This is a genomic window from Pseudomonas sp. 8209 (assembly GCF_028682105.1).
Taxonomy (GTDB): domain Bacteria; phylum Pseudomonadota; class Gammaproteobacteria; order Pseudomonadales; family Pseudomonadaceae; genus Aquipseudomonas; species Aquipseudomonas palmensis.
This window is the reverse complement of the sequence record NZ_JANIAH010000010.1, coordinates 1-114483: the sequence shown is the minus strand read 5'-3', so window position 1 is coordinate 114483 and position 114483 is coordinate 1. Positions and strand designations below refer to the sequence as shown.

The 114483-nt window shown below is 65.8% G+C and carries 94 protein-coding genes, 1 tRNA gene and 2 pseudogenes (1 of these 97 only partly in view); 60 read left to right on the top strand and 37 right to left on the bottom strand.

Annotated elements, in window-relative coordinates; all coding sequences use genetic code 11:
• The 3 genes in view from NP552_RS21395 to NP552_RS21385 are tightly spaced (at most 33 nt apart) and all read right to left on the bottom strand, a layout consistent with a single transcriptional unit that may run on beyond the window.
• A protein-coding gene (locus NP552_RS21395) for an acyltransferase (RefSeq protein WP_054916274.1) crosses the window boundary here: on the bottom strand, positions 1 to 467 show its 5' portion. Its footprint begins 427 nt before the window's first position; 467 of the gene's 894 nt are visible here — the first part of the coding sequence; the start codon lies at positions 465 to 467; its stop codon lies off the left edge, out of view.
• A gap of 2 nt (positions 468 to 469) precedes the next feature.
• Positions 470 to 2566 carry a phosphate acetyltransferase gene (gene pta / locus NP552_RS21390; protein ID WP_043864370.1) on the bottom strand — a complete coding sequence of 699 codons (2097 nt, stop codon included), beginning with the start codon at positions 2564 to 2566 and terminating at the stop codon, positions 470 to 472.
• A gap of 33 nt (positions 2567 to 2599) precedes the next feature.
• Positions 2600 to 2908 carry a DUF3565 domain-containing protein gene (locus tag NP552_RS21385; protein ID WP_043864371.1) on the bottom strand — a complete coding sequence of 103 codons (309 nt, stop codon included), beginning with the start codon at positions 2906 to 2908 and terminating at the stop codon, positions 2600 to 2602.
• On the opposite strand from NP552_RS21385, the gene NP552_RS21380 reads away from it, so the two are divergent.
• From NP552_RS21380 to NP552_RS21370, 3 genes are all read left to right on the top strand, one after another.
• Complete coding sequence (locus tag NP552_RS21380; protein ID WP_043864372.1) at positions 2907 to 3392, top strand: FKBP-type peptidyl-prolyl cis-trans isomerase; 486 nt, start codon at positions 2907 to 2909, stop codon at positions 3390 to 3392. The genes NP552_RS21385 and NP552_RS21380 overlap by 2 nt on opposite strands.
• A 164-nt stretch (positions 3393 to 3556) precedes the next feature.
• Positions 3557 to 4039, top strand: coding sequence for a glutathione peroxidase (locus NP552_RS21375; RefSeq protein ID WP_043864373.1), 483 nt, complete (start codon positions 3557 to 3559; stop codon positions 4037 to 4039).
• Positions 4040 to 4205: 166 nt separating this feature from the next.
• The gene (locus NP552_RS21370; protein WP_088515278.1) at positions 4206 to 5309 is read left to right on the top strand and encodes an NADH:flavin oxidoreductase; all 1104 of its coding nucleotides are present in this window, start codon (positions 4206 to 4208) and stop codon (positions 5307 to 5309) included.
• On the opposite strand, the gene NP552_RS21365 is transcribed toward NP552_RS21370, so the two are convergent.
• The gene (locus tag NP552_RS21365) at positions 5278 to 6498 is read right to left on the bottom strand and encodes a glycosyltransferase family 4 protein (RefSeq protein WP_123752897.1); all 1221 of its coding nucleotides are present in this window, start codon (positions 6496 to 6498) and stop codon (positions 5278 to 5280) included. The two genes, NP552_RS21370 and NP552_RS21365, sit on opposite strands and share 32 nt — an antisense overlap.
• Positions 6499 to 6553: 55 nt before the next feature.
• Here NP552_RS21365 and NP552_RS26150 point away from each other — a divergent pair.
• Both NP552_RS26150 and NP552_RS26145 read left to right on the top strand, forming a co-directional pair.
• Positions 6554 to 7447 (top strand): annotated as a pseudogene (locus tag NP552_RS26150) (PAS domain-containing protein); the annotation flags it as partial.
• A gap of 111 nt (positions 7448 to 7558) precedes the next feature.
• Complete coding sequence (locus NP552_RS26145) at positions 7559 to 7990, top strand: methyl-accepting chemotaxis protein (protein WP_373870459.1); 432 nt, start codon at positions 7559 to 7561, stop codon at positions 7988 to 7990.
• A 51-nt stretch (positions 7991 to 8041) separates the two neighbouring features.
• On the opposite strand, the gene cysZ is transcribed toward NP552_RS26145, so the two are convergent.
• Positions 8042 to 8770, bottom strand: coding sequence for a sulfate transporter CysZ (gene cysZ / locus NP552_RS21355; protein ID WP_054916276.1), 729 nt, complete (start codon positions 8768 to 8770; stop codon positions 8042 to 8044).
• A 336-nt stretch (positions 8771 to 9106) separates the two neighbouring features.
• Between cysZ and trxB the strand changes: the two genes are divergently transcribed.
• Complete coding sequence (gene trxB / locus NP552_RS21350) at positions 9107 to 10069, top strand: thioredoxin-disulfide reductase (RefSeq protein WP_043864378.1); 963 nt, start codon at positions 9107 to 9109, stop codon at positions 10067 to 10069.
• A gap of 79 nt (positions 10070 to 10148) precedes the next feature.
• Here the strand turns inward: trxB and nadC are convergent, their stop codons facing one another.
• Positions 10149 to 10997, bottom strand: coding sequence for a carboxylating nicotinate-nucleotide diphosphorylase (gene nadC / locus NP552_RS21345; protein ID WP_054916277.1), 849 nt, complete (start codon positions 10995 to 10997; stop codon positions 10149 to 10151).
• Between the two features lie 249 nt (positions 10998 to 11246).
• Between nadC and NP552_RS21340 the strand changes: the two genes are divergently transcribed.
• The 4 genes from NP552_RS21340 to NP552_RS21325 all read left to right on the top strand — a co-directional run bounded on the left by NP552_RS21340 (position 11247) and on the right by NP552_RS21325 (position 17090).
• On the top strand, positions 11247 to 13421 hold the full coding sequence (locus tag NP552_RS21340; protein WP_274097130.1) for a DUF1631 domain-containing protein: 2175 nt from the start codon (positions 11247 to 11249) through the stop codon (positions 13419 to 13421).
• Positions 13422 to 13500: 79 nt separating this feature from the next.
• A complete protein-coding gene (gene ampD, locus NP552_RS21335) occupies positions 13501 to 14061 on the top strand; it encodes a 1,6-anhydro-N-acetylmuramyl-L-alanine amidase AmpD (protein WP_043864381.1) in 561 nt (186 codons plus the stop codon).
• Positions 14058 to 14891, top strand: coding sequence for a regulatory signaling modulator protein AmpE (ampE, locus tag NP552_RS21330; RefSeq protein WP_078479902.1), 834 nt, complete (start codon positions 14058 to 14060; stop codon positions 14889 to 14891). Before ampD ends, ampE begins: the two co-directional genes overlap by 4 nt.
• A gap of 180 nt (positions 14892 to 15071) precedes the next feature.
• A complete protein-coding gene (locus NP552_RS21325; protein WP_054916280.1) occupies positions 15072 to 17090 on the top strand; it encodes a methyl-accepting chemotaxis protein in 2019 nt (672 codons plus the stop codon).
• A 41-nt stretch (positions 17091 to 17131) separates the two neighbouring features.
• Here the strand turns inward: NP552_RS21325 and NP552_RS21320 are convergent, their stop codons facing one another.
• Positions 17132 to 17908 carry a TatD family hydrolase gene (locus NP552_RS21320; RefSeq protein ID WP_054916281.1) on the bottom strand — a complete coding sequence of 259 codons (777 nt, stop codon included), beginning with the start codon at positions 17906 to 17908 and terminating at the stop codon, positions 17132 to 17134.
• A 2-nt stretch (positions 17909 to 17910) separates the two neighbouring features.
• Positions 17911 to 18906, bottom strand: a complete 996-nt coding sequence (gene cra / locus NP552_RS21315; RefSeq protein ID WP_043864385.1) for a catabolite repressor/activator — start codon at positions 18904 to 18906, stop codon at positions 17911 to 17913.
• Between the two features lie 284 nt (positions 18907 to 19190).
• Between cra and ptsP the strand changes: the two genes are divergently transcribed.
• From ptsP to NP552_RS21300, 3 genes are read left to right on the top strand one after another with little or no spacing between them, the layout of a single operon-like run.
• Positions 19191 to 22049: a phosphoenolpyruvate--protein phosphotransferase gene (gene ptsP / locus NP552_RS21310; protein WP_274097129.1), complete on the top strand. Its 2859-nt coding sequence runs from the start codon at positions 19191 to 19193 to the stop codon at positions 22047 to 22049.
• Positions 22049 to 23005 (top strand): 1-phosphofructokinase, encoded by a 957-nt coding sequence (gene pfkB, locus NP552_RS21305; RefSeq protein ID WP_196932705.1) that lies wholly within the window; start codon positions 22049 to 22051, stop codon positions 23003 to 23005. The genes ptsP and pfkB overlap by 1 nt, the downstream gene beginning before the upstream one ends.
• Positions 23002 to 24741, top strand: coding sequence for a PTS fructose-like transporter subunit IIB (locus NP552_RS21300; protein WP_078479906.1), 1740 nt, complete (start codon positions 23002 to 23004; stop codon positions 24739 to 24741). Before pfkB ends, NP552_RS21300 begins: the two co-directional genes overlap by 4 nt.
• Here NP552_RS21300 and NP552_RS21295 read toward each other — a convergent pair whose 3' ends face one another.
• Entirely contained in the window at positions 24742 to 24972 is a 231-nt protein-coding gene (locus NP552_RS21295) for a DUF3820 family protein (protein ID WP_043864478.1), read from the bottom strand. It lies immediately after the preceding gene.
• A gap of 203 nt (positions 24973 to 25175) precedes the next feature.
• Here NP552_RS21295 and NP552_RS21290 point away from each other — a divergent pair, with 203 nt between their 5' ends.
• The gene (locus tag NP552_RS21290) at positions 25176 to 25652 is read left to right on the top strand and encodes a PA2169 family four-helix-bundle protein (RefSeq protein WP_078479907.1); all 477 of its coding nucleotides are present in this window, start codon (positions 25176 to 25178) and stop codon (positions 25650 to 25652) included.
• Here NP552_RS21290 and NP552_RS21285 read toward each other — a convergent pair.
• The 7 genes from NP552_RS21285 to NP552_RS21255 form a co-directional block, all read right to left on the bottom strand.
• A complete protein-coding gene (locus NP552_RS21285; RefSeq protein ID WP_043864390.1) occupies positions 25649 to 27151 on the bottom strand; it encodes a GGDEF domain-containing protein in 1503 nt (500 codons plus the stop codon). The genes NP552_RS21290 and NP552_RS21285 overlap by 4 nt on opposite strands.
• 176 nt (positions 27152 to 27327) lie before the next feature.
• On the bottom strand, positions 27328 to 28602 hold the full coding sequence (locus tag NP552_RS21280; RefSeq protein WP_231390716.1) for an OprD family porin: 1275 nt from the start codon (positions 28600 to 28602) through the stop codon (positions 27328 to 27330).
• 255 nt (positions 28603 to 28857) lie between these two features.
• On the bottom strand, positions 28858 to 29079 hold the full coding sequence (locus tag NP552_RS21275) for a hypothetical protein (RefSeq protein ID WP_043864392.1): 222 nt from the start codon (positions 29077 to 29079) through the stop codon (positions 28858 to 28860).
• A gap of 135 nt (positions 29080 to 29214) precedes the next feature.
• On the bottom strand, positions 29215 to 30597 hold the full coding sequence (locus tag NP552_RS21270; protein WP_274097128.1) for a heavy metal sensor histidine kinase: 1383 nt from the start codon (positions 30595 to 30597) through the stop codon (positions 29215 to 29217).
• Entirely contained in the window at positions 30572 to 31246 is a 675-nt protein-coding gene (locus tag NP552_RS21265; protein ID WP_043864394.1) for a heavy metal response regulator transcription factor, read from the bottom strand. The genes NP552_RS21270 and NP552_RS21265 overlap by 26 nt, the downstream gene beginning before the upstream one ends.
• A gap of 9 nt (positions 31247 to 31255) precedes the next feature.
• Positions 31256 to 34357, bottom strand: a complete 3102-nt coding sequence (locus tag NP552_RS21260) for a multidrug efflux RND transporter permease subunit (RefSeq protein ID WP_043864395.1) — start codon at positions 34355 to 34357, stop codon at positions 31256 to 31258.
• On the bottom strand, positions 34354 to 35532 hold the full coding sequence (locus tag NP552_RS21255) for an efflux RND transporter periplasmic adaptor subunit (protein WP_254997808.1): 1179 nt from the start codon (positions 35530 to 35532) through the stop codon (positions 34354 to 34356). The genes NP552_RS21260 and NP552_RS21255 overlap by 4 nt, the downstream gene beginning before the upstream one ends.
• A gap of 148 nt (positions 35533 to 35680) precedes the next feature.
• Here NP552_RS21255 and NP552_RS26140 point away from each other — a divergent pair.
• A pseudogene (locus NP552_RS26140) lies at positions 35681 to 36073 on the top strand (PAS domain-containing protein); the annotation flags it as partial.
• Positions 36074 to 36454: 381 nt separating this feature from the next.
• Complete coding sequence (locus NP552_RS26135) at positions 36455 to 37327, top strand: methyl-accepting chemotaxis protein (protein ID WP_370409068.1); 873 nt, start codon at positions 36455 to 36457, stop codon at positions 37325 to 37327.
• 7 nt (positions 37328 to 37334) lie between these two features.
• Here NP552_RS26135 and NP552_RS21245 read toward each other — a convergent pair whose 3' ends face one another.
• The 4 genes from NP552_RS21245 to norR form a co-directional block, all read right to left on the bottom strand.
• The gene (locus tag NP552_RS21245) at positions 37335 to 38096 is read right to left on the bottom strand and encodes a YkgJ family cysteine cluster protein (RefSeq protein WP_078479911.1); all 762 of its coding nucleotides are present in this window, start codon (positions 38094 to 38096) and stop codon (positions 37335 to 37337) included.
• Positions 38075 to 38380 carry a hypothetical protein gene (locus NP552_RS21240; RefSeq protein WP_043864399.1) on the bottom strand — a complete coding sequence of 102 codons (306 nt, stop codon included), beginning with the start codon at positions 38378 to 38380 and terminating at the stop codon, positions 38075 to 38077. The genes NP552_RS21245 and NP552_RS21240 overlap by 22 nt, the downstream gene beginning before the upstream one ends.
• 165 nt (positions 38381 to 38545) lie before the next feature.
• Positions 38546 to 39445: a chemotaxis protein gene (locus tag NP552_RS21235; RefSeq protein ID WP_043864400.1), complete on the bottom strand. Its 900-nt coding sequence runs from the start codon at positions 39443 to 39445 to the stop codon at positions 38546 to 38548.
• Between the two features lie 81 nt (positions 39446 to 39526).
• A complete protein-coding gene (norR, locus tag NP552_RS21230; protein ID WP_274097127.1) occupies positions 39527 to 41074 on the bottom strand; it encodes a nitric oxide reductase transcriptional regulator NorR in 1548 nt (515 codons plus the stop codon).
• 155 nt (positions 41075 to 41229) lie between these two features.
• Between norR and hmpA the strand changes: the two genes are divergently transcribed.
• The 17 genes from hmpA to NP552_RS21145 all read left to right on the top strand — a co-directional run bounded on the left by hmpA (position 41230) and on the right by NP552_RS21145 (position 73299).
• Positions 41230 to 42411 (top strand): NO-inducible flavohemoprotein, encoded by a 1182-nt coding sequence (gene hmpA / locus NP552_RS21225; RefSeq protein ID WP_088515291.1) that lies wholly within the window; start codon positions 41230 to 41232, stop codon positions 42409 to 42411.
• Between the two features lie 181 nt (positions 42412 to 42592).
• A complete protein-coding gene (locus tag NP552_RS21220; protein WP_043864403.1) occupies positions 42593 to 43099 on the top strand; it encodes a disulfide bond formation protein B in 507 nt (168 codons plus the stop codon).
• 562 nt (positions 43100 to 43661) lie between these two features.
• Positions 43662 to 44603, top strand: a complete 942-nt coding sequence (gene cyoA, locus NP552_RS21215; protein ID WP_043864404.1) for a ubiquinol oxidase subunit II — start codon at positions 43662 to 43664, stop codon at positions 44601 to 44603.
• A 3-nt stretch (positions 44604 to 44606) separates the two neighbouring features.
• Positions 44607 to 46625, top strand: a complete 2019-nt coding sequence (gene cyoB, locus NP552_RS21210) for a cytochrome o ubiquinol oxidase subunit I (protein WP_043864405.1) — start codon at positions 44607 to 44609, stop codon at positions 46623 to 46625.
• 3 nt (positions 46626 to 46628) lie between these two features.
• Complete coding sequence (gene cyoC / locus NP552_RS21205) at positions 46629 to 47252, top strand: cytochrome o ubiquinol oxidase subunit III (RefSeq protein WP_043864406.1); 624 nt, start codon at positions 46629 to 46631, stop codon at positions 47250 to 47252.
• Positions 47253 to 47585: a cytochrome o ubiquinol oxidase subunit IV gene (gene cyoD, locus NP552_RS21200; protein WP_043864407.1), complete on the top strand. Its 333-nt coding sequence runs from the start codon at positions 47253 to 47255 to the stop codon at positions 47583 to 47585.
• A gap of 11 nt (positions 47586 to 47596) precedes the next feature.
• Positions 47597 to 48484: a heme o synthase gene (cyoE, locus tag NP552_RS21195; RefSeq protein WP_274097126.1), complete on the top strand. Its 888-nt coding sequence runs from the start codon at positions 47597 to 47599 to the stop codon at positions 48482 to 48484.
• An 859-nt stretch (positions 48485 to 49343) separates the two neighbouring features.
• Entirely contained in the window at positions 49344 to 50471 is a 1128-nt protein-coding gene (locus NP552_RS21190; protein ID WP_058541385.1) for a hypothetical protein, read from the top strand.
• Between the two features lie 148 nt (positions 50472 to 50619).
• Positions 50620 to 51855, top strand: coding sequence for an alanine transaminase (gene alaC, locus NP552_RS21185; RefSeq protein WP_043864411.1), 1236 nt, complete (start codon positions 50620 to 50622; stop codon positions 51853 to 51855).
• A 179-nt stretch (positions 51856 to 52034) separates the two neighbouring features.
• Complete coding sequence (locus tag NP552_RS21180; RefSeq protein ID WP_043864412.1) at positions 52035 to 52409, top strand: YkgJ family cysteine cluster protein; 375 nt, start codon at positions 52035 to 52037, stop codon at positions 52407 to 52409.
• A gap of 247 nt (positions 52410 to 52656) precedes the next feature.
• On the top strand, positions 52657 to 67665 hold the full coding sequence (locus NP552_RS21175) for an autotransporter-associated beta strand repeat-containing protein (protein WP_274097125.1): 15009 nt from the start codon (positions 52657 to 52659) through the stop codon (positions 67663 to 67665).
• Positions 67666 to 67760: 95 nt separating this feature from the next.
• Positions 67761 to 69455 (top strand): molecular chaperone HscC, encoded by a 1695-nt coding sequence (locus NP552_RS21170; protein WP_043864413.1) that lies wholly within the window; start codon positions 67761 to 67763, stop codon positions 69453 to 69455.
• A gap of 10 nt (positions 69456 to 69465) precedes the next feature.
• Positions 69466 to 71058 (top strand): J domain-containing protein, encoded by a 1593-nt coding sequence (locus tag NP552_RS21165; RefSeq protein ID WP_274097124.1) that lies wholly within the window; start codon positions 69466 to 69468, stop codon positions 71056 to 71058.
• Positions 71055 to 71612, top strand: coding sequence for a GNAT family N-acetyltransferase (locus NP552_RS21160; protein WP_043864414.1), 558 nt, complete (start codon positions 71055 to 71057; stop codon positions 71610 to 71612). The genes NP552_RS21165 and NP552_RS21160 overlap by 4 nt, the downstream gene beginning before the upstream one ends.
• Positions 71613 to 71685: 73 nt before the next feature.
• The gene (locus NP552_RS21155) at positions 71686 to 72234 is read left to right on the top strand and encodes a hypothetical protein (protein ID WP_054916297.1); all 549 of its coding nucleotides are present in this window, start codon (positions 71686 to 71688) and stop codon (positions 72232 to 72234) included.
• Positions 72235 to 72762: a hypothetical protein gene (locus tag NP552_RS21150; protein ID WP_054916298.1), complete on the top strand. Its 528-nt coding sequence runs from the start codon at positions 72235 to 72237 to the stop codon at positions 72760 to 72762.
• A gap of 15 nt (positions 72763 to 72777) precedes the next feature.
• A complete protein-coding gene (locus NP552_RS21145; protein ID WP_043864417.1) occupies positions 72778 to 73299 on the top strand; it encodes a hypothetical protein in 522 nt (173 codons plus the stop codon).
• A gap of 4 nt (positions 73300 to 73303) precedes the next feature.
• On the opposite strand, the gene NP552_RS21140 is transcribed toward NP552_RS21145, so the two are convergent.
• The gene (locus NP552_RS21140) at positions 73304 to 73777 is read right to left on the bottom strand and encodes a DMT family transporter (protein WP_054916300.1); all 474 of its coding nucleotides are present in this window, start codon (positions 73775 to 73777) and stop codon (positions 73304 to 73306) included.
• A gap of 94 nt (positions 73778 to 73871) precedes the next feature.
• Between NP552_RS21140 and NP552_RS21135 the strand changes: the two genes are divergently transcribed.
• Entirely contained in the window at positions 73872 to 74774 is a 903-nt protein-coding gene (locus NP552_RS21135) for a LysR family transcriptional regulator (RefSeq protein ID WP_100633007.1), read from the top strand.
• Positions 74775 to 74799: 25 nt separating this feature from the next.
• Positions 74800 to 75192, top strand: a complete 393-nt coding sequence (locus NP552_RS21130; RefSeq protein ID WP_078479919.1) for a lysozyme inhibitor LprI family protein — start codon at positions 74800 to 74802, stop codon at positions 75190 to 75192.
• 73 nt (positions 75193 to 75265) lie between these two features.
• Here NP552_RS21130 and NP552_RS21125 read toward each other — a convergent pair whose 3' ends face one another.
• Both NP552_RS21125 and NP552_RS21120 read right to left on the bottom strand, forming a co-directional pair.
• A complete protein-coding gene (locus NP552_RS21125) occupies positions 75266 to 76108 on the bottom strand; it encodes an alpha/beta fold hydrolase (protein WP_274097123.1) in 843 nt (280 codons plus the stop codon).
• Positions 76105 to 77187, bottom strand: coding sequence for a sugar phosphate isomerase/epimerase family protein (locus tag NP552_RS21120; protein WP_078479921.1), 1083 nt, complete (start codon positions 77185 to 77187; stop codon positions 76105 to 76107). The genes NP552_RS21125 and NP552_RS21120 overlap by 4 nt, the downstream gene beginning before the upstream one ends.
• A gap of 128 nt (positions 77188 to 77315) precedes the next feature.
• Between NP552_RS21120 and NP552_RS21115 the strand changes: the two genes are divergently transcribed.
• A complete protein-coding gene (locus tag NP552_RS21115) occupies positions 77316 to 77945 on the top strand; it encodes a TetR/AcrR family transcriptional regulator (protein ID WP_043864423.1) in 630 nt (209 codons plus the stop codon).
• 29 nt (positions 77946 to 77974) lie between these two features.
• The gene (locus tag NP552_RS21110) at positions 77975 to 78520 is read left to right on the top strand and encodes a sterol desaturase family protein (RefSeq protein ID WP_054916305.1); all 546 of its coding nucleotides are present in this window, start codon (positions 77975 to 77977) and stop codon (positions 78518 to 78520) included.
• Here the strand turns inward: NP552_RS21110 and NP552_RS21105 are convergent.
• A complete protein-coding gene (locus tag NP552_RS21105) occupies positions 78432 to 79355 on the bottom strand; it encodes a DMT family transporter (protein ID WP_078479922.1) in 924 nt (307 codons plus the stop codon). The two genes, NP552_RS21110 and NP552_RS21105, sit on opposite strands and share 89 nt — an antisense overlap.
• An 82-nt stretch (positions 79356 to 79437) precedes the next feature.
• Between NP552_RS21105 and NP552_RS21100 the strand changes: the two genes are divergently transcribed.
• The 5 genes from NP552_RS21100 (at position 79438) to NP552_RS21080 (ending at position 84954) form a co-directional block, all read left to right on the top strand.
• Entirely contained in the window at positions 79438 to 80247 is an 810-nt protein-coding gene (locus NP552_RS21100; protein WP_058541391.1) for an AraC family transcriptional regulator, read from the top strand.
• Positions 80248 to 80317: 70 nt separating this feature from the next.
• On the top strand, positions 80318 to 80905 hold the full coding sequence (locus NP552_RS21095) for a hypothetical protein (protein ID WP_274097122.1): 588 nt from the start codon (positions 80318 to 80320) through the stop codon (positions 80903 to 80905).
• A gap of 67 nt (positions 80906 to 80972) precedes the next feature.
• Entirely contained in the window at positions 80973 to 81491 is a 519-nt protein-coding gene (locus NP552_RS21090) for a sigma-70 family RNA polymerase sigma factor (protein ID WP_043864428.1), read from the top strand.
• On the top strand, positions 81488 to 82462 hold the full coding sequence (locus tag NP552_RS21085; RefSeq protein ID WP_058541394.1) for a FecR domain-containing protein: 975 nt from the start codon (positions 81488 to 81490) through the stop codon (positions 82460 to 82462). Before NP552_RS21090 ends, NP552_RS21085 begins: the two co-directional genes overlap by 4 nt.
• A gap of 89 nt (positions 82463 to 82551) precedes the next feature.
• The gene (locus NP552_RS21080) at positions 82552 to 84954 is read left to right on the top strand and encodes a TonB-dependent siderophore receptor (RefSeq protein ID WP_054916309.1); all 2403 of its coding nucleotides are present in this window, start codon (positions 82552 to 82554) and stop codon (positions 84952 to 84954) included.
• On the opposite strand, the gene NP552_RS21075 is transcribed toward NP552_RS21080, so the two are convergent.
• The 3 genes from NP552_RS21075 to NP552_RS21065 all read right to left on the bottom strand — a co-directional run bounded on the left by NP552_RS21075 (position 84932) and on the right by NP552_RS21065 (position 86904).
• The gene (locus NP552_RS21075; RefSeq protein ID WP_229589527.1) at positions 84932 to 85456 is read right to left on the bottom strand and encodes a hypothetical protein; all 525 of its coding nucleotides are present in this window, start codon (positions 85454 to 85456) and stop codon (positions 84932 to 84934) included. The genes NP552_RS21080 and NP552_RS21075 overlap by 23 nt on opposite strands.
• 99 nt (positions 85457 to 85555) lie before the next feature.
• The gene (locus NP552_RS21070; RefSeq protein WP_274097121.1) at positions 85556 to 86083 is read right to left on the bottom strand and encodes a UPF0149 family protein; all 528 of its coding nucleotides are present in this window, start codon (positions 86081 to 86083) and stop codon (positions 85556 to 85558) included.
• A 101-nt stretch (positions 86084 to 86184) separates the two neighbouring features.
• Positions 86185 to 86904, bottom strand: coding sequence for an SDR family oxidoreductase (locus NP552_RS21065; protein WP_043864432.1), 720 nt, complete (start codon positions 86902 to 86904; stop codon positions 86185 to 86187).
• 217 nt (positions 86905 to 87121) lie between these two features.
• Between NP552_RS21065 and NP552_RS21060 the strand changes: the two genes are divergently transcribed.
• The 7 genes from NP552_RS21060 to NP552_RS21030 all read left to right on the top strand — a co-directional run bounded on the left by NP552_RS21060 (position 87122) and on the right by NP552_RS21030 (position 94605).
• Positions 87122 to 87811: a CPBP family intramembrane glutamic endopeptidase gene (locus NP552_RS21060; protein WP_123752909.1), complete on the top strand. Its 690-nt coding sequence runs from the start codon at positions 87122 to 87124 to the stop codon at positions 87809 to 87811.
• Positions 87812 to 87873: 62 nt separating this feature from the next.
• On the top strand, positions 87874 to 89085 hold the full coding sequence (locus tag NP552_RS21055) for a YeeE/YedE family protein (protein ID WP_274097120.1): 1212 nt from the start codon (positions 87874 to 87876) through the stop codon (positions 89083 to 89085).
• 262 nt (positions 89086 to 89347) lie between these two features.
• Positions 89348 to 90571 (top strand): SfnB family sulfur acquisition oxidoreductase, encoded by a 1224-nt coding sequence (locus NP552_RS21050; protein ID WP_274097119.1) that lies wholly within the window; start codon positions 89348 to 89350, stop codon positions 90569 to 90571.
• Positions 90572 to 90580: 9 nt separating this feature from the next.
• Complete coding sequence (locus tag NP552_RS21045; protein ID WP_123752911.1) at positions 90581 to 91954, top strand: LLM class flavin-dependent oxidoreductase; 1374 nt, start codon at positions 90581 to 90583, stop codon at positions 91952 to 91954.
• The gene (locus NP552_RS21040; RefSeq protein WP_054916316.1) at positions 91951 to 92616 is read left to right on the top strand and encodes a methionine ABC transporter permease; all 666 of its coding nucleotides are present in this window, start codon (positions 91951 to 91953) and stop codon (positions 92614 to 92616) included. Before NP552_RS21045 ends, NP552_RS21040 begins: the two co-directional genes overlap by 4 nt.
• Before the next feature lie 92 nt (positions 92617 to 92708).
• Positions 92709 to 93479 (top strand): MetQ/NlpA family ABC transporter substrate-binding protein, encoded by a 771-nt coding sequence (locus NP552_RS21035; protein WP_274097118.1) that lies wholly within the window; start codon positions 92709 to 92711, stop codon positions 93477 to 93479.
• A 73-nt stretch (positions 93480 to 93552) separates the two neighbouring features.
• Positions 93553 to 94605 carry a methionine ABC transporter ATP-binding protein gene (locus tag NP552_RS21030; protein WP_274097117.1) on the top strand — a complete coding sequence of 351 codons (1053 nt, stop codon included), beginning with the start codon at positions 93553 to 93555 and terminating at the stop codon, positions 94603 to 94605.
• Positions 94606 to 94643: 38 nt separating this feature from the next.
• Here the strand turns inward: NP552_RS21030 and ssuD (NP552_RS21025) are convergent, their stop codons facing one another.
• The 6 genes from ssuD (NP552_RS21025) to NP552_RS21000 all read right to left on the bottom strand — a co-directional run bounded on the left by ssuD (NP552_RS21025) (position 94644) and on the right by NP552_RS21000 (position 100921).
• On the bottom strand, positions 94644 to 95783 hold the full coding sequence (gene ssuD / locus NP552_RS21025) for an FMNH2-dependent alkanesulfonate monooxygenase (protein WP_043864439.1): 1140 nt from the start codon (positions 95781 to 95783) through the stop codon (positions 94644 to 94646).
• Positions 95784 to 95882: 99 nt separating this feature from the next.
• Positions 95883 to 96983: a sigma-54 interaction domain-containing protein gene (locus NP552_RS21020; protein WP_274097116.1), complete on the bottom strand. Its 1101-nt coding sequence runs from the start codon at positions 96981 to 96983 to the stop codon at positions 95883 to 95885.
• A 9-nt stretch (positions 96984 to 96992) separates the two neighbouring features.
• Entirely contained in the window at positions 96993 to 98183 is a 1191-nt protein-coding gene (locus tag NP552_RS21015) for an acyl-CoA dehydrogenase family protein (RefSeq protein ID WP_274097115.1), read from the bottom strand.
• Entirely contained in the window at positions 98180 to 99325 is a 1146-nt protein-coding gene (gene ssuD, locus NP552_RS21010; RefSeq protein ID WP_043864442.1) for an FMNH2-dependent alkanesulfonate monooxygenase, read from the bottom strand. The genes NP552_RS21015 and ssuD (NP552_RS21010) overlap by 4 nt, the downstream gene beginning before the upstream one ends.
• Positions 99322 to 99900, bottom strand: coding sequence for an FMN reductase (gene msuE / locus NP552_RS21005; RefSeq protein ID WP_043864443.1), 579 nt, complete (start codon positions 99898 to 99900; stop codon positions 99322 to 99324). Before msuE ends, ssuD (NP552_RS21010) begins: the two co-directional genes overlap by 4 nt.
• A 238-nt stretch (positions 99901 to 100138) precedes the next feature.
• Positions 100139 to 100921, bottom strand: coding sequence for an AraC family transcriptional regulator (locus tag NP552_RS21000; protein WP_043864444.1), 783 nt, complete (start codon positions 100919 to 100921; stop codon positions 100139 to 100141).
• A 93-nt stretch (positions 100922 to 101014) separates the two neighbouring features.
• Here NP552_RS21000 and NP552_RS20995 point away from each other — a divergent pair, with 93 nt between their 5' ends.
• From NP552_RS20995 to NP552_RS20985, 3 genes are all read left to right on the top strand, one after another.
• Positions 101015 to 101923, top strand: a complete 909-nt coding sequence (locus NP552_RS20995; protein ID WP_274097114.1) for an EamA family transporter — start codon at positions 101015 to 101017, stop codon at positions 101921 to 101923.
• A gap of 246 nt (positions 101924 to 102169) precedes the next feature.
• Positions 102170 to 102460 (top strand): type II toxin-antitoxin system RelE/ParE family toxin, encoded by a 291-nt coding sequence (locus NP552_RS20990; RefSeq protein ID WP_373874888.1) that lies wholly within the window; start codon positions 102170 to 102172, stop codon positions 102458 to 102460.
• A gap of 2 nt (positions 102461 to 102462) precedes the next feature.
• A complete protein-coding gene (locus NP552_RS20985; RefSeq protein ID WP_054916323.1) occupies positions 102463 to 102762 on the top strand; it encodes an addiction module antidote protein in 300 nt (99 codons plus the stop codon).
• A 218-nt stretch (positions 102763 to 102980) separates the two neighbouring features.
• On the opposite strand, the gene NP552_RS20980 is transcribed toward NP552_RS20985, so the two are convergent.
• Genes NP552_RS20980 through NP552_RS20970 form a run of 3 tightly spaced genes read right to left on the bottom strand, consistent with a single transcriptional unit; the run spans position 102981 to position 105531 of the window.
• The gene (locus NP552_RS20980) at positions 102981 to 103883 is read right to left on the bottom strand and encodes a transporter substrate-binding domain-containing protein (protein WP_043864448.1); all 903 of its coding nucleotides are present in this window, start codon (positions 103881 to 103883) and stop codon (positions 102981 to 102983) included.
• A gap of 30 nt (positions 103884 to 103913) precedes the next feature.
• Positions 103914 to 104264: a RidA family protein gene (locus NP552_RS20975; RefSeq protein ID WP_274097113.1), complete on the bottom strand. Its 351-nt coding sequence runs from the start codon at positions 104262 to 104264 to the stop codon at positions 103914 to 103916.
• A gap of 25 nt (positions 104265 to 104289) precedes the next feature.
• Entirely contained in the window at positions 104290 to 105531 is a 1242-nt protein-coding gene (locus tag NP552_RS20970; RefSeq protein ID WP_443201042.1) for a D-amino acid dehydrogenase, read from the bottom strand.
• A 107-nt stretch (positions 105532 to 105638) separates the two neighbouring features.
• On the opposite strand from NP552_RS20970, the gene NP552_RS20965 reads away from it, so the two are divergent.
• A complete protein-coding gene (locus tag NP552_RS20965) occupies positions 105639 to 106544 on the top strand; it encodes a LysR family transcriptional regulator (RefSeq protein WP_058541407.1) in 906 nt (301 codons plus the stop codon).
• A 454-nt stretch (positions 106545 to 106998) separates the two neighbouring features.
• The gene (locus tag NP552_RS20960) at positions 106999 to 107559 is read left to right on the top strand and encodes a hypothetical protein (RefSeq protein WP_274097112.1); all 561 of its coding nucleotides are present in this window, start codon (positions 106999 to 107001) and stop codon (positions 107557 to 107559) included.
• A 548-nt stretch (positions 107560 to 108107) separates the two neighbouring features.
• Here the strand turns inward: NP552_RS20960 and NP552_RS20955 are convergent.
• Positions 108108 to 108192 (bottom strand) — tRNA-Leu (locus NP552_RS20955).
• Between the two features lie 108 nt (positions 108193 to 108300).
• On the opposite strand from NP552_RS20955, the gene queA reads away from it, so the two are divergent.
• The 6 genes from queA to NP552_RS20925 all read left to right on the top strand — a co-directional run bounded on the left by queA (position 108301) and on the right by NP552_RS20925 (position 114396).
• The gene (gene queA / locus NP552_RS20950) at positions 108301 to 109350 is read left to right on the top strand and encodes a tRNA preQ1(34) S-adenosylmethionine ribosyltransferase-isomerase QueA (RefSeq protein WP_043864453.1); all 1050 of its coding nucleotides are present in this window, start codon (positions 108301 to 108303) and stop codon (positions 109348 to 109350) included.
• Between the two features lie 14 nt (positions 109351 to 109364).
• Positions 109365 to 110480 carry a tRNA guanosine(34) transglycosylase Tgt gene (tgt, locus tag NP552_RS20945; protein ID WP_162484886.1) on the top strand — a complete coding sequence of 372 codons (1116 nt, stop codon included), beginning with the start codon at positions 109365 to 109367 and terminating at the stop codon, positions 110478 to 110480.
• Positions 110481 to 110531: 51 nt separating this feature from the next.
• Positions 110532 to 110873, top strand: a complete 342-nt coding sequence (gene yajC / locus NP552_RS20940; RefSeq protein ID WP_043864455.1) for a preprotein translocase subunit YajC — start codon at positions 110532 to 110534, stop codon at positions 110871 to 110873.
• 63 nt (positions 110874 to 110936) lie between these two features.
• On the top strand, positions 110937 to 112805 hold the full coding sequence (gene secD / locus NP552_RS20935) for a protein translocase subunit SecD (protein WP_054916607.1): 1869 nt from the start codon (positions 110937 to 110939) through the stop codon (positions 112803 to 112805).
• Between the two features lie 9 nt (positions 112806 to 112814).
• Positions 112815 to 113726: a protein translocase subunit SecF gene (secF, locus tag NP552_RS20930; protein WP_043864457.1), complete on the top strand. Its 912-nt coding sequence runs from the start codon at positions 112815 to 112817 to the stop codon at positions 113724 to 113726.
• A 121-nt stretch (positions 113727 to 113847) separates the two neighbouring features.
• Positions 113848 to 114396 (top strand): glycine zipper 2TM domain-containing protein, encoded by a 549-nt coding sequence (locus NP552_RS20925; protein ID WP_043864458.1) that lies wholly within the window; start codon positions 113848 to 113850, stop codon positions 114394 to 114396.
• The last annotated feature ends 87 nt before the right edge of the window (positions 114397 to 114483 follow it).

The following is a 114483-nucleotide window of genomic DNA, read 5'->3' as shown; positions in this document are numbered from 1 at the left end:
TGTTTTTCTGGGTGCTTGGCCAGGTAGGCCTTGCTGTAGCGCTTCATGAACGGAAAGCCCAGCGCCCACCAGGCCAGGCCGATCACCGGCACCCAGATCAGCACCTGCTTGAGGAAGAACTTGAGCGGTCGGATGCGTCGGTTGAGCACGTATTGCAGCACCATGATGTCCACCCAGCTCTGGTGGTTGCTGGTCACCAGGTAGCTGTGCTGGTAGTCCAGCCCGGCCAGCCCCTCGATGTCCCAGCGGGTGCGCCCGACCAGGTTCATCCAGCCCTTGTTGTTGCTGATCCAGGCTTCGTGGATGTGCCGCATCAGTTCGTCGGTGACGCGCTGCGCGGCGGCAAAGGGCAGGCACAGCTTGAACAGGCTGACGATGAACAGCGGTGTGCAGCACAGGATGGTGTTGGCGGCCAGCAGCAGCGAGCCGATGACTCCGCGCACGGGCGCGGGCAGAAAAGCGAGCATGGTCAGTTATCCAGCGAGCGGTTGGCCTGAATCGCGGTCAGGGCAATGGTGTAGACGATGTCGTCGACCTGGGCGCCACGCGGCAGGTCGTTGACCGGCTTGCGCAGGCCCTGAAGCATCGGCCCCAGGCTCACGCAATCGGCGCTGCGCTGCACGGCCTTGTGGGTGGTGTTGCCGGTGTTCAGGTCGGGGAACACGAACACCGTTGCGCGTCCGGCCACCTTGCTGTTGGGCGCCAGCTGGCGGGCGATGTCCTGGTTGGCGGCGGCGTCGTACTGCAACGGCCCATCGATCTGCAGGCCACGCTGGGTTTCCTGGGCCAGCAGGGTGGCCTCGCGCACCTTCTCGACCTCTTCGCCGCTGGCCGAATCGCCACTGGAATAGCTGATCATCGCCACCCGCGGGGTAATGCCGAAGGCTTCGGCCGAATCGGCGCTTTGCAGGGCAATTTCGGCCAGTTCGCCGGCAGTGGGGTGCGGGTTCATCACGCAGTCGCCATACACCAGCACCTGCTCGGGGAACAGCATGAAGAACACCGACGACACCAGGCTGCAGCCGGGGGCGGTCTTGATCAGTTGCAGGGCCGGGCGGATGGTGTTGGCGGTGGAGTGCACCAGGCCCGAGACCAGGCCGTCGACCTCGTCCAGGGCCAGCATCATGGTGCCGATCACCACCGGGTCTTCGAGCTGCTGCTCGGCCATCGGCGCGTTCAGGCTCTTGCTCTTGCGCAGGCTGACCATAGGCTCGACGTAGCGCTCGCGAATCAGGTCCGGGTCCAGAATCTCCAGCCCCTCGGGCAGGCTGATGCCCTGGGCGCGGGCCACTGCCTGTACGTCCTCGGGCCTGGCCAGCAGCACGCAGCGGGCGATGCCGCGGGCCTGGCAGATGGCGGCGGCCTGCACGGTCATCGGCTCGGCGCCTTCGGGCAGCACGATGCGCTTGTTGGCCTGCTGGGCTCGCTGGATCAGCTGGTAGCGGAACACCGCAGGCGACAGGCGCATCTCGCGCGGGGTGCCGCAGCGCTGGTTGAGCCAGTCGGCATCCAGGTGGCTGGCCACGAAGTCGGTGATGATCTCCGCGCGCTCGCGGTCGTCCACCGGGATTTCCTTGTTCAACTGGTTCAGCTGGTTGGCGGTGTCGTAGGAGCCGGTACTCACCGACAGCACCGGCAGGCCGGCCAGCAGGGCGCCCTGGCACAGTTCGAGGATGCGCGGGTCGGGCTTGCTGTCGCTGGTCAGCAGCAGGCCGGCCAGTGGCACACCGTTGATCGCCGCCAGGCTGACGGCCAGGATGATGTCGTCGCGATCACCCGGGGTCACCACCAGCGTGCCGGGCTTGAGCAGCGGCACGGTGTTGGCCACGGTGCGGGCGCAGATGATGATCTTGTTCATGCGCCGGGTTTCGTAGTCGCCGGCGTTGAGTACCTGGGCACCGAGCAGCTCGGCCACGTCGCGGGTGCGCGGGTCGTTGAGCCCGGCCTGGAACGGGATGCAGCCCAGCAGGCGGAACTCGCCGCTGCGCAGCAGGGGCGAATGCTCCTGCAGGCGGCTGGCGAAGGTGTCCATCGGTTCGTCGCTGCGCACCTTGTTGAGGATCACGCCCAGCACCTTGGGGTCGCGCGGGCCGCCGAACAGCTGGGCCTGCAGCTCGACACGGCCCGACAGCTCGGCCAGCACGTCGTTTTCCGGCGCCGACACCAGGATCACCTCGGCGTCCAGGCTCTTGGCCAGGTGCAGGTTGACCCGTGCGGCGTAGCTGGCATGGCGGGTCGGCACCATGCCCTCGACCACCAGCACGTCCTTGCCGATGCAGGCCTGCTGGTACAGGGTGATGATCTCTTCGAGCAGTTCGTCCAGCTGGCCATCGCCGAGCATGCGTTCCACATGCGCCAGGCTCAGCGGTTGCGGCGGCTTGAGGCCGTGGGTGCGGGCGACCAGTTCGGTGGAGCGTTCCGGGCCGGTGTCGCCGGGGTGGGGCTGGGCGATCGGCTTGAAGAAGCCGACCTTGAGTCCGGCGCGTTCCAGTGTGCGCACCAGGCCCAGGCTGATGGAGGTCAGGCCGACACCAAAGTCGGTCGGCGCGATGAAAAATGTCTGCATGCGAGCTTCTCGAAGTGAGCTGTTGCAAAAGAATCAATTGCCAAGGGTAGCGCTATCGACCCCCTGAGCGCACCAGCCGCAGGCAAATGGCTGGCCGATTCGTTGCTGGCGCAGGTCTGCGTCCAGCACCCAGCCACGCGACTGCCACGGCGGTTCGTGGCGCAGGTGCTGGGTATGCCCGCACGACAGTTCGACCACCCAGTGGCCATGCTCGTCCTGATGAAAACCCAGCACCCGGCTGGGAAAAGCGGCTTCCCGTTTGTCCGGGTTGCGTTCGCTTTCAGGCGATGCGTTGGTTACACTTGTTCGTTCTACATTCTTATGCAAAAGGTCTCGCCCCATGCCGATCGCCGCCAACAAGGCTGTCTCCATCGACTATACCCTGACCAACGACGCTGGTGAGGTCATCGATAGCTCCAACGGCGGCGCGCCGCTGGTTTACCTGCACGGTGCAGGCAACATCATTCCGGGCCTGGAAAAAGCCCTGGAAGGCAAGGATACCGGCGCCGAGCTGGACGTTGCCATCGAGCCGGAAGACGCCTACGGCGAATACCTGGCCGAACTGGTCAGCACCCTGAACCGCAGCATGTTCGAAGGTGTCGACGAGCTGGAAGTGGGCATGCAGTTCCACGCGTCCGCGCCTGATGGCCAGATGCAGATCGTGACCATCCGTGACCTGGACGGCGACGACGTGACCGTCGACGGCAACCACCCACTGGCTGGCCAGCGCCTGAACTTCAAGGTCAAGGTCGTTGCCGTGCGTGATGCCAGCGAAGAAGAAATCGCCCATGGTCACGTGCATGGCGAAGGTGGCCATCAGCACTGATTTCTGCGCTAAGCTCAGAAGGTCGCTAAGGCGCCCGGGCAAGTCTGTCGTGTTCTCCCAGGAGGCAGACGGCTTGGCCGGGCGCTTTTTTAGTGGGCAGCATTTGTTGCGCCAGCCGGGACCGATGCCGGTAACTGGCCGGGAACTGGAAAGGGGAGTACGTCATGAGTGCATTTCACGACCTGAAATTGCAGGCGCTGGATGGCCAGGAGTTGCCATTGGCGCCGTTCAAGGGGCAGGTGGTGCTGGTGGTCAATGTCGCCTCCAAATGTGGCCTGACCCCGCAATATGCGGCGCTGGAGAATCTCTACCAGCATTACAAGGACAAGGGCTTCAGCGTGCTGGGCCTGCCGTGCAACCAGTTTGCCGGGCAGGAGCCGGGCAGCGAGCAGGAGATCGCCCAGTTCTGCAGCCTGAACTACGGGGTGAGTTTCCCGCTGGGCAGCAAGCTGGAGGTCAACGGCCCGGAGCGGCATCAGCTGTACCGCCTGCTGGCCGGTGAAGGCGCCGAGTTCCCGGGGGATATCACCTGGAACTTCGAGAAGTTTCTGGTAGGCAAGGACGGCCGCGTGCTGGCGCGCTTTGCGCCGCGTACTGCGCCGGATGATGCCACGGTGGTGCAGGCTATCGAGAAAGCCTTGGCCTGACGTGCCCCTTCGCCGGCAAGGCCGGCTCCTGCAATGGATGCACCGTCGTATGCAGGAGCCGGCCTTGCCGGCGAAAAATCCACCCCGATCACCGCTATCAATAGTACTGGGGTCAGCGACAATCCCGCCCTATGCTCAGGCGCCATCCCTTTCCCAGGAGCGCCGAATGCCTGCTCAAGCCCTGTTCACCCCCTTCAAGCTGGGCGCCCTCGAGCTGCCGACCCGTGTGGTCATGGCACCGATGACCCGAACCTTCTGCCCCGGCGGTGTGCCTCATGCGCAGGTGGTCGAGTATTACCGCCGCCGCGCCGCTGCCGATGTCGGCCTGATCATCACCGAAGGCACTACCGTCGACCACCCGGCCGCCAACGGTTACCCCAACGTGCCGCGCTTTCATGGTGAAGATGCCCTGGCGGGCTGGAAGAAGGTCGTCGATGCCGTACACGCCGAAGGCGGCAGGATCGTGCCGCAACTGTGGCACGTGGGCAGCGTGCGCCGCCTGGGTACCGAGCCGGACGCCAGCGTGCCGGGTTACGGCCCCAGCGAAAAACTCAAGGATGGCCAGGTGGTGGTGCACGGCATGAGTCATGCCGACATCCGCGACGTGATCGAGGCGTTCGCCCAGGCTGCCCGCGATGCCAAGGCCATCGGCATGGATGGCGTCGAGATCCACGGCGCACACGGCTACCTGATCGACCAGTTCTTCTGGGCTGCGAGCAACCAGCGCAGCGATGAGTACGGCGGCGACCTGGCCGGCCGCTCGCGCTTTGCCATCGAGCTGGTGCAGGCGGTACGCGCCGCCGTAGGCCCGGACTTTCCGATCATCCTGCGCTTCTCGCAATGGAAGCAGCAGGACTACAGCGCCCGCCTGGTCGACAACGCCGAGGCGCTGGGCGAGTTCCTGCGCCCGCTGGCCGACGCCGGCGTGGATATCTTCCACTGCTCCACGCGCCGCTTCTGGGAGCCTGAGTTCGAAGGCTCGGACCTGAACCTGGCTGGCTGGACCCGCCTGCTCACCGGCAAGCCCACCATCACCGTGGGCAGCGTGGGCCTGGATGGGGAGTTTCTGCAGTTCATGGTCGACACCGACAAGGTGGCGCAACCGGCCAGCCTGGAGAAACTGCTGCAGCGCCTGGGCGACCAGGAGTTCGACCTGGTGGCCGTAGGGCGTGCCTTGCTGGTGGATGCCCAGTGGGCGGCCAAGGTGCGTGAGGGGCGCGAGCAGGACATCCTGCCGTTCAGCCGCGAGGCGCTGACGAGCCTGGCTTGACCAGCAGCGCCGCATCGACGCGGCGCTGAGACGGTGCCGGTGCCTGTTCGCAGGCGCCGCGCAGGTGCGCCTCGAACTGTTCGACGATGGCCGGCCAGCCCTGGCGGCTGGCATGCTGGCGGGCATTGAGGCGCACCCGGCGCAAGGTCTCGCTGTCTTCCAGCAGCCAGCTGGCGGCATCGATGAAGGCCTCTGCATCCCCCGGCATGGCCAGTGCGCCACTGTGCCCATGACGAATGTGCTGGGCTGCTGCGGCCTCGTCGTAGGCCACCACCCCAAGGCCGGAGGCCAGCGCCTCCAGCACCACGTTGCCGAAGGTTTCGGTCAGGCTCGGGAACAGGAAGATATCCCCCGAGGCGTAGTGTTCGGCCAGGCATTCGCCGCGCTGTACCCCGCAGAACACGGCACCTGGCAACTGCTGCTCGAGTGCGCCGCGCTGCGGGCCGTCCCCCACCACGATCAGGCGCAGGTTGCGCAGGGGGTAGGCCTTGCGCAGGGTGTCCAGGCACTGGCCGAGCAGGCCCAGGTTCTTCTCGGTGGCCAGCCGCCCCACATGCAGCAGGGCGATGTCGTCGGGCCCAAGGCCCCACTGGTCGCGCAAGCTCTGGCGGCGCCGGGCCGGGTTGAACAGGCTGCTGTCGACCCCGCGCGACAGCAGGGTCAGGCGTTCGAAGCCGCGCCGCTGCAGCTCCAGGCGCTGGCTGACGCTGGGCACCAGGGTGCTGTGGCAGCGATGGTGGAAGCCACGTAGGTAACGGGTGACCAGCCGCGTGAGCAGGCCGAAGCCGTACTGGCCGGAGTACTGCTGGAAGTTGGTGTGAAAGCCGCTGACCACCGCGATGCCCAGGCGCCGCGCCGCCCGCAGTGCACTCAGGCCCAGTGGCCCCTCGGTGGCGATGTACAGCACGTCCGGGCGGTCGCGGCGCCAGCGGCGCAGCAGCTTGTGCATCGACACCTGCCCCCACTGCAGGCCGGGGTAGCCGGGCAGGGGCCAGCCACGGCACAACAGCAGGTCGGCCTGCGCAGGGCCGGCGGCATCGCCGGCCTGGCGCGGGCGCACCAGCTCCACCCGGTGGCCGCGCAGGCGCAGGCCTTCGTGCAGGCGGCCAAGGGTGTTGGCCACGCCATTGATTTCGGGTGGGAAGGTTTCGCTGACAAGGGTAATGTGCAGGGCGGCGGGACTGGTCATGGGGGGATTTTCCGAGGTGCCGATTGCGCCCGGATGACAGCAAAATGACGGATACATGACGCCCGATCATTGGCGCTTTTGCGCTGTGAAAATAAGCTTGGCCGGCGCCTCAAGAATGCCGCATCGCCAGCCGATGAAGTTGCATTCGAATGAGACTTTCGCTCCAGGAGCGGTGATGTTCAACAGCAAACTGAAACAAGAAAATGCCAGGCTGCGCGAAGAGCTGATGACCATGGAGCAGGTCAAGTGCAGCCTGGACAGCGAGATGCTGGTGCTGCAACTGGACCCCCAGGGCCGTATCGAAGCGGTCAACGGCAACTTCGAGAAAGAGATGCGCTACAGCAGCCAGCAGCTGCTGGGCCGCAACATCGAAGAGATCGTGCCGGCGCATGTAAAGCCGCTGGATTTCTACCAGCGCATGAAACAGGCGATCAACCGCGGCGAGCACCTCAACGGCGCGTTTCGCCTGCTGCGCGGCAACGGCGAGGAAGCCTGGCTGCGCTCGATCCTGCAGCCGGTCAAGGGCAGCGACGGGCGCCTGCGCTACTTCACCCTGCACTCCAGCGACCTGACCCGCACCATCGAGACGTCACGCGAGCACGAGAGCCTGATCAAGGCCCTGATGCGCTCCACGGCAGTGATCGAGTTCAACCTCAATGGCGAGGTGCTGGCTGCCAACGACCGCTTCCTCAAGACCATGGGCTATTCCCTGGAGCAGGTGCGCGGCAAGCACCACCGCATGTTCTGCGAGCCGGAAGAGTACAACTCGGCGCATTACCAGCAGTTCTGGGAAAAACTGCGCCGTGGCGAGTTCGTGGCCGAGCGCTTCAAGCGCATCGATGCCCATGGCCGCGTGGTCTGGCTGGAGGCGTCGTACAACCCGATCATCGACGCCCATGACGTGCTGTACAAGGTGGTCAAGTTCGCCACCGTGATCACCGACCAGGTCAACCAGGAAGCGGCGGTGGCCCACGCCGCCGACATCGCCTACACCACGTCCCTGGACACCGACTCCAGTGCACGTCGCGCCACCGAGGTGGTGACCCAGACGGTCGAGGTCATGCGTGGCCTGGAGACGTACATGCAGCAGGCCGCCGACGGCATCGAGGCGCTGGACAAGCAGTCCCAGGTGATCGGTTCGATCATCAAGACCATCAGCGACATTGCCGGGCAGACCAACCTGCTGGCGCTCAATGCGGCCATCGAAGCCGCGCGTGCCGGCGAGCAGGGTCGGGGTTTTGCGGTGGTGGCCGACGAGGTGCGGCAACTGGCCTCGCGCACCAGCAGCGCCACCGAGGAAATCGCCCGGGTGGTGCAGCAGAACGCCCAGTTGGCCAAGGCGGCGGTCGACATCATCGACAACAGCAAGCGCCAGGCCGAAGAGGGCCTGTCGCTGGCCGGGCAGACCGGCACGGTGATCGTCGAGATTCAGGACGGGGCGCAGAAGGTGGTGGACGCGGTCGGCCAGTTCTCCAACCAGCTGGCGCCCTGACGGCGCGGTGGCGGCGGCCTTGCACCGTCGCCACCGTCGCCCCGGCAACCGTCAGCCGCGTTCGCGCACCCAGAACAGCGTGGCACCGGCGATGGCGGCAGGCATCATCACGATGTTCACGAACGGGATCAGCAGCACCAGGTACACCGAGCCGCCAAAGCCCAGGCTCTGCCAGCGCTTGGCACGCAGCCAGGCGAGCATGTCCTGCCAGCTCATCTTGTTGTTGTCTGCCGGGTAGTCGATGTACTGGATGGCCATCATCCAGACACCGAACAGCAGCCACAGCGGTGCGGCCACGATGTTGACCACCGGGATCCACGACAGGATGAACAGCGCCAGGGCGCGCGGCACGAAGTAGCCCAGCTTGCGCAGTTCGCGGCTCAGGGTGCGCGGCACCATGGCGGCCAGTTCGCCCCAGCTGAAGGCCGGGAACGGGTCGGTGCCACGTACCACCACCTCGACCTTTTCGGCCAGAAAACCGTTGAACGGTGCCGCGATGATGTTGGCCAGCATGGTGAAGGTGAAGAACACCATCAGCACCACCAGCACCACGAACAGCGGCCACAGCACATAGTTGAGAAAGCTCAGCCAGCCCGGCAGGGTCGGGATCAGCGAGTCCACCCACAGGCTGAACTGGTGACCGGCAAAATAGATCAGGCCCACGAACAGCAGCAGGTTGACCGCCAGCGGCAGCAGTACGAACAGGCGCAGGCCCGGGCTCAGGACCAGTTTCAGGCCCTCGCGCAGGTATTGGGGGCCAGACAGGACAGGGGCTTGCATAAAAGGCTCCGAGCGGTGGTAAACGCGCCGACCTTACCGAGTTTGACGCCTGGGCGAAAGCGCGGCGAAATGCGCGCAACCCCCGGTAACAAAACCCTGTCGATCATTTAATAGGCAAAGCGGCCGGTGCTCGGCAGGTGAATAGAGGTCGTCTATAAGGTGGATTGTCTAAGGATATTTCCTTAATCTCTGCCTCCTCGTTACAGTCGCACCAATTTCACGGTTTCCAGAACCTGCGGCCAATAGCCTTCCCCAAGTGCTTCGCGGGTTCTTTTTTATTCCAGCCGGTGCCCCCGGCGTCATGTGGCTGGCTCGCCAGCTCGACAGGAGCGTTTCATGTCTGAAGTTCGTCATTCGCGAGTGATCATTCTCGGTTCCGGCCCTGCCGGTTACAGCGCCGCCGTGTACGCGGCCCGTGCCAACCTCAAGCCGCTGCTGATCACCGGCATGCAGGCTGGCGGCCAGCTGACCACCACCACCGAAGTCGACAACTGGCCGGGCGATGCACATGGCCTGACCGGCCCTGCGCTGATGCAGCGCATGCAGGAGCATGCCGAGCGTTTCGAGACCGAAGTGGTGTTCGACCACATCAACGCCGTGGACCTGGCCAACAAGCCGTTCACCCTCAAGGGCGACAGCGCCACCTACACCTGCGACGCACTGATCATCGCCACCGGCGCCAGCGCGCGCTACCTGGGCCTGCCGTCGGAAGAGGCGTTCATGGGCAAGGGCGTTTCGGCCTGCGCGACCTGTGACGGGTTCTTCTACCGCAACAAGCCGGTGGCCGTGGTCGGTGGTGGCAACACTGCCGTCGAGGAAGCCCTGTACCTGGCCAACATCGCCAGCAAGGTGACCCTGGTGCACCGCCGCGAGACCTTCCGCGCCGAGAAGATCCTGATCGACAAGCTGCACGCCCGCGTGGCCGAAGGCAAGATCGAGCTCAAGCTCAACGCCACCCTGGACGAAGTGCTGGGCGACAACATGGGTGTGACCGGTGCGCGCCTGAAGAACAACGACGGCAGCTTCGATGAAGTGAAGGTCGACGGCGTGTTCATCGCCATCGGTCACACCCCCAACACCTCGCTGTTCGAAGGCCAGCTGGCGCTCAAGGATGGCTACATGGTGGTCAACGGCGGGCGTGACGGCAATGCCACCGCCACCAGCATCGAGGGCGTATTCGCCGCCGGCGACGTGGCCGACCACGTGTATCGCCAGGCAATCACCTCGGCCGGTGCCGGCTGCATGGCGGCACTGGATGTCGAGCGTTACCTGGACGGCCTGCAGAACGCTTCGTTCTGATTGGCCCCTTCGCCGGCAAGGCCGGCTCCTACAGGTTCATGCACAACCCTGTAGGAGCCGGCCTTGCCGGCGATGTTTCTTACAGGCTCAGGCGCATCGACAGGTCCACTGCCTTCACATCCTTGGTCATTGCCCCGATCGAGATGTAGTCCACCCCCGTCTCGGCAATTGCGCGCAACGTGCTTTCGCTGATCCCGCCGCTGGCTTCCAGCTTGGCCTTGCCGGCATTGAGGCGCACCGCCTCGCGCATTTCGTCCAGGTTCAGCTCGTCGAGCATGACGATGTCGGCCCCGGCCTCCAGCGCCTGCTGCAGTTCATCCAGGCTCTCCACCTCGATTTCCACCGGCTTGCCCGGCGCAATGCGGCGCGCCGCAGCGATCGCTTCGGCAATCCCGCCGCTGGCGGCAATGTGGTTTTCCTTGATCAGAAACGCGTCGTACAGGCCGATGCGATGATTGTGGCAGCCGCCGCAGGTCACTGCGTACTTCTGCGCCAGGCGCAGGCCCGGCAGGGTCTTGCGCGTATCCAGCAGCTTGACCTGGGTATCGGTCACCAGGTCGGCCAGGTGCCGCGCATGGGTGGCCACCCCCGACAGCAGCTGCAAAAAGTTCAGCGCGCTGCGCTCGCCGGTCAGCAGCGAGCGGGCCGGCCCTTCCAGGTGGAACAGTGCCTGGTTGGCCGTGGCCCGGTCGCCGTCCTTGACCTGCCAGTGCACCGCCACCCGCGGGTCGAGCTGACGAAACACCGCGTCCACCCAGGCCGTGCCGCTGATCACGCAGTCGTCGCGGGTAATGATGGTGGCCTTGGCCAGGCGCTCGGCAGGAATCAGCTGGGCGGTGATGTCGCCGCTGCCGACATCTTCGAGCAACGCACGGCGCACGTTGGCTTCGATTTCGGCGGTCAGGTCGGCGAGGCGTAGATTCGGCATGGTGGGCTCCACAAGCTAGGTGGCCGCGATTATAGGGCAGCCCGGGGCGGGCGTGCAGCAATCCGCCTTTGGTCGCAGCAAATGAGCATTTGCGCCCCATGGCGGTCTATCCACAGGCTGGCCGAAACGTACTGCACAGTTCGCTGGCAGGCCGCGCGTTTTTGCCAGATAATGCGCGCCTTGTAATTGGCGTCATGACTTTGACAGCCATTCAATCCACTTCGTAGCCAACCCAGCAAGGAGACCGGGATGCCCAATGACGGGAAGGTGGTGCCGTTCAAGGCGGCCACCGATCAGGCGTCACGCACGCCGTTCGCTCGTCTGCCGGTCATCCTGCTGCAAGTGCGCGACAAGGCAGCGCAGCACCTGCGCCAGGCGCTGCAGGGGCTGTTCGACAACGCCGACGACACGCTCTTCGAAATGGCCGACACGGCCGCCGACAACCATGACCGCAGCCTGTTCTTCGAAGCGATGCGCGACCTTCGCCTCAAGCGCAAGAGCATCGAGCGTGCCTTCCTCGACCTGTTCTATGACGCCTTCATCGATATTGCCGGCAACGACCCGACCGCGCCGTTGGCGCGCCGTGGCTACGACAGGCAGGCGCTGATGGCCGACGATGCGCGTGAGCGGGCCCAGGCCGTGGAGACGATGGTGGCCCGCGTGGCCACGCGTGACGGCTTCGCCCTCGGCCAACTGACCCTGCGCATGAACAGCCTGATCAGCCAGCGCCTGGACGATCGCGCCAACCCGCTGGGGCCGGCGCTGCTGTGCGAGTACTTTCTGCAGGCCGGGCGCAGCCTGGGCGTGGGCATCAAGGTCAAGCTGATACTGCTCAAGCTGTTCGAGCGTTACGTGCTGTGCGACGTCGGCCGGTTGTACGGCGAAGCCAACCAGCTGTTGAGCGCCACCGGGATCCTGCCCGACCTCAAGAGCGCGCCGGGCTGGCGCACCCCGGCGGCCGAACCGGCGCACCCGGCCGGCGATCCGGAGGTCAAGCCAGCCCCGCTGATGGCCGATGCCGGGGCGCAGGCTGCCTTCGCCTCGCTGCAGGTGCTGTTGTCCCCGGTGCGCGGTCGGGTGGCCCCGCGCCTGGAGCCCTATGACCGGGTGCAGCCGATCAGCAGGCAGGATCTGCTGCGCCTGCTCTCGCACCTGCAGCAGTTCGTGCCGGCAGCGGGGGAGGTGCAGGACTTCGACCTGCGCCACCAGCTGGAGCAGCTGCTGACCCGGGCCAGCGTGCAAAGTGGCAAGTACCGCAGGGTCGAGGTGATCGATGAGGATGTGATCAACCTGATCGCCATGCTCTTCGACTTCATCCTCGGCGATCGCAACCTGCCGCATTCGCTGCGCCAGTTGATCGCACGCCTGCAGATCCCGATGCTCAAGGTGGCGCTGCTCGACAAGAGCTTCTTCAGCCGCGCCACCCACCCGGCGCGCCGCCTGCTCGACGAGATTGCCGCAGTGGCGATGGGCTGGGGCGCGCGTGATGACGTGCAGCGCGACGAGCTGTACCTGCGGGTCGAGGCCATCGTGCAGCGCCTGCTCACCGATTTTGCCGACGACCCGCAGATCTTCGCCGAGCTGCTGGCCGAGTTCCTTGCTTTCAGTGCCGATGAGCGCCGCCGTACCGAGTTGCTCGAACAGCGCACCCGCGATGCCGAAGAGGGCCGGGCACGCACCGTGCTGGCGCGCCAGCAGGTTGAAAGCGAACTCAACCTGCGCCTGCTCGGCAAGTGCCTGCCGCAAGGCGTGGTACGGGTGATCGAGCAGGCCTGGAGCCAGGTGCTGCTGCTGGCCTGCCTCAAGCATGGGCGGGGTTCGACCCAGTGGCAGGACGCGCTGGCCAACATGGACCTGTTGCTCTGGAGCGTCGAGTCACACACAGGCGACGACCGTGCACGGCTGCTGGAGCAGGTGCCGGGCCTGCTCAAGGCCCTGCGCGAGGGGTTGACCCGGGTTGCCTACGACCCCTTTGCCACCAGCGAGTTCTTCGCCCAGCTCGAAGCGCTGCACCTGCAGGCTGTGGAAGGGGCAGGGCACCCCGGCCAGGCGCGTATCGAGCGGGTGCTGGTGCGTGATCGCATCGTGCTGCTGGGGCCGGAGTCGGTGGCGTCGGGCGGGCTGTGCTCCAGCCTGCCCGACGACGACCCGGCGCTGCACCAGGTGCGCGACCTGCGCCCGGGGGCCTGGATCGAGCTGCGCGACGAGGATGACGAGCCGGTGCGCGGCAAGCTGATCGCGATCATCGACAGCACCCACACCTACGTGTTCGTCGACCGTACCGGGCGCAAGCTGCGCGAATGGTCGCAGCAGGGGCTTGCCGCGGCGTTGAGCCAGGGCCAGGTACGCCTGCTCGATGCCACCCAGCTGTTCGAGCGTGCACTGGGTTCGGTGGTCAGCCAACTGCGCCAGCGCCAACCCTGAGCGCCCGCACTTTTTAACGATACAACCTTCGATTCCTCGGGGCATACTGCGCCAGAGCCCTCATGCTTCAGGATCTTCTATGCAACTTGACCACGCTACTGGCTGGGTCGCTGGCGTCACCCATTGCCCTTCCCCCAACTTCAACGCGCGCCCCGAGGGCGAAGCCATCAGCCTGCTGGTGATCCACAACATCAGCCTGCCGCCCGGGCAGTTCGGCACCGGCAAGGTGCAGGCGTTCTTCCAGAACCGCCTGCCCATCGCCGAGCATGCGTTTTTCGAGCAGATCAAGGACCTGCGTGTATCGGCGCACTTTCTGATCGAGCGTGACGGCAGGGTCACCCAGTTCGTCTCGTGCCTGGACCGGGCCTGGCATGCCGGGGTATCGCGCTTCGAGGGCCGCGAGGGCTGCAACGACTTTTCCGTGGGCATCGAACTCGAAGGCACCGATCAGACGCCGTTCACAGACGCCCAGTACACTGCCCTGCAACACTTGACCCTGCAACTGCAGGCTGCCTGGCCCATCGCGGGGCGAATCCGCGGCCACAGCGACATTGCGCCGGGGCGCAAGACCGACCCGGGGCCGGCGTTCGACTGGGAACGCTATCGCGCCAGCCTGCACGTCAACGAGGACAGATCATGAGTTTTCTGGTGTTACTGCTGGTGCTGTGGGTCGAGAAGTTCTCGGCGCTGCGCCAGCGCCTGCAACGCGACGGCTTTTTTCTCACCGAACTGGCCCGCCTGGAGCGCAGGCCCAAGGCCGACCCATGGTGGGTGCTGGGCATTCTGGTGTTGTTGCCGGTGGCGGTACTGGCGCTGCTGCTGCACGTGCTCGACCCGGTCGCCTATGGCCTGCTAGCCCTGCCGGTGCACCTGCTGGTGCTGATCTACAGCCTGGGCCGGGGCGATGTGAAGGCGGCGCTGGGGCCGTTTCGCGATGCCTGGCGACGCGGCGATGAACAGGCGGCCGTGCACGTGGCCGAGCGCGACCTGGGGGTGACGGCCGACGACAGCCAGGGCCTGATCCAGAAGGTGCAGGGGCACCTGCTGTGGCAGGCCTACCAGAGCTTCTTTGCGGTGATCTTCTGGTATGTGCTGCTGGGCCCGGCTGCAGCGCTGGCTTACCGGCTGCTGGCGCTGACGGGCGAGCGGGCCGGCAACCCGGCGGTACAGGAACGCGCCCGGCAGTTGCGCCACGCCTTCGACTGGGCGCCGGTGCGGGTACTGGCCGCCAGTTTTGCACTGGTGGGCAACTTTGTGGCGGTCAGCCGCATGATGCTGCACGAACTGCTCAACTGGCACATCGGTGCGCCGCGCCTGGTGGAGCAGGCGGGCACGGCAGCGGCGGAGATTCCCGCCGACGTCGAGGCCGGCCCGCAAGGCCTGACCGGGCTCGACAGCCTGTGGGAACTGCTGCTGCGTGCCGCAGTGCTCTGGTACGCGGGCTTTGCCCTGTGGACCGTGCTCGGCTGACTCACAACGTGTAAACGGGCTGCCGCAACGGCGGCTCGTTCCTACAGGCCGCCGCGACTGGTGGTTAACCTTAAGTTACAAAACTTCCCTTCGATATGCGCTATACAGAGGCTGCTGACGATCGCCAGTGGCCTAGTGCTATTGCGCAGAAAACAATAAGAAATCGAAAGGAGACGACCCTTGAAGCGCCTCTTGTATCCGGCAATCGCATTGATGAACCGGCTGAGCTTCGGCATGAAGTTCAGCCTGATCAGCGTGCTGTTCTTTCTGCCCATGCTGGTCACCAATTTCTATCTGGTGCGCGACGCCTATGCCAAGTTCCACGCCACCCGTGTGGAGCTGCACAGCCTCGGCCTGCTGAGCGAGAGCCTGGCCGTGCGCGGTGATCTGGAGAGCCTGGGCAACCTGGTGCAGATCAACGCGGTGCTGGGGCAGTCCGGCAAGGCCGACGACCTGGAGGCGCGCATCGATGCGCTGGAACAGCAGGTGGCAAAGCGCGTGGCCGCGCTGGCCCCGATGACCGAGGACCCGGCCCAGGTGCAGGCCTTCACCGCCCGGCGCGACGAGTTGCTGGCAGGGCTCGAGGCGGCGCGAGCCGACTCCTCGCTGCAGACCCGTGCAGCCCTGTACGACGCCCTGCTGGCGCAGGCGCAGCTGCTTGGCAAGCTGGTGGTCAGCCAGTCGGGCCTTGGCCAGGACAGCGATGCCGGCGTGCGCCAGATGGGCGAGCTGCTGACCACGGTCACCGCCCAGGTCACCCAGACCCTGGGTGAAGGCCGCGCAATCGGGGCTTACTCGCTGGGCCAGGGGTTTCTCAACTCATCGGCCAGTACCCGTTTCGAAGAATTGCTCAAAAGCCTCGACAAGCTGTCGGCCGACTACGCCATTCGCCTGCAGGACGCCCTGGGCGACGAGCCGCGGCTGGCCAGCCAGGCCGCCAGCAGCCAGGCGTCGCTCAAGCAGGCCAGCGAGCTGCTCGAAGACCAGGTGGTGATGGCCGATACCCTCGACGCGCCGTGGCCGGCGTTCTACCAGCAGGTCAGCGGCCTGATCGAGCAGACCTACCTGCTCAATGGCGCCACCCTGCAGGTGCTCGAACAGCAGTTGCAGGCGCGCCTGGGCGACTACCGCCAGCACATGGTGCTGCTGGTGCTGGCCCTGGCGGCAGTGTTCATGCTGATCGGCTACCTGTATGGCGGCTTCTACGCCTCCACCCGCAGCACCCTGCGTACCCTGGGCAAGGTGATGGACAAGGTGGCCGGGGGCGACATGACGGTGACCTTCCAGGCCCGCAGTCGCGACGAGCTGGGCGAGCTGGGCGAGGTGTTCAACACCACGGTGCGGCGCATCCATGACCTGATCGAGCGGGTCGGGCAGACGGTGGCCGAGGTGGAACACCAGGCCGAGCAGGTGCATGCGGTATCGGCGCGCAGCAACCAGGCGGTGAGCGGCCAGCGCGGGCAGATCGAGCAGGTGGCCACGGCCATGAACCAGATGTCGGCCACTGCCCAGGAAGTGGCGCGCAGCGCTGCGGCAGCCGTGAACAGCGCCCACGGGGTCAACCGCGAGACGGTCAGCGGGCGCGAGCTGGTGGAGTCGCAGCAGGGCAGCATTGCCGGGCTGGCGGCCGAAATCGACCAGTCGGTGGGGGTGATCAACCAGCTGGTCAGCGACAGCCAGCAGATCAGCCAGGTGCTGGAGGTGATCAAGAGCATCGCCGGGCAGACCAACCTGCTGGCGCTCAACGCCGCCATCGAGGCGGCGCGGGCCGGGGAGCAGGGGCGTGGCTTCGCGGTGGTGGCCGACGAGGTACGCACGCTGGCCAAGCGCACGCAGCAGTCGACCGAGGAAATCGACCAGATGATCTCACGCCTGCAGGGCGGGGTGGAGGCGGCGGTGCGGGCGATGGACAGCAGTCACCAGATGGCGGCGGGCACCGTGGGGCAGTCGCAGCAGGTGCAGCAGGCGCTGGTCAACATTCTGGGGGCGATGGGCAGCATCGTGGAGCAGAACCAGCAGATTGCGGCGGCAGTGGAGCAGCAGACGGCGGTGGCGCATGACATCGACCTGAACATCGTGCAGATCAACCGCGCGGCTGAGCACACCACCGAGGGCGCGCACCAGACCGAAGATGCGAGCCGGCAGCTGTCGGCGCAGGTGATGGAGTTGAAGCAGTTGATCGGGGCGTTCAGGGTCTGAGCGAGGGCTGGGCCCTTCGCCGGCAAGGCGCAGGGGCGGTATTACCAGCCAAACAGCTCGCAGGCATTGCGCGTGCTGGCCTCGGCCAGCACCTGGGGCGCAACCCCCATCACCTCAGCCAGTGCCACGGCAATCTGCGGCAGGTGCACAGGGCTGTTGCGCACCCCGGCGTACATCGCCGGGGCCATGTCCGGCGAGTCGGTCTCCAGCACCACGCCGTCCAGCCCCAGGCGCGGCAGCACCTTGCGCAGGCGCAGCGCCTGGGGCCAGGTGGCCGCACCGCCCAGGCCCAGCCTGAACCCGAGGCGGCGGTACTCGCGGGCCTCCTCGTAGCTGCCGGCAAACGCATGCACGATGCCGCCACGCGCCAGCTTGAAGCGCTTGAGCCGGGCGATCACGTCGGCATGGCTGCGCCGTACATGCAGCAGCGCCGGCAGGTCGAAGTCCACCGCCAGCTGCAACTGGGCCTCGAACAGCGCCTGCTGGCGCTCGCGGTCCAGCTCGGCCACGTAGTAGTCCAGGCCGAACTCGCCCACCGCGCACAGCTGCCGGTCGCCACGCAGGCGGCTCAGCCAGTCGCCCAGCGCCAGCAGGTGTTCCGGGCGATGCTGTTCCAGGTACACCGGGTGCAGGCCGAACGCCGCATACAGCTGCGGATCGCTCTTGACCAGCTCCCATACCCGCTGCCAGTTGTCCTGGTACACCCCCAGCACCACCATGCGCTCGACCCCGGCGCGGCGCGCCTGCCCCAGCACTTCACTGCGGTCGGCATCGAAGTCGGGAAAGTCCAGGTGGGTGTGTGTGTCTACCAGGCGCATGGTCAGGCCTTGAAGAGGCGTTGCTTGAAGGTGCGCGCCACCGCGTGCACACCCGGCGTGTAGTGCTGCTTCTCCACCGCCTCCAGCGCCAGGCGCAGGGCGGTTTCGGCCATCAGGCCGTGCTGCTGGGCCATGGCGTTGACCGGCAGGGGCAGGAAGTCCAGCAACTGGTTGTCACCGAAGGTGCCCAGGTGCAGGCTGCGCGATGCTGGCGGGCGGGTCTGCAGCACATCGAAAACGCCTTGCAGCAGTACATAGGAGGTGGTCACCAGTGCGTCGGGCAGGCGCCCCAGGTCGGCCAGCAGCTCGCTCATCAGGCGGCGCCCGCACTCGCGGCTGAAGGCTTCGCCCTGGTGCTGGCTGGCCCGTCCGTCGAAGCCTTGCAGGGCCTGGTCGAAACCACGTGCGCGAGCGCGGCTGACGCTCAGCTCCGGGCGTGCGCCAATCAGTGCGATATGCGCCGGGGCGCTTTCGAGCAGGCTGCGGGTCAGGTGCAGGCAGGCATGCTCGTCGTCGCTGACCACCGAGCAGAACTGCGCCGGGTCCAGGCTGCGGTCGATGCCGATGATCGGCAGGCCGTTGGCCTGCAGCGTGCGGTAGCTGTCGTCGTCTTCGGGCAGGCAGCTGGCGACGAACAGGGCGTCGCAGCGCCGTGCGCGAAACAGCTGCTGCAACTGGCGCTCGCTGTCGGGCTGGTCGTCGCTGCTGGCGATCAGCAGCTGGTAGCCCTGGGCCCTTGCGCCTTGTTCCAGTTGCTTGGCAATGCGCGCATAGCTGGGGTTTTCCAGGTCTGGCAGGATGAAGCCAAGGGTGCGCGTGTGACGGCTGCGCAGCCCGGCCGCCTGCGGGTTGGGCGTGAAGCCATGGGCCTCGACCACCGCACGCACACGCTCTACCGTGCTGCTGCTGATGCGTTGCTGTTCGGCCTTGCCATTGATGACATAACTGGCAGTGGTAACGGACACACCGGCCAGACGGGCGATATCGCTGAGTTTCACCGAATTTTCCTTGTTATTACCGGGGTTGGCTGCAGAGCCTGACCGGGTATTGTCGCCGATTGCGAAGCATCGGCGCAGACGACCATTGTCGCAATTGTCCGACAAAATGGGGCTTTCATTGTTCGCAGGTTATCGAGTAACGTGCACGCTATTCTAGGTTAAACGATTCAGCAGGCGATTTTTCTGCCGTGGCCTTCGCCTGCGCCCGGCCCTGCGAAGTGTCGGGTGCTGCTAAATTCACAACAATACCTCGGCGCCGGCCCGGCGCTGCAAAGGAGAGGTTCATGCTCGAGCTCACCATAGAGCAGATTTCCATGGGCCAGTCGGCTGTGGACAAGACCGCCGCGCTGCAGCTGCTGGCCGAGCGCCTGGTGGCCGACGGGCTGGTGGCCGAGGGCTACCTGGCCGGGCTGCAGGCGCGTGAAGCCCAGGGCTCGACCTTTCTCGGCCAGGGCATCGCCATCCCCCACGGTACCCCGCAGACCCGCGAGCTGGTGCATGCCACCGGCGTGCGCCTGTTGCAGTTCCCCGAGGGCGTGGACTGGGGCGACGGGCAGATCGTGTACCTGGCCATCGGCATCGCCGCGCGCTCCGACGAGCACCTGCGCCTGCTGCAATTGCTCACCCGCGCGCTGGGCGAGACCGACCTGGCCCAGGCGCTGCGCCGGGCCGGCAGCGCCGAGGCGTTGCTCAAGCTGCTGCAGGGGGCGCCGCAGGAGCTGGCACTGGATGCACAGATGATCGGCCTGGGTGTGCCCGCCGAGGATTTCGAAGAGCTGGTATGGCGTGGCGCCCGCCTGCTGCGCCGCGCCGATTGCGCCGGCAATGGCTTTGCCGCCGTGCTGCAGCAGGTCGAGGCGCTACCCCTGGGCGATGGCCTGTGGTGGCTGCACAGCGAGCAGACCGTGCGCAAGCCGGGCCTGGCGTTCGTCACCCCGCAGCGGCCGCTGCGCTACCTGGGCCAGCCGCTCAACGGCCTGTTCTGCCTGGCCAGCCTGGGCGCGGCGCACCAGGCCCTGCTCGAACGCCTGTGTACCCTGCTGATCGAAGGTCGGGCGCAGGAGCTGTTTCGCGCTACCAGCAGCCGTGCGGTGCTGGAGGTGCTGGGCGGCGAGCTGCCGGCCGACTGGCCCAGCGTTCGCGTCGGCCTGGCCAATGCCCACGGCCTGCATGCGCGCCCGGCCAAGGAGCTGGCGCAACTGGCCAAGGCCTTCGAGGGCGAGGTGCGCGTGCGCGTGGTCGACAGCGGCGAGGCCGCCGTGTCGGTCAAGAGCCTGAGCAAGTTGTTGAGCCTGGGCGCACGCCGTGGCCAGGTACTGGAGTTCATTGCCGAGCCGAGCGTGGCCGACAGCGCGCTGCCGGCGTTGCTGGCGGCGGTGCAGGCCGGGCTGGGCGAAGCGGTCGAGGCGCTGGCACCGGTGAGCGAGGTAGCGGCGCCCCAGGTGCTCGAGCCGGTGCTGAGCGCGCCGCTGCCGGGCACGCAGGTCCAGGGCGTGGCCGCATCGCCGGGCATCGCCTGCGGCCCGGCGCATGTGCAGGTGCTGCGCCATTTCGACTACCCGCTGCGGGGCGAGTCGCCGGTGATCGAGCGCGACCGCCTGCAACGTGCCCTGGCCGCGGTGGCCAGTGAGCTCGAAGCGCTGATCCGGCGCAGCCCGGCCAAGGCCATCCGCGAGATCTTCGTCACTCACCAGGAAATGCTCAGCGACCCGGGGCTGGGCGATGAAGTCGAGCTGCGTCTGCTCCAGGGCGAAAGCGCCCCAGCGGCCTGGATGACCGTGATCGAGGCCGCAGCGCGGCAGCAGGAGGCCTTGCACGACGCCCTGCTGGCCGAACGCGCCGCCGACCTGCGCGACGTGGGCCGCCGTGTGCTGGCCACCCTGTGCGGGGCCGCCGAGGTGGCGGAGCCGCAACAGCCCTATGTGCTGGTGATGGACGAAGTCGGCCCGTCCGATGTGGCGCGCCTCGATCCGGCGCGGGTGGCCGGGATTCTCACCGCACGGGGTGGCGCCACCGCGCACAGCGCGATCGTGGCGCGGGCATTGGGCATCCCGGCGGTGGTGGGGGCCGGCGCGGCGGTGCTGCTGATCGCCGCCGGCACCGAGCTGTTGCTGGACGGCCAGCGTGGACGCCTGACCGTGGCCCCGGCGGCGGACGAGCTGCAGCGCGCCCTGGCCGAGCGCGAGCAGCGCGAACAGCGCCTGCAGGCGGCCCGGGCGCGTCGCCTGGAACCTGCCGTGACCCGCGACGGGCATGCCGTGGAAGTGTTCGCCAACATCGGTGAAAGCGCGGGTATCGAACAGGTGATCGACCTGGGCGCGGAAGGCATCGGCCTGCTGCGCACCGAGCTGATCTTCATGGCCCATCCACAGGTGCCCGACGAGGCCACCCAGGAAGCCGAGTACCGCCGTGTGCTCGACGGCCTGCAGGGCCGGCCGCTGGTGGTGCGCACCCTGGATGTGGGGGGCGACAAGCCGTTGCCCTACTGGCCCATCGCCAAGGAGGAAAACCCGTTTCTGGGGGTACGCGGCATTCGCCTGACCCTGCAACGGCCGCAGGTCATGGAAAGCCAGTTGCGCGCCCTGTTGCGCGCGGCGGGCGAGCGACCGCTGCGCATCATGTTCCCGATGGTCGGGCAGGTGGAGGAGTGGCGCCAGGCCCGAGCAATGGTCGAGCGCCTGCGCCGGGAGATCCCGGTCGGCGACCTGCAGGTGGGCATCATGATCGAGGTGCCTTCGGCCGCGCTGCTGGCACCGGTGCTGGCGCCGGAGGTGGACTTCTTCAGCGTCGGCACCAACGACCTGACCCAGTACACCCTGGCCATCGACCGCGGCCACCCGAGCCTGTCGGCCCAGGCCGATGGCCTGCACCCGGCGGTGCTGCAGCTGATCGACATCACCGTGCGCGCCGCGCATGCCCACGGCAAGTGGGTGGGCATCTGCGGGGAACTGGCCGCCGACCCCCAGGCGGTGGCGGTGCTGGTGGGGCTGGGCGTGGATGAACTGAGCGTGGCGGCGCGCAGCATTGCCGAGGTCAAGGCGGTGGTGCGCGAACTGAATTTTGAACAGGCCCGGCAACTGGCGCGTGATGCGCTGGTGCAGGGCAGTGCCGCCGATGTGCGCGCACGGGTGGAGATGCATTGATGGCACGGATACTCACACTGACCCTCAACCCGGCGCTGGACCTTACCGTCAGCCTCGCCACCCTGCAGCCCGGCGCGGTCAACCGCAGCCACGCGCAGCACAGCCACGCGGCGGGCAAGGGCCTGAACGTGGCGCAGGTGCTGGCCGACCTGGGGCATTCGGTGACGGTGGGCGGCTTCCTGGGCCAGGACAACCTGCAGCCCTTCGAGGCCCTGATGGCCCGTCGCGGCTTTGCCGATTGCTTCGTGCGGGTGCCCGGCGAAACCCGCAGCAACCTCAAGCTGGTGGAGGGCGATGGCCGGGTCACCGATATCAACGGCGTGGGCCCGCAGGTCGACGAACACGCCCAGGGCGAGCTGCTGGCTCGCCTGCAGCACCTGGCCAGCGGGCATGACGCGGTGGTGGTGGCCGGCAGCCTGCCGCCGGGTGTGAGCCCGCAGTGGCTGCAGATGCTGCTGGCGTGGTTCAAGTCGCTGGGCCTGAAGGTGATCCTGGACAGCAGTGGTGCGGCCTTGATCGCCGGGCTCAAGAGCGCGCCGTGGCTGGTCAAGCCCAATACCGACGAACTGGCCGAGGCGCTGGGCCGCCCGCTGCACAGCATTGCCGAGCAGCAGGCCGCTGCCCGCCAGTTGATCGACCAGGGCGTCGAGCATGTGGTGGTGTCCCAGGGCGAGCAGGGGGTGATCTGGTTCCGGCGCGACGGCGCCCTGCAGGCGCTGCCGCCCCAGGTGATGGTGGCCAGCACGGTGGGCGCGGGCGATTCGTTGCTGGCCGGCATGCTGCACGGCCTGCTCAATGCCGAGCCTGCCGCGCAGACCTTGCGCCGCGCCACCGCGATTGCCGCCCAGGCCGTGACCCAGATCGGCTTCGGCATCGGCGACCGCGTGCAACTGGCGCAGCTCGAAGATGCCGTCCGGGTGCAGATTCCCCACGCTCGACAAGAGGGTGAACAATGAAGATCGCCATCGTCACCGCCTGCCCCAACGGCCAGGTGTCCAGCCTGCTCAGCGCGCGCCTGCTGGATGCGGCCGCGCAGCGCCAGGGCTGGAGCACCAGTGTCGAGGTGCACGATCCCGACCATCCCGAGCGCCAGCTTTCGCCGGCAGTGATCGCCGCCGCCGACTGGGTGCTGGTGATCAGCACCGGCCCGTTCGACCTGCAGCGCTTTGCCGGCAAACGCCTGTTCCAGAGCACTCCGGCCCAGGCCCTGCAGGATGTGGAGAGCTTTCTGCGCCTGGCCGCCGAACAGGCCCAGGTGCACCACCCCGAAGCCGTGGCGCCTGCGCCGGCCGCAGCGGGGGCGGTGAAGAAGATCGTTGCGGTCACTGCCTGCCCCACCGGGGTGGCGCACACCTTCATGGCCGCCGAAGCCTTGCAGCAGGCGGCGCGGCAACTGGGTTATCAACTGGCCGTCGAAACCCAGGGCTCGGTGGGGGCACGCACCCCGCTGAGCGCCGCGGCCATCGCCGAAGCCGACGTGGTACTGCTGGCCGCCGATATCGAAGTGCCCACCGAGCGCTTCGCCGGCAAGCGCATCTACCGCTGTGGCACCGGCGTGGCCCTCAAGCAGGCCCAGGCCACCTTGAACAGGGCGCTGGCCGAAGGTCGCGAAGAGCGTGCCGCCGGCAGCGCCGGCACCGCACCTGCACGCAGTGAAAGGGCTGGGGTGTACAAGCACCTGCTGACCGGGGTGTCGTTCATGTTGCCGATGGTGGTGGCAGGCGGGTTGCTGATCGCCCTGGCATACATGTTCGGGCTCGATGCCTACAAGGAGCCGGGCACCCTGGCCGCCGCCCTGCGCCAGATCGGCGAAGACGCCGCATTCAAGCTGATGGTGCCGCTGCTGGCCGGCTACATCGCCTATTCGATTGCCGACCGCCCGGGCCTGGCGCCGGGCATGATCGGCGGGCTGCTCGCCAGTTCGCTGGGCGCCGGCTTCATCGGCGGCATCGTCGCAGGCTTCGTGGCCGGCTACGCGGCCAAGGCGATCAGCCACTGGGTCCGCCTGCCCAGCAGCCTGGAGAGTCTCAAGCCGATCCTGATCATCCCGCTGCTGGCCAGCCTGTTCACCGGCCTGGTGATGATCTACGTGGTGGGCAAGCCGGTGGCCGGCATGCTCGATGGCCTGACGCATTTTCTCGACAGCATGGGCACTGCCAACGCGGTGCTGCTGGGCATACTGCTCGGCGCCATGATGTGCGTGGACCTGGGCGGGCCGGTGAACAAGGCCGCCTATGCCTTCTCGGTGGGCCTGCTGGCCAACCAGAGCATGGCGCCGATGGCCGCGACCATGGCCGCCGGCATGGTGCCGCCGATCGGCCTGGGCATCGCTACCTTCCTGGCGCGACGCAAGTTCGCCCAGAGCGAGCGCGAGGCCGGCAAGGCGGCGCTGGTGCTGGGCATGTGCTTCATTTCGGAGGGGGCGATCCCGTTCGCGGCCAAGGACCCGCTGCGGGTGATCCCCGCCAGCGTGGTCGGCGGTGCACTGACCGGCGCGCTGTCGATGTATTTCGGTTGCAAGCTGATGTCGCCCCACGGCGGGCTGTTCGTGATGCTGATTCCGAACGCGATCAACCACGCCCTGCTGTACCTGCTGGCCATCGCCGCCGGCAGCCTGCTGACCGCTGTGGTGTACGCGGTGCTCAAGCGCAGGGACGTGGCCGAGCTGGCACTGGAGCCGGCCAAGGTCTGATCAGGGGCGTGGGCGCGGGTGCTTCTTGCGCAGCGGTTCGAGCAGGTCGGCCAGGCCGTTGTGGTCGACCTCGTGCATCAGCGCCAGCAGCCCGCCCAGTTCGCCCTTGGGAAAGCCCTGGCGGGCGAACCAGTTGAGGTAGTGGCCGGGCAGGTCGGCGATCAGCCGGCCCTGGTACTTGCCATAGGGCATTTCGCGGGTGACCAGCAGTTCGAGTGTCTCGGGAGTCATGGGCTCGGCGCAGCAGTGCAGGAAAGGCCCGACAATACATGCAATCTGCACGAGACCAAAGGTCCGTTCATGCAAAACGCTGCTTGGGGAAGGTTCAAAATTTTTATAAGTTGTTGATTTTAAAAGATTTAATTTTTAAAGAAAAGCTGGCATGAACACTGCTCCTGTACTACGCAACCACCCTCATGCAAAGGAGCACTGTCATGACCAACGTGAACAAAGACGTTATTTCGGTTCTGAACAACCTCATCGAGTACAGCAAGGATGGCGAGAAGGGCTTCAAGACTTCTGCCGAGGATGCCAAGAACCCGGACCTGAAGGCGTTCTTCCTGCAGCGTGAAGGCGAATGCCGTAGCGCCGCCGCAGATCTGCAGCAGCACGTGCGTTCCCTGGGCGGCGACCCGGAAACCACCACCAGCCTCAGCGGTGACATGCACCGCGCCTGGGTCAACCTCAAGTCTTCGCTGACCAGCAACGACGACAAGGCGGTGCTGGAAGAAGTGGAGCGCGGTGAAGACCACGCCCTCAAAGCCTACAAGGATGCCCTGGAAAAACTGGCCAAGCTGAATGTACCGGCAGGTGACCCGGCATATGCCCTGGTCGAGCGCCAGTACCATGGCGTGCAGCGCAACCATGACCAGGTCAAGGTGCTGCGCGACGCGGCCCGCGCACGTTCCTAACCGGCGTACACCTCTACCCGGTTGCGCCCGTTGCGCTTGGCGCAATACAGCGCATCGTCCGCACAGCCCAGCAAGGTCGAAAGATCCTGCTGGGCTTCTGGCGTCTGCAGGCCCACGCCAATGCTGACGGTCACCGGGTGCTGGTCGTCGCCGAACGGCGGCAGTGCCTCGACGCTGCTGCGGATACGTTCGGCCAGGGTCAGCACGCCGTTGAGGTCGGTCTCGGGCACGATGACCAGAAACTCCTCCCCGCCATATCGCGCAGCCAGGTCCGCCGGGCGGCGGATGCTGTGCGCGATCGTCGTCGCCACCTGGCGTAGCGCTTCGTCCCCGCCCTGGTGACCGTGGCGTTCATTGAACGCCTTGAAGTGGTCCACATCCACCATCAGTACCGCCAGCGGCCGCTGGCTGCGCTGGGCACGTGCCCATTCGCGGCGCAGTACCTGGTCGAGCTGACGACGGTTGGCCAGCCCCGTGAGGCTGTCGGTGGCTGCCAGTTCGGCCAGGCCCTGCTCGGCGCTGTGGCGCCTGCGCAATTCGCGCCCCAGCAGCAACGACAGCCAGAGGATGCCGATGCACAACAGGCCGGTAGCGATACTGACCACCAGTGCGGTACGCCGCCACGAGCCATAGACCTCGTCGGTGGACAAGGCCACCACCACCAACAGCGGCAGGTCGTCCACCCGTGAAAAGGTGTACAGGCGATGCTTGCCGTCCAGGCTCGAACGCGCAGTGAAGCTGCCGTTGCCCTGGGCCATTGCGCGCTTGAAGTTGGGTTGCTCGGACAGGTCGGCGCCGATCAGCGGGTCGCTGGGCAGCGAAGGGTGGCGGGCGAGCATCACGCCGTCGCTGTTGAACAGGTTGACGCTGCTGTCGCGGCCGATGTCCAGGCGCTGGAACAGCTCGCTGAAGTAGGCCAGGCGCAGGGCGCCTGACGCGATACCGGCGAAGGCCCCATCGGCATCGTTGATGCGCCGGCTGAAACTGATGCACCAGTCCAACTCGCCCAGGCGTGCCTTGAATGGCGGGCTGATGACCAGGCCCAGGCCGGGGTTGTCGCGATGGGCCTGGAACACCCTGCTGTCGGCAAAGTTGGCGCTGCGTGGCACCACGCTGGTGGAGTCGGCCGCCACGTTGCCGTTGCGGTCCAGCCACAGGATGTCGCCGCGTAACGGCACGGTGAAGGCCTGGTTGAACAGCAGTTGCTGGCGCAGCGGCGCGGCCACGCTGGCCAGCTCAGGGCGCTGGATGGCCCAGATCAGTCCGTGCAGCGACAGGTCGTAGAGCTCGACGTTGCGCACGATGTCGGTGTCGATCAACTGCACGATATTGCTGGCCGAGCGTGCGGCCGCCTGGCCCACGTTGGCTTTTTCGCGTACCAGCAGGAAAGTCACGATGGTGATGATGGCCAGAACCGCCAGGCAACTGCCCAGGTTAAGGATCAACTCCGGATGAGTCCTGTACAGGGTCGGGCGCTGGGGCGGAAGGCGCGAAGGCATGATGGAGGTGATTCGTACCGCTGTCGTTGAAAGGGCAGGTGCGAGGCGGCGGTATTCTAGGCGGGTGCAGATTGTCGGACAAGCTGTTGCTGGTGCCGATTGATGTACGGCATCTTGGGGCTATTTGCAGGAAAAGAGCCTGCATCCTGCAAGCTCTTTGGCGCATGGCGGTGGGATCAGAAGACGTTGAGCGGGTATTCGACGATCACGCGGTATTCGTCCACATCGTTGTCGACCTGGGCGTAGCCCTGGCTGCCACGGTGCGAGGCCCAGCGCAGCAGCACGCTGAGGTCCTTGAGGGAGCCTTGCTGGAAGACGTAGGCCAGGTCCATGTCGCGTTCCCAGTGGCGCGCATTGTCGCCGTCGGCGCTGTACCAGTTGCTGTAGCCGGCGCTGGCCGGGTCGACCTTGCTCAGGTCCAGCTTGCCGCGCGAGTACGACACGGCGGTGGTCAGGCCGGGCATGCCGACGCCGGCGAAGTCATAGGCGTACTTGAGTTTCCACGAACGCTCGCCAGGCCCGTTGAAGTCCGAATACATCTGCGAGTTGTCCAGGTACACGCTGTCGCCCAGGGTGATGTAGTCGAACGGCGTGTTGCCGTTGACCCGCTGGTACACCGCAGTGACGGTGTGGTTACCCACGCCGAGCGCCAGATGCAGGCTGTAGGTGTTGTTGTCGATGCTGCCCAGCAGCGCATCGCCGGTGTCCTGGGTGTGGTAATAGTGCAGGCCGGGGTTGAGGCTGACGCCGTCGGCGAGCTGCCAGGTGTAGTCCAGGTCCAGGTAGTACTGGTTCCACACGTCCTTGAGTTCGGCGGCGTACAGGCTGCTGGTAAAACCTTCGACCGGTGCCCAGGCTGCGCCGGCCCAGTTCAGGTGACGGCTTTCGCGGTCATCTGGCAGGTTGCCGTAGGTAGCGCCGATGCGCTTGTGGCCGCTCTGGTTGTAGAGCTTGGTGAAGCTGGCCTGGCCGCCTTCCAGTTGCAGCCCGTCGATGCTGTTGTTGGTCAGGCTGACGCCGCGGAAGGTCTGCGGCAGCATGCGCGTTTCGCCACCGGCGATCACCGGGTTGGTCAGGAACAGGTCGCCGGCACGCAGTACGGTGTCGAAGGCCTTGAGCTTGATGGCAGCGCCGGCATTGGAGAACGAATCCGGGGCCTTGCCCAGTTCGCCATCGTCCTTGTAGTGGTAGGGCAGGATGCTCGAACCCGCCGTACCGCCACCGCCGTCGAGCTTGAGGCCGAGCATGGCATGGGCATCCAGACCAAAGCCCACGGTGCCCTGGGTGAACCCGGACTCGAACTTGCCGATGAAGCCCTGGCCCCATTCACGGTTGTCGTGGTTGCCGCGCTGCAGCTGGTTGCGGTTGAGGTAGTAGTTGCGGCTGAGCACGTCGAGGTGCGCACCTTCGACGAAGCCTTCGGCCTCGTCGGCCTGGGCGTGCAGGGGCATCGTTGCAGCCAGCGCAACGAACAGCGGGGTCAAGCGAAACGCGTGGATCACCGGTGTGGACTCCTTGAGGTGAGGGATGCAGCTTTTTATTGTGCGAAGCGGTGTTTTCTTGTGAGGACACATCTCTGGCCGCAGAACCTTTTGTCCAGGCCAAAAAAAAGCCGCTGATAGCAGCGGCTTTGAAAGACGGCCACGCAGGCGAACACGTCGCCAGCGCAGCAGTCGAGGGAATAGGAGAGAGGCAGAGGCAGCGTATCAGCTGTCTTTGTCGGCACTCGCAGAACCTTTGGACGCGGTCTGCTCCAGGTTTTTGGCGTGGTCCTGCTGCTGGGCGAGGGCTTCGCGGCCTTGCTGCGCGGCAGCGGCGCGGGCGGCGTACTGCGCCACGAAAGCAGGGGACTCCTCGGCCATGGCCAGGGGCGAGAGCAATACGGACGACAGGACGAAAATACTGGCAATACCCATACTGTTGGACATTTGAAGCTACCTTCTTGCATAGCAAGCTATCTATTTGGTGTGGGTACGATAGTCCTCGGTGGGGGGTTGAAACAGAGGGGATTGGGCAATGCACTGTTGCATTTCGGGCAACAGTCGAGCGCAGCGATGGGGGCTTCAGGCCGGCAACAGAATCCCGAAGGTATTGGCCCCCGCCTGGCTGCGGGCAAACACGCTGCCGCCATGCATCAGCGCAATCGCCTTGACGATCGCCAGCCCCAGCCCATGGTTGCCCACGGCGCTGTTGCTGCGCGCGGCATCCACCCGGTAGAAGCGCTCGAACAGGCGAGGCAGGTGCACGGCCTCGATGGCCGGGCCCGGGTTGCTCACGGCAATGCATACCTGCTCGCCCTGACGCTCGATATGCACCTGGATCACCTGCTGGCGGGCCGTGTGCTGCACCGCATTGTTGAGCAGGTTGATCAGCGCCCGGCGCAACTGCGCCTTCTCGATGCGCGCCCGTGCATCGCCGCTGACCTGCACCCGTACCTGGGCGTCCTCGAGGATGTAGTCCAGGTAGTCCAGGGTGGTCGCCACTTCCTCGGCCAGCGAGCTGCTGGTCAGCGCTGTGGCCTTGTTGCCCTGGTCGGCACTGGCCAGGAACAGCATGTCGTTGACGATGCTGCGCAGCCGCTCCAGTTCCTCCAGGTTCGATTGCAGTACCTCGAAGTAATGTTCGGCGCTGCGACCGCGGGTCAGCGCCACCTGGGTCTGGCCGATCAGGTTGGTCAGGGGCGAGCGCAGCTCATGGGCCACGTCGGCATTGAACCCCTCCAGGCGTGAATAGGCCTGCTCGACCCGCTCCAGGGTGGCATTGAAGGTGCCGGCGAACTGTTGCAGCTCTGGCGGCAGGTCGGCCGCATACAGGCGTGCGCTCAGGTGCGGTGGCGCCAGTTGCTGGGCCTCGGCCGACAGCGCCCGCAGCGGCCGCAGGCCGATGCGGGCAGCCCAGTAGCCCAGGGCCGAGGCCAGCAGCACGCCGATCACCGCCAGGCTGATCAATGCCCCCAGCAGGGTGTGCTGGGTGTGCCAGAAGGTTTCGGTATCGATGCCGAGCAGAAAGCGCAGGGCAGGGCGCCGGTCCAGCGCCGGCAGCTCGCTCACCAGCACCTTGTACGGGTACGGCCGGCCCTCCATCTGCAGGTCGCGCATGCCCAGCGGGCCGGCGGCAAAGTCGCGTAGCGCGGCGTCGGGCTGGCCGTACTCGTAGTGCGCGTCGCCACTCACCACCCAGAAGCGGATACGCCGGTCTTCCTCGCCCAGCAGGTTGAGCTTGTTGGTGATCTTGGCCCAGTGCTCCCGGGTGCCATAGCGGGTCAGCGCCGATTCCAGCACGCTGTAGCGGGCGTCCAGCTCGGCCTCCGGCAGCAGGTCGAGGCTGCGGTCGACCTGTTTGTACAGGGCACCGCCGATCAGCAGGAACACGCCCAGCGCCACCAGGCTGAACAGCAGGCTCAGGCGCAGGGCGATGGAGTTAGTGCGCACGGCTTTCCAGTACATAGCCCATGCCTCGGATGGTGTGCAGCAGCTTGGTCTCGAACGGGCCGTCGAGCTTGGCGCGCAGGCGCTTGATGGCGACCTCCACCACGTTGGCGTCGCTGTCGAAGTTGATGTCCCACACCAGCTCGGCAATCGCGGTCTTGGACAGGATCTCGCCCTGGCGGCGCGCCAGCACGCTGAGCAGCGAGAACTCCTTGGCGGTCAGTTCCAGGCGCTGGCCGGCGCGGCTGGCCTTGCGGCTGATCAGGTCCACCCACAGGTCCGCGACCTGGATCTGCACCGGCTCGTGCCCGCCGCTGCGGCGGGTCAGCGCCTGCAGGCGCGCCACCAGTTCGAGGAACGAGAACGGCTTGCCCAGGTAGTCGTCGGCGCCTTCGCGCAGGCCGCGGATGCGGTCTTCGACGCGCTCGCGGGCGGTGAGCATGATCACCGGGGTCTGCTTGCGTGCACGCAGGGCGCGCAGTACGCCGTAGCCATCCAGGCCCGGCAGCATCACGTCGAGCACGATCACCGAGTAGTCGCCCTCGAGGGCCAGGTGCAGGCCCTCGATGCCGTCCGGGGCGAGGTCCACGGTAAAGCCTTGTTCGGTGAGGCCGCGATGCAGGTAGTCGGCGGTCTTCTGTTCGTCTTCGATAATCAGCACGCGCATGGTCGGCTCTCAGTTCTCGATCGGCCGGGCCGCCGGCAGGTCGTTGCGGCGGCGGTGGAACAGGCGCTCCAGGGCCAAGTATATGACCGGCGTGGTGAACAGTGTCAGCGCCTGGCTGACCAGCAGCCCGCCCACCACCGCGATGCCCAGCGGCTGGCGCAGCTCGGCCCCGGCCCCGGCGCCGAGCATCAGTGGCACCGCGCCCAGCAGGGCGGCCAGGGTGGTCATGATGATCGGACGAAAGCGCGTCAGGCACGCCTCGTGGATCGCCGCCTCTGGCGCAAGCCCGCGCTGGCGCTGGGCCTCCAGGGCAAAGTCGATGAGCAGGATGCCGTTCTTCTTGACGATGCCGATCAGCAGCACCACGCCGATCAGGCCCATGATGGTGAAGTCCTGGCCCATCAGCCACAGCAGCGCCAGTGCGCCAAGGCCCGCCGAAGGCAGGGTGGAGATGATGGTCAGCGGGTGCACGAAGCTCTCGTAGAGCACCCCCAGAATGATGTACACCGCCACCAGCGCGGCCAGGATCAACCACGGCTGGCTCGACAGCGAACTCTGGAAGGCCTGGGCCGCGCCCTGGAAGGTGCCGATGATCGAGGCCGGCATGCCCAGCTCGCGCTGGGTGCGTTCGAGGATGCTCACCGCATCGCCCAGGGCTACCCCCGGTGCCAGGTTGAACGACAGGTTGGCGGCCGGGAACAGCCCGTCGTGGCTGATCGACAGCGGCCCGGTGCTGGGCGCCGCGACCTTGGCCAGCGCCGCCAGCGGCACCATCTCGCCACTGAGGGGCGAGCGCAGGTAGAAGTAGGCCAGGCTCTCGGCCTTGCCACGCTGGCGTGCATCGATTTCCAGGATCACCTTGTACTGGTTGGTCTCGGTCTGGAACTCGCTGATCTGACGCTGGCCGAAGGCGTCGTACAGCGCCTGGTCGACGTCGGCGGTGGTCAGGCCGAAACGCGCGGCGGCCTGGCGGTCGATGTCGATGCGGGTCACGCTGGCGCCCAGTTGCAGGTCGTTGGACAGGTCGCGGAACGCCGGGTTGGCGTGCAGACGTTCGGTCAGGCGCTGGGTCCACAGGTTGAGTGCCGGGCCGTCGTTGCTCTTGAGCACGTACTGGTACTGGCTGCGGCTGGGCCCGGAGCTGAGGTTGATGTCCTGCCCGGCCCGCAGGTACAGCACCAGGCCCGGCACCTGGGCGGCCTTGGGGCGCAGCCGGTCGATGAACTCGCTGGCCGACACATCGCGCTGGGCAGGGTCCTTGAGGGCGATCCAGAAGCGCCCGTTGGCGATGGTCTGGTTGCTGCCGGTAACCCCCACCGAGTGCGAGAACGCGCGTACCGCAGGGTCGGCCTCGATGATCTTCGCCAGCGCCTGGTGCTTGCGCACCATGTCCGGGTACGACACGTCGGCCGCGGCCTCGGTGGTGCCGAGGATGAAGCCGGTGTCCTGCACCGGAAAGAAGCCCTTGGGAATGGCCACGTAGCCGCCGATGGCCAGGGCCAGGGTCACGAAGAACAGCCCGAGCATCAGCCGCTGGTGCGCCAGGGCCCTGACCAGCAGCCGATCGTAACCGGCCACCAGGCGTTCGCCGAAGGTCGGCGCGGCGTGCTCGGGGTGTTGCGGGCGGCGCATGAACAGCGCGCACAGGGTCGGCGCCAGGGTCAGCGAGACCACCACCGAAATCAGGATGGTGGAGGTGGCGGTGAGGGCGAACTCCTTGAACAGCCGCCCCACCACGCCCCCCATGAACAGCAGCGGAATGAACGCGGCCACCAGCGAGAAGCTGATCGAGACAACGGTGAAGCCGATCTCGCCGGCGCCCTTGAGGGCAGCCGTGCGGCTGTCGTCGCCGGCCTCCAGGTGCCGGTGGATGTTTTCCACCACCACGATGGCATCGTCCACCACAAACCCCACGGCGATGACGATGGCCACCAGGGTCAGGTTGTTCAGGCTGAAGCCGAACAGGTACATCAGCGCGAAGCTGGCCACCAGCGATACCCCCAGCACGCTGGAGACGATCAGCGTGGCCGACCACTGGCGCAGGAACAGCGCCATGACCGCGATCACCAGCAGCACGGCGATCAGCAGGGTGATCTCCACCTCGTGCAGCGAGGCGCGGATGGTCTGGGTGCGGTCGCTGAGCACCGACACCTGCACCGATGCCGGGAGCATTTCCTCCAGGTGCGGCAGCGCCTGCATGACCCGGTCCACGGTGTCGACGATGTTGGCCCCGGGCTGGCGGAACACCACCAGGTTGAGGCCTTCCTGGTCGCCGGACCAGGCTTTGACATAGGCGTTTTCGGCGCCGTTGATGACCGTGGCCACGTCCTTGAGGTGTACCGGGGCGCCGTCGCGGTAGGCGACGATGAGCTGGGCGTATTCATCGGGGTGGAACAGCTGGTCGTTGGTGGCCAGGGTCGACACGCTGCTGTCGCCGTACAGCGCGCCCTTGGCCAGATTGAGGCTGGTCTGCTGGATGGCCTGGCGCAGGTCGGCCAGGGTCAGGCCGATGGCGGCGAGTTTTTCCGGCTGGGCCTGCACGCGAATCGCCGGGCGCTGCTGGCCGGTGATGTTGACCAGCCCGACCCCGTCGATCTGGCTCAGCTGGCGTGCCAGCAGGGTTTCGGCGTAGTCGCTCAGTTCGTTGGCCGGCATCTGCGCGGAGCTGACGGTCATGATCAGCACCGGGCTGTCGGCCGGGTTGACCTTGCGCCAGGTGGGCAGGCTCGGCATGTCCTGGGGCAGGCGCGAGGAGGCGGTGTTGATCGCGGCCTGGACTTCCTGGGCGGCGGTGTCGATGTTCTTGTCGAGGGTGAACTGCAGGATCAGGCTGGTGGAGCCCAGTGCGCTGCTGGAGGTCATCTGGGTCATGCCGGGGATGGCGCTGAACTGCACCTCCAGCGGTGTGGCCACCGACGAGGCCATGGTCTCGGGGCTGGCGCCGGGCAGCTGCGCGCTGACCTGAATGGTGGGGAAGTCCGCTTCGGGCAGCGGTGCCACCGGCAACTGCGGGAACGCCACCACGCCCAGCAGCACCAGGGCGAAGGTCAGCAGCAGGGTGGCCACCGGGCGGTCGATGCACCACGCACTGATCGAGCTGCGCCCGCTCATGGCTGCACACCGCTGCCGGCAACATCGTCGCCGACGGGCGCGGCGGGCGGGGCTGCCAGCACCTCGACCCGGGCGCCGGGCCTGAGCCGCGACTGCCCGTCGGCCACCAGCGTGTCGTTGACCGCTACGCCGCTGATCACGTTGAGGTTGCTGTCCTGGTACAGCACCTTGACCGGCACCACCGCGACCTTGTCGCCCTCGACGCGGTACACGAAGTGCTGGTCGATGCCCCGCTGCACCACGCCGGGGGGCACCACCAGCGCATCGCGCTGGATGCTGGTCTGGATCTTCAGGCTCACCAGTTGCCCCGGCCACAGGCGGGCCTGGGCATTGTCGAACGCGGCCTTGGCGCGCAGGGTGCCGGTGTTGGCGGCGATCTGGTTGTCGATCAGGCTCAGGTGCCCTTCACCCAGCAGCAGGCCGCCGCTGTCGCCGTTGCCTTCGAGGTAGGCACGGATCGGCGCCGGGGGTTCGGCGGCCACCAGCCCCTGCAGGGTCGGCAGCCATTGCTGCGGCACGGCGAACTCCACCGCGATGGGGTCGATCTGGGTCACGCTGAACAGGCCCTGGGCGTCGCTGGTGCGCACCAGATTGCCTTCGTCGATGTTGCGAATGCCCACCCGTCCGGTGACCGGCGAGCGGATCTGGGTGTACGACAACTGCACCTTGGCCGCGGCGATTGCTGCCTGGTTGCCGAGGATGCTTGCCTTGAGCTGGTTGACCAGCGCCTGCTGCTGGTCGAGGGTCTGGCGCGAGATGCCATTGTCTTCGCTGAGCAGGCGGTAGCGCCTGAGGTCGACCTCGGCCACCTGCTGCTGGGCCTGGCTCTGGCCCAGTTGCGCCTGGGCCTGCTCGAGGCTGGCGCGGATGCTGCGGTCATCCAGGGTGGCCAGCAGGTCGCCGGCCTGCACCGACTGGCCCTCCTTGACCAGGATCCGGGTCAGCACGCCCTCCACCTGGGGGCGGATCTGCACGCTGTGCAGCGACTGCACCGCGCCGATGGCGCTGAGGTAGTGCGGCACATCCTGCTGCTGCACCTGGATCACACTGACCGGGGTGGCCACGGGCATGGCCGGTTGGCTGGCCGTGTGGCGACCGAAAGTCAGGTACAGCGCCAGGCCCAGCAGCAACGCTATCAGGCCGAAAAAAAACACTCGAGAGCTGGAAATTCGCATGCGTGCACGGCGCCAGGGCAGAAAAAGGAGGGCTGTCAGTAGGTTATAGCTGCTACTGGGGGTCAGCAGTGTGACGCCCACCTGTCAGCGCTGTCAGCTGGCAGATGGCCAAGTGCCAATAGTCTGCGCTGGATCAAGGTTTTACTAAATGTTGCCCCGTAGAGTCTCTCGCCCTGCCGCCCCTCCACCTATAAAAACGCGAGCGCTTTCGATGAAGAGCAATCTGCCTGTGACCGGCCGCAATGTAGATTACCCCGGTGACGCGAATATCCTTTCCACCACCGATCTGACCAGCGCCATTACCTATGCCAACGAGGATTTTCTCAAGGTCAGCGGGTTCGAGCGCGACGAGCTGATTGGCCAGTTGCACCATGTGGTACGCCATCCCGACATGCCTTCCCAGGCCTTTGCGCAGATGTGGCAGACCCTCAAGGCCGGCCGCTCGTGGATGGGGCTGGTGAAGAACCGCTGCAAGAATGGCGACCATTACTGGGTCAGCGCATTCGTGTCGCCGGTCACCAGCCAGGGCCAGACGGTGGAGTACCAGTCGGTGCGCACCAAGCCCACCCCGGCGCAGGTGGAGGCCGCCGAACGCTGCTATGCACGCTTGCGCCAGCAGCGCCCGTTGCCCTGGTGGCAACGCCTGCCGCGCCCTGGCCTGGCGTTGCAGCTGGGGCTGGGCACAGGCCTGGTGCTGGCAGTGGTGCTGGGCACCAGCCGCCTGCTGTTGCCGGCGCTGCCGTGGCAGTGGCTGCTGGAGCTGGTGGCCGCCGGTGGGCTCAGTGCGCTGCTGGTGTCGGTGCTGCTGCGCCCACTGGAACAACTACGGGTGCGGGCGCAGTCGATTGCCGACAACCCGTTGAGCCAGCAGCTGTATACCGGCAAGGCGGGCGCCGTGGGGCAGATCGAATTCGCCCTGCTGATGCTCGAGGCGCAGATCGGGGCGGTGGTGGGGCGCATTGGCGACACCTCGCAGCGCCTGGCCGGCCACACCGCAGAGCTGGCGCAGCACCTGCAGCACAGCCACACCACCACCCTGGGCCAGCAGGGCGAGGCCGATCAGGTGGCGGCGGCAATCAACCAGATGACCACCAGCGTGGCCGAGGTGGCCAGCAATGCCCAGCAGGCTTCGGAGGCCGCCGAGCATGCCGAGGATGCCACCCAGAATGGTCATCAGCTGGTGGACCGCAGCCGCAGCAGCATCCTCGAACTGGCCAGCGCACTGAGCGCTGCCACCGAGGTTATCCACACCCTGGAAGGCCACAGCATGGAAATTTCCGGAGTGCTGTCGGTTATCCACAGCATCGCCGAGCAGACCAACCTGCTGGCACTGAACGCGGCCATCGAGGCGGCGCGGGCGGGGGATCAGGGGCGTGGCTTTGCGGTGGTCGCCGATGAGGTGCGCGGCCTGGCCAAGCGCACGGCCGAGTCCACCGGCGAAATCCAGCGCATGATCAGCGCCTTGCAGCGCGGCACCCGCGATGCGGTGCAGGCCATGCACGAGAGCCGCGAGCATGCCGGGCAGAGCGTCGAGCAGGCGCAGCAGGCGGCGGTGGCGCTGGACGGCATCAGCCAGCAGGTCAACCAGATCAGCGAGATGAGCCTGCAGATTGCTGCGGCGGTGGAGCAGCAGAGCCTGGTCAGCGAAGATATCAACCGCAACATCATCAGCATTCGCCAGGCCAGCGAAGAGAGCGTGGTGGCCGGTCAGCACGGGCATGCCAACGCCAGCGACGTGGCCGGTCTGGCCGAAGACCTGCGGCGCCTGGCCGAGGAGTTCTGGCAGCGCCGCTAGGCGCCGCTCAGAAACCGATGAAGCTGTAGTGGCCAGCCGATGTGCTGCACACCCGGGCGCCGGCCTGATGCAGTTGCTCGACCAGTGCCGGGTTTTCCACGTGCAGGGTCCAGGGCGCCAGCGCGGCGTTGCCCGGGGCGTGCAGGGCGGCGTGCAGCGCCCCGGTGTCGGGCAGGTAGGCGGTGAAGCCGTTGCCCTTGAGCGCGCTGGTGGTGATGCCCAGTTGCTGGCAGATCTGCACTTTGGCGTGGATATCGTCGCGGTCGGCCTGGCGCGAGCGCTCGATCAGCTCGGCCAGTTGGCGGTCCATCAACTGGCTGCCGTGGATCAGTACCGGGCCGCGTTGCCAGGCTTCGGTCGGGCAGTCCTTGGCGTCGGGGCGCAACGGGATGTGCGGGTTGATTTCCATCGGGTAGATACGGCACACCAGCGGCCGGCGCTCATAGATGCGGCACAGGTTGTCGGCATCCAGATTGCGGCAGGCGCCGGGGTTGAACGCGGCGAAGGTGATGGCCACGTGTGCCTGGGTACTGCCGCAGGGCACGGCGCAGGCACGGCGGGTGGCGTGCTCGCGCTGGGCGTCGGGCAGGCCCAGGCCGTTGGCCAGAAAGGCTTCCACCAGCACGATGAGCTGGCCGCCATCTGCCACCCAGTGGCGCGCTTCGTCGAGGGTCAGGGGAACGTGGTGGCCATTGCAGCATTTGCCACAGCCGGTGCAGTCGAACTGGAGTGAGGTTGCAGCGCTGGTCACGGTTTGGCGGGGGTCCATTCGGTGATGAAGGCAGTCTTGCGCTGCTTGTCGAACAGGCACAGCTCGCTGCCTTTCTGGTTCTTCATGTGCTTTTGCGGGTAGTGGCCGCTGATCAGCAGGGCACTGTAGCCGACGCGGTCGTCGAACTCGGCCGGCTTGCTGGCGGGCCGGGCATCCTTGAACTGGCTGGCGGCGAGGCAGGCTCTGGTCAGGGCTTGTTCGTGGTCGGCCCAGGCCTGGTCGCTGGAGGCATGGGCGCCGAGGCTGAACAGGGCCAGCAGGGCGAAGGTGAGGGCTTTCATGATGGGCGGCTCATGAGGGGCAGGCCGCTGATTATGCCAGAGCGTCGATTTTTGCAGGAGCGGGAGCGTTTCAGCGTTTGTCCGGTTTTTTTCGCCGGCAAGGCCGGCTCCTACAAGGGTACGCGGTGCCTGTAGGAGCCGGCCTTGCCGGCGAAGGGGGGCGGCTCAGCGCTCGGCGAAAGCCACCGCCCGCGCTGCCACGATCAGGCAATCGGTGAGCTCCGGCGAGGAGAACTTGGTCAGCACCGCGTTCGCCCCTGCCAGCCGGGCTTTCTCGCTGTTCATCGCGCTGTCCAGCGAGGTGTGCAGCAGTACATAGAGGTGCTGGAAGTCAGGCGTTTCGCGCAGTGTGCGGGTGAAGGCGTAGCCGTCCATCTCGGACATCTCGATGTCCGAGACCACCACGTTGATCTCCCGGTCGGTGCCCTGCAGCTCCAGCAGGGTGTCGATGGCATCCTTGGCACTCTTGGCGGTGTGGCATTCCAGCCCCAGGCCGCGCAGGGTCAGCACCGACTGGTGGAGTGCCACATGGCTGTCATCGACCACCAGTATGTTGGTGGCCTGCAGAACGGCGGCGTCTTCGGGGTTCAGCTCGCTGCTGCTCACTTCACGCGGCGGCGGCGCAATGCCGTGAATGACCTTTTCGATGTCCAGCACCTGCACCAGCGTGCCGTCCACCTGGGTTACCCCGGTGATGAATGCCTTGCTGCTCGACCCGTAGGGCGGCGGCTTGATGTCGGTACTCAGGCAATGCACGATGCGGCTCACCGCCTGCACGTGCAGGCCCTGCTTGGAGCGGCTGATGTCGGTGACGATCAGGCAGCCGCCGTTGGGGTCTTCCAACGGGCGCTCGCCGATGGCGCGCGACAGGTCGATGACCGACAGCGAGTTGCCCCGCAGGGTGGCCACGCCTTTGACGTGCGGGTGCGATTCCGGGAGCTTGGTCAGGGGCGGGCAAGGGATGATCTCGCTGACCTTGAGCAGGTTGATTGCCATCAGCTTGCCGCTGCGCAGGGTGAACAGCAGCAGCGACAGCGAGTCGGCGCGGGCATTTTGCGAGGCCATAGGCACCTTCAGGGCAAAGAGAATAAGGGATCTGCCGGGTTATCGACCCGAGCGCGCCAGGCTTTAATCCGCCACTGCACTTCAGCGTAGCCCCAGTCGGCGGGCCAGGCGGCTGAGGTTGGCGCGGTCCAGGCCCAGCTCGCGCGCGGCACTGGCCCAGTTGTGCTGGTGGCGCTCCAGGCAGGCCTCGATCAGCTGGCGCTGGTACAGGTCCAGGGCCTGGCGCAGGTCGGTGCCGGGCGGTGGTGGCAGTGGCGCCGCCACGCTGGGCGCTGCCCCCGGGCCGGCGCCGGGCAGGTCGAAGTCGCGGGCCTCCAGGGTCAGGATCTTCGGCCGCTCGGGGTGCTGGCCCAGCGCCTTGAGCGACGAGCGGCCGATCAGGTGCTCCAGTTCGCGCACATTGCCCGGCCAGTCGTACGCCAGCAGCGCGGTCTGGGCATCGCTGCTCAGGCGCAGGCTGTTCAAGCCCATGCGCGAGCGGTTCTGCTCCAGGAAGTAGCCACTGAGCAGCAGCACGTCGCGCCCGCGCTCGCGCAGCGCCGGCACCCGCAGCGGGTACACGCTCAGGCGGTGGTAGAAGTCGGCGCGGTAGCGCCCGGCACGCACTTCCTCGGCCAGGTCGCGGTTGGTGGCGGCAATCAGGCGCACATCAACCTGGTGCTCCTGGTCCGAGCCCAGGCGCTGCAGCTGTCCGCTTTGCAGCACGCGCAGCAACTTGGCCTGCACGGCCAGCGACAGTTCGCCCACTTCGTCGAGAAACAGTGTGCCGCCGTTGGCCAGCTCGAACTTGCCGCGTCGCTCGCCCACCGCGCCGGTGAAGGCGCCGCGCACATGGCCGAACAGCTCGCTCTCGACCAGGGTGTCGGGCAAGGCGGCGCAGTTGAGGCTGATCATCGGCTTGTCGGCACGCGCCGACTGCTGGTGGATGGCCTGGGCCACCAGCTCCTTGCCGACTCCGGTTTCACCGGTGACCAGTACGGTCAGGTCGCTGCCGGCGACCAGGCGGATCTCTTCGAGCAGGTGCTTGTGGGCCTTGCTCTGGCCGATCAGTTCCTGGTGCTGCTGGCCGCTGGCCTGGCGGTAGATCTCGGCGCGCTGGTGTTCGTCTTCGGCGCGCAGGGCCAGGCGTTCGATACGTTGCGCCACGTTGACCGTGGCGGCGGCCAGGCTGGCGAAGGCCTGCAGGGCGTCCAGCTCGACCTGCTGGAAGCGCTCCGGGGCCAGCGCATCGAGGGTGATCAGGCCCCAGGGCCGTTCGTCGACGAACAGCGGGCAGCCCATGCAGTCGTGTACCTCCAGGTGCTGGTGCAGGCCCTCGACCAGGCCGTCGTAGGGGTCGGGCAACTGGCTGTCGCTGGCAAAGCGGGTCGGCTCGCTGCGGCTGAGCAGGGCGGCGAAGCGCGGGTGTTCGCTGACCTTGAAGCGCCGGCCCAGGGTGTCGGGGCTCAGGCCGTCCACCGCCAGGGGGACCAGCCATTCGCCATCCAGGCGCAGCAGCGCGGCGGCGTCGCATGGCAACAGGGCGCGCATGGCTTCGAGCAGGCGACGGTAGCGTTCGCGTTCGGGCAGCTCGCGAGACAGGTCGCTGACCAGGGGCAGCAGTGCGGTAAGCAGGGATTTTGCGGTCATGATGACTCCTTCGAGTCTTTATGACTCTAGCAGGGCTGTGGTCAATTTGACTCAAAAATATTCAAGCTATTGATTTATATGGATTTAATAGTTGGCACGAAAGCTGAAACAACCCGGGCAGATTATCCAGAAGCCATAAGGCCCGGGAGTTACCCATGCTCAATGCCCAAGATCGTGCCATCGTCAAAGCCACCGTTCCGCTGCTGGAAAGCGGCGGCGAGGCGCTGACCACGCATTTCTACAAACTGATGCTCAGCGAATACCCCGAGGTGCGTCCGTTGTTCAACCAGGCCAACCAGGCCAGCGGCGACCAGCCGCGGGCGCTGGCCAATGGCGTACTGATGTATGCACGCCATATCGACCAGCTCGAGCAACTGGGCGGCCTGGTGAACCAGATCATCAACAAGCACGTGGCGCTGCAGATCCTGCCCGAGCACTACCCGATCGTCGGCGCCTGCCTGTTGCGTGCCATCGAAGAGGTGCTCGGCAAGGAGATCGCCACCCCCGAGGTGATCGCGGCCTGGGGCGCGGCCTACCAGCAACTGGCCGATATCCTGATCGGCGCCGAAGAGGGCCTGTACCAGCAGAAGGCCCAGGCGCCGGGTGGCTGGCGCGGTGCGCGGGCGTTCCGGCTGGCGGCGCGGGTGCAGGAGAGCAGCGAGATCGTCTCGTTTCACTTCGCCCCGCTCGATGGCGGCCCGGTTCTCAAGGGCGAGCCCGGCCAGTACCTGGGCCTGAAGGTGCAGATCGATGGCCAGGAGCATCGGCGCAACTATTCATTGTCGGCGCTGGGTGACGGCCGCGAGTACCGCATCAGCGTCAAGCGCGAGGCAGGCGGCAAGGTGTCCAACTACCTGCATGAGCACCTGCAGGTGGGCGATACCCTGGAGCTGTTCCCGCCGGCGGGCGAGTTCACCCTGAGCGCCAGCGACAAGCCGCTGGTGCTGATCAGCGGCGGGGTAGGGATCACCCCGACCCTGGCGATGCTCGACGCGGCCCTGGCCAGCGGTCGCCTGGTGCACTTCATTCATTGCGCGCGCAACGGTGCTGTGCATGCGTTTCGCGACTGGGTGGACGAACGCGCGGCGCGTCATCCGCAGCTCAAGCGCTTCTATTGCTACGCCGAGGATGACGGGGTGAGCCTGCCGGCCGACGCCGTGGGGCTGCTGAGCCAGGATCAACTGGCGCAGTGGCTGCCGGTCGAGCGTGACCTGGACGCGTACTTCCTTGGGCCCAAGGGCTTCATGGCGGCGATCAGGCGTCAGCTCAAGGCCCTGGGGGTGCCGGAGCAGCAGAGCCGCTACGAGTTCTTCGGGCCGGCGGCAGCACTCGAGTAAGGGCCGGGGCCTGTTCGCCGGCAATGCCGGCGCCTGCAGGTGCACGAATGTGCTGCAGGCGCCGGCTAAGCTGCCGACCTTAATCTTCTTTTAATCGGTTTAACCTTCACTCCCTGTGGTCATGGTCGGCGTGTAGAATTGCGCCCAGGCTTGAGCCACCTATCTAGTGAAGGGAACGGGAATGAACGATCTAACGCAGCGCCTGAATCGGGAACGGCGCTTTCTGGTACTGCTGGGCGCCATCTGCCTGGCGCTGATCGGCGGTGCCCTGTACATGCAGATCGTGCTGGGCGAGGCACCGTGCCCACTGTGCATCCTGCAGCGCTATGCATTGCTGTTCATCGCCCTGTTCGCCTTCATCGGTGCGGCCATGCCCGGGCGGCGCAGCCTCACGCTGTTCGAGGCCCTGGTGGTGCTGAGCGCCATCGGCGGCATTGCTGCAGCGGGCAACCACGCCTACATTCTGGCCAACCCGGCCGTCAGCTGCGGCATCGACACACTGCAGCCGATCGTCGACGGCCTGCCGCTGGCCTCGGTGCTGCCGCTGGTGTTCCAGGTGGATGGTTTCTGCTCGACGCCGTACCCGCCGGTGCTGGGGCTGTCGCTGGCGCAATGGGCGCTGCTGGCCTTCGTGCTGACCGCCGTGCTGGTGCCGCTGGGCATCTACCGCAACCGTCGCCAGCGTTAGACAAAAGTCCCGTGTCGAGGCAAGTGCGCAGGGCTTGAGAATTTTCCGAAGAAGTCGCCTCCAGGTTGACCTGGATCAAGTCCCAACCCTTGCGGTACGGGCATTTCAGGGCTACAGCCAGGGGTGCGACAAACTGTCGCGAAATTGATTTTTGCTGCGCTATTGTTACGTTTTCTGTAAAGGACTGTTGCTCAATAAGTCATAGTCATGGCCATGTTACGTCACTACAATCGCCCCCAATTTCCGTTCGGCACCGCTTGCGAGTTGCAGGATTAAAGGAGCTCCGGCCCCTTTCGTGACTCTGACGAGCATCGCCTGCGGCGATGCCGGGCTGACCCCCCTCCCGTGATTTTCCGCACCAAATGGAATTGGTCTGTAAACAGGCCTGATTGCCTACGAAGTCAAAACAATAAGCACCGTTGCACACCGGTTCTGCCGAGCAGCCGCAGCTGAATTCCGGCGTGACCGTATTCGATCCCATAAATGCTGACGCTTGGCAGGACGAAGTGTTGGCGACCAAAACACAAATTGCATTGAAGCAAGCTGCTCTAGAGGTCGTGAGATGAGTAAAAAGCGTTACCCCAGACTGTTTGGCATTCTGCCCTTTTTAGGCATGCTTTTACTCAGTGGGTGCAACTGGACCCTGCTCGACCCGAAGGGCCAGGTCGGCATTGAGCAAAGGAACCTGATCCTGATCGCTACCGGCCTGATGTTGCTGGTGGTGATTCCTGTCATTTTCATGACGATCGCGTTCGCGTGGAAGTATCGCGCCTCCAACAAGGCTGCCACCTACACCCCTGACTGGTCGCACTCGACCAAGATCGAAGTGGCCGTATGGTCCATCCCGGTGCTGATCATCATCGCCCTGGGTTATGTCACCTACCTCTCCACCCACAAGCTGGACCCGTACCGTCCACTGGATTCCGACGTGAAGCCGGTGCAGATCGACGTGGTCGCGCTGGACTGGAAATGGCTGTTCATCTACCCGGAACAGGGCATTGCCACGGTCAACAAGATCGTCTTCCCGGCCAACACCCCGGTCAATTTCCGCGTGACCTCCGACGCCGTGATGAACTCGTTCTTCATCCCGGGCCTGGGCGGCCAGATCTACGCGATGGCGGGCATGACCACCAAGCTGCACCTGATTGCCAACCAGAACGCCGAGTTCGACGGGATCTCCGCCAACTACAGCGGTGCCGGCTTCACCGGCATGAAGTTCAAGGCGATCGCCACGTCCCAGGAAGATTTCGAGGCGTGGGTCAACGAGGTCAAGCAGTCGCCGCAACAACTGGACAAGGCCACCTACGAGGCTCTGGCCAAACCTAGCGAAAACAACCCGGTTGCGCTCTACAGCGTGGCCCCGGAAAACATGTTCCAGTCCATCGTCGACAAGTACGAGGGCATGAACCGTGGCAAGCCGGTGGTGCACGAGAAGAAAGAGCACAAAGAAGCGGCCGAAGCGATGGACGTGAGTATGCATTCAGCTGCTGGGGCAGAGGAGTAAAAGATGTTCGGTAAACTTAGTCTGGACGCGATCCCGTATCACGAGCCGATAGTCATGGTGACCCTCGCCATGATCGCGCTCGGCGGTCTCGCGTTGGTTGCTGCAATCACCTATTTCCGCAAGTGGACCTACTTGTGGACCGAGTGGCTGACGTCGGTCGACCACAAGAAGATCGGGGTGATGTACATCATCGTCGCGATGGTCATGCTGCTGCGCGGCTTTGCCGACGCCATCATGATGCGTACCCAGCTGGCCATGGCCACTGGCGGCGCCGAGGGCTATCTGCCTCCTGAACACTATGACCAGATCTTCACCGCTCACGGTGTGATCATGATCATCTTCATGGCGATGCCATTCTTCACCGGCCTGATGAACCTGGCCCTGCCTCTGCAGATCGGTGCACGTGACGTTGCCTTCCCGTTCCTCAACTCCCTGAGCTTCTGGCTGCTGGTGTCCGGCGTTGCGCTGGTCAACATCTCCCTGGGCGTGGGCGAGTTCGCCAAGACCGGCTGGGTGGCCTATCCACCGCTGGCGGGTATCCAGTACAGCCCTGGGGTCGGTGTCGACTACTACATCTGGGCGCTACAGATATCCGGATTGGGGACAACGCTGACCGGTGTCAACTTCCTGGCCACCGTGCTGAAAATGCGCGCCCCTGGCATGAAGCTGATGGACATGCCGATCTTCACCTGGACCTGCACCTGGGCCAACATCCTGATCGTGGCTTCGTTCCCGATCCTGACCGCGACCCTGGCACTGCTGACCGTTGACCGTTATCTGGACTTCCACATTTTCACCAACGAGCTTGGTGGGAACCCGATGATGTACGTCAACCTGTTCTGGGCATGGGGTCACCCTGAGGTGTACATCCTGATCCTGCCGGCGTTCGGCGTGTTCTCGGAAGTCATCTCGACCTTTACCGGCAAGCGCCTGTTCGGTCACAAGTCGATGATCTACGCCTCGGGTGCGATCTCGGTTCTGGGCTTCGGCGTATGGCTGCACCACTTCTTCACCATGGGTTCGGGCGCCAGCGTCAACACCTTCTTCGGTCTGGCGACCATGCTCATTTCGATCCCGACCGGGGTCAAGCTGTTCAACTGGCTGTTCACGATCTACCAGGGCCGTCTGCGCTTCACCGCGCCAGTGCTGTGGACCCTGGGCTTCATGGTGACCTTCTCGATCGGCGGCATGACCGGCGTACTGCTGGCCGTACCTGGTGCTGACTTCGTGCTGCACAACAGCCTGTTCGTGATCGCTCACTTCCACAACGTGATCATCGGTGGTGCGGTGTTCGGCTACATTGCCGGCTTCGCCTTCTGGTTCCCGAAAGCCTTCGGTTTCACCCTGAACGAGAAGTGGGGCAAGGCTGCCTTCTGGTTCTGGATCTCCGGTTTCTACGTGGCCTTCATGCCGCTGTACGCACTGGGCTTCATGGGCATGACCCGTCGTCTGAACCACTCGGACAACCCTGCCTGGGAACCGTACCTGTACGTGGCCGTGGTCGGTGCCGTGCTGATCCTGTTCGGTATCGCCTGCCAGCTGATCCAGCTGTACGTGTCGATCCGCGATCGCAAGGACAACATGGACGTCACTGGCGACCCATGGAATGCGCACACCCTGGAATGGTCGACCTCGTCGCCACCGCCGTTCTACAACTTCGCCACCATGCCGGAAAAAGTCGGCCTGGACGCATGGACCGAAGCCAAGCGCGCCGGTATCGCCTACAAGGCTCCGGCCCAGTACGCACCGATCCACATGCCGAACAACACCGCTACCGGTCTGTACATGGGCGCGCTGTTGACCGTCTTCGGTTTCGCCACCATCTGGCACATCTGGTGGTTGGCCGCGGTCGGCCTGATCGGCACCATCGCTGTCTTCGTTGCTCACGCTGCGCGTGACGACCAGGGCTACATGGTTCCTGCCGAGGAAGTGGCACGTATCGAAGGTGAGCGTCTGAAGCACCTCGGTCTGGCTACCGGCTCGCCAGTCGGTGCGCCTGTCGAATCGTTTGAACGGGTTTAATCAATGTCCAGTCATGTAATCAATGCTGATGCTGCTCATGGTCACGACCATGGGCACGAAGAACACCACGACTCGGGCCAGATGACCGTATTCGGTTTCTGGCTGTACCTGATGACCGACTGCATCCTGTTTGCGTCGATCTTCGCAGCCTACGCGGTGCTGTCCGGCAACTTTGCCGGCGGCCCGTCGGGTCACGACATCTTCGAACTGCCGTATGTACTGGCTGAAACCGCGCTGCTGCTGTTCTCCAGTATCACCTTCGGCTTCGCCATGCTGCAGATGTACAAGGGCAACAAGAACGGTGTACTGGCCTGGCTGGCAGTCACCTTCCTGCTCGGCCTTGGCTTCATCGTCATGGAAGTCAACGAGTTCCACCTGCTGATCAGCGAAGGCTTCGGCCCGCAGCGCAGCGGCTTCCTGTCGGGCTTCTTCGCCCTGGTCGGCACCCACGGTCTGCACGTGACCGGTGGTCTGATCTGGATGGCCGTGATGATGTACCAGATCCAGAAGAAGGGCATCACCGGTTCGGCCAAGACCCGCATGGGTTGCCTGAGCCTGTTCTGGCACTTCCTGGACGTGGTCTGGATCTGCGTATTCACCGTTGTCTATCTGCTGGGGGTTCTGTAAATGGCTAACGCACATAACGAGCACGCCGAGGGCAGCCACGGCAGCGTGAAGTCGTACGCAATCGGCTTCGTACTGTCGGTGATCCTGACGCTGATCCCGTTCGGTCTGGTGATGTACCCGACCTTGCCCAAAGACATGACTGTACTGATCGTGGTGGCCTTCGCGGTCATCCAGATCGTCGTGCACCTGTACTACTTCCTGCACCTGGACCGTTCGCCAGAGCAGCGTGAGAACGTCAGCGCCTTCCTGTTCACCGGGTTGGTCATTGCACTGTTGGTCGGCCTGTCGCTGTGGATCATGTTCAGCATCCACACCAGCATGATGGCGAAGTGAGGTAAGACGGCATGTCCTTTAAGCACTTTATCCAAATCACCAAACCGGGGATCATTTTCGGTAACGTGCTTTCTGTGGTAGGCGGTTTCTTCCTTGCCGCGCAAGGGCATGTGGACTTCATGCTGTTCCTGGCCACGGTGATCGGCACTTCGCTGGTGGTGGCGTCCGGTTGCGTGTTCAACAACTGCATCGACCGTGACATCGACATCAAGATGGAGCGCACCAAGAACCGTGTGATGGTTCAAGGGCAGGTCTCGCTGAAGATCGCGCTGGCCTACGCCACCCTGCTCGGGGTGGCCGGGCTTGGCCTGCTGTACGTGCAGGCCAATGCCCTGGCAGCGTTGTTCGGCCTGATCGGGTTCATCATCTACGTGGGTTTCTACAGCCTGTACCTGAAGCGCAAATCGGTGCACGGCACCCTGGTAGGCAGCCTGTCCGGTGCCATGCCTCCGGTGATCGGCTACTGCGCCGTGAGCAACAGCTTCGACCTGGCTGCGTTGACCCTGCTGGTGATGTTCAGCCTGTGGCAGATGCCGCATTCCTATGCGATCGCGATCTTCCGCTTCAACGACTACCTGGCGGCCTCGATTCCGGTACTGCCGGTCAAGCGTGGCATCCTGGTGGCCAAGAAACACATCCTCTGGTACATCGTGGCGTTCCTGGCAGCGACCCTGATGCTGACCATCGGTGGTTATGCCGGCATGAGCTACATGGCCGTGGCCGCGGCGATGGGCATGTACTGGTTGTACATGGCCTGGACCGGCTACAAGGCTGTGGATGATCGCCTGTGGGCGCGCAAGCTGTTCGTGTTTTCTATCTTCACCATCACTGCGTTGAGCGTGATGATGTCGTTGGACACCAAGGTGCCGACCGAACTGCTGCTGACCTACGCGCATTGATCTGATGTGTTGAAAGAGACCCCGGGCCGAAAGGTGCCGGGGTTTTTTTTGCCCTTCAGAAACGGCTTCGCTCCCGCTCCCGCTCTTGTTCTTGCTCTTGCTCTTGCTCTTGCTCTTGCTTTTGCTTTTGATCTTTCCGTCCTTCAGGAGGCCGAATGGAGCCCGCGTGTAGTGGGGTGTAGGGCCATGGATGGCCCGGAAAGTGCCGACGGGCAGGGACGCCCGTGCGGCGCGGCCCCACGGAGCGTGGGTGGAATGAGGGGACCCGTAGCGAAGCGTAGGGCCGGATGCTGGACGGAGCGGTTTTGCTTACTTTTTCCAAGAAAAAAGTAAGCCGCTGTAAGAGCGGAAGGGGCCCTAAATGTCGATATCCATGCTGGATAAGCACATGATTGTCGAATTTCATGTCGGTGTGATTATCCGACATGGATAGCGCTGCGAGCGGCCCCTTCCGCTCTTACAGCGGGTCACTTTTGGCAAACGCCCCAAAAGTAACCAAAAAGGCTGGGCCCTGCATACGGCCCTACGCTTCGCTCCGGGTCCCCTCGCTCCGCACCTGCTCCGGGGGCCGCGCCGCACGGGCGTCCCTGCCCGTCGGCACTTTCCGGGCCATCCATGGCCCTACACCCCACTACGCAGGCGCTCCACTCGGCCTCCTGAAGGGCCAGAAGATCAAAAGCAAAAGCAAGAGCAAGAGCAAGAGCAAGAGCAAGAACAAGAGCGGGAGCCGGAGCAAGGCCTCTGGATCGGTGCGTGCCAACGGCCGGCAATCCCTCCCACCCGGGCACCACTCCCCGCTGAACACGCAACCCCCGGCATTGCTAGCGTGACGGCTCCCCACCCCAAGGAGCACACCGCCATGAGCATTCTGACCGTTTACTTCTGCGGCACCGGATCGCACCGTTTCGATGACCAGAACCCCAATTTCTGGAACGGCGAACTGGTCGCCACCCTTGCTTCCAACGACCAGAGCCGCGAGTTCGCCAACTGGATCGCCATCGACGGCCCGGGCAGCGGCAACCTGCAGGCCGATGACCTGTTCATCGAAAACAAGGAATACGGCCTCACCGGCACCCTGTTCGGCGCCGGCTGGGAGCAGAACGTGGCCCACGCCCTGCAGGTCATCAAGGGCTCCTGCACCTGGCAGCGCGAAAAACTCACCGAGCAGGACTACAACCGCCTGAAGTCAGCCGGCGTGCCGATCGAGGACGTGAAGAAGGAGGGTTCCTGGTTCTGGCGCCAGTACGACTATGGCGACCGCGGCGTGACCCCGCAGCAACTCCAGGAAGGCATCATCCGCATGCACCGCAAGGACGGCCTGATTCCCGATCAGGTCAATATCGTGGGCTGGAGCCGCGGCGGCATCAGTGCCCACATGCTCGCCAACGCCATGGCCGACGACCCGCAACTGGCCCACGTGCCGGTGAACATCTTTGCCATCGACCCCGTGCCCGGGATCAACAACCTGCAGCCACACCGCCTGCACCTGCGCACCAACGTGAAGGAGTACGTGGGTTTCTTTTCTCGCGACGAGCGCTCCAAGGGCTTCGCCTGCGTCATCCCGTCCACCTACCCCGATACCCGTGTCCACATCTTTCCGCTGCCAGGACGCCACGCCACGCTGGTGGGCAATGCCTCGGCCGATGGCGCCAGTGCCGGCAACGAGCTGCCCGACCCGGGCCTGATCGTGCGCCATTTTGCCGAAACCTGCCTGACCCGCTGGGGCGTGACGCTGCAAAAACGCCTTGAGCTGAGCGAAGGGCAGGTGGCCGACTACCTGGATGCCATGGACCGCGACGATGCCCGCTACAGGGCCATGCGCAAGCACTCCTACACGCTGCTGAGCGAGTCCGAAGGGGAGCATCGGCTGGTCCACCAGGGCGATATGCGCAAGGCTTTCAGCTTCGTGCGCGGGGCCCACATGGCGCCGGAGGAGGGCCTGGATGTGGGGAGCTGGCGCTCGCTGTCGTTCGAGCGTCTGTGCTGACACCGCGGCATCGGTCGCGGCCGCGCTGCGCGGCCCGCGATCGAATCCACTTTACAGGCATTGCCTGCAGGCACTATCTTCTGCCTCGGCCACCGCAGTGGCCAACGTCGCTCGGACGGTTCCGGGCGCTTACGTCCTCGAGGTAACCATGGCTGACCAAGGTTCGCCGCGCCGCTTTGCGCGCATAGATCGTCTCCCCCCCTACGTATTCAACATCACCGCCGAACTCAAGATGGCCGCGCGCCGTCGTGGCGAAGACATCATCGACCTGAGCATGGGCAACCCCGACGGGGCCACGCCGCCGCACATCGTCGAGAAGCTGGTACAGGTCGCCCAGCGCGAAGACACCCACGGTTACTCCACCTCGCGCGGTATCCCGCGCCTGCGCCGGGCCATCTCGCACTGGTACAAGGACCGCTACGACGTCGAGATCGACCCCGAGTCCGAAGCCATTGTCACCATCGGCTCCAAGGAGGGCCTGGCCCACCTGATGCTGGCCACCCTGGACCACGGCGATACCGTGCTGGTGCCCAACCCCAGCTACCCGATCCACATCTACGGCGCGGTGATCGCCGGGGCCCAGGTGCGTTCGGTGCCGCTGGTGCCCGGCGTGGACTTCTTCAACGAGCTGGAGCGGGCGATCCGCGAGTCGATCCCCAAGCCCAAGATGATGATCCTGGGGTTCCCCTCCAACCCCACCGCGCAGTGCGTGGAGCTGGACTTCTTCGAGCGGGTGGTGGCACTGGCCAAGCAGTACGACGTGCTGGTGATCCACGACCTGGCCTATGCCGACATTGTCTACGACGGCTGGAAGGCCCCGTCGATCATGCAGGTGCCGGGTGCCAAGGACATCGCCGTGGAGTTCTTCACGCTGTCCAAGAGCTACAACATGGCCGGCTGGCGGATCGGCTTCATGGTCGGCAACCCGGAGCTGGTCAACGCCCTGGCGCGAATCAAGAGCTACCACGACTACGGCACCTTCACCCCGTTGCAGGTGGCGGCGATCGCGGCGCTCGAAGGCGACCAGCAGTGCGTGCGCGACATCGCCGAGCAGTACCGCCAGCGGCGCAACGTGCTGGTCAAGGGGCTGCACGAGACCGGCTGGATGGTCGAGAACCCCAAGGCCTCGATGTACGTGTGGGCCAAGATCCCCGAGCAGTACGCGCACCTGGGTTCGCTGGAGTTCGCCAAGAAGCTGCTGGCCGAAGCCAAGGTATGCGTGTCGCCGGGCATCGGCTTTGGCGACTATGGCGATGACCATGTGCGCTTTGCCCTGATCGAGAACCAGGACCGCATTCGCCAGGCGGTGCGCGGCATCCGCCAGATGTTCCGTGCCGATGGCATCGAGGCGCCGAAGGCGGCCAGAGCTTCACGCACGTCGTGATGCACCTCGCCGGCAAGGCCTGCTCCCGTAGGAGCCGGCCTTGCCGGCGAAGGGCGCGACACCGCCTTCCGTCGGCCGCCCATATTTCTTTCACTGCCCCCCTTTTCAACGCCACGCCGAAGCATAGAATGATCGTCGGGTTTCTCCCTCCAACGATACTTCTCCCCCCCTCCCAAATCATGTCCGAAAACAATCCTTGTTTGACTTGCGGTGCCTGCTGCGCGTATTTCCGTGTGTCCTTTTTCTGGGGTGAATGCACCTCGGCCGGGGGTGTCGTGCCTGATGAACTGGTGGTGCAGATCAACCCGACCCGGGTGGCGATGATCGGCACCGACGCCAAGCCGTGTCGCTGCATAGGGCTTGAAGGCGAGATCGGCAAGAGCGTCAGCTGTTCGCTCTATGCCCAGCGCTCCAGCCCCTGCCGCGAGTTCGATGCCGCCTGGGTCAATGGCCAGCCCAACGACGACTGCAACGCGGCGCGGGCCGCCCACGGCCTGCCCCCTCTGGAAGCCAACGAGCCGTTCTGGCCCGCCGAAGACCCGGAGGTGGCCTGACCGTTCGTCGGTTGGCTGACGCTGTAAGTTTGACGAGGCCCTGTATTCACGGGACCCATTGCCAAAGTATTAACACCATTTGACGTAACGCCTTTGCGCAAGGGCTCCGGGAAAGCGGCTACATATTCCAGCACTGGAATCGTAGTCGCCAAGGTCAGGCATTTCGACGTTAGTGTGTGTAGTTTCCACGGCGTACCCGTCGCACGCATTCAAGGAACGAACTGCCTGATCCACGAAGGAGTCGCCCGTGGACAGACGTGCCGTCAAGCTTGCCCCCACCCGTATTCGCCCCTTGTCGCTGGCCGTGAGCCTGGCCACCGCGGGAATCGCTTTCGGCCTGTTCAGTGCAACGGCCAGCGCCGCCTGTACCCCACTGGTCCCCGGTGCGGGCGCGACGGTCACCTGCACCCCGGGGTTGAACGGCAACGTCAGTTCCTCCGCCAACAACCTGACCCTTAACCTGAGCAATGGCTCGCAGATCAACGCGCCGTTGCTCGGCACGGCAGTCAACCTGACCGGCAACAACGTCACCCTGAACAACTCGGGCACCATCGACCCCGCATTCCTCGGGATCCTGAGCGGGCTCAGCTCCGGGATCAAGGTCGGCAACGCGGCGGCCAGCACGGTCAGCATCACCAACTTCAGCGGTGGCGTGATCAAGGGCACCACCGGTGTGCTCAGTGCCAGCCTGCTCAACCTCAACGGCCTGGCCCTGAGCGTGCAGAACGGCAACGGTGGCGTTACCACGCTGGTCAACGACGGCACCATCGGTTCATCGAACATTGTCGGCGTCAGCGTGCTGGCCCCAGACGCCCCGGTGGTGGCGGTGTATGGCGGCGGCAGCGTGAACATGACCAACACCGGCACCATCATCGGTCGCTTGGCGTTCCAGGCATCGGGCACTGCCACCGGCAATACCTTCACCAACAGTGGCGCGATCAGTGGCGGCGTGTCGATGGGGGCGAACTCCACCAACCGCTTCAACGCAATCACAGGTTCCAGTGTCAGTAGCGGGGGAGGTGTAGGCGTCGACCTGGGCATCGCCGGCATCAACCTGCTGTATGCGCCTAGCGGCAAGGTCGACGGCGGTGCCGGCGGCAGCAACACCCTTGCCCTGCAGAACGCCATCGGCGGGGGCACCGGTACCGGCGGCACGGGCACGCTTTCGGCCAGCAACTACATCAACTTCAACAACCTGCTCGTGCAGAGCGGCACCTGGACACTCTCCGGCGCGTTGCTCGGGGTCACCAGCACCAGCCTCAACGGCGGCTCGCTGGTGTTCGACGACGCCTCGACCTTCGGCACCGGCACCATCGCGGCCAACGGTGGCGCGCTGGGTGCGGGCGCGGCCAACCTGTCGCTGGCCAACGCCGTCACCCTCGGTGCCGGCGGGCTCGGCATCATCGGCGACAACAACCTGACCCTCACCGGCATCGTCAGCGGTAGCGGCGCCTTGACCAAGACAGGCGCCGGCACCCTGGGCCTGAGCGGGGCCAATACCTATACCGGCGGCACCTTCCTCAATGCTGGCGTACTGTCGCTCGCCAACGCCGCGGCCCTGGGCACCGGCAGCCTGAGCGTTACCGGGGCCGGCAGCCTGCAGGGCTCGGTACCGCTGGTGCTGAGCAACGCCGTGCAGCTGTCGGCAGCGCTGAGCCTGCCCGGCAGCAATGCGCTGACCCTGGGCGGTGTGGTCAGCGGCACCGGTTCGCTGAACAAGACCGGCAGCGGCGACCTGACCCTGGCCGCCAGCAACACCTATAGCGGCGGTACCACGCTGGGCGCCGGCAAGCTGATCCTCGGCAATGCCGCCGCGCTGGGGGGCGGTGCATTGACTGCGGCCGCCGGCACCAGCCTGGACACCAGCAGTGCGCTGACCCTGGCCAACGCCATCAGCCTGGGCGGTGCGCTGACCCTCACCGGCAGCAACAACCTGACCCTCGGCGGCGTCATCGGCGGCAACGGCAGCCTGGTCAAGAACGGCACCACCAACCTCAACCTCACGGGCACCAACACCTTCACCGGCGGCCTGCTGCTCAGCGGCGGCAGCCTGACCGTTGGCAACGGTGCGGCGCTGGGTACCGGCGCGCTGACCCTGGGCGCCAATGCCAGCCTGGACGCCAGCAGCGCAGTCAACCTCAACAACGCCGTGGTGCTCGGCGCCAACACGCTGAGCCTGCTGGGCACCAGCGCGACCACCCTGGGGGGCGTGGTCAGCGGTACCGGCGGGCTGATCAAGAGCGGTGCGGCCGACCTCACCCTGGGCGCGGCCAATACCTTCGGCGGCGGGGTGCAGTTGCAGGCCGGCAAGCTGATCGTCGGCAACAATGCGGCGCTGGGTACCGGCACGCTGGCCGTGGCCGATGGCACCACGCTGGACAGCACCAGCTCGGTTGCCCTGGCCAATGCCATCAGCCTGGGCGGCAACCTGACCCTGGCCGGCAGCAATGCCCTGACGCTCGGCGGCGTGGTGTCGGGCAGCGGCGGGCTGGTCAAGAACGGCGCCGCGCTGCTCACGCTCAACGGCAACAACAGCTTCCAGGGCGGTGTGACGCTCAATGCCGGCGGCCTGATGGTGGGCGCGGCCAACGCCCTGGGCAGCGGCGCCCTGAACACCACGGGCACCGCCAGCCTGGATGCGAGCGTGGCACTCAGCCTGGCCAACGCGGTCAACCTTGGCGCCGACCTGACCGTCGGCGGCACGGCCAATCTTGGCCTGGGCGGCCCGATCAGTGGCGCGGGCGGCGTGATCAAGAACGGCGCAGCCGACCTGACCCTTGCCGGCAACAACACCTACGTGGGCAACACCCGGCTCAACGCCGGCAAGCTGGTGCTCGGCAGCAGCACGGCGCTGGGGCAGGGCGCACTGATCGCGGCGGACGGTACCCGCCTTGACGCCGCCCCGGGCGTGACCCTGGGCAACGCCCTCACGCTCAACGGCGCGCTGACCCTCGACGGTAGCAACGACCTGGCCTTGCAAGGCCTGATCAGCGGCAATGGCAGCCTGATCAAGAACGGCACCACCAACCTGACCCTCAGCGGCAACAACACCTTCATCGGCGGTACCACCCTGAACGCCGGTACCCTGACCCTGGCCAGTGCCGCAGCGCTGGGCACCGGCGCCCTGACTGTCGGCGGCGCGGCGAGCCTTGCCAACAGTTCACCGCTGGTACTGGCCAATGCCGTGGTTCTCAATGGCGTGCTGACCCTGCCGGGCACCAGCAACCTGACCCTGAACGGCGTCATCAGCGGCGCCTCGGGCCTGAGCAAGAACGGCGCGGCCAACCTGACGCTGGGCGCTGCCAATACCTTCGGTGGCGGCGTGGCGCTCAATGCCGGCACGCTGATCCTGGGCAACAGCACCGCACTGGGCACCGGTACGCTGGCTGCTGCCGGCAACACCTCGCTGGACGCCACCAAAGCCCTGACGGTGGGCAATGCCGTGACCCTGGCCGGCAACCTCAACCTGCTGGGCAGCAACACCCTCAACCTCGGCGGCGTGATCAGCGGCGCAGGCGGCCTGACCAAGGCCGGCGGTGCCGACCTGACCCTGAGCGGCGCCAACACCTTCAGCGGCGCCACCAACCTGAACGCCGGCAAATTGATCGTCGGCAGCAACACCGCGCTGGGCACCGGCGTGCTGAACGCAGCCGGCAACACCCAACTGGAGGCCAGCACGGCGGTCAGCCTGGCCAACCTGGTCAACCTGGCCGGCAACCTGGGCATCGGCGGGGCCGCGAACCTGACGCTCAACGGCGTGGTGGGCGGCACCGGCAGCCTGACCAAGACGGGCACGGCCACCCTCGGCCTGAACGCGGCCAATACCTATCAAGGCGGTACCAACCTCAATGGCGGCGGCCTCAGCCTGGGCAACAACCAGGCACTGGGCAGCGGCGCACTGAACGTGGGCGGCGCTGCCACGCTCGACAACAGCGTGGCGCTCAACCTGGCCAACCAGGTGAACCTGAACGCCAACCTGAGCGTTGTCGGCAGCAATGACCTGACCCTGGGCGGTGTGATCGCCGGGGCCGGTCAATTGATCAAGAATGGTGCCGCCACCCTGACCCTCAATGGCCTCAACACCTTCACCGGCGGGACCTTGCTCAATGCCGGCGCGCTGGTGCTGGGCAATGCCTCGGCGCTGGGCAATGGCGCACTGAACGTGACCGGTGCGGCCAGCCTCGACAATAGCGCCAGCTTCGCCTTGGCCAACGCGATCAACCTGGGTGCCAACCTGACCCTGGCCGGCAGCAACGACCTGACCCTGGGCGGCGTGATCAGCGGCGCCGCCGGGCTGGTCAAGAACGGGGCGAGCAACCTGACCCTCAATGGCGTCAACACCTTCCAGGGCGGCACCGTGCTCAATGCCGGCGGCCTGACCCTGGGCAATGCCAATGCCCTGGGCACCGGCGCGTTGACCGTGGCCGGCAACGCCAGCCTGGACAACAGCGCCAGCTTCGCACTGGGCAACAACCTGATACTCAATGCCGACCTGAGCCTGGCGGGCAACAACGACCTGAGCCTGGGCGGGGTGATCAGCGGCACCGGTGGCCTGATCAAGAATGGCCTGGCCGACCTGACCCTGAGCGGCAACAACACTTTCAGCGGCGCGGTCAACGTGCTCAACGGCAGCCTGACCACGGTCGGTGCCGGCGCGCTGGGCAATGCCTCGGCGGTGAACGTGGGGCTGGGCGCCAGCCTCAACCTGGGCAACAGCAGCAGCCTTGCCAGCCTCACCGGCAGCGGCAGCGTGAACCTGGGGGCCGGTACCAACCTGAGCGTGGGCGCGGGGGATGCCAGCAGCGTGTTCACCGGCGGCCTGGCCGGGGCCGGTGGCCTGATCAAGGTCGGCGGCGGCAGCCTGGAACTGGCCGGCAACAACGGCCTGCTCACTGGCACCACCCAGGTCAATGGCGGCACCCTGAACGTCACCGGTTCGCTGGGCAGCAACCTGGTGCAGGTCAATACCGGCGCCACCCTCACCAGTACCGGCACCGGCAGCGTGCTGGGCGCGGTGACCATCGCCGATGGCGGCCACCTGGCGGCCAACAGCGGCAGCAGCCTGACCCTGGGCTCGCTGGTGCTCAACGCCAACTCCAACCTGGACGTGGGCCTTGGTTCGCCGGCTACCGGCGGCAATGCGCTGATCAAGGTCAACGGCAACCTGACCCTGGACGGCACCCTCAATGTCAGCGACATCGGCGGCTTTGGCACCGGTATCTACAGCCTGATCAACTACACCGGCCAGCTCACCGACAACGGCCTGGTGATCGGCAGCATTCCCGGCAGCGTGCAGCTGGGCGACCTGCAGGTACAGACCTCGATCGGCAGCCAGGTCAACCTGCTGGTCGGTGGCGCCAATGGCAGCGTGTTGTTCTGGGACGGCACCGGCCTGGTCGGCAACGGCGTGATCCAGGGCGGCAACGGCACCTGGGATGCCCTGAGTACCAACTGGACCACGGTCAACGGCACCGGCAACCGTGACTGGAGCAGCAACTTCGCGGTATTCCAGGGCGCCGCAGGCGACGTGCTGGTCAATGGCGCGCAGTCGATCACCGGCCTGCAGTTCGTCACCGATGGCTACCGCCTGCTCAATGGCGTGACCGGCCAGCTGAACCTGGTCAATGGCAGCAATGGCGCCACTACGGTGCGTGTCGATCCGGGTGTGACCGCCACGGTTGGTGTCGCCCTGGGCGGCAGCGGCCTGCTGAGCAAGGTCGACAGCGGCACGCTGGTGCTAAACGCCAGCAACAGCTACAGCGGCGGCACCGCCCTCAATGGCGGCACCCTGGTGGTGGGCAACAACCTGGCGCTGGGCAGCGGTGCGCTGACTGCCGCCAACGGCACCACGCTGGACAGCAACGCCAGCATCGCCCTGGGCAACAGCGTCAACCTGCTCGGCGGCCTGACGGTGGCCGGCAGCAACGATCTGGCCCTGAACGGCAGCATCAACGGCGCCGGCAACCTGACCAAGAACGGCGCTGCCACGCTCACCCTGGGCGGCGCCAACAGCTACACCGGCGGCACCACCCTGGCCGCTGGCCGGCTGCTGCTGGGCAATGACCTGGCCCTGGGCACAGGCGCGCTGCACGTGACCGCTGCCAGCAGCCTGGCAGGCACTACCACGACCAACCTGGCCAACGCCATCGACCTGGGCGCCAACCTGACCCTCGACGGCCTCAACGCCATGACCCTCAACGGCATCGTCAGCGGCAGCGGTGCCCTGAACAAGACCGGCACGGGCAACCTGACCCTCAATGGTGCCAACACCTACCAGGGCGGCACCAGCGTCGGCGGCGGCACCCTCACCCTGGGCAATGGTGCGGCACTGGGCAGTGGTGCGCTGAACGTCACCGGCGCGTCCAGCCTGGCGACCAGCACCCCGCTGAGCCTGGCCAACGCGATCAACCTGGGCGCCGACCTGACCCTGCCGGGCACCAGCAACCTGGTGCTCAATGGCGTGATCGGCGGCAGCAGCGGGCTGGTCAAGAACGGTTCGGCCAGCCTGACCCTCAATGGCAACAACACCTATCAGGGCAGCACCAGCCTCGCCGGCGGCACCCTGATCGTCGGCAGCAACACCGCACTGGGCACCAGCACGCTCACTGCACAGGCCGGCACGTCACTGGACGCCAGCAGCGCCGTGACCCTGGGCAATGCCATCGGCCTGCTCGGCGGCCTGACGGTGGTCGGCAGCAACGACCTGACCCTTGCCGGCAACCTCACCGGCAGCGGCGGGCTGAGCAAGGATGGTGGCGCGACGCTTACCCTGTCGGGCAGCAACACCCACCTGGGCAACACCTTGCTCAATGGCGGCCGCCTGGTCCTGGGCAGTGACCAGGCGCTGGGCCTGGGTAACCTGGTGGCAGCAGGCGGCACCACGCTGGACAGCAGCCTGGATGTCACCGTGCTCAACGCCGTATCGCTGGCCGGCAACCTGACCGTTGGCGGCACCCACGACATCACCCTGGGCGGCCAGGTCAACGGTGCCGGCAGCCTCACCAAGAATGGCGCGGGCAACCTGACCCTGACCGGTGCCAACGCCTGGCAGGGCGGCACCACCCTGAACGCCGGCACCCTCACCGTGGGCAATGCGCTGGCGCTGGGCAACGGCGGCCTCAGCGTGGGCGGGGCGTCCACCCTGGCCAGCAGCGCTGCGGTGAACCTCGCCAACGCGGTCAACCTGGGCGCCAACCTGACGGTCGCCGGCAACACCGACCTGGGCCTGACGGGCGTGGTCAGCGGCACTGGCGGGCTGATCAAGACCGGTGGCGGCAACCTCGCCCTCACCGCTGCCAACACCTACAGCGGCGGCACCACCCTGAATGCCGGCACCCTCACCGTAGGCAACGCCACCGCACTGGGCAGCGGCGCGCTGACGGTCGGCGGCGCCTCCACCCTGGCCAGCAACACCGCGCTGAACCTGGGCAACACCATCGGCCTGAATGCCGACCTGACCGTCGCCAACAGCGCCGGCCTGACCCTGGGCGGCGACATCAGCGGTGCGGGCGGCCTGATCAAGACCGGCACCGGGGTGCTGACCCTGGGCGGCAACAATACCTACCAGGGCGGTACAGCGCTCAATGCCGGCGGCTTGCTGCTGACCTCGGCCACGGCGCTGGGCAGTGGCACCCTGACCGCCGCCGGCGCCACCACGCTGGACACCAGCACCGCGCTGACCCTGGACAATGCCCTTGTACTGACCGGCAACCTGACCCTGCTCGGCGCGCAGAACCTGGCCCTGACGGGCGCGATCAGCGGCGCGGGCGGCCTGGTCAAGACCGGCGCCAGCGACCTGACCCTGAGCGGCGCCAACACCTACAGCGGCGACACCCTGCTGGGCGCCGGCCGCTTGATCGTGGGCAGCGACAGCGCACTGGGCGTCGGTACCCTGCGCACCAGCAACAACACCATCCTCGATGCCAGCACGGCGGTGACGCTGGGCAATGCGCTGAACATCGTCGGCAACCTGAACGTCGGCGGCAGCAACGACCTGACCCTGAACGGCGTGATCGACGGCCCCGGCGACCTGACCAAGAACGGCGCTGCGACCCTCACCCTCAACGGCAGCAACACCTACAGCGGCGAGACCATCCTCACCGCCGGCACCCTGGTGCTGGGCAACAACAATGCGCTGGGCACCGGGGTGCTGTCGGTCACCGGCAACTCGAGCCTGAGCAGCGGCAACAGCGCCGTGGTGGTGAACAACGGCATCGGCCTCAATGCCAACCTCACCGTCAACGGCAGCAACGACTTCGGCCTGGGCGGCGTGATCAGCGGCAACGGCCAACTGATCAAGACCGGTAGCGGCAACCTGACCCTGAGCGGCACCAACACCTACTCCGGTGGTACCAGCCTGGGCGGCGGCACCCTGACCGTCACCAATGGCGCTGCGCTGGGCAGCGGCGCACTGAGCGCGACGGGCACCAGCACCCTGGGCAATACCCAGGCTGTCACGCTGCTGAATGCCATCGCGGTCAATGGCGACCTGACCCTGGACACGGCCGCCAACCTGACCTTGGGTGGGGTTATCAGTGGCTCGGGCAACCTGATCAAGAGCGGCGCCCAGGAACTGGTGGTGTTCGGCAACAACACCTTCAGCGGCACACTCGATATCACCCAGGGCATGCTGACCACCTTGAATAGCAACGCCCTGGGCAATGTCGCCAGTGTCAACCTGGGCAGCGGCACCGACCTGAACCTGAACGGCAACACCAGCATCGGTGCACTCACCGGCAGCGGCACCACCAATATCGGCCTGGGCAGCACGCTGAGCCTGGGCAGTACCAACCTGGACAGCGTCTTCGCCGGTGCCCTGGTCGGCAGCGGCGGCTTGAACAAGGTCGGCACCGGCGTGCTGGAACTTGCCGGCATCAGCAACCTGGGCGGCGCCAGCCAGGTCAGCGGCGGTACCTTGAACGTGTCGGGCGCCCTGAACGGGGGGAACCTGACGGTCAATTCCGGCGCGACCCTGACCGGCAGCGGCAGCGTGGGCGGGCTGACCAGCATCGTCAACGGCGGCCACCTGGCCGGCACCAGCGGCACCCAGCTCAGCTTCGGCTCGCTGGCGCTGGCGCCCAACGCCAGCATCGACGTCGCACTCGGCTCGCCCGTCACCGGCGGTACCTCGTTGTTCAATGTTGCCGGCAACCTGACCCTGGGTGGCACGCTCAACATCACCGATGACGGCGGCTTCGGCAATGGTATCTATCGCCTGTTCGATTACGGCTCGCTGACCAACAACGGGTTGGTGCTGGGCAGCCTGCCGGGCAGCGTCACGCCCGGCGAGCTGCAACTGCAAACCGCGATTGCCGGCCAGGTCAACGTGCTGGTCAACTCGCCCAACCTGATCGTGCAGTTCTGGGATGGGGCGGGCACTGTCCCCGATGGCGTGGTGCAGGGCGGCAGCGGCACCTGGAACACCACCACCACCAACTGGACCGACCTCAACGGCACCGTCAACGACGTCTGGCAGGGGCAGTTCGCGGTGTTCCAGGGCGCCGCGGGCGGCGTGGTCACGGTCGAAGGTGGCCAGGCCGTCAATGCCCTGCAGTTCATCACCGACGGCTACCAGCTGGTCGCCGGCAGCGGCGGCGTGCTCAACGCCGTCAACGGCAACAGTGGCAGCTTTGCGGTACGTGTCGACCCGAACGTGACTGCCACCCTGGGCCTGCCGGTCAATGGCAGCGCGACCCTGGCCAAGCTCGACAGCGGCACGCTGGTGCTCAACGGCGCCAACGGCTACACCGGCGGCACGCAGCTCAATGGCGGCACCCTGGTGGTCGGCAATGACGGCGCGCTGGGCAGTGGCACGCTGACTGCGGCCAATGGCACCACCCTGGACAGCAACAAGGCGGTGAGCCTGGCCAACACCATTGGCCTGCTCGGCCAACTGAGCATTGCCGGCAGCAACGCACTCACGCTGGACGGTGACATCAGCGGCAACGGCGGCCTGCTCAAGGCGGGCGGCGCCAGCCTGACGCTCAACGGCGACAACAGCTACACCGGCCCTACCGCCCTGAATGCCGGCACGCTGGTACTGGGCAGTGACACCGCACTGGGCGTCGGCGCCCTCAACGCGGCCTCGGGCACGCAACTGGACAGCAGCAGCGCACTGTCGCTGGCCAACACCTTCAACCTTAGCGGCAACCTGACGCTGCTCGGCAGCAACGACCTGACCCTCAATGGCCTGGTCAACGGCGCCGGCAGCCTCACCAAGCAGGGCAGCGGCAGCCTCACGCTCAATGGTGCCAACGGTTTCACGGGCGGTACCGTACTGCAGAGCGGCACCCTGAATGTCGGCAACGCCGGGGCGCTGGGCAGTGGCGCGCTCACCGTCAGTGGCGCCTCCAGCCTGGTCAATGGCAGTGCGCTGTCACTGGCCAATGCCATCGTGCTCAACGCCGGCCTGACCCTGCCGGGCAGCAACAACCTCACCCTGGGCGGTGTCATCAGTGGCACGGGCAGCCTGAACCACACCGGCAGCGGCGGCCTGACCCTCACCGGGGTGAACACCTACAGCGGCGGCACCCAGCTGGGTGCCGGCAACCTGACGCTGGGCAACGGCTCGGCGCTGGGCAGCGGTGCCCTGAGTGTCAGCGGCACCTCCACCCTGACCACCACCAGCGCCATGACCCTGGCCAACGCGGTGGATGTGGGCGGCACGCTCAACGTGGCGGGCACCAACAACCTGACCCTGGCCGGCGTGCTCAGCGGTGCGGGCACCCTGAACAAGAACGGTGCGGCCAACCTCACCCTCAGCGGCAACAACAGCTTCAGCGGCATCCTCAACATTCTCTCCGGCAGCCTCAGCACGGTGGGCAGCGGTGCACTCGGCAACCCGGCCGAGCTCAACCTGGGCAACGGCGCCAGCCTCAACCTGGGCGGCACCACCAACCTGGGCGAGCTCAGCGGCAGCGGCACCGTGAACGTGGGCGCCGGTACCGGCCTGCAAGTGGGCGAGGGCACGTTCGGCGGGGTGCTCAGCGGCACCGGTACGCTGGTCAAGACCGGCACCGGCACGCTGACCCTGGGCGGTGGCAATACCCTGAGCGGGGCCACCACCGTCAGCGGCGGCAGCCTCATCGTCAATGGCAGCCTGGCCAGCAGCACGGTCACGGTGAACAGCGGCAGCACCCTGGGCGGCACCGGCAGCCTCGGCGGCGCGCTGACCGTCGCCGACGGCGGGCACCTGTCGCTGCGCAGCGGCGATACCCTGAGCGTCGGCTCGCTGGTACTGGGCGCGGACGCCAACCTGGATGCGGCCCTGGGCGCTCCTGTGGTGGGTACCCCGGCGCTGATCAACGTGGGCGGCAACCTGACCCTGGACGGCAAGCTCAATGTCACCGACCTGGGCGGTTTCGGTGCGGGCGTGTATCGCCTGATCGACTACAGCGGCGCGCTGACCAACAACGGCCTGGCCATCGGCAGCGTGCCCAATGGGGTCATCGCGGGCGATCTGGATGTGCAGACCGCCGTCAACAACCAGGTCAACCTGGTGGTGGGCGGCAGCAACAACAACGTGCTGTTCTGGGACGGCAGCCAGACTGTCGGCAATGGATCGGTCGACGGCGGCGCCGGTGTCTGGAGCGTTGGCGGCACCAACTGGACCGATGCCAACGGAGCGCTCAACCAGGCCTGGAACGGCACCTTCGCTGTGTTCCAGGGCACGGGTGGCGCGGTGACCGTCGATGGTGTGCAGACCGTCAACGGCCTGCAGTTCCTCGACAATGGCTACGTGCTGAGCGGTGACGCGCTGAACCTCACCAACGGTGCCCAGGGCACCGGCAACGTGCGTATCGGCAACGGCGTGAGCGCCACACTGAACGTGGACATCAACGGCAGCGGCACCCTGGCCAAGCTCGAAGGCGGCACCCTGGTGCTCAACGGCAACAACGGCTATACCGGCGGCACCCAGCTCAACGGCGGCACGTTGGTGGTGGGCAGCAACACCGCCCTGGGCAGCGGTGCGCTGACGGCTGCCGACGGCACCACGCTGGATGCCAACCAGGCCGTGACCCTGGGCAACGCCGTGACGCTCGGCGGTGCGCTGACCATCGCGGGCAGCAATGACCTTGATCTCACCAACCTCGTCAGCGGCAGCGGCAGCCTGGTGAAGAACGGTACGGCCGACCTGACCCTGGCCGGCGCCAACACCTACCAGGGCGGTACGCGCCTCAATGCCGGCAGCCTGACCCTGGGCGACAACGCTGCACTGGGCAGCGGCGCGCTTACGGTGGGTGGCACTGCGCAGCTGGACGGCACGCTTGACCTGCAACTGGGCAACGCCGTCAGCCTGGCCTCGCAACTGACCCTGGGCGGCAGCCACGACCTGACCCTGAACGGGGTGATCAGCGGCAACGGCAGCCTGGTGAAAAACGGCAATGGCGCACTGCTGCTGAACGGTGCCAACACCTACAGCGGCGGCAGCACCTTCAACGCCGGCAGCGTGCAGGGCAATACCAGCAGCCTGCAGGGCGCGATCCTCAACAACGCTGCGCTGACCTTCGAACAGGCCAGCAACGGTACCTACACCGGCAACCTCACCGGCAGCGGCACGTTGATCAAGAACGGCAGCGGGCAACTGCTGATGACCGGCAACAGCGGCTTCACCGGCGCCACCACGGTCAACGCCGGCAGCCTGCTGGTCAACGGCAGCCTGGCCAGTGCCACGGTGCAGGTCAACAACGGGGCGACCCTGGGCGGCAGTGGCAACTACGCCGGCACGGTCAACCTGGCCAGCGGTGCGACCCTGGCGGCGGGCAGCGGCGCCACGCCACTCAAGGTCGGTGCGCTCAACCTGGATGCCGGCAGCAATGTCGACCTGGCGCTCGGGCAGGCATCGGCCTCGACCACCGTGGTCAAGGTGGCGGGCGACCTCACCCTTGATGGCACGCTCAACATCAGCAACGCCGGTGGCTTCGGCAGCGGCGTTTACCAGCTGTTCAGCTACGGTGGCAACCTGACCGACAACGGCCTGCTGTTCGGCCTGCTGCCAGGCGGCACCTTGCCAGGCCAACTGACCCTGCAGACGGCCATCGCCCAGCAGATCAACCTGGTGGTGCAGGGCGCCGGTGGCGCACTGCAGTTCTGGAACGGCGGCAAGACCAATGCCGACGGCACCATCGGTGGCGGCAGCGGTACCTGGGGCAACGGCACCAACTGGACCGACGTCAACGGCAACCTGAGCGAATCCTGGGATGCGCAGTTCGGCGTGTTCGGTGGTCAGGCGGGGACCGTCACCGTGGCCGGCAACCAGTCCTTCACCGGCCTGCAGTTCCTCACCGGCGGCTACCAGCTGGTGGCCGGCAGCGGCGGCAGCCTGACACCGGTCAATGCAGCCAATGGCGACCTGGCCGCCGTGCGCGTGAACACCGGCGACAGCACGCAGATCTCGGCGCCGCTGGTGGGCGCGGGCGGTATCGAAAAACTCGACGCAGGCACGCTGATCCTGAGCGGCGCCAACACCTACACCGGCGGCACCAGGGTCAGCGGCGGTACGCTGGTGGGCAACACCACCAGCCTGCAGGGCAACATCGTCGACAACGCCAGCCTGGTGTTCCAGCAGGACACCGACGGCCGCTTCAACGGTGTACTCAGCGGCACCGGCAACACCGTCAAGCAGGGTAGCGGCAGCCTGCTGCTGACCGGCAACCAGCCGTTCAGCGGCAACCTGGCGGTCAACCAGGGCCTGCTGCTGGTGGGCAATGCGGCCAACCCGGGCACGGTGCTCGGGGCCAAGGTCACGGTGGGGGCCGGTGCCGCACTGAGCGGCAACGGCAGCGTGGGCTCGCTGGTCAACAACGGTGTGGTGCAGCCTGACCCGGCCAGTGGGCTCAAGGTCGGCGGCAACTTCACCAACGCCCCGGGCGGCACCCTGCAGGTGGTGGTCGGCAACCCCGCCAGCAGCGGCCTGACCGTGGGCGGCACGGCCAACCTGGGCGGCAGCCTGGTGGTGCTGAACTCGGCACCGGTCTCGGGCAACGCGCAGTACACCGTGGTGACTGCCGGCGGCGGGGTGAACGGCACCTTCACCACCGTGCAGTTGCCGGATACGCCGTTCTACGACACCACCCTCAACTACGGCAGCAACCAGGTCGGCGTCACCATCAGCCGCAACGGCACCAGCCTCGGCGATGTGGCTTCGACCCCCAACCAGCAGGCCGTGGCCGGCGCACTGGGCAGCAGCGGGGCACCGGCGGCGGTACTGGGCGCGGTCATGGCGCAGAACCGTGGTGGCGTTCAGGCGGCGCTGGACAGCCTGTCGGGCGAGATCCATGCCAGTACCGCCAGTGCGCTGATCGAAGACTCGCGCTACGTGCGCGAAGCGGTCAACGACCGCCTGCGCCAGCCAGGCTGCATGCGCGAGGAGGATCCGCGTCGGGCCCTGGCACCGAACGCCAACCAGCTCACCAGCGACGGTTGCCACGACGAGGCCGTGGGCTGGGCGCAGGCACTGGGCACCTGGGGCAAGATGGACGGCAACAGCAACAGCGCCAGCATCGACCGCAACGTGCAGGGCTTCCTGCTCGGGGTGGACCGCAGCCTGAACAGCGACTGGCGCGTGGGCGTGGCCGCCGGCTATACCCGCAGCGACCTGGATGCCAGCGGCCGCCGTTCCGATGCGAGCATCGACAGCTACCACCTGGCCACCTACCTGGGCTACCAGCTCGATGCCTTCTCGGCCCGCGTGGGTGCGGCGTACAGCTGGCACGACATCGAGAGCAAGCGTGACGTCGCCATCGGCAGCTACGACGACCGCCTCAAGGCCAAGTACAAGGCGCGCACCGCGCAGGTGTTCGGCGAGGTGAGCTACGCCATCGAGGCAGGCGGCGTGGCGCTGGAACCGTTCGCGGGCCTGGCCTACGTCAACTACGACAGCGACACTGCACGCGAGAAGGGCGGCGCGGCGCGGCTCAAGGCCAGTGCCGACCAGGACATCACCTTCTCCACCGTGGGCCTGCGGGCGGGCAAGGCGTTCAAGCTGGCCAACGGCAGCACCCTGACCCCGCGTGGCAGCCTGGGCTGGCGGCATGCCTACGGCGACACCAAGCCCGATGCCGACCTGCGCTTCATCGAGGGCGGCGCCGGCTTCACCACCCAGGGCGTGCCGATCGCCCGCGATGCGGCGGTGGTCGAGGCGGGGCTGGACCTGTCGATCGGGCAGGCCGGCAAACTGGGCCTGGGCTATTCGGGGCAGCTGTCCAGCGACACCCGCGACCATGCGGTAACGGTGAGTTTCAGCATGGGGTTCTAGGCGGCGAACGACGATCACGGCGCGTGAAGGCGGTGGCTTGAGCGCAGGTACCTCAAGTACCATCGCCCTCTGATTTGATGAGAGGGAAGTCGCTGATGATCGTCGGTATCGACCTGGGCACGACCCACAGCCTGGTGGCGGTGTGGCGCGATGGCGCCACTGAACTGGTGGCCAACGCACTCGGCCACACGCTCACCCCCAGCGTGGTGGGGCTCGACGACCAGGGCCGGGTGCTGGTCGGGCAGGCGGCGCGCGAGCGCCTGCACACCCATCCGCACCTGACCACCGCATTGTTCAAGCGCTACATGGGCAGCAACCAGCAGGTCACCCTGGGTGGGCGTGCCTACCGCCCCGAAGAACTCTCGGCACTGGTGCTCAAGAGCCTCAAGGAAGATGTCGAGCGTGCCTATGGCGAGCCGGTCACCGAGGCGGTCATCAGCGTGCCGGCCTACTTCAGCGATGCCCAGCGCAAGGCCACCCGCGTGGCCGGCGAACTGGCCGGGCTGCGCGTCGACAAACTGATCAACGAACCCACCGCCGCCGCACTCGCCTACGGCCTGCACCAGCGCGACAAGGAAACCTCGTTTCTGGTCTTCGACCTGGGTGGCGGCACCTTCGACGTGTCGATTCTGGAGCTGTTCGAAGGGGTGATGGAGGTGCGCGCCAGCGCCGGCGACAACTACCTGGGCGGTGAAGACTTCGACCAGTTGCTGCTGGAGCATTTCGTGCAGGCCCAGCAGGGCAACGACTTCCCCGGCGCGACCACGCTGCTGCAGCCACTGCGCCGCGAGGCCGAGCGTGTACGCCGGCAGCTGGGTCAGGCCCAGCAGGCCGACTTCGTGGTACGCGTGGAGGGCCGCGAATGGCGCCACGTGTACACCCAGGACGCCCTGGCCGACCTGTTCGCACCGCTGCTGGCACGTCTGCGCACCCCCATCGAACGCGCCCTGCGCGATGCGCGCATCCGCGCCTCGGACCTGGACGAAGTGCTGCTGGTGGGCGGTACCACGCGCATGCCGCTGGTGCGCAAGCTGGCGGCCGGGCTGTTCGGGCGCTTCCCTTCGATCAGCCTCAACCCCGATGAAGTGGTGGCCCACGGCGCCGCCGTGCAGGCCGCGCTCAAGGCCCGGGATGCCGCGCTCGAAGAGGTGGTGCTGACCGACGTGTGCTCCTACACCCTGGGCATGGAAACCGTGCGCCAGGTCGGTGACCGCCACGAGAGCGGGCACTACCTGCCGATCATCGAGCGCAACAGCGTGGTGCCGGTGAGCCGGGTGCAGACGGTGTACACCGTCGGCGACCAGCAGGAGCAGGTGCTGGTCAAGGTGTTCCAGGGCGAGAGCCGCCTGGTGCGCGACAACGTGCTGCTGGGCGTGCTGGAGATTCCGGTGCCACGGCGCAAGGCCGGCGAGGTGGCCCTGGACGTGCGCTTCACCTACGACATCAACGGCATTCTCGAAGCCCAGGTGAGCATCCCGCTGACCGGCGAGCAGCATGCCCTGGTGATCGAGAACAACCCCGGCGTACTCAGCCCCGAAGAGGTACGCGAACGCCTGGCGGCGCTGGCCGAGCTCAAGACCCACCCGCGTGACCAGCAACCCAACACCCTGTTGCTGGCGCGCCTGGAGCGCCTGTATCAGGAAAGCCTGGGCGAGGTACGTGAGCTGATCGGGGCCTGGGCCGCGCAGTTCCAGCGCGTGCTGGAAACCCAGGACGAGCGCCAGATCCGCGAGGTGCGCCACGAGCTCGAACAGCGCGTGAATGAACTGGGCCAGGATAGCTGGCGCTGAAGGAGCGGCAATGAGTGACGTGATCGAAGACTGCTGGAGCGTGCTGGCCCTGGCCCCGGGCGCTGATGAACGCAGTATCAGGCGCCAGTATGCGCGCCTGCTCAAGGTGCACCGCCCCGACGAGGACCCCGAGGCCTTCCAGCGCCTGCGCGAGGCCTATGAACAGGCGCTGGCGCGCAGCCGCTGGGCACACGAGGACGATGCAGCGCCAGCGCTGGAATCGGCCGATGTGCCAGCCCCGCAGGCCGCGGCGGTGCACGTCGACGTCGAACCCACACCCGCCAGGGAGCAACAGGCCCGCGCGCTGCTCGAAGGGCTGGACCCTGCGCAGCTCGACAACCTGTGGCGCCAGGCCGGTGAACTGGGGTGCGAGGCGGCCTTCGAGCAGCAGTTGCTGCAGCGCAGCCTGGATGACGAAACCCTGCGCCTGCCCATCCTGCACTGGGCGGTGCCGAGGCGTGGCTGGTTCACCCCCTGGCAGGCGGTGCCGATCGGCGCGTACCAGGGCGACGAACTGCTGGGCAGCCTCTGGCAAGCCTGCCACGCGCAGTTGCAGCACTATTTGCAGGCGGGCGACGAACAGGCGTTTTTCGCCAGCCTGCAGCACTGGGGCGGGCAGGCCTGGCTGGAGCCCTTCGACCGCCGCGAGCAGTTCCAGGCCATGCTGCTGGAGCTGCTGCACGATCACCCCGGCAGCAGCACCGCGCTGTTCGAACGCGTGTGCGGCTACTTCAACTGGAGCGACGATGACGGTGGCCCCCGGCCCGCGCACCTGTGGCAGGGCCTGAACGAGCGCTGCCGTCGCGATACCTGGTTCGCCCGCCAGCAGGCCCTGGCCGAGCAGTGGCACTGGCACACCAACCCCGAGGGCAATGCGGCCTACCTGCTGCTGCGCAACCTCGAGTTCAAGCAGCAGGTGGCGCTGGCCCAGGGCTTCAGCGAGGCCGACTGGGAAGCCTGTGAGCACCTGACGCAAACCCTGCTCTACCACTACCCCGAACTGCTTGACCAGGTGCCGCACCGCGACCTGTACTTCTGGCGCAGGCTGGCGCCGCGCCCGCTGCACCCGCGCAGCTACCTGCGGGTGATGAGCTGCATGGTGCTGGTGATCGTGCTGTGGCTGGCGGGGCCGGATTTCTTCGCGCACCCCTCCAATGTACTGATTGCCGCCGTGGTGGGCTCGCTGCTGACGGTGCAACTGTCGGCGGTGTTCATGCGTTTCTGGCTGTGGACCGCGCCGAACCTGCTGGCGCTGGACCTGCGCCTGAGCGAATGGCTGATCCCGCGTCGGTTCAACCCCGATGGCGAGCGTCTGCTGCTGCGCCATGGCGTGCCGCGCCTGCTGCTGGCACTGCCGATCTACCCGATGCTGGCCGGTACCCACCCGTGGACCGGTATCGTCGCGCTGACGGGCTACTTCGCTGTCGGGCTGCTTGGCCTGTTGCCGTATCAGCCACCACAGGAAGGCGGCCCGGTGTGGCGCCAGCCGTGGGTGACGCTGCACCGGCTCTACGAATTCAACCTGGCCCAGGCCGCGGTCCTGCTGGTAACGGTGGGCGTGGTGGCGTGGTGGCAGGTTCACCCACCAGGAGTAATTTCATGAGTTTGCCTGAAGCTTTCGACACCGCGCTGTGCCTGAACGGGCCGCGCCTGCAACTGCGGCCCATGCAGGCCCGCGATGCCGAGCAGTGGCTGGGGATCATGGCCGACCCCGAGGTGATGCGTTACTGGCACCACGGGCCGTGGCAGACCCTGGACGAAGCCGAAGTGGCCTTGCTGGCCGACCGCGCCGCCTACCTGGCCGGGCGCAGCCTCAAGCTGGGTATCTACCCCCAGGGCAGCGACCTGCTGCTGGGCATGTGCCAGTTCTTCAACATCGACGCCGAGTCGCGCCGCGGCGAAATCGGCTACTGCCTGGCCAGCAGCGCCCAGGGCCAGGGCTACATGGGCGAGGCGCTGGAGCTGTTCGTCGAGTACCTTGCCATCGGCCTGAACATGCGCCGCCTCGAGGCCGAGATCGACCCGCGCAACGGTGCCTCGGCGCGCACCCTCGAACGCATGGGCTTCGAGCGTGAAGGGCTGCTGCGCGAGCGCTGGTGCATCGCCGGCGAGGTGTCGGATTCGGCGTTGTACGGGCTGCTGCTCGAATCGGCCTGAATGACTTGGACAGCGGGGCAGGCGATGGGCTATCGTCGCGCCCCGCTTCCCACCCGGCTGAATGGACTTACTGGTGCGCTTCGATTTCCGCTTGCTGAGCCTGCTGCTGTACCTCGCCTGCCTGTACCCGGAGGCCTGCGCCTGGGGGCACGATTCGGTGCTGCGCGGCATGCACGCGCTGTCGATGGGCTGGCTGGCCGGCGGCCTGTGGTTCGCCAACCCGCTGCTGCTGGGCGCCTTCGCAACCCACCGCAAAGACCCCAAAACCGCTTACCGCCTGGGCTGGTGCGCACTGCTGCTGGCGGGCTCGGCCCTGGCGCTGGGCTGGACCGACTGGTCGCCGATCCCGCCGGCGCCCCACGGCGGGCCTGACGTGCGCACCGGCTACTACCTGTGGCTGGCCTCGATGCTGGCATTCGTGATCGGCCAGCACCGCTACCGGCGCCAGCCCAGGCTTACCCAGCCAGCGCTGGGCTGGCTGCACTGGGTGCTGGTGGCGGGTATCGTGCTGACCATTCCACTGTCGTTCGTCAAGGCCACCGTCGCGCCGGCGCGACCGGTCTACATGAACCTCGGCGAGCCACCAGCGGCCTGCGACGACTGCGAACTCGGGGTCAACTAGATGCTGGCACTGTTCAAGCGGCATTACGTGGTACTGAGCCTGGTGCTGTACCTGGGCAGCCTGTTTCTGGATGCCGTGCCGGTCAGCGAGGTGACCATGCGCGGCATGCATGTGCTGACCCTCGGCTGGCTGGGTGGCAGCGCCTGGTGGGCCAACCCGCTGCTGTGCCTGGCACTGATGCTGCGGCGCAACCGGCCGCTGCTGTCGCTGTTGGCGGCGGTCGCGGCACTGGTGCTGGCGGCGCAGTGGCTGCCAGTGATCGGCTGGGGCGACAGCGCGCTGGTGCCGCGCAAGGCCAATGGCCAGGCCAACCTGCTCGGCGCCTACTACCTGTGGTTGCTGGCGTTGGCGGCATACGTGGCCGGCCAGTTTCTCAACCGCCGGCAGGCGCCGGGCGGGCCGGGCCAGGGCTGGCTGGCCTGGGTGCTGGTGGCGGCGATCTATGCCACGGCGGCGTTCTCGTTCAGCGTGGGCAGCGGCGCCAATGTCACGCCCCCGGCCCCGGCAATACCCTCCAATTCCATCTGACCTGCGGACACTCCTGTGAAACGTCATTACCTCACGCTCAGCCTGGTGCTGTACGTGGCCTGCCTGTATTTCAATGCCTACTACACCGACAACGGTGCCCACATGAGTTCGGTATGGTTGCTGGTGTACGGGCTGTGGGGCATCCCGTTCCAGATCTATGGCTGGTTTGCCAACCCGGTCTTCGGCCTGGCGCTGCTGGCCCATCGCTGGTGGCCGCGGGTGGGGTTGGGCCTGTCGGTGCTGGCGCTGCTGCTGGGGCTGTCGTTCCTGGTGGTGAGCACGGTGCCGGACAACACGCCGCAGTCCTACGATTTCGTGCAACTCACCGCGCTGGGCGTGGGGTACTACCTGTGGATCGGCGCCTTCGTACTGATGACCCTGGGGCAGGCGCTGCACTGTCGTGACCGGCGCGAGGTGCGCCAGGTGCCGCGTCTGCGCGTTGTCGACTGGCTGCTGTTGCTGGTGGTGCTGGGGGTGATCCTGTTCAATGCGTTCCCCCAGCACGGCTACGTGTTCGAGCGCACCCACCCCTGGTGAGCCCTCAACGGTTGGCGCGGGTGCCCCATTGCACCACCAGCATGCCGACGATGATCAGCGCCACCCCGGCGATGCGCAGGCCGTTGACCGGGCGCGATGGCAGGCCCATCAGCCCCCACTGGTCGATGATCAGCGACGAGAGTACCTGGCCGGCGATCACGCATACGATGAAGCCGGCCGCGCCCAGGCGCGGGGTGAGGATCAGCGCCGCGGTGATGTAGGCCACCCCGGCCACGCCACCCAACCACGCCCACCACGGCGCCTGGCCGAGGTTGGCCAGTTGCGGCAGCGGTGCGCGCATCAGCAGCAGGGCCGGCAGCACCATCAGCACGCTCACCGCCAGCGAGATCAGCGTGGCCCACAGCGGGTGCCCGAGCAGGCGCCCGAGCGCGGCGTTGGCGCCGGCCTGGAACGGCACGGCGGCACCGGCCAGCAGGGCGACAAGCAGCGGTATGGCGACAGCGAGGTTGAGGTTCATGGTGGTTTCCTTCTGGCTATGGAGGGCTTGGTACAGTCTTGGTTATCTGTTTCACTGATGGAAATTCGAATTGTGCACAGGGGCTATTCGCCACATGGATGATCTGCGCCGTATCGACCTCAACCTGCTGCTGACCCTGCATGCGCTGCTGGCCGAGCAGCACGTCTCGCGCGCGGCCTTGCGCCTGCACCGCAGCCAGCCGGCGGTGAGCCATGCGCTGGCGCAGTTGCGCGAGATCTTCCAGGACCCGCTGCTGGTGCGCCGTGCGGGCCGCCTGCAGCCCACGTTGCGTGCGCTGGAACTGGCGGCGCCGTTGCAGGATGCCCTGCAGCAACTGGATGCGCTGCTGGGCAGCCCCGGTTTCGAGCCGGCGCGGGCGCGGCGCAGCTTTCGCCTGGCGATGTCGGACTATGGCGCGCGGGTGGTGCTGCCGGGCCTGATGCGCTGCCTGCGCGAGACCGCACCGGGCATCGACCTGGTGGTCAGCCAGGGCAGCCGCGAGGCGATGCTCGGCCAGTTGCTCGATGGCGAGGTGGACCTGGCGCTGGGCGTATTCCCCACCCTGGCCGAGCCGTTGCAGGCTGCCACGCTGTTCGAGGAGGGGTTCGTGTGTGTGGCCGACCGCGCCACGCTGCCGGCCCGTGGCGGGCTGACACTGCCCGCCTGGCTGGCGCGCCCCCATGTGCTGGTGGCGATGCGGCCCGGGGCCGACAACGAGATCGACCAGGCCCTGGCGGCGCTGGGGCAGCAGCGCCGGGTGGTGCTGGCGTTGCCGCACTGGGCCGCGGCCAGCGACGTGCTGGTGGGTACCGACCTGGTGCTGACCGTGGCGCGGCGCAGCGTGCAGAACATCAAGGCGCTGCGTGGGTTGCGCTGTTTCGAGCCGCCGCTGGCGATTCGCGCGTTCGCCTTTCAGCAGGTGTGGCACGAGCGACGCAAAAAGGAAGCGGCGCACCATTGGTTGCGCGAGCAGGTCATGCGAGCCTGTGCGCCCTAGGCAGTCAGAACAGGAGAGGCAAGCCATGAGTATCAAGCGGATGATGGGGGTTGCGGTGCTGTCGCTGGCGGCAGTTGCGCCGCTGGCGCTGGCGCAGGACAAGACTTCGGTGGCGTACAAGGCCTGCATGGACACCGCGAACACCACGGTGAGCATGAACGAATGCAACAACGCCGAGATCGCCCGTCAGGACAAACGCCTGAACCAGGTCTACAAGAAGGCCATGGCCGCGTTTGGGCCGGTGCAGCAGGGCAAGCTCCGGGATGCGCAGCGGGCGTGGATCAAGTACATCGACAGCAACTGCGATTTCTACTTCACGCAGACCGGCGGCACCATGGACATCCTCAATGGCGGTGGCTGCCGCCTGCGCATGACCTCCGAACGCGCGGATGAGCTGGAGGCATTGCAGGCGCCTTGAACGCCCTTCGCCGGCAATGGCACGCGCTCGATGACAGGCGCGCGCCTTGCTGGCGAAGGCCGCGCCGCAACCCTCAGCGCAGAAACGGCAGCAGGTGCCCGACAAATGCCTCGGGCGCCTCTTCGGTCACAAAGTGCCCGCAGCCATCGATGATCGCGCCCTGCAACGTGGCGGCGCGCCCCTCCAGGGTTGCCCGCGGCGCATCATTGGTTGCCAGTTGCGCCCCGATCGCCAGCACCGGCATGCCCAGTGGCACCTGCCCGCGCTGCTGGTTCTGGCGAATCGTTTCGGGTATCGCGCGGTAGTAGGCAAACCCGCCACGCAAGCCCCCCGGCGCCGAATACGCCTGCACATAGGTATCCACCGCCACCCGATCCAGGCGCACAGCCCATTTCTCGAACATGAACCTCAGGTACTGCGCTTCGCGCCCGGTAATCAGCGCCTCGGGCAGGTCCTGCAACTGGTTGAACATGAAGTGCCACAGGAAGATGTTCTGCTCCGGCGGCGCGAAGATCGACGGCGCCGGCGCCAGGCCCGGAATCACCGCTTCGCTCAGGCACAGCCGGTTCACCACCCCCGGAAAATCGCTGGCCAGGGCATACCCCACCCACATGCCCACATCGTGGCCCACCACGGCATAGCGTTCGTGCCCCAGTTGCCCCATCAGCGCGTGCAGGCGGGCGGCGCAGGTGCCGGTGTCGTAGCCGTCCAGCGGCTTGTCGGAAAGCCCCATGCCGGGAAGGTCCACGGCAATCGCCTGGTAACCGTTGTCGGCCAGGGCCGCCATGACGTGCCGCCAGGTGTACCAGGTCTGTGGCCAGCCGGGGATCAGCAGTACCGGTGCCCCTTCGCCCTGGGTGACGTAGTGCAGGCGCAGGCCGTGCACATGGGCGTAATGGTGAGAATGCGTGCTCATCGTTGCAGCTCCCCGACAGGGTTGCCTTCAAGGCCGAGCATCCTGGCGATGACCGCCGGCGCCACCGGGGTACCGGCGAAGTCGTCGAACACCGTGTCGGTGACCTGGATGATGTGCCGGTTGATGAACGCCACGCCTTCACGTGCCCCATCGTGCTGGTTTTTCAGGCAGCACTCCCACTCCAGCGTGGCCCAGCCGCTGTAGTCGTATTCGGCCAGCTTGCTGAAGATGCCCTTGAAGTCGACCTGCCCGTCCCCCAGCGAACGGAAGCGTGCGGCGCGCTTGAGCCAGGGTTGATAACCGCCGAACAGGCCCTGCTTGCCGGTGGGCAGGAACTCGGCGTCCTTGACGTGGAACATGCGGATGTAGTCCCGGTAGTGGTCGATGAACGCCAGGTAGTCGAGTTGCTGCAGGATCAGGTGGCTGGGATCGAACAGCATCTTGCAGCGCGGGTGGTGGCCGACGTGTTCGAGAAACAGCTCGAAGCTTGCGCCGTCGTGCAGGTCTTCGGCGGGGTGAATTTCGAAGCACAGGTTGATGCCCTGTTCGGCGCAGGTATCGAGCACCGGCAGCCAGCGCCTGGCCAACTCGGCGAAGGCTGTTTCAACAAGGCCGTCGGGTCGTTGCGGGAAGGGAAAGACGTACGGCCATGCCAGTGCGCCGGAAAAAGTCCCCATGTCGCTCAGGCCCAGGCGCCGCGACGCGATGGCCGCGCAGGTGAGCTGGTGCACCGCCCAGGCACTGCGGGCAGCCGCGTCGCCCTGCAGGTGGGCCGGTGCAAAACTGTCGCACAAGGCGTCGTATGCCGGGTGTACCGCCACCAGCTGGCCAAAGAGATGCGTGGTCAGCTCACTGATCACCAGCCCGTGTTCGGCCAGCATGGCAGTGATGTCGTCGCAGTAGGCCTGGCTGCTTGCGGCTAGCTCGACATCGAACAGACGCTTGTCCCAGGCCGGTATCTGCAACGCCTTGAAGCCCATGTGCGCAGCCCACCGGGCGATGTTGGGCAGTGAGTCGAACGGTGGCTGGTCGGCACTGAATTGCGCCAGATGCAGGCTGGGGCCTTTCAACGTGATCATGTGGAACTCCTATTGTTTGTTGATCGACAAACAATAAGGATGCAGCCTGCGCGTCGTCAAGTATTCTTTGTCTTTCGACAAACAATTACGGATAATGCCGCCTTCATTCCTGGTTGGAGACTATCGAGATGGCAGGCCGACCACGCCAGTTCGACCGTGAAGCCGCGTTGCGCACCGCCCGGGATGTGTTCTGGGCACGAGGGTTCGAAGCCACGTCCATGAGCGACCTGGTGGCTGCGCTGGGTATCGCTTCGGCGCGCATCTATGCCGCGTTCGGCTCCAAGGAGCGCTTGTTCAAGGAGGCCATCGAGCTGTATGAGCGCGAAGAGGGCGCATTTTCGACCCAGGCGCTGAGCGAGCAACCCACGGCCTACCAGGCCATCGAGCGGCTGTTGCTCGATGCCGTCGACCTGTACACCCGCCCAGCGGGTCCACTGGGCTGCATGGTGGTGTCGGCAGCCACCAACTGCTCGGCCGACAACGACGCCGTGCGCGAATGGCTGGCCGACCACCGCCGCGAAAAAACCTTGTCGATCATTCAGCGCTTGCAGCAGGCGGCCGAGGCGGGCGAGTTGAAACCCGAGGTCGATGTGCAATCGCTGGGCGATTTTTTTGCCACGCTGCTGCATGGGTTGTCGGTGCAGGCCCGCGACGGGATCGCGCGTGAGCGCCTGCTCAAGGCAGTGGCGCCGGCCATGCAGATGCTGGCCCTGGCTACCGGTGGGCATGGACCATCGGCCGCCGATCAAATACCCTGACACCGTCATTTCCCAACCCCGTACCGACCATGATTGCCCACTTCGCGATTTTTCTCTGCACCCTGGTCGCCATGGAAGGTGTCGGTTATCTGGCGCACAGGTACGTGATGCACGGCTGGGGCTGGTTTCTGCATCGCTCGCACCACGAACCGCACCTGGGCACGCTTGAAACCAACGATATCTACCTGCTGATCCTGGCCCTGGCCGCGATCACCCTGATCGTGCTGGGCAATGCCGGCCACGACCCGTTGCAGTGGGTGGGCGCCGGGGTGGCGGGGTTCGGGCTGATCTACGTGTTGGTGCACGACGGCATCGTGCACCGCCACTGGCCCGCGCGCCCCAGGCCGCGCCACCCCTATCTGCGTCGGCTGTATCACGCACACCTGATGCACCACGCGGTGAAGGGGCGCAGGCACAGCGTGTCGTTCGGCTTCCTCTACGCACCGCCCCTGCATGTGCTCAGGCAGCAGCTGCGCGAGCGCCGTGTCAGGCCGGCTCGCTCAGCGCCGGGGCCTTGCTCGGCGGCTTTATCGAGCCAATGTACACCGCCAGCACCGTCACCAGCGCCCCGGTGATCTGTATGGCCGAACTGGCCTTGTCCAGAAACGCCACGTCGATGAAGTAGGTGATCACCGGCTCCAGCAGCAGGATCAGCCCTGCCAGCCCGAGGCTGATGGCACCAATCGAGCGGTTGACCAGCAACCAGCCGACGAACTGCACCAGCACGCCATAGATCACCAGCATGTAGAAGGTCTGCTGGTCGGCGATGGCCAGGCTCTCGCCCCGCAACAGCGCGTACCCCAGCATCACCCCGGCCGCCCACAGGCTCAGGTGCAGCATCTGTGCGATCTTGTCGCCGCCGCCCTGGGGCAGTTGGGTGGTGACTTTCAGGTAGTACACGCACACGGCATAGGCCAGCCCCGACAGCACGCCGTAGACCACGCCCTGGATACCCAGCGCGCTGCCCATCTCCGGCAGCAGCAACAGGTACAGGCCGACGAAGGCCAGGCTGATCGAGGCGACGAAGTACAGCGACGGTTTCTCTTTGAGCAGGCACAGCCCGAGCAATGTCATGAAGAACACCTGGCAGTTGGTCAGGATCGAGCCGATGCCCGGCCCGACGATGTAGATGCTGTGGTGCCACAGGATCAGGTCGATGGCCAGGAACACGCCGGCCAGGGCGGTGTAGCGTCGAGCCCTGGGGTGGGCCAGGCGAGCAGGTTGCCTTCTCACCCGCAGCAGCAGGTAGAACAGCACCGAGGCGATCAGCATCCGGTAGAAACCCGCGCCCCCGGCGCCGATATGGGCGAAGGCCACCGCCAGCGCCGACAGGCTGAGCATCAGCCCGCCCAGTGTCAGTTCGACGATGGCCCGGTTGCTGGAGAGGGTGACCCCGTTGGATGACTGCATGGTTTTCTCTGGTCTGTTGCGAAGAAGTCGGGCAAATTTATCCACCCGCCTTGCGCGCGTATTGCACAAAACTGGACAGGCCATGGAGCAACAGGACTTCTCGCGCTTCTGGCGCGTCCCCGAAGGAGGCTGTGAATTGCTGGCGGCGCGCTATAGCGCACGGGCCTTCGGCCGCCATTCCCATGAGCGCTACGCGGTGGGGGTGATCGGCGCGGGCGTGGAGAAGCTCTTCTACCGTGGCACCCAGCACCTGGGCACCGCCGGCAGCATCGTCACCCTGACCCCGGGCGAGATGCACGACGGCGTGCCGGGCAGCGCCGAGGGTTGGAGCTACCGCATGCTCTACCTCGACCCGCAGTGGCTCAACCGTGCGGTGTTCGAAGGGCGTTTCGGTGACGGGCATATCCACCTGTTCCAGCAGGCGCTGACCCACGACATGGGCTTTGCCCAGGCCTTCCTGCACCAGCATCAGGTGATCGAGCAGTCGTGTTCGAGCCTTGAGCGCGAGAGCGTGCTGCTGCACCTGGTCAGCCAGCTGTTCGAGCGGTGCGGCGGGCCGCAGCCCCGGGCGGTGGCCGACGAACGCGAAGTGGTGCGACGGGTGCGGCAGATGCTCGACGAGCAGTACGCGCAGAACATCGCGCTGAACGACCTGGCGCAGTGGGTGGGGCTCGATCCGCTGTACCTGATACGGGTGTTCAAGAAGAGCGTGGGCGTATCGCCGCACAGCTATCAGATCCAGACGCGGGTGGCGCGGGTGCAGCAGTTGCTGCGCAGTGGCGTGGGCATCGCCGAGGCGTCGCTGCGTTGCGGGTTCTTCGACCAGAGCCACATGACCCGGGCCTTCAAGAAAGTGGTCGGCATCACCCCGGGCTGCTTCCAGCGCGGCTGACTCGTGCAGGAGCCGGCGTGCAGGAGCCGGCCTTGCCGGCGAGGCGCCTGGCCCCGACAATGTGTTCCCGATGGATGCTTCACCAAGGAAGGACTTCACCGTGCACCGTATCGCCACGCTGTTGTGCTTGCTGCTCACCCTGGGCGGCTGTACCGAATACAAATGGGGTCATGACTGGAAGCCCGACCGCCTGGGCGGCTGGCAGGACCACACCGATCCCAAGCTGCGCTACGGCGCGTCGCTGGGCGCCACCTGCAACGCCAGCCCGTTGTGGCTCAAGGTGGTGAATCACGGTCAGTCGACCTACCAGTCGCTGTTGTTCATTCCGTTGTTCCCTGACCGCACAGGCGGCGAGTACCCCCTGTGGATAACCGTCAACCATCCGGCCCTCAAGGCCTGCAGCTCATCGGCACCGAGCCCGCTGCGGGTGAAGATGGGCGATCAGGTGGTACAGGGCCTGCGCTTTCCCGAGCGGGCGCAGGAGGACGGCACCTGCGTGATCGAATTCGATGACGATCGCTACGCGGCCGATGAGATGTCGATCGAGATCGACCCGGCGGTGCTGCCTTGCACGATCGCCCCCGTGACCCTGAAAAAGGACCGCTACTTCTGCATTCGCAACATGCGCTGGGGCGGCTCGCCCAGTTGCCGCGAGTAGGGCACGGCTTGCAAATCCCAGGGCGAGCGATAAGAATGCGAACAATTACCATTAGTGTGCCTCTCGCATGTCCAACCCGCGCCCGTCCGCCCAGCACCCGTTGCACCTGCTGTACGCTGAACACCATCACTGGTTGCGCGGCTGGCTGGCCCGTCGGCTCAATTCCCACGCCGATGCCGCGGACCTCACCCACGACACCTTCCTGCGTACCCTGACTTCGCCGCACCTGGGCCAGCTGGACGAGCCGCGGGCGTTCCTGTGCATGGTCGCCAAGCGGGTGCTGTACACCTTCTGGCGTCGCGGCGAGCTGGAGCGCGCCTACCTTGAAGCGCTGGCCAACCTGCCCGAGCCGGTGGCGCCGTGCGAGGAAACCCTGGCGGTGCTGCGCGAGGCGCTGGAGGCGGTGGATGCCTTGCTGGCCGGGTTGCCGGCCAAGGTGCGCCATGCCTTTCTGCTCAACCGCCTGGAGGGCCTGACCCACCAGCAGATCGCCGACCAGATGCAGGTGTCGCTGAGCAGCGTCGAGCGCTGGGTGCGGCGCGCCGTGACCCATTGCTACCTGGCACAACTGGGCGCGGGCACGTGAGCGGCCGCAGCCTGGCAGCGCTGACCCCGGCGGTGCGCGAAGCCATCGAATGGAGCGTGCGCCTGGGCTCGGGGGCGGCGACGGCAGCCGACCGCGACGCCTTCGAGCAGTGGCAGGCGCTGGACGCAAGCCATCGCCAGGCCTGGCAGGCGGTTACCCAGGCCACCCACACACCCTTGAACCCCTTGCTGGAAGTGCCCGGCAGCGCCAGTGCGGCCACGCGCGCCCTGCGCAGCAGCGGGTTGTCGCTGCAGCGGCGCCGGTTGCTGCGCGGCGGCAGCGCCTTGCTGCTGATGCTGGGCCTGCCGGCGTTGTTGACGGTGCAACGGCGCATGCCACTGGACGCCGTGTTCAGCGACCACTACAGCGGCACCGGCGAGCGCAGGCGCATTCAACTGGCCGACGGCAGCGTGCTGCTGCTCAATGCGCGCACCACCGTGGAGGTGGCGTTCAGTGCCGAAGCCCGGGTGATCCATCTGCGCCACGGCGAGCTGAACATCCAGGTGGCCCGCGACCCGCACCGCCCCCTCGAGGTGGTCACTGCGCAAGGCCGGGTGCGGGCCCTGGGCACGCGCTTCAGTGTCGCCACGCTGGATCAGCGCAGTGCCGTCAGCGTGCAGCAGCACAGCGTGCAGGTGCGTAACCGCGCCGGGCAGAGCATCGTGGTGGACAGCGGGCAGACCCTGCGCTTTGCCGACGATGCACTCTCGCCCCTGGGCAATGAGCAAGGCCGCCTGGATGCCTGGATGGAAGGTCGCCTGGAGGTGGACGACGCGTCTCTGGGCAGCGTGATCGATGCCTTGCGCCCTTACCGCTACGGCGTGCTGCGGGTTTCCCCGGCGGCGGCGCAACTGCGCGTGTTCGGGGTGTTCCCGCTGGACGACAGCGACCGCGCCCTGCAATCGCTGGCGCAGGTGCTGCCGATCAGTGTCGAGGCGTTCGGGCCGATCACCCTGATCGACCTGCGCTGAAAAAACATTCCGCCAGGGTGAAGGCTTTTTTCGGCTCGCTGGACATAGCAGGAAACGCCCATTCACTTCCTGCGAGGAAAGCCCTTCACATGCGTCCCCAACTCCTGAGCCCCGCGCGCCTGGCACTGGCTGTCGCGGTTGCCGTTTCTGCCTGCTCCCTCGACCTGAACCGCGCCTGGGCGGACCCAGCCATGCAGCGCTATGCGTTGCCGGCGCAACCGCTGGACCAGGCCCTGCGCCAGATCGCCCGGCAAAGCGCCAGCACCCTGGTGGTGGACCCGGCGCTGCTGCGCGGGCGCCAGAGCGCGGCGGTGAACGGGCAACTGAGCGCCGAGGCAGCGGTGCGCCAGGCAGTGGCGGGCAGCGGCCTGCAACTGCGCGTGACCGACAACGGCACCCTGACCCTGGAGAAGGCCGACAGCAGTGATGCGCTGCAACTGGGGGCCACCAGCATCACCGGCAGTGCGCTGGGCGAGGTCACGGAAAACACTGGCTCCTACACCACCGCCAGCATGGCCACGGCCACCAAGTTCAAGGCCTCGGCCCGGGAAACCCCGCAGTCGGTGACCGTAGTCACCCGCCAGCGCATGGACGACCAGAACATGCAGACCCTGGACGACATCGCCAGCTACACGCCGGGGCTGACCCTGCGCAAGACCGGCGGCGAGCGCCCGCAGTTCTACTCGCGCGGTGCGGCCATCGACAACATCATGGTCGACGGCCTGCCCATCGCCTACGACAGCGACACCCTGGGCACCGCGACCCTGGCGATGTTCGACCGGGTGGAGGTGGTACGCGGGGCTTCCGGCCTGATGGTCGGCTCGGGCAACCCGTCGGGTACCCTCAACCTGGTGCGCAAGCGCCCCACGCTGGCGCCGCAGATCACCCTCACGGCGGCAGCCGGCAGCTGGGACAACTACCGTACCGAAATCGACGCCAGCAGCAGCCTCAATGATGCCGGTACCGTACGCGGGCGAGTGGTGGGCAGCTACCAGGACAAGAACAGCTTTACCGATGCCTACAGCAACCAGCGCCAGTTGCTGTACGGGATCACCGAGTTCGATCTGTCGGACGCCACCACGCTGACCCTGGGCGGCTACTACAACCGCGAGGACAACCCCGGCGCGGACTGGAACGGCAGCCCGACCCATGCCGATGGCAGCTTCCTCGACATTTCCCGCTCGTCGCGCTTCAGCCCCGACTGGACCTACTGGGACAAGACCAACAAGAGCGTGTTCGCCGAGGTGGAACATCGCCTGGACAACGACTGGCGCCTGCGCCTGAGCGCCAGCTGGCTGAAGGCCAACCTGGAGATGCTGGGCAGCAGCTACTACCGGCTCGACCCGACCGCCGACGAGCTGCAACTGAACGTGGGGCGCTACTCCTACGAACATACGCAGAAGAGTGTCGATGGTTATGCCAGCGGGCCGTTCAGCCTGTTCGGGCGTACCCATGAACTGGTGGTGGGGGCGAGCTACCGCCGCGACGATACCGACGACGGCCCTGGCGGCGGCCCGGATGCGAGCTTCAACTATGTCGTGGACCCCAACAACTTCCACTACAAGGACGTGCCCCGGCCGGCCATCGACTACAACTGGTCGCGCAAGGGCAAGGTGGATCAGTCCAGTGCCTACACCGCCGTGCGTTTCAACCTGCGCGATGACCTGAAGCTGATCCTCGGCTCGCGCCTGGACTGGTATGAGTACCAGCAGCACACCGAGGTCGGGGCCTACGCCTTCGGCGCCGACTACAAGGCCACCCGCGAGGTCACCCCGTATGCGGGGCTGATCTATGACCTGAACGACACCTACTCGGTCTACACCAGCTGGACGCGCATCTTCAAGCCGCAGGAGTACCAGAACAGCAGCGGTGGCCTGCTGGCGCCGGTAACCGGCACCAACTACGAGGCCGGGCTCAAGGCCGAGTACTTCGGTGGTGCGTTGAACGCCAGTTTCGCGCTGTTCCAGCTCGACCAGGAGAACCTGGCCAAGTCGTTGCCGGCAGGTGATTGCCCGACCATGGATGCCTGCTACGAGGCGGCCGGCGAAATTCGTACCCGCGGCCTGGAACTGGAGCTGGGCGGCGAACTGGCGCCGGGTTGGCAGGCGTCGGCCGGCTATACCTATGCGGCGGCCGAGTATGTGAAGGCCACCGGCTCGGCGCAGAAGGGTGACCGCTTCGACAGTGATTCGCCGTACAACCTGTTCAAGCTGGCGACCAGCTACCAGTTGCCGGGCGACCTCGATCAATGGAGCGTGGGCGGGGCCTTTCGCACCCAGAGCCGCACCTATACCAGCTACAGCGTGAAGCAGGGCGGGTACAGCGTGGTCGACCTGATGGCCCAGTACCGCGTGACGCCGGCGGTGACGTTGCAGACCAACCTCAACAACGTGGCGGACAAGCGTTACTACCAGAGCATCAGCAACCCGGCCGGGGCCAACATCTTCGGCGAGCCGCGCAATGTGATGTTCACCGTGAAGTGGTCGTTGTGAAGTCGCTGAAGGCGCGGAACAGGCGGGTGCCCACGTAGCTGCGCAGGTGCGGGTGGCGGCTGCGGTGGTAGCAGTCCCAGTAGCTGACCATGCGTGCGCGGGTGAGGCTGAAGTAGGCGGGGTTGTCGTTGAAGAAGCGGCCGTAGGCGCTGGCGTCCAGGGTCGGCAGGTTGGCCTCGCACAGCGCCAGCAGCTCGATCACGTATTCGCCGGTGAGCTGGAACACGAACGGGATGACCCACGCTTCTGGTGCCCGAATGATCTGCTGCAGGTAACGCTCGCGCACGTGGCCGTCGGGGTGGCGGGTGAGCAGGCAGGCGTGGATCAGTGACCGGGCTGTATCGGCAGCCGGCAGGTGAAGGCGGTAGGGCAGGGTCAGGGGTTCGCCGTCGAGGGTGACGGCGATGCCCTGGTCACCGTTGGGCAGGTCGAGGTGCCGGGCCAGGTCCTGGACTTCGCGGGCCAGGTGGTGGGGGAAGGCGGCGGTGAGGGTGGTGGGCATGCTTGGCTCCTTGCCGGGTGGTATGCCTGCAGGACTCTTCGCCGGCAATGCCGGCTCCTACGTAGGAGCCGGCATTGCCGGCGAAGGGCGCTGCCCGCTTCAGCGCTGCGTCGCCCAGTACCCCTGCAACGCCCGCGCCGCCGGCTCGATGGCGGCCACGCGCTGGCGATGCAGCGCCACATCCAGGTCGGCGGGCAGTTCGAAGTTGTCCTGTGCGGCACAGGTCTCGATCACATCCAGTGCCACCTGCTGCGCCGCCGGCAAGGCCGGCCAGTTGGCCAGGCCTGCACCGCGCAGGTAGCCAAAGCACCACTCTTCGGCCAGCGTCAGCGGCTGGCCGTTGTGCTCGGTCTCTTCGAAGCGCGGCGAGAAACGCTCGGCCAGGTTGTTCGCGTGCAGGGTCACCAGCTCGACGAAGCGCTGGCAGTCTGCAGCGCTTTCCCATTCCGGCTGGCGACCACCGAAGATCCCCGGGAACCATTCGTCGATAGCCACAGGCGCCGGGCCGGACACCAGCGCGGTGAGGTAGCCGTCCAGTTCCGAGGCGTTGAGCACCGAATGGTCATCGCCATACTGCAGCAGGATGTCTTCGATGAACTCGAAGTCGGTGTCGTTGAGCGTCTGCATGAAAAAGGTCCTTCACATAACGGTGGGCGCAGCCAGGCTGCGCGTCAAAGGCGGGAAGGATGGCGCTTTCGCCGGTTTTTATCCAGCGTGCTGATCAGCGCTCAGAAGCGCTCGTCGAGCAGGGCCGGCAAGGTCAGCTCCTTGACGTAGCTGGCCGACGACAGGCTCAGCGCCATGCGCACCACCTGCACCACGTCGTGCACGGGGATCAGCTGGCCTTCGCCGCGTTGCTCGGCCACGTCGCGGGGCGTGCTGAGCGGGTCTTCGGTGTTGAGGTAACCCAGGTTCAGACAGGTCACGGCCAGGCGCTGCTCGCGGTAGCCTTCGCGCAGCGCATCGGCGATGCCACGCAGGGCGAACTTGGAGGCGCCGAAGGCCACCTCGGGGCGCCCGCTCTGGGGCAGGCCGGAGGTGGAACCGGTGAGGATGATGCGCGGGGTGGCGCTGCGCAGCAGGGTGGGCAGCAGGCGCTTGATCAGCAGCAGGGTGGCGGTGATGTTGCAACTGACGATGGCCTGTACCTGCGCGTCGCTGTCGCCGAGAAAGTCGTAGGCCGGGTCGAAGGCCAGCTCTTCCCAGATGCCGAGGTTGTAGATCAGCGTGTCGAGGCCGTGCTCTGCCACAGCCTGGGCGATGGCGTGCGCGGCGCTGGCCGGCTCGGCCAGGTTGGCTTCGACCCAGTTCAACTGCACGCCGGCCTTGGCGGCGATGCCGTCGGGGCGCGTGCGCGACACGCCGACCAGCGTGTCGCCCGCCTCGCCGAGGCCTTCGATCAGGGCCTTGCCCAGCCCTTTGCTGGCACCGACTACCAGGGTTTTCATGGGGTGATTTCCTTGTCTGCACGGGGAGAGAGCGCGGATGCAAACAGAGGGCGAGGGGAATGGCAAATGGCCGGATGTATCCAGATGTGAATCTACTTGAGCGCTTAGCCTGTAGCAGCCGGCTGCCGGCGATGGGCTGCGCAGCAGCCGCGAAACTCGCCATAATGCGCCCCCCGTCAAGGAGAACGCTGTGAACAACCCCGTACAAGGAAGTCCCGTGCCCACCCCTTACATCGCCAGCACCACCGGCAAGCGCATCGGCCTCGCGCTGCTGGGCCTGCTGCTGTACTTCACCGCGCAGTTCGCCGGCGCCTTTCTGTTCGGCAGTGGCCTGGACTTCACCCTGGCTTTGTTCGGCGCCCACCTGGTGGCGTGTGCAGCCATCGGCGGGCTGTACCTGTTGCTGCGGCGCAACCCGCTGGCCGGGCATGCCTTCAGGGGGGCCAACTTCAGCTACAAGGCCCTCTGGCTTGGCCTGACCAGCGTGGTGGTGGTCTACCTGCTGGCCTACAACTACGCCGCCCTGGTCGACCAGCCCGCCGAGCCGTTCATGCTGCAGTTCATGACCCTGCTCGGTGCCGGTTCGCTGGCCGATCGCGTGCTGCTGACCAGCATGGTCATCGTGCTCGCCCCCCTGGGCGAAGAGCTGGCATTCCGGCATTTTCTGCTCAACCTGTTCCCGTTCCGCAAGCCGCTGTGGGCGGTGGTGGCGATCGTGGTCAGCGCCCTGGCGTTTGCCGCCATCCACCTGCAGTACACCTTCAGGTCGACCGTGGTGCTGTTGTTCATCCTCGCCCTGATGCTGGCCTATGCGCGGATCCGAACCGGCGGCCTGCTGGTGCCCATGGCGATGCATGCCTGCGCCTCGACCCTGGCACTGGCGATGTACCCGCTGTTCTATCCGTGAGCCCGCACGGTGGCTGGTGACGGTATACTCGCGGCCTGTTCCGTCTATATCCGAGTATCGTCATGGGTCTTTCTCTCTCCGCGGCGCCTGAGCGCCGTCTCGGCGCGCCACTGGTTGCGCTGTCATTGCTGGTGGTCGGCGCCGTCTTTCTGAATGCCAGCGTGGGCATCAAACAGGTGCTGCTGCTGATCGTCGGCGCCGCCCTGGGCCTCACGCTGTACCACGCCGCGTTCGGCTTCACGTCCGCCTGGCGGGTGTTCATCAACGAGCGCCGTGGCGCCGGCCTGCGCGCGCAGATGGTGATGCTGGCTATCGCCGTGCTGCTGTTCTTTCCGGCCCTGGGCGCCGGCACGCTGTTCGGCCAGCCGGTGACCGGGCTGGTGGCGCCGGCCGGGGTGTCGGTGGTGTTCGGTGCGTTCATCTTCGGCATCGGCATGCAGATGGGCGGCGGCTGTGCCTCGGGCACACTGTTCACGGTGGGCGGTGGCAACGCGCGCATGCTGGTGACGCTGCTGTTCTTCATCATCGGTTCGGTAACTGCAACCCACCACGCCGACTGGTGGTTCGCGCTGCCGTCGTTCCCGGCCACCTCCGTGGTGCAGACCTTTGGCGTGGCCCCCGCGCTGGTGCTTAACCTGGTGGTGTTCGGGCTGATCGCCTGGGGCACGGTGGTGCTGGAGAAGCGTCGCCACGGCGCCCTCGAGGCCCCGGCAGGCAGCCAGTATGAGGGCCTGCGTCGCTTCCTGCGTGGCCCGTGGCCGCTGGTGTGGGGCGCGATCGGCCTGGCGCTGCTGAACTACGCGACCCTGGCACTGGCGGGCCGGCCGTGGGGCATCACCTCGGCGTTCGCCCTGTGGGGCGCCAAGACCCTGAGCGGGCTGGGCGTGGACGTGGGCAGCTGGGCGTTCTGGCAGATGCCGGGCAACGCCAAGGCCCTGGCTGCACCGCTGTGGGAGGACGTGACCACGGTGATGGACATCGGCATCGTGCTGGGTGCGTTGCTGGCAGCAGGCCTGGCCGGGCGCTTCGCGCCGAGCCTGAGGATTCCGATGCGCTCGCTGCTGGCCGCGGTGATCGGCGGCCTGCTGCTGGGCTACGGCTCGCGGCTGGCGTATGGCTGCAACATCGGCGCGTACTTCAGCGGCATCGCCTCGGGCAGCGTGCATGGCTGGCTGTGGCTGGTGGCGGCGTATGCCGGCAACGTGGTGGGGGTGCGGATTCGCCCGCTGTTCTTCGTGGCTGAACGCAAGAGCGTGGCAGCCAGCGGCGGCTGAGGCTGGCGGTACTGCATGGGAACCGGCTCGCAGTAGCCGGTTTTTTCATGCCCGCCCGTTACTGCGAATAGGCGCGCGGTGTACGGGGAGCAACTGACCGCTGTCGTACTGTTGCACTGCGAACAGTTGGCCAACACTTTGTTGCCGTGCATCCAGCCATGCCGCTTTCTGTTGTGCGTAACTAATTGATTTATAGGTGAAATTCAAGTGGCATGGGTTGTGCTATCTCACGGGGGACTCTGTGTACTCATCGAGATAGACCATGACTGCCACCCCTGTTTCTGCCCACTACGACATCCGCCAGCCGGATGCCCACGTCATCCGTGACGATGCCGAAGCCATTGCCATTGCCCATCGGGTTGCCGCGCTGCTGCGCGAAGGCGCGTCCGAGCGCGACCGCAGCCGCCAGGTCCCGGCCGACGTGGTGGATGCGTTCTCCAACAGCGGCCTGTGGGGCATCACCGTACCGAAACAGTACGGCGGGGCGCAGGTGTCCTTCGCCACCCTGGCCGAAGTGATCGCGATCATCTCCGCCGCCGACCCTTCGCTGGGGCAGATACCGCAGAACCACTACTGCCTGCTCGAAGACATCCGCCTGCAGGGTAGCGAAGAGCAGAAGCGCTTCTTCTTCGACCTGGTGCAGACCGGGCACCGCTTTGCCAATGCGCTGTCGGAAACCGGCGGCAAGAACGTCAAGGAGATCCAGACCCGCATCGTGCCCCATGCCGATGGCTACCGCATCGACGGGCGCAAGGGTTACTGCACCGGCTCGTTGTACGCGCACTGGCTGGGGGTGCTGGCGCTGGACGCGCAGGACCGCTCGCAACTGGCCTTCGTGCGCCGCGATACCCCGGGCCTGGTGATCGTCGATGACTGGGACAACATCGGCCAGCGCACCACCTCCAGCGGCACGGTGCTGGCGCAGCAACTGATCGTGCCGGCCTTCAACCTGTTTCCCACCTACCGCTCGTACGAAACCCCGACCCTGGCCGGCCCCTTCGCGCAACTGACCACCGCCGCCATCGACGCCGGCATCGGCCGTGCGGCGCTGGACGACGCCATCACCTTCATCCGCGAGCAGGCCCGCCCGTGGATCGATGCGGGCGTGGAGCAGGCCAGCCAGGACCCGCTGACCATCGTGCAGATCGGCGCGCTGGAGATTCGCCAGGAAGCCGCCGAGGCCCTGCTGGAGCGCGCCGGCAAGGTGCTCGACCGGGCCAGCCTGGCCCCCGACGAGGACTCGGTGGCCCAGGCCTCGGTGGCCGTGGCCAAGGCCAAGGTGCTGACCACCGAAGCGGCGATCGAGGCCAGCAACCGCCTGTTCGAGCTGGGCGGCACGCGCTCCACCCAGGTGCGCCACAACCTCGACCGGCACTGGCGCAACGCCCGCGTGCACACCCTGCACGACCCGGTGCGCTGGAAGTACCACCTGGTGGGCAACTGGGCCTTGAACGGGGCCAAGCCACAGCGTCACGACTGGAACTAGGCCGCCACCATGCCCAAGCAGATACGCCTCAATGCCTTTGCCATGAACACCGTCGGCCACCTGTCGCCGGGCTTGTGGCGCCATCCGCGTGACCAGGCCACGCGCTACACCGACATCCATTACTGGACCGAGCTGGCCAGGACCCTGGAGCGCGGCAAGATCGACGGGTTGTTCATCGCCGATGTGCTGGGCGCCTACGACGTGTACGGCGGCAACGCCGACGAGGCGCTGCGTACGGCTGCGCAGGTGCCCGTCAACGACCCGCTGCAGCTGGTGCCGGCCATGGCCGCCGTCACCGAGCACCTGGGGTTTGGCGTGACCGCCTCGGTGTCGTTCGAGCACCCGTACCCGTTTGCCCGGCGCATGTCCACGCTCGACCACCTGACCCGTGGCCGCGCCGGCTGGAATATCGTCACCTCGTACCTGTCCAGCGGGGCGCGCAACCTTGGCCAGCGCGAACAGCTGTCGCATGACCAGCGCTACGCCCTGGCCGAGGAGTACCTGCAGGTCTGCTACAAGCTGTGGGAGGCCAGCTGGGAAGACGACGCCGTGCGCGCCGACCGCGCCAGCGGGGTGTATGCCGACCCGGCCAAGGTGCACGGCATCGGCCACCAGGGCGAGTTCTTCCAGGTGCCGGGCTTTCACCTGTGCGAGCCCTCGCCCCAGCGCACCCCGGTGCTGTACCAGGCCGGTGCTTCGACGCGCGGCAGGGCGTTTGCGGCGGCCAACGCCGAGTGCGTGTTCGTTGCTGCGCCGAGCAAGACGGTGCTCAAGAACCAGGTGGCGCAGGTGCGCGCTGCGGCGGTGGCGGCCGGCCGCGCACCGGGCGATATCCTGGTGCTGGAGCAGCTTACGGTGATTGTCGCCCCCACCGATGAACAGGCCCTGGCGCGCCTGCGCGAGTACCGCGAGTACGCCAGCGCCAGCGGTGCGCTGACGCTGATGTCGGGCTGGACCGGCATCGACTTCGCCCAGTACCAGAGCGACCAGGTGCTGCGCGAAGTGCAGAGCGATGCGATCCAGTCGGCGGTGGAAGCCTTCACCCGTGCCGACCCCAGCCGCACCTGGACCACCGCCGAAATTGCCGACTATTGCGCCATCGGCGGCGACGGCCCGGTACTGGTGGGCTCGGCGCAGACGGTGGCCGACCAGTTGCAGGAATGGGTGCAAGAGACCGACGTGGACGGCTTCAACCTGGCCAGCGTGGTGGCCCCGGAAACCTTCGAGGCGGTGGTCGACCTGCTGGTGCCCGAGCTGCAGGCCCGTGGCCTGTTCAAGCGCGATTACGCCCCGGGCACGCTGCGCAACAAGCTGTTCGACGCAGGTGACCGGCTGGGCGCGCCGCACCCGGCCGCCGCGCTGCGCAGGGGCGCTGGGCAATGAGCGAGCTGCTGGCCCATGTCAACTGGCCCGAGGTGGGCCAGGCCTGCCTCGACACCTTGAGCATGCTCGGCGTAGCGCTGGGTTTCACGGTGCTGATGGGGCTGCCGCTGGGGGTGCTGCTGTACCTCACCGGCCAGCGCCAGTTGCTGGCCTCGCCGCTGGTGTACCGCGTGCTGTCGGTGGTGGTGAACGTGCTGCGTTCGATGCCGTTCATCATCCTGCTGATTGTGCTGATCCCGCTCACCCAGGTGGTGGCCGGTACTTCGCTGGGCGTGCCCGGCGCCATACCGCCGCTGGTGATCGGCTGTACGCCGTTCTTTGCGCGGCTGGTGGAAATCGCCCTGCGCGAGGTCGACCGCGGCCTGGTGGAGGCCACCCAGTCGATGGGTGGCAGCACCTGGCAGATCGTGTGGCACACCGTGCTGCCCGAGGCGCGCACCGGCCTGATCGCGGCGGTGACGGTGACCGCCATCGTGCTGGTGGACTACACGGCGATGGCCGGGGTGGTCGGCGGCGGCGGCCTGGGCGACCTGGCGATCCGCTTCGGCTACCAGCGCTTCCAGACCGACGTGATGGTGGTGACCGTGCTGCTGCTGATCGTGCTGGTGCAGGTGCTGCAGGTGAGTGGCGACCGCCTGGTGCGGCGCTTCACCCGGCGTTGAATTGTGTTTCCCGTCAGCGGCAGCCGGGTTTCGCTGCCGCCGGCCCACGTATCCCACGGCGGCCAATGTTCTACCTGTTCAGGAGCAAGCCCATGAAGAAGACCCTGGCCGTACTGGCCGCCGTGCTGTCGCTGTCGGCGCACGCCAACGAGAAACTGGTGGTGGGCGCCACCCCGGTGCCGCATGCCGAGATCCTCGAGTTCGTCAAACCGGCGCTGGCGGCCGAAGGCGTGGACCTGGACATCAAGGTGTTCAGCGATTTCATCCAGCCCAACCTGCAACTGGCCGAGAAGAACCTGGACGCCAACTACTACCAGTACCGGCCGTTCCTCGACGAATTCAACGCCACCCGCAAGACCGACCTGGTGCCGGTGGTGGGCGTGCACATCGAGCCTTTCGGTGCGTACTCCACCCGCATCAGGAGCATCGCCGAGCTCAAGGACGGTGCCAGCGTCGCCATCCCCAACGACCCGGTCAACGCCGGGCGTGCCCTGGTGGTGCTGCACGAAGCCGGGCTGCTCACCCTCAAGGACCCGAGCAACACCCTGGCGACCCAGCGCGACATCGCGGCCAACCCAAGGCACCTGAAGATTCGCGAACTCGAAGGCGCGCTGCTGGCCCGTGCGGTGAACCAGGTGGACCTGGCGTTCGTCTTCGCCAACTACGCGCTGGAGGCGGGCATCGATACCAGCAGCGCGCTGATCGTGGAGAAGGGCAAGGACCTGTACGTGGAGTACCTGGTCGCACGCCCCGACAACATCGATGACCCGCGCATCCAGAAGCTGGCCAAGGCGCTGAACTCGCCACAGGTGCGCGACTTCATCCTGACCCGCTACAAGGGCCAGATAGTGCCCGGCTTCTGAGCCCCGGTGGCCCGCGCTGGCGACAGCGCGGGCCTTGGTCGAATCGCATCCTTCGCAGGGCAGGCCTTGATCCATGGTCAGTTTCAATCAACAGCCGCTGGCAGGCGCCGTGCATATCCGCCTGGTGGGGCTCGGCAAGCAGTACCCGGGGCGCGAGCGCACTGTGCATGCGCTGCGCGACATCAACCTGGAGATACGCCGGGGCGAGGTGTTCGGCATCATCGGGCGCAGCGGCGCGGGCAAGTCGTCGCTGCTGCGTTCGCTCAACCGCCTGGAGCAACCCAGCAACGGCCAGGTGCTGATCGACGGCGAGGACATCGCCGGCTACGACAGCGCGCAACTGGCCCGTCAGCGCCAGCGCACCGGCATGATCTTCCAGCACTTCAACCTGATGTCGGTGAAAACCGTCGGCGAGAACATCGGCCTGCCGCTCAAGCTGGCCGGCATTGGCCGCGCCGAGCGCGAGCGGCGGGTGAGCGAGATGCTGCAACTGGTGGGCCTGGAGGACAAGCGCGATGCCTTCCCCGCACAGCTGTCCGGTGGCCAGAAGCAGCGCGTCGGCATCGCCCGGGCGCTGGTGCTGCAGCCCGACCTGCTGCTGTGCGACGAGGCGACCTCGGCGCTGGACCCGCAAAGCACCCAGTCGATTCTGGCGCTGCTACGCGATATCAACCGGCGCCTGAACCTGACCATCGTGCTGATTACCCACGAGATGGAAGTGATCCGCGAGCTGTGCGACCGCGTGGTGGTGCTGGAGGCGGGCGAGGTGGTGGAGCAGGGCGAGGTGTGGCGGGTGTTCGGCTGCCCGTGCCACGAGGTGACCCGCACCCTGCTGCGCACCCTGCACCCTGGCGGCGCCCATGACCTGGCCCCAGCCAGCGCCGGCGACTGGCTGCTCGACCTGCATTACACCGGGGCCCGTGGCCAGGCGCCGGAGCTGAGCGCGATCAGCGCGGCACTGGGTTACCCGACACACCTGGTGCAGGCCAATATCGAGCGTATCCAGGGGCGTATCCTTGGCCGTCTGCGCGTGCGCGTGGAGGCCCCTGAACAGGTGTGTGCGCAGGTGCTGCAGCAGGCCCGCACAGTGGCCGACAGCGTCGAGCGGGTGGCCGCACGGGCCTGAGCCGGCCGGCCTGCACCGGGTAGCCCGGGCCCTGCCCGTTACTGGCTGGCGGCGGGCCTGGCCTGGCCGGCACGCACGTCGAAGGCGCCCCCGGTGAAGGCGCCATCCACCGTCACCTTGCTTTTGCCGGGCAGCAGCGGGAACACCAGTTCGGCGAAGCGGTAGGCTTCCTCCAGGTGCGGGTAGCCCGACAGCACGAAGCGGTCCACGCCCAGGGCGACGTACTCCTGCAGCCGTGCCGCCACCGTGGCCGGGTCGCCGACCAGTGCGGTGCCGGCGCCGCCACGCACCAGGCCGACCCCGGCCCACAGGTTGGGCGAGACTTCCAGCCGGTCGCGGCGCCCGCCGTGCAGCGCGGCCATGCGCCGCTGGCCTTCGGAATCCATGCTGGCGTAGTTGGCCTGTGCGGCGGCGATGGTGGCCTCGTCCAGGTGGCTGATCAGTTCCTCGGCCGCCGCCCAGGCCTGTTCACTGGTTTCACGCACGATCACATGCAGGCGCACGCCAAACTGCACCGTGCGCCCGTGGCGGGCGGCACGGGCGCGCACGTCGGCGATCTTTTCGGCCACCGCGGCGGGTGGCTCGCCCCAGGTCAGGTAGGCGTCCACATGCCTGGCCGCCAGCTCGTGCGCGGCGGCTGACGAGCCACCGAAGTACAGCGGCGGGTAGGGCGTCTGCACCGGCGCGAAGAAGTTCTGCGCGCCCTCCACCCGCAGGTGCTCGCCGTGAAAGTCGACCCGTTCGCCACTGAGCAGTTGACGCCACACGGTGAGGAATTCGTCGGCGGCGTCGTAGCGCTGGTCGTGCGCGAGAAACACGCCATCGGCGGCCAGCTCGGTGGCATCGCCGCCGGGCACCACGTTGAGCAGCAGGCGTCCGCCGCTGGCCTGGTCGAGGGTGGCGGCCTGGCGCGCCGACGCGGTGGGGTTGCCCAGCGAGGTGCGCAGGGCCACCAGCAGCTTGAGGCGGTGGGTCACCGGCACCAGGCTGGCGGCGGTGACCCAGGGGTCGAGGCAGCTGCTGCCGGTGGGGATGAGAATGCCGTCATAGCCGAGGTTCTCGGCGGCCACGGCAATCTGGCGCATGTAGGCGTTGGTGGCCGGGCGCCCGCTGGCGGAGTGGCCGAGGTAGCGGGTGTCGCCGGAGGTGGGCAGAAACCAGAAGATATCGAGGCTCATGGTGGGGTGCTCGTTGCAGGAAGAATGGGCCACCGCCCCGGCCGGGACGGCGTGCAACGCAAGGTGGGTGAAGTCGCTGCTTGCTTGGGCAAGTCTGGGTCAGATCGACAGGTTGATGACGCGTGTGGCGTTCGGCTCCGGTGGCGGCTGGCGCTTGTTCACCACCAGTTCGCCGATGCGGATCAGCAGGGCACGGGTGACGTTGCGGCTCAGGCCGAGCAGGCGCGCGGTGTGCACCTGGTTGTAGTGGCAGAAGCGGTAGGCACTGCGCAGCAGCGCCTCCTCGACCTTTTCATGCAGCGCGCCGTGCTCTTCTTCGAACAGCTTCTGAAACGCGCGCTGCAACAGGGCGTTGGCGGATGTGTCCGGGGCGGGTGTGCCCTCGGGCCGCTCGATGCGCAGGTTGGACAGGCGCAGGTCGTCCTGCTGGATCACGCCGTCATGGCAGATCAGCAGGGTGTGGTGGATGACGTTTTCCAGCTCGCGGATGTTGCCCGGCCAGTCGTAGCTGGTCAGCTTGTGCTCGGCCTCGCTGCTCAACTGCACATCGCCATAGCCCAGGCGGGCGCTGTAGCTGGCCATGAAGTGGCGGGTCAGCGGCAGGATGTCGCCGGGGCGCTCGCGCAGCGGGTGCAGCTGCAGGCTGACCACGTTGAGGCGGTAGAACAGGTCTTCGCGAAAGTGCCCGGCGTTGATCGCCTTTTCCAGCTGCACGTTGGTGGCGGCCAGCACGCGCACGTTGATCGGGATGCTCTTGCGCGACCCCAGGCGTACCACTTCGCGCTCCTGCAGCACGCGCAGCAGCTTGACCTGGATGGCCATCGGCAGGTCGCCGATCTCGTCGAGAAACAGCGTGCCGCCGTCGGCTTCCTCGAACCAGCCGGCCTTGGACGCCAGGGCGCCGGTGAAGGCGCCCTTTTCGTGGCCGAACAGTTCGGCCTCGACCAGCGACTCGGAGAACGCCCCGCAGTTGACCGCCACGAACGGCCCGTGGTGGCGCCGGCTGAGGTTGTGGATATGTCGCGCCACCAGCTCCTTGCCCGTACCGGTTTCGCCAATGATCAGCACGCTGGCCTCACTCGGCGCGACCTGCTGCAGGTGGGCGAGCAGCGCCTGCGACCTCGGGTCTTCGAACACCTGTGCGGTGGCCCTGATCGAGGTGGCCAGGGTTGGCGATGGCGGGAGCGTCAACAGATGCATGGGCAGCCCTCAGGAGTAGAAGGACGGGGCGGGCACCGTCCGGTTCAGGGCCCAGTCACCCAGCTCGTGGACCTTGTAGTCCACCGGGTCGTGCAGGGTCTGGGTGCGCAGGTTGCGCCAGTAGCGATCGAAGCGCAGCGAGGCATGCGTGGCGCGCGCGCCGGTCACTTCGAACAGGCGGTTGCACAGGTCCAGGCCGGTGCGGGTGGCCGCCACCTTGGCCGCGGCGATGGACAGCGCCAGCTGCCCGCGCTCGTCGCTGCTCAGCTTGGGGCCCTTGTGCCAGGCTTCGTCGAGCTGGTTGCAGGCGCGTTCGGCCAGCAGCCGAACGCCTTCCAGGCCCACCCAGAAGTCGCCGTAGTGGCGCAGGATGTACGGGTCTTCGCTGACGTGCCGGGCATTGGACTTGAACCACGGTCGCCCTTCCTTGAGCGTGTACTGGCGCGCCTCTTCCAGCGCACCTTCGGCGATGCCGAGGAAGATGTGCGCAAAGTGCAGTTGCGCGATCAGCGGGCGCAGGCAGGCGAACGGGGTGCTCAGCGGGCCGGGGTCGAGCAGCAGTTCGGATTCCTCGACGCGCACGCGCTCGAAGGTGGCGCTGCCGCTGTCGGTCTGGCGCTGGCCCATGTTGTTCCAGTCGCCATGCAGGGTGATGCCGGTACGTGCCGTGGGGATGGCGGCGATCAGCAACTTGCCGCCGGCGCTTTCATCCACCGCCGAGGCGATCAGCATTTCCGAGTCGCTGGCGCCGGAGCAGAAGCTCTTCTTGCCCGAGAACTCGCGCCAGCCGTCGTACTTCTTGACCACGGTGCGGGTGTCCAGCGGGTTCAGGGCATTGCCCCAGAACCAGTTCTTGCGGGCGGTCTGCTCGAACCAGGGCTGCCACTGGTCGGGGCTGGAGAACAGGCGCACGGTGGCCAGCATCAGGTGCTGGAAGCCGAACACGTGGGCGATGGAGCTGTCGACCCGGGCGAACTCGCGCACGATGTTCAGGGTTTCGCCCCAGCTGGCGCCCATGCCGCCGAACTGCGTGGGAATGCTCAGGGCCAAGAGGCCGCTGTGGCGAATGGCGTCACGCTCGGCCTTGGGTGTGCCGCCGCGCTCGTCGCGTTCGGCGGCGGTCAGTGCGAACTCGGCGGCCAGGGCGCGCGCGGTCTGCAGCGGGCTGAGCAGGGTGGGTTCCGGTTGCTTGGCACTCATGCGGTCTGCGCCTTGGGCAGCACATCGTTGGCGATCATTTCGCCGAACGGCCCGGTCAGGTTGGTGACGCCGCGCCCGGCCAGGCTGGCGTAGGGTTCTGGCAGCAGCGGGAAGACCAGCTCGGCGAAGCGGTAGGCTTCCTCCAGGTGCGGGTAGCCGGAGAAGATGAAGCTTTCGATGCCCAGGTCGGCGTATTCCTTGATGCGCGCGGCCACCTGTTGCGGGTCGCCCACCAGCGCGGTGCCGGCGCCGCCCCGTACCAGGCCCACACCGGCCCACAGGTTGGGGGCGATCTCCAGCTGGTCGCGGCGACCGCCGTGCAGGGCAGCCATGCGCCGTTGGCCCTCGGAGTCAAAGCGCGCGAAGGACTGTTGCGCCGCGGCGATGGTGTCGTCGCTGATGTGCGCGATCAGGCGGTCGGCGGCCTGCCAGGCCTCTTCGGCGGTTTCGCGCACGATCACGTGCAGGCGGATGCCGAACTTCACCGTGCGCCCGTGCCTGGCGGCGCGGGCGCGCACATCGGCGATCTTCTCGGCGACGGCGGCGGGCGGCTCGCCCCAGGTGAGGTACACGTCCAGCTGTTCGGCGGCCAGGTCATGGGCGGCGTCGGACGAGCCACCGAAGTACAGCGGCGGGTAGGGCTTTTGTACCGGTGGGTAGAGCGCCTTGGCGTTCTCGACCTTGAAGTGCTTGCCCTCGAAATCCACCGACTCGCCTTGCAGCACGCGGCGCCAGATACGCAGGAACTCATCGGTGACCTCGTAGCGTTCGCTGTGGCTGAGGTGGATGCCGTCGCCGCGGTTCTCGTCGGGGTCGCCACCGGTGACCACGTTGATCAGCAGGCGCCCGCCGGAGAGGCGGTCCAGGGTGGCGGTCATGCGCGCCGACACGGTGGGCGAGATGATGCCGGGGCGAATGGCTACCAGGTAGCGCAGGCGTTCGGTCAGCGGCGCCAGGGCCGAGGCGACCACCCAGGAGTCCTCGCACGAGCGGCCGGTGGGGATCAGCACGCCGTGGTAGCCCAGGCCATCGGCGGCCTGGGCGATCTGCTTGAGGTAGTTGAGGGTGACCGGGCGCGCGCCGTCGCTGGTGCCGAGGAAATGACCGTCGCCGTGGGTGGGCAGGAACCAGAACACGTTCATCGTTCGGCCCCGCTGGCGAGCTTGCGCTGGCTGTGGGCGTGGGCGGCGAAGAACGGTGCGGCACGCTCGGCGGCCAGGCTGACACGGGCTTGCAGCACCGGGCTGCTGACCTGGTAGTTCTGCAGGTCGCCTTCGCTGCCATACACGCCGATGGGCAGGGTCAGCGCCTGGAAGAAGCTGAACAGCGGGCGCAGCTGGTGGTCGATCACCAGCGCATGCAGCGGGCTGCCACCGGTGGCGGCCAGCAGCACCGGGGTGTCGATCAGGCTGTCCTGGCCCACCAGGTCGAACAGGTGCTTGAGCAGGCCGGGGTACGAGCCGCGGTAAACCGGCGAGGCGACGATCAGCAGGTCGGCATGCTCGATGGCCTGCAGCTGCTGTTCGACCGTGGCCGGCAGTTCGGCGCGCGACAGGGCGCCGCCTACCGGGCGGGCGATCTCGCTCAGCTCGATGAGCTGGGCGTCGATGTGCAGGTGCTTGCCCAGCTCGGCGACGATCGCCTCGGTCAGTGCCAGGGTGCGTGAGGGGCGATAGGCGCCGCCGGAAACGGCGACGACCTTGAGTGCTGCGGTCATGTGTGCGTCCTGTGGTGTGGCCCTGCGCTCAGAGCGTTACCCAGGCTTGAGCAAGAGCCGTACCACAGTCGCAGGCCCCGTTTTTGCTGGGCCTGGCGCGGTAGTGAGGTGGCAATGGTGTTGGTGCGGGAGGTTTTTGTTGGCTGGCTGTTGCTGGGGCAACAGTTGCTGGGCAGACAGTTGGCTGTGGGTGTAGGCCTGGCGCGCTACTGCTTGGGTTGCAGCGAATCGTGTTGCATCAACTTACCGCGTTGGCGAAGTACTGGCTGGGCGCCGCGCCCAGCACGCGCCGGAACACACTGGTGAACGCACTGGGGCTGCTGTAACCAAGGTCCGTCGCCACCCGCGTGATCGCCTCGCCATTGCCCAGGCGCACCACCGCCGCCATCAGGCATGCCTGCTGTCGCCATGCCACGAAGCTGATGCCGGTGTGCTGGCGAAACAGCCGGGTGAAGGTGCGCCGGCTCATGCCCACCTGGCGGGCCATGTCATCGATCCCTGTATCCAGCGAGGGCTGTGCCAGCAAGTGCTGGCAGGCCCGGGCGAGCCTGGGCTCGCTGGGCAGCGGTGCATTCAGCGACAGCGCCGGCATGTCGGCAATCTCGTGCAGCAGCAGGTTCATCAGGTAGCCCTCGCGGCTGCCTTCGGCATACAGCGCCGGCACATCCCGGGCGCCCAGCAGCAGTTGGCGCAGCAGCGTCGACACACCGAACACCTGGCAGTGTTCGGGCAGGCCGAGGCGGGTGGCGGCAGGCTGGCGCACATAGGTGTTCAGCATCGTCACCGGGCCGTTCATGCTCATCTCGTGGGGCACGCCTGCGGGCACCCAGATGGCCCGCTGCGGCGGTACCACCCAGTTGCCCTGGCGGGTGAACACCGTGATCACCCCGCAGGCCGCATACGCGAACTGCCCACGCTGATGGGTATGCAAGGCAAAGTGCTGCCCGTCGCCATAGTCGTTGGCCGTGACCACGGCGTCGCGGGGGGTGTGTTCATAGGGGTCGATGTCGATTTCGCGCATGGCCCGAATTTAATGATCTATGACCTGATAGTGCAAGCGAGCCAGTGTGCTCATTGCGCATAGTGGCGCCCTGACTTTCGGGATAGGTACGCCATGCAAAAGAAACATCTGGCCCTGGCCGTGCTGGTGACGGCGATGTGGGGGTTCAACTTTCCCATCACCAAGCTCGGCCTGGCCGCAATTGACCCGCTGCTGTTGACGGCGTTGCGATTCACCCTGGCGGCGTTGCCGTGGGTGTTCTTCATCCGGCGCCCGGCGGTCGGCCTGGGCTGGGTGGCTGCGTACGGGTTGATCTTTGGCGTGGCGATGTGGGCGTTGATCAACCTGGGAATCGAGCTGGGCGTGCCGCCGGGTACGGCGGCGTTGCTGGTGCAGTTCAGTGCGTTTTTCACCCTGGGTTGGGGCGTGTTGCTGTTTCGCGAACGCCTTGGCGTGGGGCAGGGCGTCGGGGTGGGGCTGGCAGTGCTGGGGCTGGTGTCCATCATCGGTGGCAGGCCCGGCGATGGCTCGGTGGTGGGTTATGGCTTGTTGCTGGTGAGTGCGTTCAGCTGGAGTGTGGGCAATGTCATCATCAAGCGCTCGAAGGTGCGCGAGATGTTTGCCTTTGTGGTGTGGGCGAGCCTGTTCGCACCGCTGCCGCTGGTGCTGCTCACCTGGCTGATGCATGGCACCGCGCCGTTCACCGGGGTGGCTGCGCAGGTGGGGTGGGTGGCGGTGTTTTCGCTGGTGTTCCAGGTGTATGCGGCGACGCACTTCTGTTACTGGGGGTGGAACCTGCTGCTGCGTGAGTATCCGGTGTCGAAGGTGGCGCCGTTGTCGTTGCTGATCCCGGTATTCGGGGTGGCAGGGTCGATGGTGCTGCTGGGGCACCGGGTGGATGTGCACGAGGCGGTTTCGATCGGGTTGATTCTGGCGGCGCTGGGGGCGGGGTTCGTGAAGTGGCCTGGGCGGGCGCATTCGCCAGCAAGGCTGGCGCCTACAGGGGAGCGCGAGACGGTGTAGGCGCCAGCGTTGCTGGCGAAGGGAGGTGACATGCTCTTGTAACTGCAGCAGCTGGCAGGTTTTTAACCTTGGGAAATGTACCGCTTCAAATCAGGAATTGTCTTGTTCCAGAGGCATGCGCAAGCGCCCATCGTATTCCAGTTGCTCGCTCGAAAGGCGAGCGATTCACCGGCAGTCTGGTAAGCATCCAAACGTGATCTTGCTTGCCAGTCTGTATCCATAGGGATACATTCAGAGCCTGATGTGATCTATTCCATAGAACAGACTTTGGCATTCAGCGGCTGGCTTCTGGCGCTACGCGATGTACGAGCGAAGATCGCCATTGGTCGACGCATCGAACGTGCGCTTGCGGGCAACTTGGGGGATACGAAGGCGGTTGGTGATGGTGTTTCAGAGATGCGCATCGATTCCGGCCCAGGCTATCGGGTGTACTTCACCGTGCGTAGCGGCGTAGCAATCCTGTTGCTGACAGGCGGGGACAAGTCTTCTCAAGCAGCAGATATCCGGATGGCCAAGCGGTTGGCCAAAGAGGTTTGACCATGAGCGTTATATTGATTCCATTCGACATGGCGGCACTGCTTGATAGTGATGAAGCCATCAGCGAGTACTTGTCTCAGGTGCTGGCGGAGGGCGACAGCGACGAGCTTTTACGTGCAATAGGGTACGTGGCCAAAGCGCGCGGAATGTCGCTGGTTGCCAAAGAGACTGGATTGGGAAGAGAGAGCCTTTACAAGGCCTTCGCGCCAGGCGCCAAGCCTCGTTTCGATACGGTGCTGAAGGTGATGCATGCGCTGGGAATCGAACTCTGTGCGCGCTCGCATCGAGGGGCTTCGGTGTAGGTTGATTCTGGAATGCTTCAGCGACTTTTTTGTCTGGAAACAACTTCTGAGCTGCCTGTATGGCAGCCCAGAAAAATCACCGTGTCCTCAGTGAATCGCCTCAGAGTGAACGCTGAAGAACTCAGCGGAACACTGCTGCTCGACCTACCGTTTGGGGGATAGCAATCCCCAAGCCCTGGTGGCGGGTAGCCCGCGCCAACCGGTGAGGGCACTGATCGCTACTGCACCGGATCACTCACCGGCTTGGCAATGATCGCCTTGAGTTCACTGGTCATCGGGAACTCGAGGTTCAAGCCTTTTGGCGGGATCGGCTGCTCAAACCAGCGCTGGTAGATCCCGTTGATCTCCCCCGAGCTGTACAGCTCGCCCAGTGTCGAATTCACCAGTGCGAGGAATTGCGGATCGTCCTTGCGCACCATGCAGCTGTAGATTTCCCGAGACTGCTCCTCCCCAACCACTACCCACTTGTGCGGATCGCGAGCCTTGGCGCGCTCGCCGTAGAGCAACGCATCGTCCATGTAGAACGCCGCTGCCCGACCGGACTGCAACAGCTGGAAGGCTTCGCCGTGGTCCTTGGCGCTGATCACGAACATGTCGATCTTGTTATCGATGTTGTAGCTCTTCAGATAGCGCTCGTTGGTGGTGCCGGCGGTGGTCACCACGTTCTTGCCGCGCAGGTCGGCGAAGCTCTTGATCCCACTGTCGTTGGCGGTCAGCAACTGGCCTTTGACGTAGATGAAGCCGTAGGAAAACGCCACCTGTTTTTGCCGCTCAGCGGTCACGCCGGTCGAGCCACATTCCAGGTCGACCGTGCCGTTCTGCACCAGCGGAATGCGGGTTTGCGAAGTCACCAGGTTGTACTTGACCTTGAGCTGGGGCGCCGCGAGCTTTTGCTGCACGCGCTCGACGATCTTGTTCGCCAGGTCCACCGAGTAACCCATCGGTTGACCCGAGTGATCGCCCACGTAGGAGAAGGGTACCGACGCATCGCGATAACCCAGGGTAATGCTGTTGGTACTGGCAATCTTGCTCAGGGTCGGCCCCAGCGAGGTTTCTTCAGCCTGCACTTGGGTGCCGAGCAATACGCCCAGGGTGCAGCCGAGCAACGTGATTTTTTGCATTGTTATTCTCCGTTGTGGGTGATGGATTGCTTAGCGGCGGGCCGCGATAACGCTGATTTCGACTCGCACCTGCGGGCGGGCCAGCTCGGCCTGCAAGGTCGTGCGACTCGGTGCCTGGCCAGGCGACAACCAGTCCGACCATACGTAGTTCATCGCCGCGAAATCCTCACCAATGTCCTTCAGGTAAATGGTCGCGCTGAGCAGGTGATTCTTGTCGCTGCCCGCCTCGGCCAACAGTGCGTCGATTTTTGCCAGCACCTGGCGAGTCTGGCCAGCGGCGTCGGTGGCATCACCCGGTACTTGGCCGGAGAGAAACACCAGGTCGCCAAAGGTCACGGCAGCGGACAAGCGTGGATTGGTCTGGATGCGGCTGATGGTCATCGGATAGTCCTTCTCTTGGGTAATTTCAGGCCACACGGGGCGCAAAGCCCTGCAGATCAATGGAGGGGCGGCGCTGGCCGATCAGCTCGCTGAGCAACTGCGCACTGCCGCAGGCCAGGGTGAAGCCCAGGGCACCATGGCCGAGGTTGAGCCACAGGTTGCGATACGCGGTTGCGCCCAGCAGCGGCACGCCGCTAGGGGTCGCCGGGCGCATACCGGCCCACTCGATGGCCTGCTCGTAGTCGCCGGCATTGGCGAAGGTGTCACGCGCCTGGCGCTTGATCAGGGCCAGCCGCTTGGGGTCCAGCGCCTGTTCAAAGCCGACGATGTCGACCATGGCCGCTACCCGCAGTTGCTCGCCGATGCGGGCGTAGACGATCTTGCGGTCATAGTCAGTGATGCTCAGGTCCGGGGCCCGGTGGTGGGCGCCGATCGGCACGGTGAGGCTATAGCCCTTGAGCGGGTACAGGGGCAGGTGCACCCCTGGCAACGTCAGCAGTGGGCTGCGATGGCCGGCGGCAATCACCAGATGCTCCACTGGCAGCACTTCATCCCCCAGTTCGATTGCGCTCACCATGCCATTGGCCTGGCGAATACCGGTCACGGCCTGGCCCAGGCGGAACTCGCAACGGCCCGAGGCCCGCAAACGCGCCGCCAGTAGCTGGCAGAAGCCGTGGCAGTCACCGACCTCTTCATCGGGGGTGTAGATCGCGCCAATAAAGGGGGCATCGGCCAGGGCCGGGTCCAGGCGGGCGCAGTCGGCAGACGACAGCACCTGCTGTTGCTGGGGGGCGGCCAGCCTGTGGCGGGCGTGCTCGAAGCTCGCGGTGTTGCGAAAGGTCACCAGCTTGCCATTGCGCCGCCAGTGGAAACCGTCCAGGGCATCGTCCTCGCGCCAGGCCTGCAGGGTGGCCTGGCTGAACAACGCCAGGCGCAGCAGGTGGGCTGCATTGGTGCGGTTGACGGAGGAGCGGCAGGCCCCCAGAAAGGACGCCATCCAGCGCCACTGCGCCGGGTCCAGGCGGGGGCGCAGCTTCAACGGTGAGTCACCGCGCAGCATCCAGCCGATGGCCTGCAATGGCACGCCGGCATCGGCCAGGGGCGCCACGTAGCGATAGGACAACTGGCCGCCATTGGCAAAACTGGTTTCACTGCCCAGCGAATCCCGCGCCTCGACCAGGGTCACCTCAACGCCATCGCGCACCAGTGCGTAAGCCGTTGCCAGGCCAATGACGCCGCCGCCGATGATGCATACACGCTGAGCCATGTCATTCCTTAGCCGTGGTTGAGACGAGACCGAGGTTAGAGCCAGGTGACAGGCGCCGAACAATGAATAAAGATGGTCATCCCATAAACAAAGGTTATGGACTCGCCATGCGCCTTCGCCACATCGAGATCTTCCAGGCCATCCGTCAGACCGGGTCGGTCAGCGCTGCCGCGCAGTTACTGCACGTCTCCCAACCCGCCGTGACCAAAGTGCTGCAACACGCTGAGCAGCATCTGGGTTTCCCGTTGTTTCTACGGGTGCGCGGCAAACTCCAGGCCACCCCGGAAGCGCTGGAGCTGGAGCGTGAGGTCGACAAGGTCACCGAAAGCCTGCAAGGGGTGCGACGCCTGGCCCAGAGCCTGCGCCGCGAGCCGGGCCACAGCCTGCGGATCGGCGCGACCCCGGCACTGGCCCTGTCGTTGTTGCCGCCGGCCATTCATGAATGGACGCAACGCTATCCGGAGATCGCCTGCGAGCTGTCCAGTGCCCATAGCCGCGAGCTGGTGCAGAACCTGCTGATGCGCGAAATCGATGTCGCCCTGACCCTGCAACTACCCGATCACCCGGGGCTCAAGGCCCAGGCGCTGGCCAGTGGGGTGTTGGTGGCGTTGGCGCCGGCCGGTTACTGGCCCCAGGAGGAAGAAGGCCAGCCGCTGCCGCTGCAGGCCCTGGCCGACGCGCCGCTGATCGGGCTGTCCAGTGCCGATCCGCTGTCGGCCCGCCTCGACAGCTATCTCGAGGCGGTAGAGCCGCCGCCACGGGTGAGCATCGCGGTGCAAACCTATTCACTGGCCAGGGCGATGGTCGAATCCGGTGCAGGGCTGGCGGTGATCGATCCCTTCACCGCCCTCAGCGCGTCGCCTGGGGCCACCGCCATTCGCCCCCTGGCTCCAGCGTTGCCGATCACCCTGTACGCGGTGACCCGCGCTGCCGAACCGCCACCGCATACACTGGGCGAGCTGCTGACGATCTTCAGCACTCGTGCGCAGGGGCAATTGGATTGTTGGCGCTGAAGCGTTGACTTGCCAGGGAAGGGGATGAAACCCCAGAGACTAAAAGCCCGCAGTCAGTGGGCTTTATGGGTGTTGCGTAGTCGTCGTTGGACGGCTATGTACATCGAAATAGTAATGGGTTTGGAAGCCACTCGGTAAGCACATCCAAAACAGAGTTGGGCTGTGATAAGCGATGTGTTTTCCACCGCATACGAAAAACCGTAATTGCTAGATTAGAGCGTGCAGATGTAAAAAACTTTGTCATCATTTCATGGGTAGGTCATAAAGCAGAGGGTTTGTTGCGGATGACTGTTGACAGGTATTCCGAAGGAAAGCACTTGAAGAACTAGCATACAAGTTCCAGTCTTAAATATATTGCATCCCCGCGATGTTGGAATGCTGGCGTTTAACTATTGCTCAATTGGTGATAGCATTTTGCCTTACCAGCAAGACTTGGCTCTCGCGATTCAACTGAATGGATAAGGAAAAAATGGAAAAAATTAAAAGCTTTGTGCTGGCATCGTTGGTTGCCGCTTTTGCGTGCACAGCATCAGCAGAAACCTTTGAACACGTCGAGCTTGATAAAGACAGAAGAAGCGTTGAGTATTCTGGACCTATCAATAAGACAATCAGTGCGATTAAAGAACGTAAATGGCTAGGACAAACCAAGGCTATGGATGGTGGGGTCGTGTTCACCCCTTATGTGAATCCCCAATTCGGTAAGAACAATACGGAATCCGGGGGTGCCATTATGGTGACTGCTACATTCTATCTCTATGACAAGCCAGTCAAAGAAGCGTTGATGGTTGCACGTCAAAGTCAAATTCCCGGTTTTGTTGAGTTTTATGGCTATGATTCAAGGGAGCTTCAAATGCATATAAGAATGGTTGACGATGACACCTTTCAATCGTTCGCAAGTGATACGCAATATCGCTCTCCTGAAAAGCTGAATACTTACAAGAAAGTCGACAGTTTTAATAAGGGTAATTACAAGAGCGAGTTGAAGTCTGCCTTGGATGATGGCACTGTTTTTTGAAATGTGTAAATGACAATAAAGCACATCAGTGTTTTTGTTGATTTGAGGTCGATGAAGAGAAGATAGACCGCGTTCGTATAATGGTCGATAACTATCAGGCTGCCCTTCAAGGTGGCCTTTTCAATGCCTGCTATACAGTTGCCAAGCATTGTTGAATGCTTGATTTGTTCGGTCTTTTAATTTCGATGACAGTCAAATAATGGCTTAATGCAACGAAATATTGTGTCAATGGTAGATTGAAAATATATGTAGGGTTGGATGGTAGCTGTCAAAAATTAAAAGTTAGGGTTAGACCCGTGCTCAATTTTCATGCTTGAACACGTTCAACCACAAAAAACGACCTTGCCGGAGACGCGAAGGTTTTTGAATACTCATAAAATCTATTGATTTTTGTGGGTTTGTATGATCTTGACTTCGCGTGATGTGACGCTTTGGGGCCGCATTTTCCGAGGGAAATGGGTTTGAGAAGAACAGATTTTCTGGATAGAAAAAGGGGTAGAAATTTCTTTCTACCCCTTCTCTAAGTCATTGATTTACAAGGATTTGTATGGTGCCCCGAGGGAGGCTCGAACTCCCACTCCTTTCGAAAACGGATTTTGAATCCGCCGCGTCTACCAATTCCGCCATCAGGGCTTGTGGCGGCGAAGTATAGTGAGGCGCCTACCGTTGGTCAATCAGCTTTCATGGTCAATTTTGCCGCTTTCCGCTAAACTTTGCGGCCCTGTCAAACCGATCACCATCATGCGCGTCGCCGATTTCTCCTTTGAGCTTCCAGATTCCCTGATCGCCCGCCATCCACTGGCTGAACGGCGCAGCAGCCGGCTGTTGACCCTCGACGGGCCTACCGGCGCGCTCGCGCATCGCCAGTTCACCGACCTGCTCGAGCACCTGCGCCCGGGCGATCTGATGGTGTTCAACAACACCCGGGTGATCCCGGCCCGACTGTTCGGCCAGAAGGCCTCCGGCGGCAAGCTGGAGATCCTCATCGAGCGCGTGCTCGACAGCCATCGCGTGCTCGCCCACGTGCGCTCTAGCAAGTCGCCCAAGCCAGGCACCCAGCTGCTGATCGACGGCGGCGGCGAAGCCGAGATGGTCGCGCGCCACGACGCGCTGTTCGAGCTGCGCTTCACCGAAGAGGTGCTGCCACTGCTCGACCGCGTCGGGCACATGCCGTTGCCTCCTTATATAGACCGCCCCGACGAAGGCGCCGACCGCGAGCGCTATCAGACGGTCTATGCGCAGCGCTCCGGCGCCGTGGCCGCGCCCACCGCCGGCCTGCACTTCGATGAAGAGCTGATGGGCAAGATCGCCGAAAAGGGCGTGAGCACCGCCTTCGTCACCCTGCACGTGGGCGCCGGCACCTTCCAGCCGGTGCGCGTGGAGCGCATCGAAGATCACCACATGCATAAAGAGTGGCTCGAAGTGGGCCAGGACGTGGTGGACGCCGTGGCCGAATGCCGGGCGCGCGGCGGGCGGGTGATCGCGGTCGGCACCACCAGCGTGCGCTCGCTGGAAAGCGCGGCGCGCGACGGTACGCTCAAGCCGTTCAGCGGCGATACCGACATCTTTATTTTCCCGGGCCGCCCGTTCCACGTGGTCGACGCCCTGGTGACCAACTTCCATTTGCCCGAATCCACGCTGCTTATGCTGGTTTCGGCCTTCGCCGGTTACCCCGAGACCATGGCTGCCTACGCCGCAGCGGTGGAAAACGGCTACCGCTTCTTCAGTTACGGTGATGCCATGTTCATCACCCGCAATCCGGCGCCACGCGGGCCCGAGGATCAAGCATGAGTCGCACCTGTCGTATGTCCTTCGAGTTGCTGGCCACCGACGGCAAGGCCCGTCGCGGCCGCCTGACATTCCCCCGGGGTGTGGTCGAAACCCCGGCCTTCATGCCGGTGGGCACCTATGGCACGGTCAAGGGCATGCTGCCGCGCGACATCGAGGCCATCGGCGCGCAGATGATCCTGGGCAACACCTTCCACCTGTGGCTGCGCCCGGGCACCGAGGTGATCAAGGCCCACGGCGACCTGCACGACTTCATGAAGTGGCAGGGCCCGATCCTCACCGACTCCGGCGGCTTCCAGGTGTTCAGCCTGGGCGCGATGCGCAAGATCAAGGAGGAGGGCGTGACCTTCGCATCCCCGGTGGACGGCTCCAAGGTGTTCATGGGCCCGGAAGAGTCGATGCAGGTGCAGCGCGACCTGGGCTCGGACGTGGTTATGATTTTCGACGAGTGCACCCCGTACCCGGCCGATGAAGATGTGGCGCGCATCTCCATGGAGCTGTCGCTACGCTGGGCCCAGCGCTCCAAGAACGCCCACGGCGACAGCACTGCGGCGCTGTTCGGCATCGTGCAGGGCGGCATGCACCGCAACCTGCGCGAGCGTTCGCTCGAGGGCCTGGACAAGATCGGCTTCGACGGCCTGGCCATTGGCGGGCTGTCGGTGGGCGAGCCCAAGCACGAGATGATCAAGGTGCTGGACTACCTGCCGGGCATGATGCCGGCTGACAAACCTCGTTACCTTATGGGGGTAGGCAAGCCGGAAGATCTCGTTGAGGGTGTGCGCCGCGGCGTCGACATGTTCGATTGCGTGATGCCCACGCGCAATGCGCGCAACGGTCATCTGTTTGTCGATACCGGCGTGCTTAAAATCCGTAACGCGTTCCATCGCCATGATGATTCGCCACTGGATCCGACCTGTGACTGCTACACCTGCCAGAACTTCTCCCGCGCTTATCTGCATCACCTGGATAAATGCGGCGAAATGTTGGGCAGCATGTTGAATACCATCCACAACTTGCGTCATTACCAGCGCCTGATGGCTGGTTTGCGCGAGGCTATTCAACAGGGTACATTGGCCGCCTTTGTCGATGCCTTTTACGCCAAGCGCGGGCTGCCTGTGCCGCCCTTGGATTGATGTTCTGTCGAACCTGACACACGTACAACAACTTGCAACTTGGAGTGCTAAATGAGCTTTCTGATTCCTGCCGCTTACGCGGACGCAGCAGCCCCGGCAGCTGCCGCCGGCCCAGCCGGTACCGGCTTCGAGTGGATTTTCCTGGTCGGCTTCCTGGTCATCTTCTACCTGATGATCTGGCGTCCACAGGCCAAGCGCGCCAAAGAGCAGAAGAACCTGCTGAGCAACCTGCAGAAAGGTGACGAAGTTGTCACCAACGGCGGTATTGCCGGCAAGATCGTCAAAGTGGCCGATGACTTCGTGGTGCTGGAAGTGTCCGACACCGTGGAACTGAAGTTCCAGAAGGGTGCTATTGCCGCGACCCTGCCCAAGGGCACGCTCAAAGCGATCTAAGTTTCAGATTTTCTACAATCGACGGGGCGCGCAAGGCGCCCCGCGTCTTGAACGGGCGGCGTGATGCTGAACAAATATCCTCTATGGAAATACGCACTGATCCTGGCGGTACTGGCGATCGGTTTTATTTATTCCGCTCCCAACCTCTACCCTGACGACGCGGCTATTCAGGTCAGTGGTGCCAGCACGGCGCTGCAGGTCAGCCAGGCCGACCTGGACCGTGCCACCAAGGCACTGGCCGACGCCGGTATCGCGGTCAAGGGTGCAAGCCTGGGCGAGAAGGGCAAGGGCGCACTGGTGCGTCTGGCCAAACAGGACGACCAACTGCCTGCCAAGGACGTTGTGCGCAAGGCGCTGGGTGACGACTACGTCGTTGCACTGAACCTGGCCCCGACCACTCCGCAATGGCTGCGCAACCTGGGTGCAAGCCCGATGAAGCTGGGCCTGGACCTGTCCGGTGGTGTGCACTTCCTGCTTGAAGTGGACATGGACAAGGCCATGGCGGCACGTCTGAAGGTGTACGAAGGCGAAGTCAAAAGCCTGCTGCGCAAGGAGCGTGTGCGCTACCGCAGCCTGCCGCAGCAAGATGGCGGCATTCAACTGGGCTTCTCCGATGACCAGTCCCGCGAACAGGCTCGCAGCCTGATCCGCAAGAATTTCAACGATTTCGAGCTGACCACCACCGAGCGTAACGGCCTGTCGGTGCTGCGTCTGGCGATTACCCCGGCCAAGGTCGCGGAAATCCGTGAATACTCGATCAAGCAGAACCTGACCACGGTACGTAACCGCGTCAACGAACTGGGTGTGGCCGAGCCACTGGTTCAGCGCCAGGGTGCCAACCGCATCGTGGTCGAGCTGCCAGGCGTGCAGGACACCGCAGAAGCCAAGCGTATTCTGGGCAAGACCGCGAACCTGGAGTTCCGTCTGGGTGCCGAGCCGGGTGCGTCCAAGGCCACTACCGAGACCTTCGAGTTCCGTGAGGGCGGTCGCCCACCGGCAGCGGTCGAGCGTGGCCTGATCATCACCGGTGACCAGGTCACCGACGCTCAGGCCAGCTTCGACGAGCAGGGTCGCCCGCAGGTGAACATCCGCCTGGATGGCCACGGCGGCGAACTGATGAGCCGCGCCACGCGCAGCAACGTCGGGCGCAGCATGGCGGTGATCTTCATCGAACAGCGTCCGGTTACCCGCTACGTCAAGCAGATGGTCGACGGTGTCGAGAAAGACGTGCCGGTGCAGTCGTTCGTGGAAGAGAAGCGCATCATCAGCCTGGCGACCATCCAGTCGCCACTGGGCAGCCAGTTCCGCATCACCGGCCTGAACGGCCAGGGTGAGTCGTCCGAGCTGGCCCTGCTGCTGCGTGCCGGTGGTCTGGCGGCGCCGATGTACTTCGCCGAAGAACGTACCATTGGCCCGAGCCTGGGTGCCGACAACATCACCAAGGGTATCGATGCATCGCTGTGGGGCATGCTGTTCGTGTCGCTGTTCATCATGGCCATCTACCGTGCCTTCGGCCTGATCGCCACCATCGCCCTGGCGGGCAACATGGTGCTGCTGCTGGCGCTGATGTCGCTGCTGGGGGCTACGCTAACCCTGCCGGGCATTGCCGGTATCGTGCTGACCATGGGTATGGCGGTCGACGCCAACGTACTGATCTTCTCGCGCATACGTGAAGAACTGGCCAATGGCATGTCGGTGCAGCGCGCCATCCACGAAGGCTTCAACCGTGCCTACACCGCGATCGTCGATGCCAACCTGACCACCCTGCTGGTGGGCGGCATCCTGTTCGCCATGGGTACCGGTCCGGTCAAGGGCTTCGCGGTTACCATGTCCCTCGGGATTTTCACCTCGATGTTCACGGCCGTCATGGTCACCCGCGCAATGGTCAACCTGACCTGCGGTGGGCGGGATATCAAGAAGTTGTGGGTATAAGGGGCTGCCATGTTACGTACCATTAACTTCATGGGTGTGCGGAACGTCGCGTTCGGCGTCACCCTGCTGCTGACTGTGCTGGCACTGTTCAGCTGGTTCTACAAAGGGCTCAACTTCGGCCTGGACTTCACTGGCGGTACGCTCATCGAGCTGACCTACGAGCGCCCGGCCAACCTTGGCGAGGTTCGTGAAGAGCTGGTCAGGTCCGGCTTCCACGATGCCGTGGTGCAGAGCTTCGGTGCTACCACCGACCTGCTGGTGCGCATGCCGGGCGACGACCCGATGCTGGGCAACAAGGTGGCCGAGGCGCTGCAGAAGATCAGCACCGACAACCCGGCCACGGTCAAGCGTGTCGAGTTCGTCGGCCCGCAGGTGGGCGAGGAACTGCGTGACCAGGGCGGCCTGGGCATGCTGCTGGCGCTGGGCGGCATCCTGGTCTACCTGGCCTTCCGCTTCCAGTGGAAGTTTGCGGTGGGCGCCATCCTGTCGCTGGTGCACGACGTGATCGTGACCATGGGCATCCTGTCGTTCTTCCAGATCACCTTCGACCTGACGGTGCTGGCGGCGGTGCTGGCGATCATCGGCTACTCGCTCAACGACACCATCGTGGTGTTCGACCGGGTACGGGAAAACTTCCGCGTGATGCGCAAGGCTTCGCTGATCGAGAACATCAACGTCTCGACCACCCAGACCCTGCTGCGTACCGTGGCCACCTCGGTGTCCACCTTGCTGGCGATCGCGGCACTGCTGTTCTTCGGTGGTGACAACCTGTGGGGCTTCTCGCTGGCACTGTTCATCGGTGTAATGGCCGGTACCTACTCGTCGATCTACATCGCCAACGTGGTGCTGATCTGGCTGAACCTGAACAGTGAAGACCTGATCCCGCCGGTGAAAACCGAGGGTGTGGACGAGCGTCCATAAGGCTTTTTGCCACTGTCCTGAGCGGTACAAGAAGGCGCGAGTATTGAACTCGCGCCTTTTTTTATGCTCCAAGGCTGGGAGAAGCGCGGGCGTGTTCCCGCAGGTAAATCAGGAGGTTCACGTGAACAAGTCAATGCTGGTGGGTGCGGTGCTGGGTGCTGTCGGTGTCACTGCCGGAGGTGCCGTGGCTACCTACAGCTTGGTCAAGGGCGGGCCGCAATACGCGCAGGTGACGTCGGTGCAGCCGGTCAAGCAGACCGTCAAGACGCCACGGGAAGTCTGCAAGGATGTCACGGTGACCCGTCAGGCGCCGGTGAAGGATCAGCACCAGATCGCCGGTACCGTGCTGGGCGCCGTGGCAGGTGGGTTGCTGGGTAACCAGATCGGCGGCGGCAATGGCAAGAAGATCGCCACCGTGGCCGGTGCCGTCGGTGGTGGCTATGCCGGCAACAAGGTGCAAGAAGGCATGCAGAACCGCGATACCTACACCACCACGCAAACCCGCTGCAACACGGTCAATGACCTGAGCGAGAAGGTGGTGGGGTACGACGTGAAGTATTCGATTGGCGACAAGGCCGGGCAGGTGCGCATGGAGCGCGACCCGGGTTCGCAGATCCCGCTGGACGAGAATGGCAAGCTGGTACTGACGCAGGCACAGCCTGGGCAGTGATGGCCCTTTCGCCGGCAAGGCGGGCTCCTACAAAGCCATGCGCAACCTGTAGGCGCCGGCCTTGCCGGCGAAGAGGCCCGAAAGCCA

Excerpts from the sequence above, each read along its gene's own strand:
- NP552_RS21075 (WP_229589527.1), bottom strand. The coding sequence starts at position 85,456 with ATGCCCACCACCCTCACCGCCGCCTTCCCCCACCACCTGGCCCGCGAA.
- cysZ (WP_054916276.1), bottom strand. The coding sequence starts at position 8,770 with ATGCAAGCCCCTGTCCTGTCTGGCCCCCAATACCTGCGCGAGGGCCTG.
- NP552_RS21265 (WP_043864394.1), bottom strand. The coding sequence starts at position 31,246 with ATGCGCGTGCTGATTATCGAAGACGAACAGAAGACCGCCGACTACCTG.
- NP552_RS21130 (WP_078479919.1), top strand. The coding sequence starts at position 74,800 with ATGAGTATCAAGCGGATGATGGGGGTTGCGGTGCTGTCGCTGGCGGCA.
- NP552_RS21055 (WP_274097120.1), top strand. The coding sequence starts at position 87,874 with ATGGGTCTTTCTCTCTCCGCGGCGCCTGAGCGCCGTCTCGGCGCGCCA.
- NP552_RS21140 (WP_054916300.1), bottom strand. The coding sequence starts at position 73,777 with ATGAACCTCAACCTCGCTGTCGCCATACCGCTGCTTGTCGCCCTGCTG.
- tgt (WP_162484886.1), top strand. The coding sequence starts at position 109,365 with ATGTCCTTCGAGTTGCTGGCCACCGACGGCAAGGCCCGTCGCGGCCGC.
- NP552_RS21035 (WP_274097118.1), top strand. The coding sequence starts at position 92,709 with ATGAAGAAGACCCTGGCCGTACTGGCCGCCGTGCTGTCGCTGTCGGCG.
- NP552_RS20970 (WP_443201042.1), bottom strand. The coding sequence starts at position 105,531 with ATGGCTCAGCGTGTATGCATCATCGGCGGCGGCGTCATTGGCCTGGCA.
- norR (WP_274097127.1), bottom strand. The coding sequence starts at position 41,074 with ATGACCGCAAAATCCCTGCTTACCGCACTGCTGCCCCTGGTCAGCGAC.
- NP552_RS21040 (WP_054916316.1), top strand. The coding sequence starts at position 91,951 with ATGAGCGAGCTGCTGGCCCATGTCAACTGGCCCGAGGTGGGCCAGGCC.
- ssuD (WP_043864442.1), bottom strand. The coding sequence starts at position 99,325 with ATGAACGTGTTCTGGTTCCTGCCCACCCACGGCGACGGTCATTTCCTC.
- NP552_RS21065 (WP_043864432.1), bottom strand. The coding sequence starts at position 86,904 with ATGAAAACCCTGGTAGTCGGTGCCAGCAAAGGGCTGGGCAAGGCCCTG.
- trxB (WP_043864378.1), top strand. The coding sequence starts at position 9,107 with ATGTCTGAAGTTCGTCATTCGCGAGTGATCATTCTCGGTTCCGGCCCT.
- msuE (WP_043864443.1), bottom strand. The coding sequence starts at position 99,900 with ATGACCGCAGCACTCAAGGTCGTCGCCGTTTCCGGCGGCGCCTATCGC.
- NP552_RS21180 (WP_043864412.1), top strand. The coding sequence starts at position 52,035 with ATGTCCGAAAACAATCCTTGTTTGACTTGCGGTGCCTGCTGCGCGTAT.
- NP552_RS21045 (WP_123752911.1), top strand. The coding sequence starts at position 90,581 with ATGCCCAAGCAGATACGCCTCAATGCCTTTGCCATGAACACCGTCGGC.
- NP552_RS21015 (WP_274097115.1), bottom strand. The coding sequence starts at position 98,183 with ATGAGTGCCAAGCAACCGGAACCCACCCTGCTCAGCCCGCTGCAGACC.
- NP552_RS21300 (WP_078479906.1), top strand. The coding sequence starts at position 23,002 with ATGAAGATCGCCATCGTCACCGCCTGCCCCAACGGCCAGGTGTCCAGC.
- ampE (WP_078479902.1), top strand. The coding sequence starts at position 14,058 with ATGAGTTTTCTGGTGTTACTGCTGGTGCTGTGGGTCGAGAAGTTCTCG.
- NP552_RS20975 (WP_274097113.1), bottom strand. The coding sequence starts at position 104,264 with ATGACCATCAGCCGCATCCAGACCAATCCACGCTTGTCCGCTGCCGTG.
- NP552_RS21160 (WP_043864414.1), top strand. The coding sequence starts at position 71,055 with ATGAGTTTGCCTGAAGCTTTCGACACCGCGCTGTGCCTGAACGGGCCG.
- NP552_RS21095 (WP_274097122.1), top strand. The coding sequence starts at position 80,318 with ATGGATGCTTCACCAAGGAAGGACTTCACCGTGCACCGTATCGCCACG.
- NP552_RS20985 (WP_054916323.1), top strand. The coding sequence starts at position 102,463 with ATGAGCGTTATATTGATTCCATTCGACATGGCGGCACTGCTTGATAGT.
- NP552_RS21115 (WP_043864423.1), top strand. The coding sequence starts at position 77,316 with ATGGCAGGCCGACCACGCCAGTTCGACCGTGAAGCCGCGTTGCGCACC.
- NP552_RS21070 (WP_274097121.1), bottom strand. The coding sequence starts at position 86,083 with ATGCAGACGCTCAACGACACCGACTTCGAGTTCATCGAAGACATCCTG.
- NP552_RS20960 (WP_274097112.1), top strand. The coding sequence starts at position 106,999 with ATGGATAAGGAAAAAATGGAAAAAATTAAAAGCTTTGTGCTGGCATCG.
- NP552_RS21255 (WP_254997808.1), bottom strand. The coding sequence starts at position 35,532 with ATGCGAATTTCCAGCTCTCGAGTGTTTTTTTTCGGCCTGATAGCGTTG.
- cyoE (WP_274097126.1), top strand. The coding sequence starts at position 47,597 with ATGTCCTTTAAGCACTTTATCCAAATCACCAAACCGGGGATCATTTTC.
- NP552_RS21375 (WP_043864373.1), top strand. The coding sequence starts at position 3,557 with ATGAGTGCATTTCACGACCTGAAATTGCAGGCGCTGGATGGCCAGGAG.
- NP552_RS21050 (WP_274097119.1), top strand. The coding sequence starts at position 89,348 with ATGACTGCCACCCCTGTTTCTGCCCACTACGACATCCGCCAGCCGGAT.
- NP552_RS21365 (WP_123752897.1), bottom strand. The coding sequence starts at position 6,498 with ATGACCAGTCCCGCCGCCCTGCACATTACCCTTGTCAGCGAAACCTTC.
- NP552_RS21090 (WP_043864428.1), top strand. The coding sequence starts at position 80,973 with ATGTCCAACCCGCGCCCGTCCGCCCAGCACCCGTTGCACCTGCTGTAC.
- NP552_RS21170 (WP_043864413.1), top strand. The coding sequence starts at position 67,761 with ATGATCGTCGGTATCGACCTGGGCACGACCCACAGCCTGGTGGCGGTG.
- ssuD (WP_043864439.1), bottom strand. The coding sequence starts at position 95,783 with ATGAGCCTCGATATCTTCTGGTTTCTGCCCACCTCCGGCGACACCCGC.
- NP552_RS21340 (WP_274097130.1), top strand. The coding sequence starts at position 11,247 with ATGCCCAATGACGGGAAGGTGGTGCCGTTCAAGGCGGCCACCGATCAG.
- NP552_RS21030 (WP_274097117.1), top strand. The coding sequence starts at position 93,553 with ATGGTCAGTTTCAATCAACAGCCGCTGGCAGGCGCCGTGCATATCCGC.
- NP552_RS21270 (WP_274097128.1), bottom strand. The coding sequence starts at position 30,597 with ATGTACTGGAAAGCCGTGCGCACTAACTCCATCGCCCTGCGCCTGAGC.
- NP552_RS21370 (WP_088515278.1), top strand. The coding sequence starts at position 4,206 with ATGCCTGCTCAAGCCCTGTTCACCCCCTTCAAGCTGGGCGCCCTCGAG.
- NP552_RS21000 (WP_043864444.1), bottom strand. The coding sequence starts at position 100,921 with ATGCGCGAAATCGACATCGACCCCTATGAACACACCCCCCGCGACGCC.
- nadC (WP_054916277.1), bottom strand. The coding sequence starts at position 10,997 with ATGCCGAATCTACGCCTCGCCGACCTGACCGCCGAAATCGAAGCCAAC.
- secF (WP_043864457.1), top strand. The coding sequence starts at position 112,815 with ATGTTACGTACCATTAACTTCATGGGTGTGCGGAACGTCGCGTTCGGC.
- secD (WP_054916607.1), top strand. The coding sequence starts at position 110,937 with ATGCTGAACAAATATCCTCTATGGAAATACGCACTGATCCTGGCGGTA.
- NP552_RS21275 (WP_043864392.1), bottom strand. The coding sequence starts at position 29,079 with ATGTCCAACAGTATGGGTATTGCCAGTATTTTCGTCCTGTCGTCCGTA.
- NP552_RS21110 (WP_054916305.1), top strand. The coding sequence starts at position 77,975 with ATGATTGCCCACTTCGCGATTTTTCTCTGCACCCTGGTCGCCATGGAA.
- NP552_RS21135 (WP_100633007.1), top strand. The coding sequence starts at position 73,872 with ATGGATGATCTGCGCCGTATCGACCTCAACCTGCTGCTGACCCTGCAT.
- pta (WP_043864370.1), bottom strand. The coding sequence starts at position 2,566 with ATGCAGACATTTTTCATCGCGCCGACCGACTTTGGTGTCGGCCTGACC.
- alaC (WP_043864411.1), top strand. The coding sequence starts at position 50,620 with ATGGCTGACCAAGGTTCGCCGCGCCGCTTTGCGCGCATAGATCGTCTC.
- NP552_RS21190 (WP_058541385.1), top strand. The coding sequence starts at position 49,344 with ATGAGCATTCTGACCGTTTACTTCTGCGGCACCGGATCGCACCGTTTC.
- NP552_RS21120 (WP_078479921.1), bottom strand. The coding sequence starts at position 77,187 with ATGATCACGTTGAAAGGCCCCAGCCTGCATCTGGCGCAATTCAGTGCC.
- NP552_RS20995 (WP_274097114.1), top strand. The coding sequence starts at position 101,015 with ATGCAAAAGAAACATCTGGCCCTGGCCGTGCTGGTGACGGCGATGTGG.
- pfkB (WP_196932705.1), top strand. The coding sequence starts at position 22,049 with ATGGCACGGATACTCACACTGACCCTCAACCCGGCGCTGGACCTTACC.
- yajC (WP_043864455.1), top strand. The coding sequence starts at position 110,532 with ATGAGCTTTCTGATTCCTGCCGCTTACGCGGACGCAGCAGCCCCGGCA.
- NP552_RS21150 (WP_054916298.1), top strand. The coding sequence starts at position 72,235 with ATGCTGGCACTGTTCAAGCGGCATTACGTGGTACTGAGCCTGGTGCTG.
- NP552_RS21080 (WP_054916309.1), top strand. The coding sequence starts at position 82,552 with ATGCGTCCCCAACTCCTGAGCCCCGCGCGCCTGGCACTGGCTGTCGCG.
- cyoC (WP_043864406.1), top strand. The coding sequence starts at position 46,629 with ATGTCCAGTCATGTAATCAATGCTGATGCTGCTCATGGTCACGACCAT.
- NP552_RS26135 (WP_370409068.1), top strand. The coding sequence starts at position 36,455 with ATGCTCGAGGCGCAGATCGGGGCGGTGGTGGGGCGCATTGGCGACACC.
- NP552_RS21245 (WP_078479911.1), bottom strand. The coding sequence starts at position 38,096 with ATGGACCCCCGCCAAACCGTGACCAGCGCTGCAACCTCACTCCAGTTC.
- NP552_RS21220 (WP_043864403.1), top strand. The coding sequence starts at position 42,593 with ATGAACGATCTAACGCAGCGCCTGAATCGGGAACGGCGCTTTCTGGTA.
- NP552_RS21260 (WP_043864395.1), bottom strand. The coding sequence starts at position 34,357 with ATGAGCGGGCGCAGCTCGATCAGTGCGTGGTGCATCGACCGCCCGGTG.
- NP552_RS21295 (WP_043864478.1), bottom strand. The coding sequence starts at position 24,972 with ATGACTCCCGAGACACTCGAACTGCTGGTCACCCGCGAAATGCCCTAT.
- queA (WP_043864453.1), top strand. The coding sequence starts at position 108,301 with ATGCGCGTCGCCGATTTCTCCTTTGAGCTTCCAGATTCCCTGATCGCC.
- NP552_RS21280 (WP_231390716.1), bottom strand. The coding sequence starts at position 28,602 with ATGCCCCTGCACGCCCAGGCCGACGAGGCCGAAGGCTTCGTCGAAGGT.
- NP552_RS21380 (WP_043864372.1), top strand. The coding sequence starts at position 2,907 with ATGCCGATCGCCGCCAACAAGGCTGTCTCCATCGACTATACCCTGACC.
- NP552_RS20965 (WP_058541407.1), top strand. The coding sequence starts at position 105,639 with ATGCGCCTTCGCCACATCGAGATCTTCCAGGCCATCCGTCAGACCGGG.
- hmpA (WP_088515291.1), top strand. The coding sequence starts at position 41,230 with ATGCTCAATGCCCAAGATCGTGCCATCGTCAAAGCCACCGTTCCGCTG.
- cyoA (WP_043864404.1), top strand. The coding sequence starts at position 43,662 with ATGAGTAAAAAGCGTTACCCCAGACTGTTTGGCATTCTGCCCTTTTTA.
- ptsP (WP_274097129.1), top strand. The coding sequence starts at position 19,191 with ATGCTCGAGCTCACCATAGAGCAGATTTCCATGGGCCAGTCGGCTGTG.
- ampD (WP_043864381.1), top strand. The coding sequence starts at position 13,501 with ATGCAACTTGACCACGCTACTGGCTGGGTCGCTGGCGTCACCCATTGC.
- NP552_RS21100 (WP_058541391.1), top strand. The coding sequence starts at position 79,438 with ATGGAGCAACAGGACTTCTCGCGCTTCTGGCGCGTCCCCGAAGGAGGC.
- NP552_RS26145 (WP_373870459.1), top strand. The coding sequence starts at position 7,559 with ATGCGTGGCCTGGAGACGTACATGCAGCAGGCCGCCGACGGCATCGAG.
- NP552_RS21240 (WP_043864399.1), bottom strand. The coding sequence starts at position 38,380 with ATGAAAGCCCTCACCTTCGCCCTGCTGGCCCTGTTCAGCCTCGGCGCC.
- NP552_RS21235 (WP_043864400.1), bottom strand. The coding sequence starts at position 39,445 with ATGGCCTCGCAAAATGCCCGCGCCGACTCGCTGTCGCTGCTGCTGTTC.
- cyoD (WP_043864407.1), top strand. The coding sequence starts at position 47,253 with ATGGCTAACGCACATAACGAGCACGCCGAGGGCAGCCACGGCAGCGTG.
- NP552_RS21165 (WP_274097124.1), top strand. The coding sequence starts at position 69,466 with ATGAGTGACGTGATCGAAGACTGCTGGAGCGTGCTGGCCCTGGCCCCG.
- NP552_RS21320 (WP_054916281.1), bottom strand. The coding sequence starts at position 17,908 with ATGCGCCTGGTAGACACACACACCCACCTGGACTTTCCCGACTTCGAT.
- NP552_RS21125 (WP_274097123.1), bottom strand. The coding sequence starts at position 76,108 with ATGAGCACGCATTCTCACCATTACGCCCATGTGCACGGCCTGCGCCTG.
- NP552_RS21285 (WP_043864390.1), bottom strand. The coding sequence starts at position 27,151 with ATGCCTTCGCGCCTTCCGCCCCAGCGCCCGACCCTGTACAGGACTCAT.
- cyoB (WP_043864405.1), top strand. The coding sequence starts at position 44,607 with ATGTTCGGTAAACTTAGTCTGGACGCGATCCCGTATCACGAGCCGATA.
- NP552_RS21385 (WP_043864371.1), bottom strand. The coding sequence starts at position 2,908 with ATGGGGCGAGACCTTTTGCATAAGAATGTAGAACGAACAAGTGTAACC.
- NP552_RS21105 (WP_078479922.1), bottom strand. The coding sequence starts at position 79,355 with ATGCAGTCATCCAACGGGGTCACCCTCTCCAGCAACCGGGCCATCGTC.
- NP552_RS20980 (WP_043864448.1), bottom strand. The coding sequence starts at position 103,883 with ATGCAAAAAATCACGTTGCTCGGCTGCACCCTGGGCGTATTGCTCGGC.
- NP552_RS21020 (WP_274097116.1), bottom strand. The coding sequence starts at position 96,983 with ATGCATCTGTTGACGCTCCCGCCATCGCCAACCCTGGCCACCTCGATC.
- NP552_RS21290 (WP_078479907.1), top strand. The coding sequence starts at position 25,176 with ATGACCAACGTGAACAAAGACGTTATTTCGGTTCTGAACAACCTCATC.